The organism is Shimia sp. W99 (genome assembly GCF_053851455.3).
In genome coordinates this window covers 3,077,553-3,192,895 of record NZ_JBSQBU020000001.1, presented here as the reverse complement: position 1 = coordinate 3,192,895, position 115,343 = coordinate 3,077,553, and the positions used below count along the sequence as shown (strand labels likewise).

Here is a 115,343-nt window from a genome sequence, read left to right as displayed (position 1 = left end):
TTGTAACCACCCTCAGGCGATGAAATCCGCGCGATGCGCCCGAAAATGCGGGACCAGCATGTCGCGAAACGCGGCCACCCGCGCCGACGGCCAGACATCGCGATGCCCTACCACCCAGATATCCGCGTAAGGCGCCGGATCCAGCGCGGGCACCTGCACCAGCCCCGGCGTGACCCGCCCCAAGAACATCGGCATTCGCACCACCCCAAGCCCGGCCACCGCCGCCCCGACCATGGCAGCCATGTCGTCACAGGTCATCACGACACGGGATTTCGGAAACCGCGCAAGCGCGGCCTTTGGGACATCCTGGAACCGTTCGTAAACGATCCAGTCAACAACCGTATCCGCCCCTTCGGCCAATCGCGTGGCCCAGACGGGGGCGGCAAAACTCGCGGTCTGCTGCTCTGCCACCCGCACGCCCATGAGCGCATCCCCCGGATCCCGCGAAATACGCACGGCCAAGTCGGCTTCGCGCCGCGTCAGGTCCACCAGCTCATTGGACGCCTTGATGTGAAGGTTCACCTCGGGATGCGTCGCGTTGAACCGGGCCATCACCGGCGCGACGTAAGGCCCGATCAAGAGCTGCGGCGCCGTTACCACCAGTGCCCCGGACAATCGTTTATCCCCGCCCTGCAGGACGCGCATCAACGACAGTTCTTGTGCCTCCATCTCGGCGGCATGCGCGGCCACACGCCGCCCGGCCTCGGTCGCGTGATACCCGTCGGCGAGCCGCTCGAACAGAATCGTATCAAGCGCCTGTTCCGCGCGCGCCACACGCCGCGCTACCGTGGTGTAATTTACCCCCAACGCCGCTCCGGCCCCGGCAAGTGACCCCTCGCGCACCAGGTAAAGCACCGTTTTGAGATCGTCCCAGTCTGCATTCATGTCATGCATTTTTGCACAAGCAGAATGCAAACTCACGCGTTTTCGCACCCCCCTCCGCCCCATAGACTGACGCCACAACCACGCAACTGGAGATGTGAAATGATTTATGCCTATGCCAAACTGACCGTCACCAACCCCGGGGCGCTGGCCGCGTATCGTGAACAGGCTGGTCCGGCTCTGGCCCGCCACGGCGGCAAGGTCGAACAGGGCAGCGCCGATGCGCTGGTGCTTGATGGCGCCCCCGATCTGCCCGACGTCGCCGCTATCCTGTCCTTTCCCGATCGCGCCAGCGCCGAAGGCTGGATCAACGATCCCGACCTTGCGGATGTGCACGCCCTGCGCCGCAGCGCGGGTGCATCGGATATCGTGCTTTTAGGCTGAAACAGTGTCGAATTCAGTGCCGAATCAAAAGCCTGTTGCGCGCCGATTCGGGGTGCAATAGGCTTGGATCATGGCCATCTGCATCCTTTACAAGCCATCACTTAAAACCCGCCCGCGTTTCTACCGGGTCGAGATCGCGATGAACCTTTTCGAAGAGGTTTCGGTGATGCGTGAATGGGGCGTTTCGGGTGGCAAGGGGCGCATGATGGTCAACATCTTCGGCAACCTGCGCGAGGCATCGAACGCCGCCGACAGCTTTCGTAACCGCGCCCTGAAACGTGGCTACGAGCGCACCTAGTTCGTCAACCGCGCCACCGCCCCAGCCAGCACGTCCAGCCCCTTGACCAGATCGGCCTCATTCGTGTCTTCGTCGAAGGCGTGACTGATCCCACCAATCGACGGCACGAACAGCATCGCCACCGGCATGTATTTGGACACGTTCGTGGCATCATGAAGCGCCCCCGAAGGCATCTCGCGCCACGCTCCGGGAGCCTGCGCCTCGGCACTCTCGGCCAGCGCTCCGCGCAGACGGCTGTCCATGGCCACCGGCTCCAAACCCAGCAAATCGCCGTAGCCAAGCTCCATTCCATATTCCTCGGCCACCTGCGCAGCGATTTTGTGGATGATGCCCTCCATCTGCGTCAACCGCGCGCTGGAACTGTCGCGCCACTGCATCGAAAAGGTCACCTGCCCCGGCACGATCGAGCTGGCATTAGGGTGCAGGTTCACGTGCCCGATGGTCCAGACCGTCGACGGCGTCACCACCTCCTCGAACGCTGCATTCAGCCGCGTGTTGAACTCGGACAGCGCCTGAAAGGCATCCTTGCGCAAGTGCATCGGCGTGGTTCCGGCGTGGTTCTGTTCTCCGGTCAGAGTGATCCGCATGTCGCGAATGCCGACAATGTCGGTGACAACTCCCACCGACTCGCCCGCCTGATCAAGCCATGGTCCCTGCTCGATATGCATCTCGATAAAGCCGGTGAACTGTGCGGGATCCACCCAAGTCCCCGCCAGATGCGCCATCTTCGCCCGCGCCTCGGCAAAGGTGACGCCATCCCGGTCGGTGAACCCGTCCGCCACCTCAAGCGACACCGCCCCCGACCAGACCGTGCTGCCCGTGGTCACGCCAAAACGCCCCTCTTCATCCTGAAAGGACACAACCGAAACGGCCGGGCCACTCGCCTCCTGCGCCGCGCGCGCAATTTCGAGCGCCGCAATTACGCCCAGCGCCCCGTCCAGCCAGCCCCCTTCGGGCTGGCTGTCGGAATGCGACCCCAACAGCAATGACGGTCCCTCGGCCAGCCCCCAGACCGATCCTACCGGGTCCACATGCACCCGCAATCCGGCGGCCTCCATCTGCGCCATCAACCATTCCCGCGCCGCGATGTCCGCAGCCGAATAGGCCGGGCGCACCACACCCTTGCCCACACCAGCCGCTCCAAAACTGCGCAGGTGATGCAGGTCGGCAAGAAACCGGTCCGGGTTGATCATTTGAAACACTCCATCTTCATTTTGCCAAAAATACTCATTTCAACCCCCGCGGCAATCACGCGCTTTCCCCTCTTTCCCCGCCCCCCAGCCTGTCCTACACACGGGGCCAGTCAAAAAGGTTCCTGTCATGCCCCACATCACACTCGTCCGCCACGGCCAGGCCAACACGGAAGCCCGCGACGAAGAAAGCTATGATAAGCTCTCACCGCTTGGTCACCAGCAGGCCCGGTGGCTCGGTGGACATATGCAGACCACGGGCGACCGGTTTCAGCGGGTCTATTGCGGCACGATGCGCCGCCACGTGGAAACCGCGACCAGCATGGGCGCGACCGATCATGGCGAGATCATTCAGGATCCGCGCCTCAATGAATTTGCCTATTTCACTCTCTCTCAGCTGATGGAGGAACAGCAGGGTCTGTCCGTGCCGACCGAACGCGAAGGTTTTGTCAGCCACCTGCCCATGGTGCTCGGCGCGTGGGAACGGGGCGAGATTGAAGGCGCGCCCGAAAGCCACGATGCCTTTGCCGCCCGCATTCGCGAGGTCATGGAAGAAATTGCCGCCGGTCAGGGCCGCGCGTTGGTGGTCACGTCTGGCGGATTGATCGGCACCGTTCTGCGGCAGACTCTGGCGCTGGATGTCTCAGGCTGGGCGCAAATGTGCCTTGCGATCATGAACACGTCCGTCCACCGCTGGCAGATGGTGCTGGGCCGACCGCTGCTCACGCAATTCAACAGCGTCGCGCATCTTGAGGACCCCGCACGCCACCACGCACAGACCCATCTTTGAAAGGGCGCGCGCGCCCTTTCAGTGTTTCAAACAAACAATGATGGCAGGAGATCAGGCCGCCTTGTCGGCGTCATCCTTGTGCACGTATTTGCAGTCGCAATAGGGGCATTCGACCCAGCCGTGCTCGTTCGGGATCTGCAACCAGACACGCGGATGCCCAAGCGCGCCTTCGCCGCCGTCACAGGCCACGCGATAGCTGTCTACAATCTTGGTTTCAGGCGGTTGGATGGTCATTTCTGGCAAGTCCTCTGATTGAATCGCCGACATACCCGGTTGTTGTTCCGGTCCGGTTTCTTTAGGCCCGAATATGATTGAATGCGCAGCCGGGAGCAAGTGCAGCCATGACGCAGAACGCCATCGAGATCAGGGACCTGAAAAAGACCTATCGCGGCAGCAAGGGCGAGCCCGAGAAACACGCGCTCAAAGGGATCAATCTCGACATTCCCGCCGGGTCTATCTTTGGCCTGCTCGGCCCCAACGGCGCGGGTAAATCCACGATGATCAACATCATGGCCGGTCTTGTCACCAAAACCTCGGGCACGGTACGCATCTGGGGTTTTGACCAGGACGAAAACCCGCGCCAGTCCCGCGCGGCGATCGGCGTCATGCCACAGGAGTTGAACCTTGATCCGTTCTTCTCGCCCCACGGAGCGCTCGAAGTACAGGCCGGGCTTTATGGCGTCCCCAAACACCAGCGGCGCAGCGATGAAATCCTCGCCATGGTGGGCCTGAGCGACAAGGCCAATGCCTATGCCCGCACCCTTTCAGGGGGCATGCGCCGTCGCCTGCTTCTGGGCAAGGCGCTGGTGCACAGCCCGCGTGTTCTGGTGCTCGACGAACCGACCGCCGGCGTGGACATCGAACTGCGCCAGATGCTCTGGACCAACATCCGCAAGCTCAACAAGGAACAGGGGATAACTATCATCCTCACCACGCATTACCTCGAAGAAGCCGAGGAAATGTGCGACGAGATCGCCATTATCGACCATGGCGAACTGGTCGCGCGCGACAGCACGGCCAACCTCTTGGGCAAGATGGATGCCAAGTGCATGGTGATTGATCCGGTCGCGTCGCCGACGCAATTGCCCACAGCAGACGGGGTCGAGGTCACGCAACGCCCGGATGGCACGCTCGCGCTGGCTTATCACGCCAGCCAGACCACCGCCGAAGACGTGCTGCGCGCCGTGCGCGATGCAGGCATCGCCATTCGCGACGTGAAAACCGAACAGGCCGATCTCGAGGACGTCTTCCTGACCCTGACAAGGGGCCACTGACCCTGCGTCTGTCGAGGCTCAGCTCTGCTGAGCCACGCCCAACATCTGCCAGCCGCCGATAGGCGGCGAAGATGGCGGGAGCCTCAGCCTCAGTCGGCAAACAGGTGGTCGGTTTTGGCGATCCGTGTCGCGGCATCCTCGGAGACAGACAGGAACGCCACCAGCGCGCTTACCTGATCGGTGGTATCGTCGCCTTCGCGCATCCAACGCACATTCTCGAACCCCGCATCACGAATCCGGTCACTTTCATTCAGAATGTCGCGCCGGATGGTGGGCAACAGGCGCTCCAGCGTCTCACGCGGCGTCTGATCGCCAGCCAATCCGATGCGGGTCGCGTGGCCTGTCAGGTAATCGTCGGTGAACTCGCACTGCACCTCGAGCATCCGTGTGACCGAGCGGTCGTCAAAGAAGTCCTGCATAAGGTCCATGTTGGACGGATCCAGACAGATCACCAGCCGATTCGTATCGTAATAGTCGAACAACATCCGCATCAGCGCACGTCGATGCCGCGTCCGTTTTTCCAAAGTTGCCTGAATCCCACCAAGGTCAGGTAGCGGCGTGCTTTCCTCATTGAAGAGATAGGCAATGGCCGGAATACCGGTTTCCTGCTGAATGCTGGTCAGCATCCGCTTGGCGACGTGCCATTTCTTGCAGACAAGAATCATCAGTTCCCGATCCCTGCCCAGCGTGGATTCCGTTTCCCAGAAGCGGCTGGCAAAACGTTTGCCCACGCGCCCGCGGCTGGTCAGGAACTTGAACAGGCTCGGCCCCTCGGCCGAAATCTGGAACTGCGCCCCTTCCTCCGCATATAGCCGCCCCAACCGTTCTTTCAGCTCCAGCGCCTCGGGGCTGATCTTGCGGGCAAAAAGGTAATCCTGGCTCAACAGCAGGTCGTAATGGTCGTTGTAAAACGTGAGCGGCATCCCGTAGTCGGTGAACATCAGAAACGTCAGCGTCCGGGTCCGGATTTCCTTTGCCGGCACGAGATGGCGCACGATGGTCTGGAAAAACGTCTCGTCGGGAATCCATGTTGTGCGGAAGAACCGCATGACATCACGCCGTTGATGCGTGAAATGCAACACCGCCTCGATTGTCTGGCGTCGCAGGCACCACCACTGGCTGCCGATCATGACTTGGATATCCGAAGGAATCTCGCGGGTCAGACCAAAGCGGCGCTGCAGGTTGAACGAGGTATAGAACCGCCATTTCTGCGTCCGTTCGTTGAACCAGTGGCGATAGATCAGCCGCTCGCCCTTCATCCCGGTCTTGATCCAGTCGCTTTCAAAGAAATCGAAGCTTTCGATGAAGTCCACATCATTGTCATCGAGGAAATCATGGATGTATTCGGACGACTTGATCACCATGCAATCGCCCGAAACCATGTAGAAATGCGTGGCGCGGGGAAAGCTGGAGACGGCGGTTTCTACCGCGTAAAGCGTTGCCTGCACCAATGACCATTCGCCCCATCCGCATTTGATCCGCTTGTGGGCAAAGGCCACGTTCGGATTGCTGGCCAGCGCGTTCTGGATCATCTGGAAATGCTCCGCCTTGGCGCTGGCGTCGAAATGTATCGCGATGTAATCGCCCGTGGCTGTCAGGCGTTCGGCCTGTTTGATAATGGCCTCGGGGTCCTTGTGGCACAGCAAGATATACGCAATTTGTGCCATTCCCGAAACCGTAACCCTGCTTGCCCGTTGATTGTTTACCCATTTAATGATGAAGACACGTTGAATAAACAGACTTTATTTGGTTTTTTCGTGGAATTGAGGCACCTGACCTGCAAGTCGGGGCATTTGACGGAGGCAAACACATGGGCTTTCCCGGCACCTGGATGACCGAAAGCGAAAGCGTCGTCTATCGGGTGGTCCCGAAATGTGCCTGTTCGACCATCGGGCAGATCATGTATTTTTCGGACCACGGCGAATTCTTTGACGGTGATATCCACGACGCCACTAGCGGCATGCACAAATGGGCGATCGAAGAAAGCCATCAGCCGATCATGAACAATGTGCGCGAGCACACGTCCTACGCCTTTACCTGTGTACGCAATCCTTACACGCGTATCCTGTCGTCGTTCTTCGACAAGATCTGCGGCATCCAGCGCAACGGCAAGCGGTATCGCGGAAACCTCGTGCCGATGCTGATCCAGAAATACGGGATCGAGGTCGGCGGCGAAGATGGTAAGGAAGAGTTCGACCAGATCAAGAGCTTCCGCCGCTTTCTTCTGTTTGCCCGCGACACGATCCGCTGGCGCCGCCCGATGGACCCCGACATTCACTGGTCCGCCATGTCGGGACATATCTCGACCTTCATCGTGAATGGTGGCCAATACGACAAGATTTTCTGGACCGAAGCTTTCAACGACGGCATGCAACAGGTGCTCGACGCGATCGAAACGCCCCATGCGGTCGATCTTGCCACGATCCCGCGATTCAACGAATCCGAAGGCCACGGCCCCAAGCGCGCGCACCCGGTCGAGGACTATTTCGACGACCTGTCGATGCACCTTGTCTACGAAATCTACAAAAAGGATTTCCAGCTCTTCAAATACGATTTCGAAAACCCGGGCAACAAGATGCCCATCGGAGAAATCGACCTTGATGAAGTGCATGCCAAGCTTGGCGATTGATGGCTCATTGCCTGAGCTGGGCTGATGTTGGAACACCACAAGAGGGCTTGAGCCAAAATCGGTCCAAAATGCGCTTTTGACGCTGCGGCGTATGGATGGAGAGGCCCCAGGAAGGCCCCTCCGGATACTTGATTACTCGACGACCGCGCGGCGGATTGGCTGGCCATGAGCCGCATCCAGAACCAGCTCACCGTCCTTGACGGCAAAGCCGCCGTTGACCAGCACGGTCTGGAAACCCACTGCGGGCTGGTTCGCGTTTTCGAACGTCGCCTTGTCGGCCACCGTTGCCGGGTCGAAAACCACGATATCGGCATCCATGCCCAGCTGAATACGGCCCTTGCGGCGCATCTGGGGCACGAACTCTTCGAGCGTCTGCGCCGGCATCAACGACATCTTGCGGATCGCGTCGGACATCGAGATCAGCCCACGTTCGCGCACATAAGAGCGCAGAACCTTGGCATAAGTGCCGGACGACCGCGGATGGCTAAAGACCTTTTCCGGGAGCGGCCATTCATCACCGGTATAGGTTTTCACCGATCCATCCTCGTCGAAGTAGGACCAGAACACGGCATCCGAAGCAATCATGACGGCCGGATGGGTCACGGTGGCGTCAATCAGGGCCAGATCATCTGGCTTGTCTTCGTCAAGGAAGTGCCAAGTGACGAAGGTGCCGGGCTTGTTTTCCTGGTAGTCGGCCAGCTGATCCTCGGTCATTCGATCCGAGCCAAGCTGGAAGTTGTTGGCGGTCGACGCCATGCGTTCGCGCCAATCGGGCCCGGTGAACATGGCCGCACCGACAAGCGTGTTGGCCGCACCATAGGGATACCCTTCAACCGTGATGTTGATGCCTCGCGCAAGTGCATCGTCAACCAGTCCGAGCGTGGCCCTGATATCCGACAACGACGAGCTGTTGATATGGCAGATATGCATATGCGTGCCGGTAATCGCGGCATTGGCGATCAGTTCCTTGATGGCCTCGAAAGACCCCTGCGGTTCGATGTTGCTCGCATAACGAACATGGGTGTAGGTCGCGACACCGTAGCGGTCCGCTAATTCCGCCAGCGCAAAATACTCTTTCTGACCATAGCCCGGCGCATAGCCCGCGTTCACGCCGATGCCGATCCCGCCCTCCTTGAGCCCCTGCTCCACCAACTCCATGACCCTGGCGAACTGGTCGTCATTCGCGATGTCGGATTTCCAGTCGGTCCTGGCCTGAGCGTCCTGGAAATACTCGGTCGTGGCAAGCGGGTCTGTTTCCGAAAACGCAGCGACCCGGCCATAGGTCCAGCCCGCCGCCGCACCATAGTTCACCGGCAGGTTCTTGGTGGCTTGTCCTTCATACCAGTCTGCAATCGGCAGAATACCCGATTCAAGTTCAAGCGCGGATGTCACACCCTGCATGGCATACATCCTGTAGTCCCCGATGCTCTGGCCATGGGCATGCAGGTCGATGAAGCCCGGCGCAACGACGTGACCAGTGGCATCGACCACGGTGTCGCCCTCAAGCGGAAACTCGCTAATCGCCGAGATACGACCATCTTCTATTGCCACATTGCGGATTGCATCAAGACCCGTCTCGGGGTCAATCACGCGTCCGTTGAGAATTACAATGTCGTTGGCCATCGCCGTCGAGGCGAATGCGAGCGTTAGCGCAAGGCAACTGACTGATGAGAACGTCCTGTTCAACCCCATGAAGAATCTCCATTTCGAAGCTAAGTTTCTGAAAGCTGAGTGTTATTATTGCATACACCCCTCCGGGCCTCTTACCTTTGAAGGACAGAGCGGGTGGAAACTGACCCAGCCCCTTGATCCGGGCCGTTCGGATGTAGACTCCGTTCCTGTTTCTTTCTCGTGATTAGGTTGCGGTCAAGGCCTGCTGAGCGGAGCCCTTGCGTAGCTCAAGCGAAGCAGGCCGGGTGGCACGGTTGAGATTGGCGTAAACGGCTGGAGCCAGCCCGCCAAGTGATGTGTGTGGTCGCTGTGTGTTGTAATCGATCCTCCAGCTTTCGATGATCTTTCGGGCCTCGGCGAGGTTGCCGAAGATGTGTTCATTCAGACATTCATCCCGCAGCCTGCCGTTGAATGACTCGACAAAAGCATTCTGCATAGGTTTCCCCGGCGCGATGTAATGCCAGCCAACGCCGGTATCCTGGCTCCATCTGAGCACTGCATGAGATGTCATTTCCGTCCCATTGTCTGAGACAATCATGTCTGGTTGCCCGCGCCTTCGGATTAGCACATCCAGTTCACGGGTCAGCCGCGCCCCGGACAAAGAACGATCCACGACTGTTGCCAGTGCCTCACGGGTGCAATCGTCCACGATGCATAGCACACGGAACCTCTGCCCATCTTCGAAGGCGTCGGAGACAAAATCCAACGACCAACGCTGATTGGCACGATCCGGCACCAGAATGGGTCGCCGCGTGCCCAAAGCTCGCTTGCGTGACCGCCTGCGGCGCACCGCCAGCCCCTCTTCGCGATAAAGCCGGAACAGCTTTTTGTGGTTCACCTTAAAACCTTCCCTGGCCAGCAGGATGCCCAAACGTCGATAACCGAACCGGCGACGTTCATTCGCCAGCTCCCGAAGCCGCTTGCGCAGGGTGCCGTCGCCCCGATCCTGCTTCTGATACTGAAAAACTGACCTATGCAGGTCCGCCAATTCACATGCCCGACGCTCGGACAAGCCGTGCCGATCCATCACATCGTGCACGGCTCGCCGCTTCACATCGGGCGTCAGTAGTTTTTTGTTGCGAGATCCTTCAGGGCTGCGTTGTCGAGCATCGCATCCGCCAACATGCGCTTCAGCTTGTTGTTCTCATCTTCCAGAGCCCGCAACTTCTTGGCATCAGACACGTTCATACCGCCAAACTTTGCTTTGTATTTATAGAACGTCGCGTCGCTGATACCGTAGCGGCGACAAAGCTCCTGAGCTTTCACGCCCGCCTCGTACTCCTTGATCATCCCGATGATCTGTTCGTCTGAAAATCTGCGTTTCATGGTCCATCCTTTGCTTGGACGGATTACTAACACCTCTGTGGCCTGATTTCAGGGGGCTGGGTCAAAACACGTCACCAAGAGTGCCGTCCCGCACCATTTTTTGTACGTTTTGTTTAGTTTGCAAAGGTTTCAGAGAGGACAAACAGGATGACCTCAGGCGGATTTGCCTTCACCCGCGCGCACCATGTCACCCCGTTTCTGAAGTGGTTCGAGCAGCGCGGGGGAAGGACGGACCAGATCCTCGAGTCGGTGGGCCTCGCCCATCTCGACCTTGCTGATCCGACCACACTGATTTCAGGCGAAGCGCTTTATCAGGCTGTGAACGATATGGCCGACGCGCTTGGCGACCCGTATTTTGCGGCCCGGGCTGGCGAGGCGCTTGTCAAATCGGGGCCCATACTGGTCCGGGAAAGCTACCATGCGTCCCATACTCTGGCCGAGTTTCTGCCCCTCGCTGTCCTCGAACTCAACAGGCAGATCAGCAATATCCAATACTCGGTCGTGATCAATGCCACCTACACCGTGATCCGGGGCGAGCGCACTTTCAAACCGATCGCACCGACAATCCAGGCCGATGCCGGGTTCACGGGCATGTGGGTGACATTTTTGAAACTGGCGGTCGGCGGAGTATTCGATCCTGCGCGCATCTTGGTGACGGCAAGGAGCAGCGAAGGCATACCTCCGGACATGGTGCCAAAGGCAGCGATTTTGAAACGGACATGGAGCGGGGTTCAGATCCGCTTTCCGTCTGAATGGTTGCAACAACCACTCAAGATGGAGTGGGAGTTTGCACCGATCCGACGCGGTAATTTCGATGAAACCACACCGCATCAGGCCATTCTGGAGTTCATGGAAGCGATCTACATTGACGGAATCGATCAAAAAGCATTCGGTATCGAATACATGGCCCGAAATTTGGGGCTGCACCCAAAGGCGCTACAGCGAAGATTGGCCCGGCTTGGAACTTCCTTCAAGGATGTCCGCGACGACGCGCTCAAAAAGAAAGCGCTTGTTCTGTTGGAAACCGATCCACCCCTGCCAAGCCATGAAATCGCCGAGATGCTGGGCTTTTCCGGCACGCCGGCGTTTTCACGCGCCTTCAAACGTTGGATGGGTGTTTCACCGACAGCGTATCGAAAGACCCCGTGACTTGCAAAACGCGCCTCTGGATTGCTCAAACAAAAAGGGGCCGGGATAAACCCGGCCCAAGAGAACGTTCTCGTCTGTTACTGGCGAGATACCAGCTTCCAGCCGCCACCTTCGACAACCGAGATGGTCACTTCGTCCGCACCGCGGTGGTCACCCGGACCATAGGTGATCTGCGCATCGGTTAGTTCGTCAAAGTAATCGAGCGATTCCATACCCTTGATAAAGGCTTCATGGGTCAGGTCCGGACCGGCCGCCTCAAGCGCGCGTACCAGCGTCTCAGCTGCGGAATAGCCCAACATGGCAAAGCCGCTCGCGGGCTGGTCATACTTGGCCTTGTAGTCCGCGATGAACTTGCCCGGCACCGCATCTGCAGCACGCGAGTAAAGGTCCACCCAACCGGCAGCCGCATAAAGGCCATCGGTCACGCCGCCCGGCACCATGGCGACCGGCTCAAGGAAACCTGCCGAGGTGTTCATGAACTTCACATCGGTCCAGCCCAGCTTCTTGGCCGTCCCCACGACGGTGATGCCCTGACGGACGCCCAGCGCCATGGTGACAACGTCACAACCTGCCGATTTCAGCTTGGTCAGCGAGCCGACAAAGTCGAGCTCGTCCGGCTTGTGCGTGGTTTCGCCGGCCATGGTCAGACCAAGCGCGGCGGTCACATCCTTGGTCGATTCGGCGATCTCCTTGCCGAAATCCGACGGGATATACATGGTGCAGACTTCCTGTGCGCCAAACTCACCTGCAAGGTATTTCACGCCGACCTGCACCTGGTCCCAATAGCTTGAGAACCCGGTGAACTTGTTGTCCATCGGTTCGGCCAGCATTTCACGCGCCGCCGACAGTGGACCGACATTCGGAATGCCCTTGGGATCAAGCAGCTTGAAGCCCGCGATGTTCATCGGAGTGCCCAGCGACAAGAGCATGGCGAACGCCTTGTCCTTGTTCAAAAGCTTGTTGTAGCCCTGCATCGCGCGCGGGATCTGGTAGCCATTATCCTCGACGACGAAGCGGATTTTGCGGCCATGCACACCGCCCGCCGCGTTCACCTCGTCGAATTTCATGTTGGCGCCGTTCACAGCCGGAACACCCACTGCGGCAAAGACGCCGCTGAGGTCGTTGACCGAGCCGATCACCACCTCGTCATCGCTCACGCCCTGGGTTTCGGCCAGACCCTGCGATGCCAGCGCCACCGCGCCCGCCGCAAATGCGGTCATCAGTTTTTTCATGTTTTCCTCCCGTTGGTTACGTGGTCTCCAGCCACATGATTTCTAGTCTAGTACATTTCCTCGATCAGTGCGGAATGTTTCTTTTCAACAAAGCCGCGCTTGAGCTTCATGGTCGCGGTAAGCTCCTCATCTTCTGCGGTCAGAAGCACGTTGATCAGGCGGAAATCCTTGATCTGTTCGACACGCGCAAAGTCCTTGTTGACCTCTTCCACTTCCTTGCGGATCAGGTCGACAACCTCCTGCGCGGCACAGAGCGAGGCAAAATCCGAGAACGGCACCTTGCGGTCCTGCGCGAATTTCTCGACGTTTTCCTGATCGATCATTATCAGGCAGGTCAGGTACTTGCGCGCGTCCCCGATCACCACCGCGTCCGAGACATAGTGACTGAACTTCAACCGGCTTTCGATTTCGGCAGGCGTGATGTTTTTGCCCCCAGCCGTGATGATGATGTCTTTCAGTCGCCCGGTGATCGTCAGGAAACCGTCATCGTCCACCTTGCCCACATCCCCGGTGCGCAGCCAGCCATCGTCGGTAAAGGTTTCGGCCGTCTTTTCATTGTTGCGCCAATACCCCTGGAAGTTGTTGAGTCCGTAGGTCTGGATTTCGCCGTCCTCGGCAATCCGCACCTGGAAGCCTGGGACGGCTTTACCTACCGTGCCAAGCTTGTTGTCATCGGGTAGGTTGATCGTCGCAAGCCCGGTGTTCTCGGTCATGCCATAACCTTCCAGAAGCTGCACGCCAATTGCCCAGTACCACTTGATCAACTCGGGTGAGATCGGCGCCGCCCCTGTGCCGCCGCGCCGCATCCGGTCCATACCCAGCATCCGGCGCAGATTGCGCAGCACAAGGAAATCCCAGATCAGGAAGTTGAGCGCCACCATCGCCGGTACAGGTTTTCGTGCCAGAAGGTACTCGGCCCGCTTCAAGCCAGCCTTGACGGCAAGGTTGAAGGCCAGCCGGCCAATGGGCGTGGCTTCCTGCGCCAACACCAGAACCCGCGAATAGACCTTTTCCCAAACCCGCGGCACCGCCGTGAAGTGGCTGGGCGAGACTTCCTGCAGGTTGTCGAACACGGTCTCAGGGCTTTCCGCAAAGTTCACGATCGCCTTGCCCGCCAGCGGGAAATACACCGACACGTCCCGTTCAAGGATGTGACAGAGCGGCAGGAAACAAAGCTGTTCATCCCCCGGCATCGTCGGCAGCGCATGTGCGCCCGACACCATCGCGCCAATCACGTTCTCCTGGCTGAGCATCGCGCCCTTGGGCATACCGGTGGTGCCCGAGGTATAGATCAGAAGCCCGGTGTCGCCCGGTTGCGACTTTTCGATCTCCGCCTCGAAATACCCGTGGTTTTCCGCGTCAAACGCACGGCCCGTGTCATAGAGATCGTCGATGAACACGCATTTCTCGTGACGCAGATCGTGCAGGCCCTCTTTTTCAAAGATGATAACCTTGACGACCTGCGGGGCCTGATCCTCGATCTCCAGAAACTTGTCGAGCTGCTCGTCGTTTTCCACGAACAGGAACCGGCTGTCGCTGTCGCGCAAAAGGTATTCCAGCTGGCTGGCCGAGTCGGTGGTATAGACCCCCGACGCGATCCCGCCGACCGCCTGAATGCCCATGTCGGCGTAAAGCCATTCCTTGCGGTCCTCGGACAGGATCGACACCACCTCGCCGCGTTCAAGCCCGAGGGCGCGCAGGCCAAGGCCGATCCACTTGGCGTGGTTCCAGTAATCTTTCCACGAATAGGCGCGCCAGATGCCAAGGTCTTTCTCGCGGTGCGCGGTCTTGTCCCCCAATTGTTCGCACCGCTTGGCAAACAGCTTGGGCACCGTATCGCAACTGTCCACAAGCGCCGGGCGCTGGCCCGGATTGGCGGTCACGATCACGCCGTTGATCTCGATCTGGTCGGTCGTTTGAATGTTCATGCCAACCCCTCCCTCAGCGCCACGTCTTCTTGCGTTTCCAGCGCCGCTCACCGCGCGCACCTTCTTCCTGGTGACCCAGGTAGAACGCCTTGATGTCCTCGCTCTCCATCAGCCGATCCGCGCTGCCATCCATCACGATGCGCCCGATCTCCATCACATAGCCCATATCGGCCAGTTCCAGAGCGACCTTGGCGTTCTGTTCCACCAGCATCATGGTCACGCCTTCATCTTCGTTAAGACGCTTCAGGATCGCGAAAATCTCTTGCACCAGCAGCGGCGACAGGCCGAGGGACGGCTCGTCCAACAGCATGATCTTGGGCCGCAGCATCAAACCCCGGCCAATCGCCAGCATCTGCTGTTGCCCCCCAGAAAGCGTACCCGCCTCCTGACCGCGCCGCTCTTTCAGAATGGGAAAATAGTCGAAGACCATTTCCCGGTCCTTCTCGATCTCGGCTTTGTCATTGCGGGTATAGGCCCCCAGCGACAGGTTCTCGTCCACGGTCAAAAGCGGAAACACCTCGCGCCCTTCGGGCACATGCACAATGCCCCGGCGCACGATGGAGTGCGGTTCCTTTCCCTGGATCTCCTCTCCCTCGAAAATCACCTGCCCTTTTTCCGGGTCCATGATCCCCGAGATGGTCTTCAAAAGGGTCGACTTGCCCGCGCCATTGGCACCTAGCACGGTCACGACCTGCCCTTTTTCCACCTTCAGGCTTGCGCCCCGGATCGCCATGATCGGGCCGTAAAAGCTTTCAAGGTTCTTCACTTCAAGCACGGTTTCACTCATCACGCGGCCCCCGCACCAAGATAGGCTTCAATCACGGCCGGATCGCTCTGCACCTCTGCAGGCGTTCCCTCGGCCAGCTTCGCGCCATCGGCCAGCGCCAGAACCCTATCGGACACGCCGGACACAAGCCCCATGTCATGTTCCACCATCAGAACGGTGATCCCCATCTGTTTGCGGATATCGTCGATCCACCAACGCATGTCCTGCGTTTCCTCGACCGACAGACCCGAGGCCGGTTCATCGAGCAGCAACAGACGCGGCCCGGTGGCCAGCGCCCGGCCCACCTCGACCACCTTGCGCACACCGTAAGGCAGCCCGGCGATCATCTTGTTGCGATAAGGTTGCAGATCAAGGAAGTCGATGACCTCTTCCACCGCCTCGCGATGGCGCTTTTCCTCGCGCCGCACACGCGGCGTGAACAGCATTTCCTCAAGCATGGTCGTGCGCCGATGCCGATGCCGTCCAACCAGCAGGTTCTGCAGAACAGTCGCGTGATCGAACAGCTCGATGTTCTGAAAAGTCCGCGCGATGCCCAGATCGGCAACCTGATCGGCGTTACGATCCAACAGGTTCTTGCCGTCAAAGGTGATCGACCCGGAATAGGGATCGTAAAACCGTGAGATCAGGTTGAACACGGTGGATTTCCCCGCCCCGTTCGGCCCGACGATGGCATAAACCTCGCCCTCTTCCACGGTAAAGCTCAGATCGTTGACAGCCACCACGCCCCCGAACTTGAGCGTCGCATTCTTGATTTCCAGCAAACTGCTCATCTCAGGCGCTCCGTCTTGAGGTAGGATTTCTGGCGCTTGAACATGTCCTTGCGCGCAAACGGGAACAGCTCGAACCAAATGCGTATCTTCATCCACCGTCCGTAGATGCCCATCGGCTCGAACAGGATAAACAGGATCAGGATCGCCCCGAACACGCCCGTCTCCAGCCCCGGAATGGCCACGCCCCCCCCACCAATGGCGTCCTTCGCGATGGACAGGAATTGCGGCAGGTAGGCAACGACCACAGCGCCGAAGAATGCACCGTGGATCGACCCAAGACCGCCGATGACGATCATCATCAGCAGGGTGATCGAGATTACGATGGAGAAGGTCTCGTTGTTGAACGCCCCTGCGTAGAACCCCATCAGCGCACCCGCAAGCCCGGTGATCCCGCAGGAAATCCCGAACGACGCCGCCTTGGTCCGCGCGATATGCACGCCCATGGCCGTGGCCGAAACTTCACTGTCGCGCACGGCGGCAAAGGCCCGCCCCAGCGGCGAGCGCAGCAGATTGCGATAGATCAGCGTGCAGATAATCGTGATTGCCAGCACCAGCCAATAAAACCGATCCGGTGTCGTCCAGCGTTCGATCTCGATGCCGAAGATGGTGATCATCGGGGCAAACTTGCCCGAAACGCCATCGGTGATCGGCTCCATCAGAACGATCAGGTCATCGGTCAGGATCGACAGGGCAATCGTTGCAATCGCAAGGTAGATCCCGTGCAGGCGCACTGCCGGGATGGCAATAATCGTGCCCACGATCCCGGTCAGGATACCCGCCGCCGGGAAGGCGATGAGAAACGGCAACCCCTGCTCCATGAAGATCACGCAGGAATAACAGCCCACCGCCAAAAACGCCGCATGACCGAGGCTTGCCTGCCCGGTCTGCCCGGTCAAAAGCATCAGCCCCAGCCCGGCAATCGCCCAGATCAGAACGTTGGTCACTTCACCCAGATAAAAATCGTCCATGATCCACGGCAGCAACACCGCCACCACGATCAGCGTGGCATAGACAAAGAACGTCCACCAATCGGGAAACAGGCGAATGTCGTGTTCGTAAGAGGTCTTGAAATGTATGCGCATGGGATCAGACCTTCTTCGTGCGGACCTGGCTGAACAGGCCGTGAGGACGGAACACCAAGACAAACAGCAAGAGCGCATAAGGCGCGATCTGACTGTAGCCAGCAGCGAGGTAGCGCGAGGCAAAGGGTTCGATCACACCCACGATGAGACCACCTGCCAAGGCACCGGGCAACGAGCCAAACCCGCCGATCACCGCCGCCGCAAACGCCTTGATCCCGAGAAGGCCCGCGTTTGGATCAATCGCGCCTTTCGAGGCAAAAAGAATGCCGGCCACAGCGGCCACGGCCCCCGAGAGGCCCCAGATCATGCCCTGCACCCGCTTGACCGGAACCCCCATGAAATACGCCGCCATCTGGTTCTGAGACGCCGCCTGCATGGCAAGGCCGAGCTTGGTGCGCTGGAAGAACTGGTAGAGGAAGATGGTGAGCAGAACCGTGACGACAATGACCGCCACATCCGCCATACCCAGTACCACACCTCCCAGCCTTAGATCCCCAAGCGCGAGCGGGCTTTCGAGTGTCTGCGGCTCATGCCCCCAGATCGCCCCGGCAATGAACCGGATCACAAAGCCCAGCGCGATGGTCAGGATCACCACCGCCGTCTGGCTTTGCCCAAAAAGATGGCGCAGCACGAAGAAGTCGAGCAGATAACCGAGCACCGCCATGATCGCGATCGCCATTGGTGCCGCCACCCAGAAGGGCAGCCCCATGTAATGCGCATTGGTCAGGCCCAACGTGACAAAGGCCCCGAGCATCATGAAATCGCCCTGGGCGAAGTTCACAGCTTCGGTGGCCTTGTAGATCAGAACGAACCCAAGTGCGATCAGGCCGTAAACACAGCCATTCGCAAGCCCGCTGACGAGCAGTTGCAAAACTTCCATTTATCCTCCCCGTGCCGGTTGTTCCGGCTTTCCTTGGATTCAGTCTCGTCGCTGGCCCCGCGCCCCGTCAAGCATACAGACGGGTATGGTGCCGATCCGCCGTAACGTCACGCAGCGGTCTGTTCACAGCCCGCGCTGCCGCAAAAGCCAGTTGGTATGGTACCCCGCATCCCCGAGAAACTCGGTCAGCGCGCGGTCCCGTTTCATGAAAAGGCCAAGATCCAACTCGTCGGTCATGCCGATGCCGCCATGCATCTGCACACCTTCTTCCGTCGCCTGCCGTCCGGTCGTAGACGCCTTGGATTTGGCTGCACGGCTGAGCGCTTCGGCATTCTCCGCGCCAGCGTCCAAAGCTTTCAGAGCAACCGAAACCAACGACGCGGTCTGCTCGATTTCGCAATAGAGATCCGCCGCTCGATGTTGCAACGCCTGAAACCGCCCGATCAACGTACCGAACTGTTTGCGCGTGCGCAGATACTCTTTGGTTGTCTCTGCCGCGACACGCGCCACGCCAAGCTGTTCGGCGGCAGCCACCGCCCGTCCTGCGGCCAAGGCCGCTGAGAGCGCGTCCCCGGCAATCTCGCCATCCGCCAAGAGCGCCGACGCGTCCAGTTGCACCTCCTCAAGCATCACGACCGCAGCATTGCGATGATCCAGCAGAACCTGTGCAGATACGGAAACGCCATCCTGCGCCGGATCCACCCAGAACAACGCCGGCGCTCCAGCCAGAAGCGCCGCCACAATCAAACGATCCGCGCCGAACCCGTCGACGACGAACGCCTTGCGCCCGTTCAGGATAAAACCACCCCCAGCTCGATCCGCCTTGGTCGCAATCCGGTCCGGTCGGTGTTTGGCGCCTTCGTCAAGTGCCAGTGCAATCACCGCCTCACCCGCCGAAATACGTGGGGCCCATTGCGCCGCCACGGGCCCGCCGACCTGACGCAGAATCGTGGCGGAAAGGATCGCCGTCGACAGGAACGGCGCGGCGGTCAGGTTGCGCCCAATCGCTTCGGCGATAAGTCCGGCAGCGCGATACCCAAAATCCACGCCACCCATCTCTTCGGGCAACACGATTCCCATCCAGCCCATTTTCGCCATCTCGCTCAGGATCGCTCGGTCATATCCAAGCATTGCACCCGAGTCGCGCAACGCCCGAAAGGCCCCGATCGGGTGGGACTGCGCCAGAAACCCGTCTGCCGCCTCGGCTACCATCCTGTGATCTTCGCTCAGAATCTCCATCGCGTCCCCTCAGCCCGGCAGTTTCAGAATGGCTTTGGCAAGAATGCCAAGCATGACTTCGGACGTGCCGCCCTCGATACTGTTTGCCTTGGAACGCAGCCAATCCCGCGCCGCCTGGCCCGCGTCGTTCGAGGTGCCTTCCCATACAAGGTCATCTGCGCCACCTGCCGCCACCCGGAGGCTCTGGCGCCGCTTGTTCAACTCGGTTCCGAGATACTTGAGCTCGGCAGATCGCGCGCCCAGTTCCTGCCCTTTGCGCATCATGTCCCCTGCCATGCCCATATGCGCGTCAAAGGCCATCTCATCGACAATGAACCGACCGAGGTCCGCGCGCAGCATCGGATCGTCCAACCGTCCGCTTTCATCAAGCCCCACCGCGGCAACCGCATCCCCGACAAGATCGGACTTGGCGAATATCGCGGCATCCGAGCCGCCAATCATCTCGCGCTCATGGGTCAACAGGTACTTGGCAATCGTCCACCCCTGCCCCCGCTCGCCGACGATCTGCGCCTTGGGCACCTTCACACCGTCAAAGAAGGTCTCGCAAAATGGCGACGCACCCGAGATCAACTTGATGGGTCTTGTGCTGACACCATCGCTTTCCATGTCGAATAGAAGGAAGGAGATACCGGTGTGCTTGCTTTCGTCGGGCTCGGTCCGCACAAGACAGAAAATCCAGTCTGCCTTGTCCGCATAGGACGTCCAGATCTTCTGACCTGTCACCTCGAAATAGTCGCCCTTGTCCACGCCCTTGGTCTGCAATGAAGCAAGGTCCGACCCGGCCCCCGGCTCTGAATAGCCCTGGCACCAGCGGATTTCACCACGCGCAATCTGCGGCAGGTAATGGCGTTTCTGGTCCTCGCTGCCAAAGGCCAAAAGCGCCGGTCCCAGCATCCAGATACCAAAGCTCTGAAGCGGGGGACGCGCATTGATGCGGCGCATTTCCTCGGCCAGCACCTTTTGCTCCGGCCCTGAAAGTCCGCCGCCGCCATATGCCTTCGGCCATGCCGGCACAGTCCATCCGCGCTCTGCCATAACCTGCATCCATTGTTTTTGCGCCGGTGAGCGGAACGTGAAGTTGCGCCCTCCCCAGCAAATGTCGTCTTCGCCCATTGGCTGACGCATCTCGACCGGGCAGTTCGCCTCCAGCCAGTCACGCGTCTCTTCCCGGAAAGCTTCCAGGTTCGACATGATCTGATCCTCCCTGCACCCCGGTTTTCTCTTCCGGAAAACGGGGCATTGCAGGATCAAGCAAGACATACTACTCAGTATGTTGTCAATTGAACGCTCCGCGATTGACGCGGCGTCAGAACCTGCTATCTCCGCGCGCGGTGACGACTGGAGCAGACATGAAAGACCAGATGGCCCCTGTGATGAGCGCTTCGAAGTCCGAAATTCTGGACGCGGCGGCGGTTGTTTTCATGGATCTGGGCGTGGATGTCGCGTCGATCGACGACATCGCACGCCACCTCGGGTCGACCAAGGGCCGGATCTATCACCACTTCGCATCCAAGGGCGTTCTGCTATCTGAAGTCTGCCTGCGCGCCGCCGACTTCACCTATCGGAAAGTCGCCCTGGTGATCGACCCGGACGCCGCCCCCGACGAAAACCTGCGCAACATGATCCTGGCGCATGTGCCCGAAGTGTTGCGCACCCTGCCCTATCACAAGGTGATCCGGCAGACCTATCCAGGCATCAACCAGAAATCGACCACGCAGGTCGAACGCGACCTGCACCAGCGCATCCACGCCGAACGTGATCGTTATGAAGGCCTGTTCCGCGCCGAACTGCGCCGCGGCATGGCCGATGGCATTTTCCGTCAGCAAAACGAAACCATCGCCCTTCACGGCATCCTGCTTTTGGTGAACGCACCGGTGATCTGGTACACGCCCCGCGATGGCGAGCCCGAAGGCTTTGCGCTGGAAATCGCCCGACAGACCGCCGACATGGCGGTGCGCGCCCTTTCCTGAAGCCCCGGCGCCCGCGTCGGGCAGGCAAGGGGGCCAACCCCCTCGCAGGAAAATGCGGGCATTTTCCAGCTTCACCCCCGGGGTACTTCTGGAAAAAGAAAACCCATTAGGACAAGATTAACCAGAATCGCGCTTTCCTGAATTGGCGGTACAGGCTGGGGAGCCGATGACCGCGAAATGGAAAGTCGCCCTGTTCAAGGCGTAAGCATCGCGCAAAGTCGACCGGCGTGGCGAACAGGGCGCACCCATTCACACTTTCTTTTTCCCAAAATACCCCCGCCGGAGGCTCCCGAAACTTCCCCCAGCGCTGCCGGTTTTTTGGTTCAGCCGATGAGGCCTTCTTTCTGGAAAAGTGCCTTCACATCGGCCTCGGGACGGGCGCCGTAGTGGCTGATGACCTCGGCGGCGGCGATACAGCCCATACGGCCCGAAACCTCAAGGCTCTGGCCGGTCGCGACACCATAAAGGAATCCGGCGGCGAACTGGTCGCCCGCGCCCGTGGCATCCACGGGTACGATCTCGTTGACAGGAACCACAGCTTCTTCGTCCCCCTGCACCAGAACCACGTCATGTCCCGAGCGCGTGCAAACGACCAGACCGCTTTCCGCCGCCGCCTGTTCGAGCGCCGACGAAAGGTCGGTTTGATAGAGCGATTCCCATTCGTGCTGGTTGCCGATCACGAAATCCAGATCGCGCACGAGGCGGCGGAAGTCATCGCGGTGGCGGTCGACACAAAACGGATCGCTGAGCGCGATCCCGGCCTTGCCGCCGCCGTCACGGCACAGCTTGGCGGCGCGCTCGAACGCCTCCTTGCCCTTGTCTTTGTCGTAGAGATAACCTTCGAGGAACAAGAGCTGCGCCTGCCCCGCGACATCGTCTGACACATCTTCCGGCCCCAGCTCGGAGGAAATCCCCAAATAGGTGTTCATCGACCGCTCGCCGTCAGGCGATACAAAGATCATCGAGCGCGACGTGGGCAGCTCGCCGCCCGTAACCGGCGCATTCACGAAATTCGTGCCTTCGGCCTGCATCGAAGACGCGTAGAACCGGCCCAGCGCATCATCGTGCACGCGCCCGATAAAACCTGTCGAGAGACCCAACGACCCCAAGCCAGCGACCGTATTCGCCACCGATCCGCCCGGCGCCTGGGTGCGGTTGGTCATGGCGGCATAGAGCATCTCGCCGCGCTCGCGTTCGACCAGCTGCATGATGCCCTTCTCGATCCCCATCAGGTCAAGAAAGCTGTCATCGGATTGCGAAATCACGTCCACGATGGCGTTGCCGATGCCGACAACCTGGTATTTCTGGCTCACAGTTGTTTTTCCTCGAACATGCAGAGATCCCGGATCAGACAGTTGGCGCACATCGGTTTACGCGCCTTGCAGACATAGCGTCCGTGCAGGATCATCCAGTGATGAGCGTGGAGTTGGAAATCCACGGGAATATTGTCTTCGATGGCGCGTTCCACGGCGACCACGTCCTTGCCCGGGCAAACGCCCGATCGGTTGCCGAAGCGAAAGATATGCGTATCCACCGCCTGCGCCGGATAACGCCACCACATGTTCAACACAACGTTGGCGGTCTTGCGCCCCACTCCCGGCAGGCTTTCCAGCGCGGCACGCGAATTGGGCACCTCGCCGCCGTAGTCGTCGACCAGAATGCGCGACAGCTTCATGACGTTCTTGGCCTTGTTGCGATATAGCCCAATCGTCTTGATGTGCTCGATCAACGCTTCTTCCCCGAGATCCAGCATTTTCTGCGGCGTATCCGCGATCTTGAACAGTTCAGCGGTGGCGCGATTCACACCCACATCCGTCGCCTGTGCCGACAGGGCCACGGCCACGACCAGCGTATACGCATTGACGTGATCCAGCTCGCCCTTGGGCGCCGCATCCGCCTCTTGAAAGCGGGAAAAGATCTCTCGGATCGTGTGATAATCGAGTTGCTTGGCCATGGGCGGCGGTATGCACGGGAAGACCCATGCTGGCAACCCTTGGACGGGTTTAACCCACGGATACACCTTTGCCCGAACAAAAAAGAAGGCCGGGCTTCTGTCCCGGCCTGAAGTCTTGCATGAATTGAAAACCCGAGGTCCAGGCTGGATCAGCCCCGCGCCCCATCGCCTTCATAACAGATATAGCCAGCCTGCCCTTGAAACGCATGTTATTTCTGGCCGGAATTTTTTTTGGATTTCAGGACAGCAGCAAATTGCTTCAGAACGCGCCAAAGCAGGCCTCAGCCGGATTTGTTGCGCTGGGAATCCTTGAGAAGTTTCTCGATGTCATTGAGACGCGCAAGAACCTCGTCCCGGTAGTCATCGGTCCGCCGGTCGGCCTCGACATGGTGTGCATCCTGCATCGAGTTCACCACAAGACCGACGACAAGGTTCAGAACGACGAAAGTGGTCAACAGGATGAACGGCACAAAGAACAACCAAGCATAGGTGTAGGTTTCCATCACAGGGCGCACGATTCCCATCGACCAGCTCTCAAGCGTCATGATCTGGAACAAAGAATAAGCAGACCGACCCAGCGTGCCGAACCATTCGGGAAAGCCTGCCCCGAACAGCTTGGTCGCCATCACCGCGCCGATGTAAAAGATCAGCGTCATCAACAGGAACACCGACCCCATCCCCGGCAGCGCATTGATCAGCCCTTCGATCACCCGACGCAGCGATGGCGCCACGGACACCACACGCAAAAGCCGCAGGATGCGCAGCGCGCGCAACACCGAAAGACCCTGTGCCGCCGGAACAAGCGCGATGCCGACAATCACGAAATCAAACAGGTTCCACCCGTTTCGGAAAAACTGTGCCCGCTGCACGAATAGCTTGGCCAATATCTCGACCACAAAAATCGCAAGACACACACCATCCAGCGTCACCAGCAACGGTCCGGCCACCTCCATCGCCGTCTGCGAGGTCTCCAGCCCTAGAATGATCGCATTGAACAGAATCACACCCAGAATGGTATTGCGAAACGCCTGCGTGTCGATGAATGCGCCAATACGGTCTCGGAGCGTCATGAAAGGAATCCTGTTGTCAGCAAATCGTATCTCTGTGCGGTGTCATATGGGCCACCTGCCCACGGTGACAACCCGGACATGTGGGTTTGTCGACAACAGTTTCCCATTCTGTACTCAAGCCATCTTGGTCGAGCCCCTCTTTGGTGGCAATCTGGTTGCAACGCACCACCGCAACGCGATCCGAAAGCATATTGCAGGAGACGACCATGCAGCATCGACCCAGAGTTCTTGGAACAATCCTTGCGTTGGCGACCTCAATTTCCATGCAGGTAGCTCATGCCGAAGAGAACAACCCGCTAAGCTTTGATCTTGGGGATGGGGCCAACCTGACCTTCTATGGCTATGTCAAAGGCACCTATGTCAAGGACTACGATTTCGACCTGGGTGATACGACCGGCGGTCTGAGTGGCATCGGCTTGCCCGGCGGTCCGGCGGTCGGGGAAAACGAGCGCGCGCATCTCAAGGAAACCCGCATCGGCCTGACCTACACAGCCGGTGATCTCCTGATGAAGCTCGAAGGTGACTTTTTTGGCCCGCACGGGCTGCGTACACGGCTGGCCTATGTCGATTACGCGGGCATTCGCGTGGGCCAGGACTGGAGCAACTTCATGTCGCTCGACAACCTTGCCCCCACGGTCGATTTCCAGGGTCCGGCCGGTGTGCCCTTTGCCCGCCTTCTACAGGCGCGCTACACGTTTTCGCCCGGCGCGAACTGGACGGTTTCAGCCTCGGTCGAAGAAGACGTGGGCAATGACAGCGATCCCCATTTCACCCTTGCCGCACGTCGCGATTTCGAACGCGGTATGGTGCGGTTGGCAGGGCTTTATAGGGACACCACGATTGGCGGCACGCCGGTTGACGGCTGGGGACTCAGCCTTGGCGCCAGCTATGACGTCTGGCAGGGTGGCACGCTGGCGGGTATCTATACCACCGGCGAAAGCATTTCCGACATCCTGGCCTTCGGCATGTCCGGCACGGCGCTGGTCTCTGGTGGCAAGGCCGTGGGTGTCAACGCTGTATCACTTTATTTCCAACAGGAAGTGACCGAGAAACTCACCCTTGCGGCCACATTGGGTATGACCGATCTGGACACCGCCGCGGGCACCGACACCAAGAAGCTATCAACCCTGCACCTGTCGGCCTTCTACAACGTCACCCGCGACCTTCAGCTTGGCCTTGAGTATTTCCGGGGAACGCGCAAACAGGGCAATGGTGTGTCCTTTGACGCAGACCGCCTGACGGCCGGTGTGACCTACACGTTCTGATCCTCCGGGATTCCAAACAGTTTGCTCAAGAATCGGGTCGCCTGCGCCCGGCGGCCTGCCTATTCTGTTGTCTCGTGACAGAGCAGGAGACACGCCATGAGCGACATGGAACAGGGCTATCATTTCAACGTCATGCGCCGCGCCATCGAGCTGATCGACGCGGGCGGCGAGTCCATGACGCTTGAAGAACTGGCGCGAGCCATGGACATGAGCCCGGCGCATTTCCAGCGCCTGTTCACCAAATGGGCGGGCGTATCGCCAAAACGGTTTCAGCAATATCTGACCCTCGGCCACGCCAAGGCGTTGCTGCACGATCACTTCACAACCCTGGAAACCTCGAATGCCGTGGGGCTCTCTGGGTCCGGGCGGCTGCACGACCTCTTCCTTCGCTGGGAGGCGATGAGCCCCGGCGAGTTCGCCAAGCGCGGCGACGGGCTGACGATCTATTGGGGGTGGTTTGACAGCCCCTTCGGCCTGTCTCTGGTGATGGGCACCGAAAAAGGCATCTGCGGCATCGGCTTCGCCGCCGAAACCGGTGAAGAGGAAACCATGCAGGACCTGCTGTCACGCTGGCCCAAGGCGCGTTTCATCGAAGATCCGATGTTCCTGCGCCCCTGGGTGCTGGCGGCTTACAATGCCCAGAGCGGTGATCTCGACAAGGTGCCGGTCTACATGATCGGGTCGGCCCTGCAGATCAAGGTCTGGGAGGCGCTGATGCGCATCCCCTCGGGGCAGGTCTCGACCTATTCCGAGATCGCGCGCGTGATCGGCAACCCACAGGCGGTGCGCGCCGTGGGAACGGCCGTGGGCCGCAACCCGGTCAGCTGGCTGATCCCCTGCCATCGCGCGATGCGCAAATCCGGCGGGCTTGGGGGGTATCACTGGGGCTTGCCGGTCAAACGCGCCCTGCTCGCCTATGAATCGGCCCGCGCTGAGGCCCGATTTCGGGGCTGATGTCGGCACCGAACCGCCGACATTTGATCAAGCAGGCTTGGGATGTGCCAAGTGATCGGCTATATTGTGCCGAAAGCCGCGCAAAAAGCGGTGCAAGACCCGAGGCAACGAGATGACAAGACTTCCCCTGACCCTGTGCGCTGTGTCCGTATTGGCCGTATCGGCCTGTACCGATCCCGGCTATGTGACCGGCAGCTATGAAGAGCGCAGCGAGAAACGCAACACCCAGACCGGCGCAATCCTTGGTGGGATCTTTGGCGCGGGCGCTGCGGCCGCGACGAACAACAACCCGGTTGTAGGGGCCGTCGTCGGTGCGGGGGTCGGAGCGCTCATCGGGGCCGACCTCGATCGCCAGGAAAAGGAATTGCGCGCCTCTCTGGACGACGATGTGCGCATCGAAAACACCGGCGATCGCCTGATCCTGACCATGCCGCAGGACATCCTGTTCAACATCGACAGCGACGTGGTCAGCGCGAGTCTGCGCGACGACCTTCTGAAGGTTGCCAACAGCCTCAACAAGTATCCCGACACCACCGTGCAGGTTCTGGGCCACACCGACAACACCGGGTCGGCCACCCATAACCAGGCGCTTTCGGAACGCCGCGCCAATGCGGTTGCAGATGTGCTGATGGAGGGCGGCGTACCCTTTGGCCGGATCCAGGCGATTGGGCGCGGCGAGGATCAACCCCTTGCCTCGAACCTGAACGAAGAAGGCCGCCGCCAGAACCGCCGGGTGGAAATCGTGATCCTGCCCAACGCGACCTGATCTGACGGTCAATTGCGTGGCCACCGGTTGCAGCGGTAGCCACGCGCCTTACATAAAGCGGACCGTTTTCAAAAACAGGTGCGCACATGCCCCATACTCTCCTCGGCCTTTCCGGTGCTTTGCGTACCGGCTCCACCAACCGCAAACTCCTGCGCGAGGCGGCCCGGCTTTACGGGGCGGATAGCTACATCGAGGCCGATCTCGACCTGCCGCTATACGATGGGGATGACGAAGACCGGGACGGTATTCCCGAGAGCGTCAACCTTTTGATCCGCCAACTTTTTGAGGCTGACGCGGTTCTGATCGCGACGCCCGAATATAATGGCGGCATCACTGGCGTTCTGAAAAACGCACTCGACTGGATCAGCCGCCATTCCGAGAAACCGCTGGTCGGCAAACCCGTCGCCGTGATGAGCGCTGCCGCGGGCCGCGCCGGCGGCGTGCGCGGGCAAACCATGCTGCGCACCTGTCTCGTCCCCTTCCGTCCCCGCATCACCCTCGCACCCGAGGTTGGCATTGCCGACAGCCGCAACGCCTTTGACGCGGACGGCCGGCTGATCAGCGACCGCTATCTTGCCAGCGTTCAAACCCTCATGGACACGCTACGCGCCGACATCGAACGCTAGGCGAGGCACTCCCGCCCTCTTCGGGGCCTTGCGGCCCCTGCCAGAGGTTGGGCGTGGCTCAGCAAAGCTGAGCCTTTTTTGAGTATTTTTGGCAAAACGAAGGAGCGGCGGTTTAAGCGTGATCACGCGCCGTGCTGACCTCGAGAAGGTTTTGATCCGGGTCACGAATATAGAGCGACAGGATCGGTCCCGTTGCCCCGGTGCGCGCAATCGGGCCTTCCTCGACCATGATGCCCAAACGCTCGAAATGGGCCTGCCAGACGTCCAGCGCGGTGTCGCTCAGAAAACAGAGATCGGCAGACCCCGGCGTCGGGTGCGCCGCTTTTGGGTCAAATTCCTGTCCGGCGAGATGCAGGTTTATCTTTTGCCGCCCAAATTTGAGCGCCCAGCGCGTGCTACCGTCCGCAGGTGTGAAGCGTTCCGCCGCCATACCCAGAACCTCGCGATAAAAGGCGATGGTCCGGTCTATATCGGCCACCGTGAGAACCAGGTGATCCAGTGAAGTCAGTGCGGGCATGGCACCCCTTGTCCTTGTGTGTGCACGGGCCTAGCGTGGCCCCATGCAGAATGACCTTTCCACGACCTATCGTCAAAGCGATCCCATCGACCCGGCCCGCGCCTTGGCCTGCCTGATCGCGCTTGATCGCCCCGCCTCGATGGACACCGGTACCCCTTTGCCGCCCTTCTTTCATCACCTCTATTTCTGGCAGGCAATGCCGCCCGGAGAGCTGGGCCGCGATGGCCACCCCAAGGTCGGAGGAATCATTCCCGACATGAGCCTGCCCCGGCGCATGTGGGCGGGTGGGCGGCTGGAATTCCTCGCACCCTTGCGTGCCGGTATTGCCGCGACCAAGACAACCACTGTCGCCAAGGCCGAACACAAAGAGGGGCGCTCGGGGCCTTTGGGCTTTGTCACGCTCTGTCACGAGATTGCACAGGACGGCGCGGTGGTGCTGCGCGAGTATCAGGACCTTGTGTACCGCGAGGATCCCGCGCCGGACGTTGCCAAGCCTACGCCGCCACTGGCCCGAACCGACGAGGATTTCGCCTATATGCGCGGCTTCGACAGCACCTTGTTGTTCCGCTACTCGGCGCTGACCTTCAACGGGCACCGCATCCATTACGATCTCGACTATGCCCGAGACGTCGAAGGTTATGACGGGCTTGTGGTGCATGGGCCTCTGCTGGCCCAACTGCTCATGTTGATGGCCGAGGAAAAGCTCGGGCAATTGCGCAGGTTTTCCTTCCGCGCCACCGCGCCCCTGATGCATTTCGAAGAAGCGGCCTTCTGTTGGGGCGGCGACGGCACCTGTTGGGTGCGGGGACCGGACGGGCGGCAATGCATGATTGCCGAGGCTGGCGCCTGAAGCCTTAGAGAGAGGCTTCTGCGCGGAATCCTTCCGGTATCTGGTCCTTTCCCTCCAGAACGAGGTCGGCCATCACCTCGCTCACGCCCGGCGCCATGCCAAAGCCGATCTTGAACCCGCCATTGGCGATGAATTCCCCACCCCGTAACGGGTGCTGGCCCAGCATCGGTGCCCTGCTCTTGGCCCGCGGGCGCACCCCGGCCCAGCGCTCGATCACAGGCGCACCCGCCAAAAGCGGGAACACTTCACATGCCTGCGCGATCAGATCTTCCAGCAGCCCGTCCGTAGCATCGGGAGACACGTATTCCCGCTCGCTGGTCGAACCCACGGCCAGTGTGCCATCCGCATGTGGCACCACCAGCACCCCGTCCGCCGACGAAAGCGGCGCGCCACGCGCATCCAGCCCGAACAGGGCCGCCTGCCCCTTTACCCCGTTGCCCACCTGCCGGCCCAGCGCGTCGTTCAACCCCTGCAACCCGGCAACCCCGGTGGCCCAGACCACCTTGCCACCGAGGTCCACTGCCTCGTCTGTTTCCACCTCGCCACCCCGTGCGCGGATCGCCCCGGCAAGCGCATGGCAGGCGCGGCGCGGATGCACCCGCGCGCTCAGGGTTTCACGGATCACCTTGCCCGAGGTGCTTGCCGGACACCAATCCCCCGCATCTGCGGCGTCGATCACCTCCCACAACGCCTTGCCCTGCCAGTATGTGGCAGCGTTGACTGACCGCTCTTCGGCCAAGAGCAATGCACGCTCGGTGTTGATCGGCTGCAACCGCCCAACCCGGCCATAGCCGGTGGGCAGGCCCGAGATCTCTTCGACCTCGCGCCAGAAAGCTTCCGCCCCGATCAGACTCTGGAACTGGAACTCCTTGATGGCATTCCATCGTTCCGGCGCGTGGGGCGACAGCATACCAACGATCCCGCCGGAACATCCGGCGGCAATCCCGGTCCGGTCAACCACCCGCACCCGCGCCCCGCGCCGTGCACAGGCCCATCCGGTGGCAAGCCCGTAAATCCCGGCCCCAACAACCGTGACATCCACCATTGCCAAATCACCCCCGCTGGTCCAATCCTGCTGTTCTGACCTTCCATAAGGTATCCACGCATGAGCGACCAGCACGCAGATCTGGACTGGCGCGATGGGGCCATTCCTGTCTCGACCCGGTTCGACGACCCCTATTTCAGCCTCGACAACGGGCTGGCGGAAACCCATCACGTGTTTCTGAGCGGCAATGACCTGCCCAATCGCTTTGCGCCCGGCTTTCACATCGCAGAGCTTGGGTTTGGCACCGGGCTTAACCTGCTGACTGCATGGAAGGCATGGGACGCCTCGGGTCAGACCGCCCCCCTGCGGTTCACCAGTTTTGAGGCTTTCCCGATGTCGGCGGATGAGATGGCCCGCGCGCTTGCCGCTTTTCCCGAGCTGGGCGCGTACCGCGACCGTCTGGTCACGGCCTGGCGCGAGGATCAGACCCTGCGTAGCCTCGACAACATCGACGCGCGGGTGATCATCGGCGACGCACGCGACACACTCGCCCAGCAGGATTTCCAAGCCGATGCGTGGTTCCTTGACGGGTTTTCCCCGGCCAAGAATCCCGAACTCTGGGACGCCGAGCTGATGACGCAAGTCGCCCATCACACAAAACCCGGCGGCACGGCCGCGACCTATTCGGCGGCGGGTTTCGTGCGCCGCAACCTGACCGATGCCGGCTTTGACGTGACCCGCATCCCCGGCTTTGGCCGCAAACGCCACATGACCACCGCGCGAAAGCCCGTCCCATGAGCATTCAAGGCAAGGACAACACCCGTCTTGGCATCCTCCTGATGTGCCTGACAACCTTTGTCTTTGCCATGCAGGACGGCATTTCCCGTCTCTTGGCGGCAGAGTACAATACCTATCTCGTGGTGATGATCCGCTACTGGTTCTTTGCCCTTTTCGTGATCGCAATCTCCGCGCGGCGCAGCGGCGGGTTGAAACACGCCATTGCCACGAAGCACCCGGTGCTACAGGTCTTTCGCGGCGCGTTACTTGCGCTGGAAATCTGTGTGACGGTCATAGCCTTTACCCTGCTCGGCCTGACAGAAACCCACGCCATATTCATCTGCTACCCTTTGATGATCGCCGCACTTTCCGGCCCGGTGCTTGGCGAAAAGGTCGGCTGGCGTCGCTGGGCCGCCATCGGCACCGGAACGCTCGGGGTGATGATCATCCTGCAACCGGGAACCGGTGTGTTTTCGCCTGTGGCCGCCATTCCGCTGCTCGGGGCCGTGATGTTCGCCGTTTACGGGTTGGTCACACGCTATGTCTCTCGTCGTGACAGCTCGCAGGTCAGCTTTTTTTACACCGGCACCGTGGGCTGCGTGGTGATGACCGGGATCGGCGTTTTCTACTGGGAGCCGATCGCCGCCAAGGATTGGGCATGGATGGGCACGCTCTGCTGCACCGGGGCTCTGGGGCACTGGTTGTTGATCAAGACTTACGAGGCAGCCGAAGCCAGCGCGGTTCAGCCCTTTGCCTATCTGCAACTGCCCTTTGCAGCGGCGCTTGGCATGATCGCCTTTGGCGAAACCCTGAGGGTCAACGTGGCCGTCGGCGCGGCGATCGTTGTGGCCGCAGGTCTGTTCACCCTCTGGCGAGAGCGCCAGGCGGCATAGGCGCAGGACAACGTCCGAAACGCGGTCTACCCCTCGACCAGTTCATAGTGATGGATCATCCGGGACTCGACCAGTTCCTCTTCAATCGGGTCGATGTGCGGCATGCGGTGGTCTTCACCGACAAAGTCCTGCAAAGCGGACAGGTCACGCCAGATCATGACAACACTGAACATGCGCGGATCGTCATGCGGCGCACCGGGCAATACCTGAACAATACCGTCCGTCCCCTTCAGCAGGGGAATGGCGGTTTCATAAAAGAATTGGGCAAACGCCTCCTCTTGGTTGGGGCGTGTACGAACTTGGAAAATGCGCATGATCATGGGAGCCTCCCAGTTGGAGCGCCCGCATCGACCTGCTCAATGCTCGCATCCTATCAGAAGACGGCACGCATCACTACCGAATGCTCATCGCAGTGGTTTCACCGTCCCGCCGGCAATCTCCTGTCCAAACGGAACAGGATGAGGGTCTTTGCCAAGCCGCGCACGGTAAACCGGAAGGCTCTCTGACACGCGCATCACGTAATTGCGCGTTTCATTGAAGGGGATCATCTCGATCCAGTCGACCATGTCTTCGGCGCTCTTGCCGCGCGGATCGCCATTGCGCTCCATCCACTGCACAGGCCGCCCCGGCCCCGCGTTATACCCGGCGGACACCATGATGATATTGCCGTCAAACTGATCCCCCAGTCCAGCAAGATAGGCACTTCCAAGCCGCGCATTGTAATCGGGATCGGCGGTCAGCCACGCGTGAGAATAGACCTCGCCCGTCGCCGCCGCCACCTGGCGCGCGGTGTTCGGCATCAACTGCATCAGCCCCCGCGCCCCCGCATGGCTCACCACCACCGGATCAAACTCGCTCTCACGCCGCGCAATCGCCAGCGACAACTCTGTCGGCACGGGCAAATCCATGTTCTTGAGCGAATGCAGCGCATAATACGGCCCCGGCAAGGTGATCCCCCGCCGCACCATATTCTTGCCCAGCATCACTGCCACATGCGGCGCGCCGAGTTCCTGCGCCATTGTCCCCATCTGGCCCAGCCCGACGCGGTCCTGATTCTCGCTCAGATGCACCCAGAACCTTTCGGCAAGGCTCAACTCCCCCGCATCGAGAAACATGCGCGCAGCCTCGTGCACACTGGATGTTGTCCAAGCGGCCTGCCGCCAGTCCGGAAACACCTCATCGCCCCGCAGCGACTCGTCCCAGCCCATCCCGGCCTTTTCCGCCGCCAGCAACCCGTAAAAACTCGTTTGATGGGCACCACCAGCGGCATAGGCCTTCTGTGCGGTTTCCGCATCGCCCATCGCCTCATAGGCCCTGCCCATCCAATACCCCGCACGCCCAAGAGAAATTGGCGTCTCCACCGATTGCGCAAAGCGTACGAAATGCGCCGCCGCCAGCTCGGGCTGGTTAAGGAACCGCAACGCGATATAGCCGGCCAGCCACTCGCAATCGGAAAACCCATAGCCGATGTCCGGGGCCATCCCATGCACTGCAGCGATGTCATAAGCCGTCTGATAGTTCCCGGCGCGCATCTCGCTGCGCACGAGAGAGCGGCGGCGCGGCGCCCATTCCGCAGGTTCACCCAGAGTCTTGGCCCGGCTCCGCTCCAGCAGGATTTCAATCGCCGCCTCGTCACGCCCCTTGCGATGCCGCCAGACAAAACGCTCATAGGCCAACCCCGGATCATCTTGCAACGCCTGCGGAACTGCTGCAATCAGCGTATCCACGCCCTTGACCTGATCGCGCAGACCCAGCCGCGCCTTGGCCAACAGAACCCAGCTCTCGGGCACCAATGGATACATGCGTTCCGCGTTGGTTTCCCAGCCCTTCCACAGCATCGCGTCAAGCCGCGCCGTGTGGTGCGGCGCAAGTAGCTTGCCGTATCGTTCGATGAATTGTGCCTGCGTGCCCGCGTCCATCGCCATCGTGCGCCAGGCTACCACGATCCCGGCTTCCGCCGCGCCCTGCTCACCCTCTGCGCGCAACACGTCCGCATGGCTCAGCGCACCAATTGCCGTCTGGGCGGGGCCATGCACATAGAATGACAATTTTTGCCGGGTCGAAGCGTCTTCGAAGGCCTCTTCCGACTGCTTGCGCAAATAATCCAGCCCCGGCCAGTCGCCCCGCCGTTCGAGAAACGCCAGAACCTCGTCGGGAGAACCTTCACCCGCACGCAGCCTGTGCCACTCCACGATATCGCGGGCCACCGGGCCAATCGGACGCACCGCTTCTGCGGCCTCTGTCCAATCCTTGGCACGCACGGCCTGCAAAGCCGCCTTGAGCTGCGCATTGTCCTGCGCCGAAACCGGGATAACCAAAGAAACCAACACAAACAGTGCCAGGAGGAGACGCAACATGGCTTGCAATTTCCAATGCAAAAACGGATAGAGCCTGAACAATAAATCGCGGTCCAGCCTGCCTTCAACTCACAATCTTGGCAAGGCGGCGACTTATCGCTAGTGTCCGCGCGATTTCAATCCGGGCGATTTCCGCCCAGCTGCGCAAAAAAAGGAGCGTGCCATGTTCAAAGGGTCCTTCCCCGCACTCGTCACGCCGTTCACGAACGGCGAGCTGGATCTGGAAACGCTCAAGAAGCTGGTCGAATGGCATATCGGTGAAGGCACAAACGGCTTTGTTCCCGTCGGCACCACCGGCGAAAGCCCGACCCTGACCCATGCCGAACACGAATCCGTGGTCGAAGAGGTCGTGCGCGCCACCGCAGGCCGCGTGCCCGTCATCGCCGGTGCCGGGTCCAACAACACGCTCGAAGCGATCCGCCTTGCCCAGCATGCCGAAAAGGTCGGGGCCGACGCGATCCTCGTCGTCACGCCCTACTACAACAAGCCGACCCAGCGCGGCCTGATCGCGCATTTCACCGCCGTGCATGATTGCTGTGAACTGCCGATCATCATCTACAACATCCCCGGCCGCTCGGTTGTCGACATGACCCCGGAGACCATGGGCGAACTGGCCAAACTGCCCCGCATCGCGGGCGTCAAGGATGCGACCGGCGACCTGGCGCGCGTCAGCCAGCAGCGCAGCACCTGTGGACCCGATTTCATCCAGCTCTCGGGCGAAGACGCGACCGCCTTGGGGTTCAATGCTCACGGCGGCGTCGGTTGCATATCGGTCACGGCCAACGTCGCGCCCAAGCTCTGCGCCGAGTTCCAGGCTGCGACGCTGGCGGGCGATTATGCCAAGGCGCTGGAATACCAGGACAGGCTGATGCCCCTGCACGAGGCCATCTTTGTCGAACCGGGCCTCGTGGGCGCAAAATATGCCATGTCCCGCCTTGGTCTGTGCAGCGACGAAGTGCGCCTGCCCCTGACCGGCCTGACCGATGAAACCAAGGCCCAGATCGACGCCGCGATGCGGCACGCCGGTCTGCTCTGAGCGCAAGGTATCCCCGAAAAAAAAGCCCCGGTCGTGTGACCGGGGCTTTTTTGTCATCGTAACCCTATCCTTGGGGCGTGTACCAGATCGGCGTTGTATAGGCACGTTCCTGTTGTTCCGTCGGCGCCCCTTCCGGCATCTCCGCCCCAAGCCTCACCACGTCGTAGACGTACCAGGGCGGGGTTGGGATCTCGAGCACCCGCACATAGTAGAACGCCCGCTGGCTGGCATCGAAATCCGGGTCTTCCCAGACCGCCACCAGCTCGGGCGCCCCGATCGAGTTGCTCCAAGTCGCGGTAGCAACATCCACCGTGCTCCCCACCGCGGGCACCTTCCCGTTTTCTCCCGGCGCGCGATCACCCGACCAGGCCACGTCATAGACCTTCTCACCGGTCGTGCCATCTGCATTCACCCAGCCTTTGACAATCTGGATGCGATCCAGATTGGCCCCGATCGGATCACGCAACGCCGCCACAAGGAACGTGGGCGCCTTGCCCTCGGGCGCGGCAACCAGATCGCCACCCATGGGAACACCCTTGAGATACCCCACGGCAGACACCTCGCGGGTTTGCAGATCGGATTGGGCAAAGTCATACCCGCCAAAGAACCGCACGCTCATACGCGGCCCCGTGGTGCCATAAACCTCTTTGCGATCCATCGCGTCAAACAGCGACTCCCGCGTGTTTTCATGTGCCCAAACCGCCGTCAGCCCAGACGACAGCATCTGCCACGCAAACAGTTCGCCATTTTCGTTTTTCATGAATGGGTGGGTCATGCGTTCCGCCGACGGCTCGTACCCCGCATGCTTGCCCCAGAAGTTTTCTTCTTCGGCAGTGGCCAGCGAAGTATGGGAATCCGTCGCCGCGATCATCCCGAACTTATAGGGGTTGGTCCCAAGCTTTTCTTCCAGCACCAGACCGTTCTTGAGCGCTTCGCGGGCATACTCATACTGAAGCATGTCTTCTGTCTTGGCTTCACTCAGGTCAAGATTGCCAACGTCCCAGTTGTAATAGTCCGCGTACTCGTCATCCGGCGACAGGAACGGATGCGCCTCGCCATCGCCCTTGATCTGCGTAACCTCGTACATGCGCTCCCACTTGGCGCGCTGCTGGACATAGGTCTCGTCAATCGCACGCCCACTATACTGGGCATCCACCGGGAACATGATCCCGTTGGACAGGTTGCCGTTATGGGCAAAGGCCATGGCCGCACCGTTGGTCTTTTCCTCGTAAGCCTCAAGGTACTTGTAGAGATCGAGCGGATCGGTGCTGCCAATCGGGGCCTGCGTGGTATATGGCACCACCAGCCCTGCCCGCTCTCTGCCATCGCGGAAGATCACGTTGCGGTGCATGTTGCCGCCGTTGACCAGCGAGGTCCATTCAAAGCCGATGAAAGCGGTGAACTCACCCGGCTCGTTATAGCGCTCGGCGGCATCAATCACCTGTCCCCAGATGTTGGAATAGACACGGGCGCCCGGCGAATATTGCGCAAACATCTCGGGGTCCATCTCACCCTGCGAGAAGGTTGTGATCAGGTCCAGCGCCGAATTGACGGCCTCCTGTCCCCCCGCCCGAAAGCCCTTGGACCAGCGCGCGCCCTGTTCGTATTTCGTGATGTTGGGCGAGGCAGACAGTGCATCTATGATCATGCCCATGCCATCGGAATGGTCGGTCACCGCCAACCAGTCCAGCGGCCGCGACAGGCGCACGGGCAACCCGGTCGACGACATCACCTGTTCGCCGCGCGCAAACCGGTACGCTTCATCAAGACCCAGCCGGTTACCGAATCCCCCCGCGTCCATGCTCAATGCGGTATGAAGGTGATTGTCTCCCCAAAGCGGACGCTCCGGGAACTTTCGCTCGGCATATGGAGAGTAGGGTTTGCCCGCCGGGAAGACGCCCTCCAATTGTTCTGCACTTCCTTGATATTCTTGTGCCATTGCGGGCACCGCGCCCACTGTCAGCACGGACAAAGCCGTCGCCAAAACTGCATTTTTCATGATGCACACCCCCTTGAAAGAAACCAAAATAACGATCTTCGCGCTCCGGTAGACTCAGCTTAGCGCAAAACACTCGACAAAATCACAAATTTTGCAAAAAAGGCTCATCCCGCATCAGTTGGCTTGCGCGCCGCGCGCCGCGCCAGTTTGTCCGCGAGGCTGGGTCCCACGCCCGGACGCGACCATGGACAGACCGAAATACAAATCGCACAGCCATGGGTCTGGTTGAAGAATGGCAGGCATTTGTCAAAGTCGACATACCACTTCACCTCGCCACGTACCGTCTGCTTTTGAGGGAAAATCGCTTCGGGGGGACAAGCATCCTCACAGACCCGACAATGCGCACAAAACCCATCAACCCCCGCTTCTACCGGCGGAGTGGGCACAAACGGCGCGTCGGTCAGCACGGCAGAGAGCCGAAACGAAGACCCCACGCGTGGATTGATGATCGAACCATGCTTGCCCAACTCGCCGAATCCACAGGCCAGCGCGGGCGGGATCATCAGCAGCGCCCCAGTCATCGGCCCCGTGACCGGTTCGGCCTCCCACCCCTGCTCAAGCAGCCATCCCGCCACCTTTTTGGCGACGGCTGCCGCGCGTCCATACTGCGCCATGACTTCAAGCCCGGCCGCCGGGTCGGGTGCTTGCGAAATCTCGGCATAGTCATGCTGAACCCCCAGCATAATCACACGCGATCGCGTGATCTCGTGACCTTGCATCACCCATTCGGGCCGCATCTCGGCCACGCCGGTCAATTCACAATCCCCGGCTGTCACAAACGCCGCAAGCGCCTCGGTCCAGTCATCCCGCTCGACCCGCTGTTCGGCCAATGCTGGCAAGGGCGCGTCCAGCACCACCTGCCGCGCGGCCCGCGCGTCTGCAAAAGCAGGTTCCTTGGCCGACTGACGATAGAAATACGCCTGAAGATCGCCATGAGGGATCTCGCTCGGATCCGGCGCCCAATACACCATGCGCGCCGCGCGCGGCTCTGCCTCGCCCAAACCGTTGATCACATTGCCCGACACATCCGGCACAAGCTTCAACTGCTCGGGATCAGGTGCAAAAGGTCGAAGATCAGAAACACGCGGCATGGCTCCAGCCTAACGACCGCGCCCTGTCTGGCAAGAGTCATGATCCAGCCAGATCACACCGACGCCGACACTTTCTTTTTCCGAAAATACCCTGGGGGAGTCACAGCCGCGCTGTGACGGGGGCAAAGCCCCCTAAACCACCGCCATCACCAACGCAAGCACCCCGGCACCGATGACGGCTCCGCCGACCCCGCCCATCAGGGCCACGGGCCACAAGCGCGGCTTGACCTCTTCCACCGGCGTTGCCTGCCGGATCAGCGCTTCTTCCACCAGCCCCGGCAACCGCGGCCCGAACCGCGCCAGCACGCGCGCCGTCTTGAGCAAATCCCGCCCAAAGGCGCGCGGCCCAATGCTGTCCTTGATGTAACCCGCCACCACCGGCTTGGCGACATCCCAGATGTTCACCCCAGGATCCAGCGAGCGCGCCACACCTTCGACCACGACCATCGTGCGCTGCAACAGGATCAGCTCGGTCCGGGTTTCCATCCCGAACCGCTCGGTCACCTCAAAGAGATAGTTCAGCAGCCGCCCCATGGAAATCCGCGTCGCGTCCATGCCAAAGATCGGCTCACCCACGGCCCGCAGCGCCCGCGCGAACTCATCCACATCCCGGTCCGCCGGCACGTATCCGGCCTCGAAATGCACTTCGGCCACACGCATGTAATCGCGCTGGATGAACCCATAGAGGATCTCTGCATAGACCCTCCGCGTGTATTCATCGATATGGCCCATGATCCCGAAATCATAGGCAATGACATCGCCATTCGCGGCCACCTTCAGGTTGCCCTGATGCATATCCGCGTGGAAATACCCGTCGCGCAACGCATGGCTCAGGAACAGCTCCAGCACCCGGCTGCCAAGCGCATGCCGGTCATGCCCCGCCGCATCCAGCGCCGCGTTGTCACCCAGCGGCGCACCCTCGGCCCAGCCCAGCGTCATCACCCGCCGCCCCGAGAACTCCCACTTGACCTCTGGCACCTGGAATCCGGCGTCATCCTTGGTGTTGGCTGCAAACTCGCTGGCCGAAGACGCCTCCAGCCGCAAATCCAGCTCACCCGTCACCACCCCGTCGAAATGCTCGATCACGTCACGCGGACGCAATCGGCGCGACGCGGGGGACAGGAACTCGATCGTGTCGGCGGCGAAATAGAACGCATCAATATCCTTGCGAAACGCCCGTTCGATTCCCGGACGCAACACCTTGACCGCCACCTCTTCGCCGGTTTCGCTCAGCCGGGCGCGATGCACCTGTGCAATCGACGCCGCCGCGACCGGCTCGGAAAACTCCGAAAACACCTCATCCACCGAGCGGTCCAGCTCGACCTGTACCGCCTGTTTCGCCAACTCGATGGAAAACGGCGGCAACTTGTCCTGCAACACGCGCAGCTCGGTCGCCATGCTTTCGCCCACCACGTCGGGGCGCGTCGAAAGCACCTGGCCGAACTTGATATAGGCCGGGCCCAGCGCCGTCAGCGCCCGCGGCACCGGCGGCATCGCCGGGTCACCCTTGTAGCCAAGCCACTGAAACGGCCAGACCAGCCCGCGCGCCGCAATCCGGATCAGCCGGGGCGCTTCAAAGGCATCCAGCACCACTTTCATGGCGCCCGTCCGCTCAAGCGTCGCGCCCGTACGGATCAGGCGCAGGATGTTATGCGGCCCTCTCACAGCTTCCAGCCCGAATGCAGCGCGGCAATGCCCAGCGTCAGGTTGCGATACTTGGCATTGCCGAACCCGGCGGCCTTGACCATGTCCAGAAACGTTTCCTGATCCGGGAACTTGCGGATCGATTCCACAAGATACTGATAGCTGTCCCGGTCATTGGCAATCGCCTGCCCCATGCGCGGGATGATGTTGAAGGAATAGAGGTCATAGACCTTCTGCATCATGTCATTCGGGATCTGGCTGAACTCCAGCACCATCAGACGCCCGCCCGGTTTCAAAACCCGGTAGGCTTCGTTCAGCGCCTCTTGCGGGCGGGTGACGTTCCGAATGCCAAAACTGATCGTGTAAACGTCGAACGTGTTATCCTCGAATGGCAGAGCCATCGCATCGCCCACCACCCAGTTCAGGCTTTCCGCCATCTGGTCGGCCTCGGCGCGCTTGCGTCCCTCGACCAGCATCGGCTCGGTCAGGTCAAGCACCGTGGCATGCCCGTGCCCGGCGCGCTTCAGGAACCGGAACGAGATGTCCCCGGTGCCCCCGGCCACATCCAGCAGACGTTGACCCGGGCGCGGCGCAAGCCAGTCCATCATGGCGTCTTTCCAGACCCGGTGAATGCCCATCGACATCACGTCGTTCATAATGTCGTATTTGCTGGCAACAGAGTTGAAAACCCCCTGCACCTTGCCGGCTTTTTCCGCCTCGGGGACCGTGGTGAACCCGAAATGTGTGGTGGTCTGATCTTTGTCGCTCATGGCCCCGACCGTCTTGATACGTCCCGCACTACATATAGAGGCTTTGGAGGGCATACAATGCGGCGATTTCTTTGACTGAAACACTGGCCAGCGCCCGTTCGCGAGCAGCGAAAATGCCCTGATCCCGGCCACGGATACACTTGCTTCACGCGCGTACCACTACCGCAGAAACCGACTCCCTCTGCGGCTTGCTTTATGCAAAACAGGAACGGCGCAACAATCTCCGAGGCCGCCCATGCCCGAACTGCCCGAAGTTGAAACCGTTCGTCGCGGCCTGCAACCCGCCATGGAAAGCGCGATCATCGCAACCGCACAGGTCAACCGCCCCGACCTGCGCTGGCCCTTCCCCGAAAACATGGCGCAACGACTGACCGGCGCGCGTGTCGACCAGCTGCGCCGTCGTTCCAAATACATCCTCGCCGATCTCTCGACCGGGGAAACTCTGCTGATCCATCTGGGCATGTCGGGCCGCATGACCGTGTCTGGCGATCCTTTGGGCCAGTTCGTGCATGAGCACCCCAAGGCCGAAAAACACGATCATGTTGTGTTCGACATGGACAATGGCGCGCGCATCACCTTCAACGACCCGCGACGCTTTGGCGCGATGGACCTCTTGCGGACACCACAAATCGACACCCACCCGCTTCTGGCCAAGCTTGGACCCGAACCCCTGGGCAACAGTTTTCACGAAACTTACCTCGTAGAGCGACTCAAGGGGCGCAACACCCCGATCAAATCCGCGCTTCTGGATCAGCGCATCGTGGCCGGGCTGGGCAATATCTATGTGTGCGAGGCCCTGTTCCGGGCCGGAATAACACCACGTCGCAAGGCCGGAGCGCTGTCTTCCAGACGTGTACATGCGCTTGTCCCAATCATCCGCGACGTGCTCTCCGAAGCCATTGCCGCCGGGGGATCGTCGCTCAGGGATTTCCGCCAAGCCGATGGCGAGCTTGGCTATTTTCAGCACAGTTTCGATGTCTACGGACGCGAAGGAGAGCGCTGCCGAAAGACGGGGTGCGATGGCACGATCCGGCGAATCACGCAGTCCGGGAGATCTTCCTTCTACTGCGCGCAATGCCAAAGATAACTTGATCCATGGCGCGCAGATGGTAAGGAATCACTCCTGACCGGAACAAAAGAAAGCACGAAGCCATGGCTTTTGAGACGATCATCGTCGAAATCGAAGACCACGTTGCCCTGATCAAGCTGAACCGCCCCGATGCGCTGAACGCCTTGAATCAGACCCTCACCCGCGAACTGATGCAGGCGCTGGAAGAGGCCGATGCCAATGACAAGGTGCGTTGCATCGTCCTGACCGGCTCCGAGAAAGCCTTTGCCGCCGGTGCCGACATCAAGGAAATGGCCTCGATGAGCTTTGCCGAGGTGAACGCGGCCAACCTGTTCGCCGCCCTTGGCGACGGCATCCAACAGATCCGTAAGCCCGTGATCGCCGCCGTGTCCGGCTACGCGCTGGGCGGTGGGTGTGAGCTGGCAATGGCCTGTGATTTCATCATTGCGTCCGATACGGCCAAGTTCGGCCAGCCGGAAATCAACCTCGGTGTCATTGCCGGGATCGGTGGCTCTCAGCGCCTGACCCGCGCCGTGGGCAAGGCCAAGTCGATGGACATGAACCTGACGGGCCGCTTCATGGACGCCGAAGAGGCCGAGCGCGCCGGGCTGGTCAGCCGCGTCGTCCCGGCCAAGAAGCTGATGGAAGAAGCGCTGGGCGCTGCCCAGAAAATCGCCGAGAAATCGCTTCTCACGGCACGCACCGCGAAAGAGGCAGTGAACCGAAGCTTCGAAAGCACCCTGGCCGAGGGCCTGCTGTTCGAACGCCGCGTGTTCCATTCGCTGTTTGCAACCGAGGATCAGAAGGAAGGCATGGCCGCGTTCATCGAAAAGCGCCAGCCGCAATTCCGCGACAAGTAAGCGTCAGATCACCAGCCGCAATTCACGCCGCCCGCGCTCGCCAGGCGGCGTTTTCATGCGTCCGTGTTGACGGGCCCGGAATGTTTTTCGGAAATGGCCGGAGCCACGCCCCGGGCACCGGATCGCCTGAGTCGTTCTGGAAATACCGACGCAATACCGACGTTATACCGACGCGATACCGATGCCCGTTTTTCGCCGCTCCCCGGCCGACTCAGATTCGCCTTGGCAAACCGACCCAAAGAAGCTATACGCCGCCCCCATACATGCGCGTGCAGCCCGCTCAGGCTTGAATCGATTCTCTCCAACCGGGAGAGGCCCGTTCGGGACGTGGCACGCATCAACCAACGCACCGAACCAAGTAAGGGTCCAAGATTCATGGCAAATTCGCCCCAAGCAAAGAAACGCGCACGTCAGAACGAGCGCCGTCTGGCCGTCAACAAAGCACGCCGTTCGCGCATCCGTACTTTCCTGCGCAACGTTGAAGAAGCCATCGCCTCCGGCGACAAGGAAGCCGCAACCGCGGCACTTCGCGCAGCCCAGCCCGAACTGATGCGCGGCGTCACCAAGGGCGTCTACCACAAGAACACCGCTTCGCGGAAAATGTCCCGCCTCGCGGCACGGGTCAAAGCTCTGGCCTGATTTCGGCGCCAAGTTATTGATTGAAAAGACGTCACCATTGGTGGCGTCTTTTTGTTTTTCCCCGGGCCAAAATCAGGCTTGGAGATTCTTTTTGGCAAAACCCCGAGTCAAGTTCGAAGATCAGTTGCCGGGCCACGGATCAACTTGCTAATTTCAGTCTTGCGATTCACATCGCGTTGGGGGGAACAGACGCCAAAACGTAATGGTTTGTGCCATTCCGGGCGACTCTTCGGGAGCACTCTGCCAGAGCGCCGACCGATCGGGTCTCGGGTTTGTATGGTCTGCACCTGTTCCTATGGAATTGCGCACATGCGCATTTGACAAACAACTTGGCCGGAAATGGGACTCCGGGCGAGAGGGGTAACGTTTGTTCAAGGAAGCCGTAACTTCCTTCCGCCAGAATGATGTGTTTCGGGAAGTATGGGATAGACCGGGCGGAGCCCGGGCACGCACGGCTGAAGGAAAACGGGGACAGATGACACAGGAACAATGGGGCGTATTGCGGCAAGACCTTCTCAAGACAATTGGGCAGAACAACTACAAAACCTGGATTGAACCCATCGAGTTTTCCGAGGTTTCGGAGGGCGTTGCGACATTCCACGTGCCAACCAATTTCATCGGGAACTATGTCTCGCAGAACTATGGCGACCTGATTTTGCATCAACTCACCAAGTCGGGTGCATCCGTTCAGCGTATCAACTTCAAGGTTCCCGCCAACCTGTCCACCCGTCCAGCGGCCTCGCCGGCAGCCAAGCCAGCCGCTCCGAAGGCCGAGGATACCCGTGATAATGACATCGCTGGGGCCCCGCTTGATCCGCGCTTCACTTTCGATAGTTTCGTTGTCGGCAAGCCAAACGAGTTGGCCAATGCCGCCGCGCGCCGCGTGGCCGAGGGTGGTCCGGTCACATTCAACCCACTGTTCCTTTATGGGGGCGTCGGCTTGGGCAAAACCCACCTGATGCACGCCATCGCATGGGAGCTTCAGGCCCGTCGCCCGGAATTGAACGTGCTCTATCTTTCGGCAGAGCAATTCATGTACCGTTTCGTTCAGGCTCTGCGCGACCGCAAGATGATGGACTTCAAGGAAATGTTCAGGTCGGTCGACGTTCTCATGGTCGACGATGTTCAGTTCATCGCTGGCAAGGACAGCACACAAGAAGAATTTTTCCATACCTTCAACGCGCTGGTGGATCAGAACAAGCAGATCATCATCTCTGCCGACCGGGCACCGGGCGAAATCAAGGATCTCGAAGACCGCATCAAGAGCCGCCTGCAATGCGGCCTCGTTGTGGACCTGCATCCGACCGACTACGAGTTGCGCCTTGGCATTCTGCAATCCAAGGTCGACAGCTACCGCGCACAATACCCCGAGCTTCAGCTTGCGGATGGTGTTCTCGAGTTCCTCGCGCATCGGATTTCAACCAATGTGCGCGTTCTCGAAGGCGCTCTGACCCGTCTCTTTGCCTTCGCCTCGCTCGTGGGCCGCGAGATCACCATGGAACTGACGCAGGATTGCCTTTCGGACGTTCTGCGCGCGTCCGAGCGCAAGATTTCGGTCGAGGAAATCCAGCGCAAGGTGGCCGAGCATTACAACATTCGCCTTTCGGACATGATCGGCCCGAAACGGGTACGCACCTTTGCCCGCCCGCGGCAGGTGGCGATGTATCTTTGCAAACAGTTAACGTCGCGTTCGCTGCCCGAGATCGGGCGCCGTTTCGGCGGGCGCGACCACACTACGGTCATGCATGGCGTCAAGCGCATCGAAGAGCTGCGCGCACAGGATGGTCAAATGGCCGAAGACCTCGAACTTCTGCGCCGTGCACTCGAAGCCTGAGCGACAAGCAAGTCAAAACCGATTTCCAAGGCGTTTTTAAACGCCTTGGCCCCTCGCCGGTGACGCCGGAATGCCGCGACTCTGGCGGTTTGCAGGAAAAACCACCCCCAAACGCACCCGCATTTCTCTCCACGTCTTGACGCTCCCCTGAAAGCGTCGGAAAAAACAACAAAAAGCTTGAGCCGACGGGGGATTGCGTTACCTTGCCCCTCCCCGGCATGGATGAGGGAAGAGGATATGAAACTCAGTATCGAACGTGGTGTGCTGCTCAAGGCCGTTTCTCAGGCGCAGTCTGTTGTTGAACGCCGCAACACCATCCCGATCCTTGCGAACGTCCTGATCGAGGCCGAAGGCAACACGGTTCAGTTCCGCGCGACCGATCTGGATATCGAGGTTGTCGACAAGGCGCCCGCCATGGTCGAACGCGCCGGCGCCACCACTGTTGCGGCGACCACGCTGCATGAGATCGTGCGCAAGCTTCCCGACGGGGCGCTCGTCACGCTTACTGATGACGGCGCCGCTGGGCGTCTCACCGTGGAAGCGGGCCGGTCCAACTTCTCGCTGGCCACTCTGCCCAAGGAAGACTTCCCGGTCATGGCGAGCTCGGAGTATTCCAGCAACTTTTCGGCCCCCGCACCCGTGCTGCGTCGCCTGTTCGACAAGTCGAAATTCGCCATTTCTACCGAAGAGACCCGTTATTACCTGAACGGTGTCTACATGCATGTGTCCGACGCCGACGGCGGCAAGGTGCTGCGCTGCGTCGCTACAGACGGTCACCGCCTCGCACGCATTGATGCGGACCTGCCCGATGGTGCCTCGGACATGCCCGGCGTGATTGTGCCGCGCAAGACCGTCGGCGAATTGCGCAAGCTTCTGGACGACGATGACATGTCCATCGCCGTGTCCGTCTCGGAAACCAAGGTGCGCTTTGCCACACCCGACATCACGCTGACCTCCAAGGTGATTGACGGCACCTTCCCGGATTACACCCGTGTGATCCCCGCCGGAAATACCCGCAAGATGGAAGTGGACGCCACGGAGTTTGCTCAAGCCGTCGACCGGGTCGCCACCGTGTCGTCCGAACGCTCGCGCGCCGTGAAACTGCAACTCGACGAAGACCGCCTTATCCTGTCGGTCAACGCCCCGGATAGCGGAGCTGCCGAAGAAGAGTTGGCCGTTGCCTATGGCGACGAGCGTCTGGAAATTGGCTTCAACGCGAAATACCTGCTCGAAATTGCCAGCCAGGTGGATCGCGAAAACGCCGTGTTCCTGTTCAATTCGGCCGGTGATCCGACCCTGATGCGCGAAGGTAATGATACCAGCGCAGTCTATGTTGTGATGCCGATGCGCGTGTGACCTGCGTGCCGCTGCCTGCGGCGCGCGCATTTTTGGAACAATGAAAGGGCGGCATGGGGTCTCTGCATCTGTCAAACCTGTCGCTCTCGCATTTCCGCTCGCACAAGAAGGCGTCGATCGCCTGTGACCCGCGGCCCATTGCGATCTTTGGTCCCAATGGGGCGGGCAAAACCAATATCCTTGAGGCAGTCTCACTGTTTTCTCCGGGGCGTGGCCTGCGCCGCGCCAGCGCCGAGGACATGACCCGCCGCCCCGAGGCGTTGGGCTGGAAACTCTCGGGCCTTTTGCACTCCGGCGACCAAACCCACGAGATTGATATCCGCTCGGAAGGTGGCACGGCGCGGCAGGTTCGAATCGACGACAAAGCCGCCCCTCAGACCGCGCTGGCGCGCATTTCGCGGGTGCTCTGGCTGATCCCTGCTATGGATCGGCTGTGGATCGAGGGCGCAGACGGGCGGCGGCGGTTTCTGGACCGCATGACGCTCAGCTTCTTTCCCGATCATGCCGAGGCGGCGCTTGCCTATGAAAAGGCCATGCGCGAACGCAATCGATTGCTCAAGGAACAAGTGAGCGATGCCCATTGGTATGCCGCGCTGGAGCGTCAGATGGCAGCGTCGGGGCATCGCATTCACCAGAACCGCCAACAGGCCTTAGAGCGCCTCGGCAAGGCGCAGGAAGCGGCCCAGACAGCCTTTCCGACCGCTGAACTGAAGTTGACCCAAAGCGAAGGCAGCATGCCAGACACGGAAGAGGAACTGCGGGCCGCCCTGACAGAGAGCCGCTTTCGCGACATCGCAGCCGGACGTGCATTGGTCGGACCGCATCGCAGCGACCTCCACGGGGTTTTTGCGGCCAAGGGCGTTCCGGCGCGGGACTGTTCGACGGGCGAGCAAAAGGCGCTGTTGGTGTCACTGATCCTGGCCAATGCCCGTGCGCTGAAACAGGACTTAGGGGCCGCGCCCTTGTTGTTGCTGGACGAGGTAGCGGCACATTTGGATCAGGACCGGCGCGCGGCGCTCTACGACGAGATTTGCGCACTGGGCGCGCAGGCCTGGATGACAGGCACGGAACCGGGGCTATTCGAGGCGTTGGGCGAACGCGCACAGTATCTCGAAGTGACCGAAACCCAAGGCATTTCCGAGGTTTCGGAAAGTCGCTGATACGCGCCGTAACGTTGGTGGAAAAATCGGTCAATTGCGTGACATCCCCCCCAAAGGCCGATATAAACTCGTGAAACGAAAAAGGGCGGCATGAATGTCTGACAACGCGCAAAACACCGAGCAATACGGCGCGGATTCCATCAAAGTTCTCAAAGGCTTGGAAGCTGTTCGAAAGCGGCCCGGCATGTATATCGGTGATACCGATGATGGCTCGGGCCTGCACCACATGGTGTACGAGGTCGTGGATAACGGCATTGACGAGGCGCTGGCTGGTCATGCCGACGCCGTGAATGTGAAAATCCACGCCGACAACTCGGTTTCGGTCAGCGACAACGGGCGTGGCATCCCGGTCGACATTCACCCCGAGGAAGGCGTATCGGCTGCCGAAGTCATCATGACCCAGCTACACGCCGGCGGTAAGTTCGACAGCAACTCCTACAAGGTGTCGGGTGGTCTGCACGGTGTGGGCGTTTCAGTTGTGAACGCCCTGTCTGTCTGGCTTGAGCTGCGCATCTGGCGCGATGGCAAAGAGCATTTTGCCAAATTCGAACACGGCGAAACCTCTGAGCATCTGCGTGTCGTAGGCGATGCCAATGGCCGCAAGGGCACCGAGGTACGCTTCCTTGCCTCGACCGACACGTTCTCCAACCTCGAGTATTCGTTCGAAACGCTGGAAAAACGCCTGCGCGAATTGGCCTTCCTGAACTCGGGCGTGCGGATTATTCTCGAAGATGAACGTCCCGCCGAGCCGCTGCGCACAGAGCTTTTCTATGACGGTGGCGTGAAGGAATTCGTCAAATATATCGACCGCCACAAAACCCCTATGATGGAAGCCCCGATCTATGTGAAGGGTGAACGCGACGACATCGGCGTTGAGGTCGCGATGTGGTGGAATGACAGCTATCACGAAACCGTTTTACCCTTTACCAACAACATCCCTCAGCGGGATGGCGGCACCCATATGGCGGGCTTCCGGGGAGCGCTGACCCGGACGTTGCAAAAATATGCTCAGGAAAGCGGGATCGCAAAAAAAGAGAAGGTCTCCTTTACCGGTGATGACGCCCGCGAAGGTCTCACCTGCGTGCTCTCGGTCAAGGTGCCTGATCCGAAATTCTCCTCCCAAACCAAGGACAAGCTTGTTTCATCCGAGGTGCGCCCGGCTGTCGAAGGGCTGATGAACGAGAAACTGGCCGAATGGTTCGAGGAAAACCCCACCGAGGCCAAGGTGATCGTGACCAAGATCGTCGAAGCCGCGCATGCCCGCGAAGCCGCGCGCAAGGCCCGTGAACTCACCCGCCGGAAAACGGCAATGGATGTGAACTTTCTCGCCGGGAAACTCAAGGATTGCTCCGAGAAAGACCCATCCAAAACCGAAGTCTTCCTCGTCGAGGGGGATTCGGCGGGTGGATCGGCCCAGACCGGGCGGGACCGGATGACCCAGGCCATTCTGCCCCTGCGCGGCAAGATTCTGAACGTGGAACGCGCCCGGTTCGACCGCATGCTGTCGTCCCAGGAGATCGGCAACCTTGTCATGGCGCTTGGCACCGGGATTGGCCGGGACGAATTCAACATCGACAAACTTCGCTACCACAAGATCGTCATCATGACTGACGCCGACGTGGACGGCGCACATATACGCACGCTGCTCCTGACCTTCTTCTATCGTCAGATGCCGGAACTGATCGAAAAAGGGCACCTCTACATTGCCCAGCCGCCGCTCTATAAAGTGGCACGTGGCAAATCCGAGGTTTACCTCAAGGATCAGGCCGCGCTGGATGACTACTTGATCGAACAAGGCATCGAGGGTGCCTCGCTGCGTCTGGGTTCTGGCGAAGAGATTATCGGACAAGATTTGGCGCGCGTTGTGGGCGAGGCTCGTCAACTCAAACGCGTGCTGGATGCATTCCCAACACATTATCCGCGCCATATCCTTGAACAGGCTGCCATTGCCGGAGCCTTTGTACCTGGTGCGGTAGATGCCGACCTGCAGGGCGTGGCCGACAAGGTTGCAGCCCGACTCGACCTTATCGCGCTGGAGTACGAGCGTGGCTGGCAGGGTCGGATCACGCAAGACCACGGTATCCGTCTCGCGCGCATATTGCGTGGTGTGGAAGAGGTGCGCACGCTGGACGGCCCCATGCTGCGCTCGGGCGAGGCGCGCAAAACCGGCAGCTTCACGCAGAGCCTGCAAGAAATCTATGGCACCTCGGCGACTCTGAACCGCAAGGATCGAGCGCAAATCATCCACGGTCCACTGGACCTGCTGGATGCCATCCTGAAAGAAGGCGAGAAGGGGCTGTCCCTACAGCGCTACAAAGGTCTGGGCGAGATGAACCCGGATCAACTTTGGGAAACCACGCTCGATCCAGACGCCCGCACATTGTTGCAGGTCAAGGTCGAGGACATGGCCGAAGCTGACGACCTTTTCACCAAGTTGATGGGCGACGTCGTCGAACCCCGTCGAGAGTTCATCCAGAAAAACGCGCTCAGCGTTGAGAATTTGGATTTCTGAGAGGGTGTAGGATGCCCCATAGCACTGCGGATTTCGATCGAAGCGTGCGTGAGTCCTTTTGATTCAGATGCCCCGCCAAAAGACGCGGGGCATTATCTTAGGGGATCCTATACATCAGCCACACCGCGTTGGTGGCACCCAAATCCACCTCCATGTTTGACCAAATCCTGATGGCTACCCGAGAATTGCAGGAAGCCGCAAACCGTGCACCCGTGCGCAGTCCTTGGCGAGTTCATAGCCAGCGTCCGCGTGACGCCAGACGCCCGACGCCGGGTCATTCCAAAGCACGCGTTCCAACCGTTTGGCGGCGTCATCCGAGCCGTCCGCACAAATCACCACGCCCGCATGCTGAGAAAACCCCATGCCAACGCCACCACCGTGATGCAGGCTGACCCATGTTGCCCCCGACGCAGTATTGACCAGCGCATTCAGAAGCGGCCAGTCGGAAACTGCGTCCGATCCATCCATCATTGCTTCGGTTTCCCGATTGGGCGAAGCGACAGAGCCGCTATCCAGATGGTCACGACCAATGACCACCGGGGCCTTCAGCTCGCCGTTCTTCACCATTTCGTTGAATGCGAGACCCAGGCGATGGCGATCTCCCAGACCGACCCAACAGATACGCGCGGGCAACCCCTGAAAACTGATCCGCTCGCGTGCCATGTCCAGCCAATTATGGAGGTGTTTGTTGTCCGGCAGCAGTTCCTTGACCTTCAGGTCGGTCTTGTAGATGTCCTCGGGATCACCTGACAGCGCTGCCCAGCGGAACGGACCAATCCCACGACAGAACAGCGGGCGGATATAGGCCGGGACGAAGCCCGGGAAGGCGAAGGCGTTCTCCAACCCCTCCTCCAGCGCCATCTGGCGAATGTTATTGCCATAGTCCACCGTGGGCACGCCGTCTTCGTGGAAGGCGACCATTGCTTCGACCTGGACCCGCATTGACGCACGGGCGGCTTTCTCAACTTCCTTGGGCGCAGTTTCGGCCTTGGCGCGCCATTCGCCCACACTCCAGCCCTGCGGCAAGTAACCGTTCACCGGATCATGCGCCGAGGTCTGATCGGTTACGATGTCAGGGCGGATTCCGCGCTTGTGAATTTCCGGGAATATGTCGGCTGCATTACCGATCAGCGCCACCGACTTGGCTTCGCCCGCCTTGGTCCAGCGGGCGATCATCTCTAGCGCTTCGTCCAGAGAGTGCGTTTTCTCATCGACATAGCGGGTGCGCAGGCGGAAGTCGGCGCTTTTTTCGTCGCATTCCACCGCAAGGCAGCAGGCGCCGGCCATAACTGCAGCAAGAGGTTGCGCGCCTCCCATGCCACCAAGACCACCGGTCAGAATCCAACGCCCGGAGAGATCGCCTCCATAGTGCTGACGGCCCGCTTCCATGAATGTTTCATAGGTACCCTGGACGATGCCCTGTGACCCGATATAAATCCATGACCCCGCCGTCATCTGACCGTACATCATCAGGCCCTTTTTATCGAGCGCGTTGAAGTGATCCCAGTTGGCCCAGTGCGGCACAAGGTTGGAATTCGCGATCAGAACCCGAGGCGCGTCCTTGTGCGTTTTCACGATGGCAACAGGCTTGCCCGACTGAACCACGAGAGTTTCGTCCGCCTCCAGCTCCTTGAGGCTTTCGACAATAAGGTCGAAATCCCTCCAGGTGCGGGCTGCCCGGCCAATCCCGCCATAGACCACCAGCTCATGCGGGTTTTCCGCGACGTCCGGGTGCAGGTTGTTCATCAGCATCCGCAGGGGGGCCTCGGTCAGCCAGCTTTTGGCGTTCAATTCGGGTCCCGTGGGCGGATAAACGTCTCGGCTGTTTTTTCGGGGATCGCTCATGTCGGGTCTCCTTGACGGGTCAAACCGCCTGAACAGGCGATTTCGGACAACTTGTGCAGTATGGCTTTCAGATGGGGCCGCAGTTGTGCGGCCCGGTCGGGGCGATAGGTCCAGGGGGCGACCTCATCCATATATGCGCGTTGCGCAATCTCCATCTGGATTGCATGAATCCCGGCGCGTGGCTTGCCGTAGTGGCGCGTCGTCCACCCCCCTTTGAAACGACCATTGAGAACCGCATCCATGCCCGACGCTTGCGCCACATCGGCAACCACGACCTCGATTTCGGGCGCGCAGGTCACGCCAAGATTGGTGCCTGTATTGAAGACGGGTAATTCGCCCTCAAACAGAAACGGGATGTTGGAGCGGATCGAGTGGCAGTCAAATAGTATCGCCACGCCATGTTTGGCCCGCACACGATCGAGTGCCGCCCGCAATGCATCATGATATGGCGTGTGATAGGACGTCCGGCGGGCGGCGATCTCATCCTCCGTTGGCTCCTTCCCGGCACTCCAGATCGGCCGACCATCGAAATCTGTCAGGGGCACCAGCGTCGTTGTATTCTGCCCCGGATAAAGCGACGCGCCTTCCGGGTCGCGATTGGCATCGATCACATACCGGTGCACGTTTGAACGCACCACGGTGGCATCCGGCAAGAGCCCCTCAAAAAGCCGCGATATGTGCCAGTCGGTATCGGCCAGCGTCTTGCCGGTGTCATTCAGGCGATCCGCAATATCGGGTGGCACAAAGGTGCCGCCATGTGGCTGCCCCAAAACAATCGGACCATCTCCGTTGCTAACGTCGTACACGTTCACCGGCCAAGCTCCGGAAGGTCAATGTCCAGAGCGTTTAGAATTGCCCCAGATGCGACCAAGTTCTTGGCCATTGTAAGATCAGGGGCCATGTAGCGATCCTCCTGAAGCGCCGGGATTTCGTCGCGCAGGCGCTTCATCGCCTTTCGCAAAATCGGGCTTGTCGTCAGCGGCGTGCGGAATTCGATCCCCTGAGCGGCGCACAAGATCTCGACACCAAGAATTTGGTTGAGGTTTTCGCACATCTGCCCCAACCGTCGCGCCCCGTGGGCCGCCATCGACACATGGTCCTCCTGATTGGCAGAGGTCGGGGTCGAGTCCGTTACACAGGGGTTGGCCAAGTGTTTGTTTTCACTCATCAGGGCCGCAGTCGTGACTTCCGCAATCATCAGCCCCGAGTTCAAGCCGGGTTTCGGTGTCAGGAATGGCGGCAGGTCATGACTCAGGGTCGGGTCGACCATCAGAGCAATGCGGCGCTGTGCGATCGCGCCAATTTCAGAAACCGCCAAGGCGATCATGTCCGCCGCAAAACCCACCGGTTCGGCATGAAAGTTCCCACCTGAAACAATCATTCCGGCTTCGGTCAGAACCAGCGGATTGTCGGTAGCGGCATTTGCCTCGATTTCCAGCGTAACTGATGCCTGACGCAACAGGTCCATCGCCGCACCAGTCACCTGCGGCTGACACCGGATACAATAGGGATCCTGTACGCGGGTATCGCCTTCGCGGTGGCTTTCGCGGATTTCACTTCCCGACAGAACAGCGCGCATCGCAGCGGCAGCCGCAATCTGGCCGGGCTGGCCGCGAAGTGCGTGTATTTCCGGCTGCAGCGGTGCGGTCGACCCCATGATTGCGTCAGTTGACATGGCCGAAATCACTAGAGCATTCTGCGAAGCGCGCCACGCTTCAAACAATCCGGCCAACGCAAAAGCAGTGGAAAACTGCGTGCCGTTGATATAAGCAAGACCTTCTTTTGGGCCGAGCGGGATCGGGCGCAACCCAGCCCTTTCCAACGCGATTGCCCCGGGCATTACTTCGTCTTTGTATTCAGCCTCGCCTTCTCCAATCACAACCGCTGTCATGTGGGCCAGGGGTGCCAGATCACCGGACGCCCCGACGGACCCCTGTGCCGGGATCACTGGGGTGACGCCACGCGCCAGCATGTTTTGCAACAGTTCGACATGCGCCCAGCGCACACCCGAGGCACCACGCCCAAAACTCAACAGTTTCAAGGTCATCACCAACCGGGCCAGGCGGCGCGCGATTGGTTCCCCGACCCCGCAGCAATGGGACAGGATCAGATTGCGCTGCAGTGTTTCTGTATCTTCGGGGGCGATTTTCAGGCTTGCCAGTTTGCCAAAGCCGGTATTGACGCCATAAACAGCAACCTCTCCCGCCGCAGCGGCAGCAATCCGGCTGGCTGCCTCTTCCACGGCGGGTTTGCATGATAGGTCCAAGGCGACCGAAGTCTCATTCCAATAGACATCCGCCAGCTGCGCCAATGTGGCCGCACCGGGAGTAAGATTCAGCACGCTCATGCGTGTCCTCCGAAAAAGCGTTTGAAAAGAGGGTTGAACCCGATGCGATAAGCCAGCTCTGAAGGATGGGCGACATCCCACACAGCGAGATCCGCACGTCTGCCTACTTCGATTGTGCCACAGTCGCTCAACCCAAGGGCGCGAGCGGCATTGCGCGTCACGCCGGCCAATGCCTCTTCCGGGGTCATCCGAAAGAGCGTGCACCCCATGTTCATTGTCAGAAGTAGCGAGGTCAGAGGCGACGAGCCCGGATTGGCGTCTGTTGCCAACGCCATGGAAACACCCATTTCGCGCAGAGCCGCAACGGGCGGCTTTTGGGTTTCCCGCAATGTATAGTAGGCGCCGGGCAAGATAACGGCCGTTGTGTTGGCCTTGGCCATGGCCGCCACTCCGTCTTCGTCCAGATACTCGATGTGATCCGCCGACAGCGCCCCATAGCTGGCGGCAAGTTTCGCTCCACCAAGGTTCGACAACTGCTCGGCATGCAACTTGACCGGCAGACCAAGTTCCTTGGCGACATCGAACACGCGTGCAATCTGGTCGGGCTGAAACGCAATCCCCTCGCAGAACCCGTCCACCGCATCGACCAGCCCTTCCGCATGGGCCGCGCGCAATGCTGGAATACACACTTCGTCGATATAGGCACCGTCTCGCCCGGCATATTCGGGCGGAACCGCATGGGCACCGAGGAACGTTGTCACCACACGCAAGGGGCGCATGTCAGCGATCTTGCGCGCGGTGCGCAGCATTTTCAGCTCCGTATCCTGATCGAGCCCATAGCCAGATTTGACCTCGATGCAGGTTGCTCCCTCTGCAATCAGGCAGTCCGCCAATCGCAAGGCAGACTTCAAAAGCTCCTCTTCCGACGCCTCTCGGGTGGCTGTCACAGTAGAGACAATACCGCCTCCAGCGCGCGCGATCTCTTCATAAGAGGCGCCTTTCAGACGCATTTCGAACTCACGCGCTCGGTTGCCACCGTGCACGATATGGGTGTGGCAATCGATCAGCGCTGGCGTCACCAAACGCCCCGCAAGAGATTGTGGTGGAAGACCAGCAAATCCGGATGGCCGCTCCTCCGCCCGCCCAACCCAGGCGATCCGACCATCCTCGATGACGATCGAAGCATCATCCAACAAACCGTAATCAACCGCATCAGGAGCCATGGTTGCAACGGTCAGGTTCGTCAACAGGAGAGGCGCGAACATTGTTTACCCTTGATTATGTAGCTACATAAAAATAATATGACGCTACATATTAAGTCAATGGACTCCCGCTGTGAAGAAAATCATCGCAAAACAGGCCCTTACCGAAACCGGCTGGCAAAACGATGTTGAGATCGGGATCGAGAATGGAAGAATCGCTTACATCGAGACGACCCCAACGGGAGCAAATTCGACCGTAAGTTTGCTGCTGCCCGCCCCCCTGAACCTACACAGCCATACCTTCCAGCGTGCCATGTCGGGGCTGACCGAAGCTAGGGGGCCGAACGCGAGTGACAGCTTTTGGAGCTGGCGGCGCCTGATGTACAAGTTCCTCGACCAACTGACACCGAAGCAGGTGCAGTCAATCGCCGCGCAAGTGTTTCTGGAAATGCTGGAGGCCGGTTATGCCAGCGTGGCCGAGTTTCATTATCTGCACCACGATCGTGGCGGGAAAAGCTATTCAAATCTTGCCGAAATGTCTGAACGCATCGTGCAGGCGGCCATGGATGTCGGCATCGGTCTCACCCTTCTACCGGTGTTATACCAGCACGGCGGGTGTGACGCCCGACCACTGCACGGCGGCCAGAAGCGTTTTGGAAATGATCCGGATCAGTTTCAACGCTTGCACGAAAGGGCAGCGCGCGCCCTAACTGATGGGCCTGCGGATTTCACAATTGGTGCGGCACCCCATTCCTTGCGCGCAGTTGATGCCGAAGGTCTTGCCCGGTCAATCGCCTTGTCCACAGGCGGGCCGATCCACATGCACCTGGCCGAACAGGTTGCAGAGGTCGAAGAAGTGGTTGCCCATATGGGCGCACGGCCGACGGAGTGGCTCTTGAACAATCAGGATGTTGATGATCGCTGGTGCCTGATCCACTCCACCCAGATGATCGAAACAGAGACCCGGAGCTTGGCAAGATCCGGCGCGGTTGCCGGGCTTTGCCCAATCACGGAATCCAACCTTGGAGACGGTATCTTCAACGGCACGCAGTTTCTGGCCGAAGGTGGGCGCATTGGCTTTGGCTCCGATTCAAACGTGCACATTGCCTTGTTCGACGAGCTTAAGACGCTTGAGTATTCGCAGCGTCTGCGGGATCGCAACCGCGCCTCCCTGGCAACTCCGGCTCGTTCCACCGGTCGCGTGCTATTCGATGCAGCGAATGCAGGAGGCGCTCAAGCGGGCGGGCGGCAAAGCGGCAAACTTGCACCCGGAATGCTTGCGGACATCATCGCGCTTGATCTCGATAACGAATGGGGGGTCAACCGGCGCGACGACATGGCGTTGGACACGCTGATTTTCGGCGGTCACGGTCAGGACTGCATCACCGATATCTGGAGTGCCGGGCGCCACGTCGTGAAAGACGGTCGTCACGTTGCCCGCGACCGTATAACAATGGATTTCATCAAGGTCATGGGAGAGCTGGAGCAGGAAATATGAATGCAGAACGCCAGTCCTGGAAAGAAGTGAGGGACCGGATTCGTGACCAAATTCTTGATCGCACATACGCTCCCGGAGACAAGCTGCCGCGTGACGCGGACATTGCCGAACAATTCGGCTGCGCGCGCACCACGGTGCAACGCGCCATGCAGGACCTTTCCGACACCGGACTGATCGAACGCAAACGCAAAGGCGGCACCCATGTCCGCACAGACCCGGTTTCGAGGGCGACGCTCGACATCCCGATTACCCGACTGGAAGTTGAAAAAAGCGGCGCCACTTACGGATACCAGTTGATAGATTGGCGGGAACTGCCCATGCCTCGGGACATCGCGGCCAAGCTTGAGCAGGTTGAGCCAATCCCGATGTTGCGAGTACAGGCGCTGCATCTGGCAGACCACAATCCACACATTCTTGAAGACCGCTGGGTGAGCCTGGAAACCGCGCCGGAAATTCTTGATGTTGATTTGACGCGTTACAGTGCAAATGAATGGCTGGTGCGCAACAAGCCCTACACACGTTTTGACCTGCGGATCTATGCAATATCTGCGGATGAAGAGACCGCCAAAATGCTGGCAACCGAGCCCGGCAGCGCCTTGTTGGTGATTGATCGGACCACATGGATCGGCACAGCGCCGATTACATCAGTCCGTTCCTTCACCGTTCCCGGATATCAATTGCTTGCCAGCAACTGAGGAGTAGCAAGGTCGCCGCCCTCTGTTTCATAAGGCGCCCCTTGTTTCCAACAAGAGGCGCTTCGGGTCCTTCACATTCGAAAATGCGTCAGGTCACTTTTTCAGCAAAACGCCCAACGGAACGGCCTCGCTGATCGTCCAGCTGTCCACGGCAGCAGGGGTCCCGTCCGTGATCTCGATGATTTGCATTTCCGCCGAGTTTTGATGGTGCAGTTCTCCCGTAAACGTACGCGGACCGAACGCGGTGGGCTCGCCATTCATCTGCTCCAAGGCAGCAGTCACAGCCGCCCCGTCAACGGTACCTGCACGTTCCACGGCCTTGGCCCACAGGTCGATCAGGATGTAACCCGGATAGGCGTACTGGCTGGCCGGGCGCGCGCCTGCAGCTGCCTCATAAGCTACATTGAAGGCTTCCACTGCCGCGCGGGGGTCGTCTCCATAGATCGAACCCTGCACCGGTACCACAAAACCGGACAGGTTCGGCGTCGCATCAAGCCAATAAGACCCGTCTACCGCCGAGCCGTTTAGGATCAGAGAGTTGATACCCGCTGCCCGAATCTGACGCACTGCGGCAGCGGCACCCGGGATGTAGGAACACAGCATGATGACATCCGGTTCCTGCGGAAGCGCCTTGATACGGCTGATCTGGCTGGCGATCGAAGCATCATTGTTCTTAAACGTGTCACGCCCGACAATCTCTCCGCCCGCTTTGGGGAACATCCAGTCAAAGCCGGTGCAGATACCCTTGTTGTATTCGATAGTAGTATCAAGCAGCACGTAACCGGTCTTGGCGTCGCGCTTGGCCTTGGACCATTCGGCCATGGTCGCGCCCTGAACGGCAGCAAGCACCGAACCGGAGAAGCTGTTGGGGCCAACACCCTGGATACCGGCCTTTACGTCCTCGGCACAGAGGAAGAACGAATTCTTACCTTCTGCCTCGGCAGCCAACGCCGCCGGCGCCCCAAAGTCGTAGTCGCAGCTGACGACCATCATGTCGGCACCACCATCAAGCACCTGAAGGCCAGCCTTGGCAGATTGGGCGCGGTCTGTTTTCGTGTCCGCCTCGATCCACTTCACTTGTTGTCCCAGAAGACCGCCATTGGCGTTGATCTCGTCAATGCGGATTTTGGCGGCGGTCGCGGCAGGCGTGTCATAGGCTTCCATCCAGCCAGACTTGGCAATGGCAAAACCGACGGTGATATCCTCAGCGAGCGCGGGCGCCGCGATCGCCAGGGTTAATGCAGAAGCAATAAGCGTGTTTTTCATTGGAAGGTCTCCTCAGTTGGATTGGTTAGTTGTTGGAGGTTTTGTAATCAGGTGAGCGCGGCGAAAAGCACGGCATACGCAGTTCCTTGCCCGCCATGAGGCCGCTCGGGCGCAGGATCAGGACAAGGATCATCACGATGCCGATCAGGATCTCCTGTGCGCCGCTTGGCAGGGCCAGCTGGGTCTCACCAATCGAAATGCCTTGTTCAAAGCGCACCAACGCTTCGATCATCACCGACAGGCTGAGGACACCGACAACTGCGCCCGACAGGCTCCCGATGCCGCCAACAACCAACATGGCGAGCGAGATGAACGTGATGCCGAGATAGAAGCTGTCGGGATTGAGCACACCGATGGAATGCCCCAGAAGCGCGCCGGAGATGCCGGTAAAAAAGCCGCTGACCACAAGCGACAACAGACGATGACGATACATGTTGATGCCGGAAGCGCTTGCGGCGGCTTCGTCTTCGCGGGTGGCGCGCAGCGCTAGGCCGCTGGCAGAATTCGCATAAAGGTTCGCAGCGATGATCGCGGCAGCGGCCCAACCCAAGGCGACCCATTGATCGACGTAGCGAGGCAACCCGACCAGCGACGAAGTTGCCCCGGTCACGCCTTCCCAATTGGAATAGACGGTATTGACGATGGCCAGGAAGGCAAAGGTCGCGATCGAAGCCGCAATGCCGGAAAGACGCAGGATTGTGGCCCCTGAAATGAGTGCGACGAAGGCCGCTAGAAGACCCGACGCGATGGCAGCAGGCAACACTGACCATTCCGCCTGAGCGAGCCAGGACGGCAAATCCGGCAGAAACAGTGACTTCATCTGCGGCTTGAGCGTCAGCCATGCCGAGCAATAGGCGCCAATGGCCATGTATCCCGCGTGACCGAAGCTCACGACGCCCGAATTTCCCACGAAGATCCAGAGACCAACCACCAGAACCACACGGATCAGGGTTTCGGCGGCCATGCGGCCAAGCGCCTTGTCTCCAGTCAGAGTGACGGCGGCGACGAACACCAGAAGGATACCGATCAGTACCAAGGGGGTTGAATAGGCTAAAATCCGGTTTTGAGCGTGTTTACCCATCATGTTTCAAATCCTCGGTTTGGCAGAGCTGGCCGCGAACAGGCCTTGCGGACGAAGCAGAAGGCAGGCGATGACAAGCGTGTAGAGAAAGGCATCACGGAAGGGCCGAACCTCGAGCGGCAGGAAAGCCTGCAACAGCACCGATGCCCCGCCGATCAGGAAACCGGCAGCGACTGCACCGGGCAAAGAGCCAAGCCCTCCAATGACGGTGGCGATGAAGGCCACCAACATGATTTGCCCACCCATGCGCACGTCAGCCACACCAGTCTGGGTCGCCATGATCAACGCCACAGCGGCGGCAAGGGCCCCGGACAATGCAAACGCTCCGGTAATGACCACGTTCGCACGCACGCCCAACAACCGGGCCATGGTGAAATTCTCAGCAGCCGCCCGCATTTCCAATCCCAGCCGGGTCTTCTTCAGCAAGAGCGCCAGCGCACAGACCACCAGGAGCGTTGTCAGAACCACGATCAGCTGCAGCAAAGGCACCTGTGCCCCGAGAACACCCACTGGGGTATTCAGATCAGGCCACAGGCTGATCGCCTTTGGCCGCCCGCCGTAGACTGCGAGCAGGGCATTCTGGATCACGAAACCCAGTGCGAAAGAGGAAATCATCATCGCCACAGGCGTTGCTTTGCGCATATGGCGGAACACCACGTATTCGCTGGCAACTGCGGCCCCGGCCCCCAAACCCAGGAGGACAGGGATTAAGAGGAAGGCCGGGGCCTTGCCCAGGAACATCACCGCGACCGCTTCGGTCGAGGGGACAATCAGGGCAAAGACGCAAAAGGCGATGTATTCGCCATGGGCAAAATTGACGAGGTTCATCACCCCGAAGATCAGCGCGATCCCGAGGGCGGCCATCGCATAGATGCCTCCCAGAGACGCGGCATCGAAAAAGAGTTGAGCCAGAGAGGTCATTGGGCGGCCTCCTTTTTGGGTTGAGCCTTGGATTGTCCGAAGTAGGCCTCGCTCAGCAGGTCCTTTTCGGCGAAGGCCGCAGCGTCGCCATCACCCACGACAGACCCGCCGCGCAACAGGATCATCCGGCCGCCGACACGAGCGGCACGCGTGGAACTTTGTTCCACGATCAAGAGCGTCAGGCCGCGCTCTTCCTGAAGCTGCACGAGCGTGTCATAGACTTGATCCACGATCTTTGGGGCAAGGCCCAAGGATGGTTCATCGACCATCATCAGTTTCGGGTTGGTCATGAGCGCGCGACCAATTGCCAGCATCTGCTGTTGCCCCCCGGACAAGGCCCCCGCGCTGGCATGGCGGCGTTCACCAAGTATAGGGAAAGCTTCAAAGATTTCTTCGATATCGCCTTCAACGGCGCTCCGGTCGCGGCGCAGGCCGGTCCCGACCCGCAGGTTCTCGGACACGGTAAGGCTTCCGAAAATCTCGCGCCCTTCGGGCACCATCGACAAACCCAACCGGGCAATGGCCTCGGGCGCTCTGCCGGTCAGCAGGTGACCATCCATTTCTATCCGGCCATGTGTGGTGGCAACCGCCCCGCTGATGGCCCCGAGCAAAGAGGATTTTCCGGCCCCGTTCGGACCCGAGATGAATACCCGCTCCCCTTCTTCCAGATGCAGGGTCACATCGGTCAGCGCCGGAACCTTTCCATAGCGCACTGATACGTCAAAAACTCCAAGCTTGGACATCACGCGGCCTCCTGATCTGAGCCGAGATAGGCATCGCGCACGGCCTGACTCGAAAGGATGACGTCTACGTCGCCTTCTTCGATGATCTGCCCGGCATCAAGAACGTAGACATGGTGGGAAACCGACAGGACTAGCCCGACATTGTGTTCGATTAGCAGAACCCCGGTGCCCAGCTCTTCAGCCACCCGTTTGATAAGGGAAGCTAGGTCGGCTGCCTCGGCTTCCGACATGCCCGCCGCCGGTTCATCCAACAGAAGGAAATCCGGCGCAAACATCAGCGCGCGCGCGATACCCACGCGCCGTTCATCTGTATAGGGAAGCCCGGCCGCAGGCTGCTCGGCCAGATGGGGCACGCCCATCCAGTCAAGCAGCCGCAGTGCTTCGGCCTCGGAGGCCGACCGGGAGTGCCCCAGACCCACGCCTGTAACAGCGAGGTTGTCCAGCACATCCAGACCCGGGAACAACCGTCCGGCCTGGAAGGTCCGAGCCACACCGGCTCGGCGCATTTTGTGCGGCGGCAAGGTTCCGACATTGCTGTCCCCAAGCGTGACCGTCCCGGTCGTCGGAGCCTGAAACCCGGTCAACGTGTTGACCATCGTGGTCTTGCCTGCACCGTTGGGACCAATCAGCCCATGCACGGCACCCGGAGTGATCTTCATCGTGACGTCCGTCAGGGCCTTGAACCCCCCGAAGGCCACCGTCACCCCGGATGCCGCCAAGGAGGAACCCTTATCTTTCCGCCGCACCATCGTTCAGGCCTCGGCCAGTTCTTTGCGAGACTCGGCCAGACCCTGCTCTGTCGCCGCATCTGCGGTCAGAACATAAACGCCGCTGTCATGCAGATTGACGGTCCAGCCAGGCTCGACCACGATGGTGGTCGTGACCTCTTCGATCACAGCGGGTCCGTGCAACGTGTCACCAGCCCCCATGAGCGAGCCGTCATAAACCGGCGTGTCCTGGGCGATGCCGTCGGCGTTGAACACCATGGGGCGCGTGCCTTTCAGGGTTTCATGCGCCCCTTTACCTGCGCCAATCTTCATGCGTTCCGGCTTGTCCACGTGACCCGCAATCGTGCTTTCCACGTTGACGATTTCGACCGCATTGTGCGGCTCGTCATAGGTGTAAAGCTCTTTGTGACGCGCGTGGAACGCGGCCTTGATGTCCTCGATCGTTGCCTCGGTCACTTCGAACGGATCAATCTCGACCGTACATTCGTGCACCTGGCCCACATAACGCATATCAAGCGAGCGGCGGATTGAAATCCGCTCTTCCGAGAAACCATCACCTGCAAGGTCGACCTTGCCGCGCGCTTCAAGCGAGTTGAAAAGATTGTCCAGCTTCTTGGCAGCTTCGGCCCCTTCCAAACGGATCGGTGCAGGTGCCATGTAGTTGTATTTGACGTCCGAAATGATCTGACCATAAGCGCACAGACCCGAGGCCAGCTTGGAGATCAGCACTTTGGAAATGCCCATTTCACGCGCCAGCGCCGTGATGTGCGCACCGGTCGCGCCACCGGCACCCATCAGCACGAAGTCGCGCGGGTCATAGCCCCTTTCGACCGACACCCGGCGGATGGCGTTGACCATGTTGTTGTTGACGATTGTGAACATGCCATACGCGGCTTTTTCGACCGAGATACCTAACGGGTCGGCGAGTTTCGTCTTGATCGCGCCACGCGCTTTTTCCACGTCCAGCGGCAGGCGACCACCAACAAGTCCGTCGGCATTCAGATAGCCCAGCACAAGGTTGGCGTCGGTCGTGGTCGGGTTCTCACCGCCCTGTCCGTAGCACGCCGGTCCGGGTTCGGATCCTGCCGACTGCGGTCCCATCTGCATCAGGCCCATGGAGTCGATCCAGCCAATCGAACCACCGCCCGCACCAAGCGTCTCTACCTGGATCATCGGGATACCGATGCGATACCGCAGGAAGTCGATGTTCTTGTTGACGTTGGCCTGACCATCCTTGGTCAGCGTGATGTCGAAAGATGTCCCGCCCATGTCACAGGTGATGATGTTCTTGTCACCCCACGGTTCCGCCACATCCAATGCTGCCTGAGGTGCCGAGGCCGGACCCGAGTTAATCGCATATACCGACTGGTCACTGACCACCTTGCCAAGCGCCAGACCGCCGTTCGACTGGAAGTAGCGCACAGGATGTTGGCTGCCCAATTCACGGAAATAGGCATCAATCGCTTCGACATAGCGCTGCAGGATCGGCGCCAGATAGGCATTCACGATGGCGGTCGAGGTGCGAGTGTATTCGCGCACCTGCGGATAAAGCTGGCTGCCCACGGTCAAACGCACATCGGGCATCATTTCGCGCACGATCTCGGCGGCGCGGTTTTCATGCTCGGGGTGCAGCACCGACCAGACAAAGCTGATCGCAACCGATTCAACACCTTCCGCAACGAAGTAACGGCAGGCGTCGCGCACATCTTCCTCGTTGATCGGTGTCTTAACCGACCCGTCCGAGATCACCCGCTCGCTGACACCCTTACGCAGGTGACGCGGCACCAGCATGGTCGCCGGCGGATAGTCCGGGTCATAGCGATAACCGTCTTCCTTGTGACCCAAACGGATCTCGATGGAGTCCTCGTGCCCCTTGGTGGCAATCAGGCCGGTCTTGGCCCCGGTATGGGTGATCAGCGCGTTCAGGCCGACTGTGGTGCCGTTGATACATAGGTCCGAGTTGGACACGATTTCCTGCGCCGTCAGCCCGGTTTCTTCGGTGATCAGCGCCAAACCGTTCTTGATGGCCTTGGTCGGCTCGGTTGGGGTCGACAGAACCTTGAAGATCCGTGTCCCGCCCTTTTTGTCGGCAAGAATGAAGTCGGTGAATGTGCCGCCGGCGTCGATGCCCAGACGATATTGGGTTCGCATAGTAATATTCCTTTCAGTCAGGGGCTTCAGGCCGCAGCGCGGGCTCTAGCTGTGGCGTCTTCGTCGATGGAAAGCGTGTCGGCGTCAGCAATCACCACGCCGTAGTCCAGCCGGGCGCCCTCGATCGACACGAGGCCGTTGCGGACGTCCTCGACCACCTTCAGGGGGTCACGTTCAAACGGGTTGCCGAAACCGCCGCCACCGGGGTTCAGGTTTGCGGCGATCTCGCCGGGTTTGATGGTTTCGATCACGTTGTCGGTGATGATCTGGGTTTCGCCGTTGCGGGTGATTTCAAGGCGACCGACCTTTTTATGCACCATCTCGGATTTTGCCCCGGCGGCTCCCATGGCCGGAATGCGGCGCCCTTCCCCGAAGGTCACCAGCGTCATATCGGTATCGAGTGGTTCAACCGCCCAGCGTGTACCGGACCCACCACGGAACTTGCCCGCGCCGCCGCTGTCTTCCATCAGCCCGTATTCGTGGATGATGATCGGATAGCTGTGTTCCAGCATCTCGATATCGCCCGAGGTCAGAGCACCGAAGCAGCATTCCGGCCCACAGGCGTGCCATCCATCCTGACTGGCGGTCGCACCCGCACCCGAGATGATCGAGGCCAACACCATGGTGACGTATTCCTCGTCATGGCGGCTGTCCCACCCGGCAATGTTGCAGCCATTGGCGTGGCCCCAGCTTGCCGAAACCTTGTCGGGTGCGGCCTGCTCAAAGGCCAGCCGCACCGCGTCGGTCAGCGTCTCCATCGGCGTGGTAGTACAGTTCATATGCGGGGCGGGCGATTGGGCGTTACACAGCGTTCCCTTCTTGCCCATGTCGACCGTCACGTTGCGGTAAAGACCTTCGTTATAGGGCGGCGGCAACTGCGCGAACATCATCAGGCCGAGATAGACTCCGGAATAGGAGTTTCCCTCGTAGGAGTTGATGAAATACGGCACCTGCGGCGGGCTTTCGATTTCAATATGACAGCTGTCACCCTTGATCGTGACAGTCGCCGTGATGTCGAAATCGCCGAAACCGTGGCCCGCATCTTCCAGAACGGCCGTACCGGAATAGGTTCCGTCTGGCACTTGCGCGATCAGACCGTTCATGTGCGCGCTCGCCATGTCGAGCAGTTCGGCAATGCACTCCTGAACAGTATCTTTGCCGTACTTGTCCATCAGCGCGATCAGGTTGCGCGCCCCCACTTGGCACGCCCCAATGAGTGCGTTGAAGTCTCCTTCCTGGTCGCGGCGCGCACGCATGTTGGTGAGAAGCATGTTCATGATGTCGTTGCGCGGAACACCCTTGTCCCACAGCTTGATCGGCGGAATCCGCAGACCTTCGGCAAAGATCTCTTTGGCCTCGGGGTTATAGCCCGCAGGCACCGGACCGCCGATATCCGTCAGGTGACCCTTGCAGACCGTCCAGAACACCAGCTCGCCTTCATAAAACACCGGGTAGTACATGCAGGTGTCGATGATGTGGCTGCCGCCATAAGCCGGATCGTTATGAAGGATGAGATCGCCTTCGTGGATATCGCCCTCAAAGAAACCCGCTACCGATTTCATGGCTGGGATCAGCGATCCAAGGTGAATGGGAATATCCTGACCCTGCAGGATCATTTCGGGCGTGTGGTTGAACAGTGCCGTCGAATAATCATGTGCCAGATTGAAGACAGAGCTGCGCGCGGTCTTTTCCAGGGCCAGCGTCATCTCGCGCTGTGTCGTTTCCAATACGCCCCGCACCACTGAAAGTGTGATAGGGTCAACTTGTCTCTTAGCCATTCGTTCTGGTCCTCTGCATGGGTGCAGAAAGGCCGCCTGACGGGTGTGTTTGTTTTCCCCCGATCTGGCGTGCTCCTCCTGCACGTCGATCACATGCAACCAGCTTGTCTCAGCGCGTCGCGGCGGTCTTGACGATCAGCGCAAGAGCGTTTGCAGATTTGCGCAGAACAATTTGTCGCACAGCGCAGAACCGTTTGCCGCTGAGTGCAGAGTGGCCAATTTCCTTTGTTTTATTGGTGCTTTGGATTATGCTTTCCGATGGGAGGAACGCATATGACCGCCGAGCTCACATTCTCGACGGCCACGACTGAGCCGCAGCACCGCTCCAGCAAATGGAACGCGGTGGTCAATGACTCGTACTTTCCACTCGAGCTTCAGTTTCGTGATCCGATCCATTTCAACGGCCAACTCAGCCGCATGTCCATGGGCCATGTCGCCATGTCCCGGCTGACCTCGGACCCTTTGAGCTACGAGCGTCGGCGCGCACATATTCGTGACACGCACGAGGGCGAATACCTGATCACCCTGCCTCGGGCGACCTCGGTCGAGTTCCGCCAACTGGGGCGGGAGGTGCGTTGTGATCCAGGGGGCTTCATCCTCGAACGCGGCGATGAACCCTACCGGTTCCTTTATGAAAAGCCCAATGACCTGTTTGTTCTCAAGGTTGGCCGCAAGGCGCTTGAGGAACGTGTGCGGCAACCCGACCGATTCTGTGCCCAGGTGTTCAACGCAACCACGGGTACGGCTGGCTTGTTTGCCTCGATGGTGGACCAAGCCCATTCAAGGCTTTCGGATCTTGGACCAGCGGCAAGCGAAACCGTGGGACGCCAGCTTTTGGAACTGCTCGGGTTGGCGCTTGATGAAACCGCCGACGCCAGCACCAGCAACCTTTCAGCGGTTCGCTCGGCCCACATCGCGCGGGTTGAGAAATTCATTCGGGAGAACCTGAAAAACCCCGACCTGTCGCCAGACCTAATCTCGGAAAGATGCGGTATTTCGAAACGCTACCTGCATGACCTGTTCAAGGACGTGAACGGCACGGTCAGCCAGCAAATCCGCGATCAGCGCCTGATTGCGGCGCGGGATCGTCTGGCCTCGGCACCGAGCCTGCCGATCGCGGAAGTGTCCTATCGTTTTGGTTTCTCGGATCAGGCGCAATTCTCGCGCCTGTTCAAGAACAAGTTCGGAATCACCCCATCCGCCTTCAAATCCGAAATCAGCGGATAAAACGTCGGCCTTCGCCCCAGAAAAGGCGAAGGCCCGAAATCATCATCGTATCAAAGCCCCTTGGAGCGATAGCTGTCGGCTATCCTTTCGATCGACACGCAATAGGCTGCCGTTCTCAGGTCCCCGATATCCGGCCGCGCATGCCACAACGCGCGGATGGATTGATAGGCGCTCCGCATCGTGTCATCGAGACCGGAACGCACGAGTTCAAGCTCATCAGCACCGCGCAGGTACCGCGACTTGAAATCCGCCGACAATTCCCAGGTCGTTCCAATCGCTTTGGACAATCGTTCCAGCTCGTCCACGACCAGCTGATGTCGGGCTTCTTCCTGACGCCGCTGCATGCGTCCGAACTTGATATGGCTCAGGTTCTTGACCCATTCAAAATAGCTGACGGTCACACCCCCGGCATTGGCATAGAGGTCCGGAATAATCACCGTGCCTTTCGCCCGCAGAACTTCATTGGCTTGGAATGTGATCGGCCCATTGGCAGCCTCAATGATCAGGGGCGCCTTGATGCGCGCTGCGTTGTGCTGATTGATCACACCTTCAAGGGCTGCCGGGATGAGAATATCGCAGTCCTCTTCAAGCAGGACCGGAGCATTCTCAACGTAGACGGCATCGGGAAACCCGGTCACCCCGCCATTTTGCAGGATCCACTGACGCACGGCCTCGACATCAAGCCCGCTCGCGCTGAACAGACCGCCATCATGCTCGAGAATGGCAATGATCTTGGCGCCATCTTCTTCGGACAGGAACTTGGCCGCGTGATAACCCACATTGCCCAGCCCTTGCACAATCACCCGTTTTCCGTCGAGTGATCCTTGCAAACCGGCCCGTGCCACGTCTTCAGGATGTCGGAAGAACTCACGCAGGCCATATTGCACGCCGCGCCCCGTGGCTTCGACCCGGCCTTCGATTCCGCCCGCCGACACCGGTTTGCCTGTCACACAGGCTTGGGCGTTGATGTCGGTCGTGTTCATGCGCGCATACTGGTCGGCAATCCACGCCATTTCACGTTCACCCGTCCCCATGTCGGGGGCGGGCACATTCTGTGACGGATGGATCAGGTCCCGCTTTGCGAGTTCATAGGCAAACCTGCGCGTGATGCGCTCAAGCTCTTCCTCGCTATATTGGCGCGGATCAATGCAAAGGCCGCCTTTTGAGCCACCAAAAGGCGCCTCGACCAACGCACATTTGTAGGTCATCAGCGACGCCAGCGCTTCGACTTCGTCCCGGTTCACATCCAGCGAATAGCGGATCCCCCCCTTCACCGGCTCCATGTGTTCGGAGTGAACCGACCGGTATCCGGTAAAGGTTTCAATCCCACCACGCAGCCGGACGCCAAAGCGCACGGTATAAGTGGCGTTGCAGACGCGAATCTTCTGTTCAAGACCCGGCGAAAGGTTCAGGAACTGGACCGCCCTGTCGAACATGTGATCTACAGAGGCACTGAAGCCGTGTTCAACGAGCGGATCGGGAATCTGTACGTGTTCCATGACACCCTCACAGTTTGTCGGTGAGTTCTGGTACTGCGGCGAAGAGGTCTGCGACGAGGCCGAAGTCTGCGACCTGGAAGATCGGGGCTTCTTCGTCCTTGTTGATCGCGACGATGATCTTGGAATCCTTCATGCCCGCGAGGTGCTGGATGGCGCCCGAGATGCCCACGGCGATGTAGAGCTCGGGGGCGACGACCTTGCCGGTCTGACCCACCTGCCAGTCGTTCGGAGCATAGCCCGAGTCGACGGCAGCGCGCGACGCGCCAACAGCGGCGCCCAGCTTGTCGGCCAGTTTCTCGATCAGGGCAAAGTCCTCTTCCGAACCCACGCCACGGCCACCCGACACGACAACGCCGGCCGAGGTCAGCTCGGGGCGGTCGCTTTCGGCAACCTTGTCTTCGACCCATTCCGACAGACCCGGATTTGCGGCCGCACCAACGGTTTCGACCGAAGCGGATCCGCCTTCACCGGCCGCGTCAAAGGTCGAGGTCCGGAAGGTGATGACCTTCTTGGCGTCGTTCGACTTGACCGTCTGCATCGCGTTGCCAGCATAGATCGGGCGCACGAAGGTGTTGGCGTCGACCACGTCGGTGGCTTCCGAGATCACCATCACGTCCAACAACGCGGCCACGCGGGGCATCACGTTCTTGGCGTCGGTGGTGGCGGGGGCCACGATGTGCTCGTAATCGCCGGCCAGCGACACGATCAGCGCCGCGGTCGATTCCGCGAGGCGGTGACCCAGCGAGGCGTCTTCGGCGACCAGAACCTTGGCCACGCCGTCGATCTTGGCAGCGGCTTCGCCCGCCGCTGCGGCAGAGGCGCCCGCGGCCAGAACGGTCACGTCACCCAGCGCCTTGGACGCGGTGACAGCCTTGGCGGTGGCGTCCAGCGCCAGTTCGCCATTGTTGACTTCTGCGAGAAGAAGAACAGCCATTACACAGCCCCCGCTTCTTTGAGTTTTGCAACCAGTTCGTCGACCGAACCCACCACGATCCCGGCGGCACGCTCGGCCGGTTCCTCGGTTTTCACGATTTCAAGACGCGGAGAGACGTCGACGCCGTAATCGGCGGCGGTTTTCTCATCCAGCGGCTTTTTCTTGGCCTTCATGATGTTCGGCAGCGACGCATAGCGCGGCTCGTTCAGGCGCAAATCAACGGTGATGATGGTCGGGGTCGATACCTTGATGGTCTGCAGACCGCCGTCGACTTCACGGGTCACGACTGCCTTGTCGCCGTCGATGTCCACTTCCGAGGCAAAGGTCGCTTGCGACCAGCCCAAGAGCGCCGACAGCATCTGGCCGGTGGCGTTCATGTCATTGTCGATCGCCTGCTTGCCGCAGAGCACCAGACCGGGGGCCTCTTCCTCGACGATCTTGGCAAGGATCTTGGCAACCGCCAGCGGCTCAACATCGGTGTGCACGTCATCCGCAGCCACAACGAGGATCGCACGGTCCGCGCCCATCGCCAGCGCGGTGCGCAGCGTTTCCTGGGCCTGCTTGACGCCGATCGACACGGCCACAACTTCTTCGGCCTTGCCGGCCTCTTTCAGGCGGATCGCCTCTTCAACGGCAATCTCGTCGAACGGGTTCATCGACATCTTCACGTTGGCGAGATCAACTCCGCTCCCGTCCGCCTTAACACGAACCTTCACGTTGTAGTCAATCACGCGCTTCACAGGCACAAGTACCTTCATCGGCGGTAGACTCCTCTTGAAACTATCGGGTGGGCACAGGGGTCTCGCCCCGGTAATCATAGAAACCGCGGCCGACCTTTCGGCCCAGCCATCCGGCTTCGACATATTTGGTCAGCAGGGGGCAGGGCCGATACTTGGTATCTGCCATCCCGTCATGCAGCACGTTCATGATTGCAAGACAGGTATCCAGCCCAATGAAATCCCCCAGTTCGAGCGGCCCCATCGGGTGATTGGCACCCAGCTTCATGGCAGCGTCGATGCTGGCCACATTGCCGACACCTTCGTAAAGCGCGTAGACGGCCTCATTGATCATCGGGATCAGAACACGGTTCACGATGAACGCGGGATAATCCTCGGCACTGGCGGAAATCTTGCCGATGCGCTCGATCAACCCCAGCATCGCCCTGTAGGTTTCCTCGGATGTATTGATACCCCGGATCAACTCCACAAGCTTCATGACCGGAACCGGGTTCATGAAATGCAGGCCGATAAACCGTTCTGGACGGTCCGTCCCGGCGCCTAAGCGTGTGATCGAGATGGATGATGTGTTGCTGGCCAATATGGTGTGGGGCTGCAGGGAAGGTTGCAGATCGGAAAAGATGCGCGCCTTGATGTCTTCGCGTTCCGTAGCCGCCTCGATCACCAGATCGCTTGCGCCAAGGTCCCCCAGATCGGTTGTCGTCTCGATCCGTGACATTATGGCAGCTTTCTCGGCATCTGTTGCCTTGCCACGGGCCACTTGCCGATCAAGGTTTTTTGAAATGCGCGCCACAGCGCCTTCCAGCGCATCTCCAGATAAGTCGTTCAGGCGCACGTCGAACCCGGATGCGGCAAACACCTGTGCGATCCCGTTGCCCATCTGCCCGGCGCCGATGACCCCGATTGTCTGAAACGTCATTTGGTTTCCCCTGCTTTAACGGCCAGAGCCAGCAAAAGTGCATTGATACGGCGAGCGGCTGAATCCGAACGCGAATTCAACAGCACCGGCACACTTGCCCCAAGCACCAGTGATCCGGTCTCGGCTTGACCGTGGAACTTCCAGGATTTTGCGACAGCGTTCGCCGCCTCGATTGTCGGAAACAGCAAGAGGTCAGCCATCCCAGCGACCTCCGACTGATCCAGTTTCTTGCTGATCGCCGCCGAACGGCTAACCGCGACGTCATAGCCGAACGGCCCGTCCACAACGAAACCCGGCAATTTCCCATCGCGGCTTTCTTCGCTCAGCGCGACCGCATCGCGCGTCGCTGACAGCGCGTCGGATACCTTTTCGGTCGCTGCCACGGCGGCGACCTTGACCGGGTCCACACCAAGCCCACGAAAAAGAGGGGCCGTGTTCAGAATGATCTGTCTCTTCTGGTCAAGATCGGGGGCCGGAACGATGCCGTTATCCGTCGCGGCCAGGAACTTAGGATAGGACGCCATTTCCGCCACGGTCACGTTGGACAGAATTCCCCCATCGCGAAGACCGTTTGTGCGGCTCACGATAGCCTTCAGATAGGCGGTGCTGTCCACATGACCTTTCATCAGGATACCCGCTTCGCCAGCGCGCACAGCAGCAACGGCCCTTTCGGCACATTCAGCGGGCGTTTCGGCTTCACGCAAATCAACCTGTTTCACCACGTCCTTCGGCAAATGCCGCGCGATCCAACCCGCATCTCCGGTCACGACGGCGCGCCCAACAAGGCCAAGACACAACGCATCCGCGGCGGCATTGATAACTTCCGGATCGTTCCCGCCCGCCACACACAGGCCGATATCGCGTCCTGCATTGGCAAACCGAGCCAACAATTGCGCGAACCCGGCCTCCGACATCACACCGCCTCTGCCAAGGGCTGAACCGGCCACGTCATTGCCGTCTCTTCTCCGGCGAGCACGCGCACAGCCCCTTCAGCCAATGCCAGGCATTCATTGCTGCCGGGATAGACAACGATATCCGCGATACTGCCAACCTTTTCCGTCAAGGCGGTAACAATGCGAGGGCTGTTCACCAGCCCACCGGTGAGGACGATCCCGTCCAGAGCGAAGTCAGCCACCGCAGCCATGCCACCAATGGCCTTGGCAATCTGCAGGATCATGGCGTCATAGACCAACCGGGCCCGTTCATCGCCGTCATTGACCATGGCTTCGACCTTGCGGATATCCTTGGTGCCAAGATGGGCGAACACACCGCCATTGCCATAGAGTTTCTTCAGCAACTGGTCCTTGGTGTAGGCACCCGAATAGCACAGCTCGATCAGCGGCAGAGGCGGCAACCCACCCGCGCGCTCGGGGGTGAACGGAGAAATCTCCATCCGGTTCGAGCTGTCGACAAGGCGTCCGTCCACCAAGGCTGCGATCGAAAAACCGGCACCCAGATGCGCGACTACGGCCCGTAATTCGTTCAGCGTTTTTCCCTTGGATGCAGCCATCTTCCGCCCGCACGCCCGGATATTCAGCGCATGAACAAAGCTGAACCGAGGCAGCTCGGGGCAGCCGGTTATGCGCGCTACGGGGGGCAATTCATCCACGCTGACCGGGTCCACGACAAAGGCCCGCACGCCATATTGAAACGCAATCCCCGCAGCAAGCGGCGCGCCGAGATTGCTGGCGTGATGGTATGTGGGGGTGAAGAGCGCGAATTGAACCAGTTCCGCGTTCACCTCGATCACGCCCGGCGGCACAGGGGTAAGCATGCCTCCTCGCCCGGCACAAGCAACGAGCCTGTCAGTCTCGCCCATCTCTTCTGCTAGAAACGCCGAAACGCATTCCGTGCGATAAGGCAGCTGCGCCGCGATACTGGGGAACCCCGCCATGACCGTTTCGTCATGCTCAAGGGTCCGCTCGCACACAGCGAACGGCCCCTCGGCCCGTGTCTCATAAAGCGCACAGCGCGTGGTCGTGGTGCCGGGATTGATCGCCAGGACAAGATCGCGTGACATGTCGCTTCAGCCTGCGAAACTATAGGCCGTTTTGACGGACGTATAGAACTCAGCCGCATAACGGCCTTGCTCGCGTGATCCATGCGAAGACCCTCTTCGACCGCCAAAAGGCACGTGATAATCAACACCCGCCGTTGGCAGATTCACCATGACCATACCGGCCTGGCTTTTGTGCTTGAACGCGCGGGCGTATTTCAGGCTGCTCGTGCAGATTCCCGAACTCAGACCGAACTCGGTGTCATTGGCCACGGACAGGGCCTCATCAAAATCCGCTACCTTGATGATCGATGCACAGGGGCCAAAGATTTCCTCACGGCTCGACCGCATCTCGTTTGTCGCATTCACGAACATCGCCGGGGCCTGGAAATATCCTTCCGTCTCCCGGTTCAGACGCTCACCGCCAATGACTTCGGTGCCTTCTGCCCCCGCGATGGCGACATAGTCGAGGTTTGAGAGCAACTGTTTCTCGGAAACAACCGGGCCGATCTGAACCGATGTATCCAGCGGGTTGCCAACCTTGAGGGCTTTCATCTCGGACGACAAACGATCAACAAACGCGTCATGAATTCCGGCCTGAACAACGATCCGGCTCGACGCCGTGCAACGTTGCCCCGTGGAGAAAAACGCGCCGTTCAAAACCGCGGGCACGGCGATATCCAGATCCGCATCGTCCAGAACCACCATCGGGTTTTTACCGCCCATCTCGAGCTGGACCTTCTTCATGTGCTGCGCCGCCGTAACCGCCAACCCACGCCCAACCGGAACCGAACCGGTAAAGGAAATAGCATCCACTTGCGGATGGGTTGAGATCGCATTGCCCACAACCGACCCCTGCCCCATGACAAGGTTGAACACCCCGGCGGGACACCCTGCATCATGGATGATCTCTGACAGAACATGTGCGCTGGCCGGGGTCAGATCGGCAGGTTTGAACAGCACCGTATTGCCATAGGCGAGCGCCGGAGCAATCTTCCAGGCGGGAATGGCGATCGGAAAGTTCCAGGGCGTGATCAGGCCAACAACACCAACCGGTTCGCGCACGACATCCACATCCACATCCGGGCGGACCGAAGCGATTGCATCACCGACGACACGAATGGCTTCCCCTGCGAAAAAGCGAAAAATCTGGGCGGCCCGAACCGTTTCCCCAATGGCCTCCGCAAGGGTCTTGCCTTCTTCGAGCGCTAGAAGCGTGCCGATCTCGTCCTTGCGCGCAAGCAATTGCTGCGCAACCGCCTCGAGCAGGTCCGAACGCACCTGTGGCGAGGCATTGGCCCAGCCGGGCAAGGCAGCGCGGGCTGCCGTCGCAGCGACATCAACCTGGTCGGAGGAAGCGCGGGCGTAATGCCCGATCACTTCGGAAATATTCGCCGGATTGCGGTTTTCAGACGCGTCGACACCGTCCAGCCACTGGCCGGCAATAAGGTTCTTTTTCATGACATGCTCACGGAGTTAGGGCAAATGGGCGGTCAAAACCGGGCCGGTAAGGACTGCCCCGCCGCCAAGAAAAGCGCGGGGCAGGCGATTTTGAAATCAGGCAAACGCCTGCAGTCCGGTCTGCGCGCGGCCGAGGATGAGGGCGTGGACGTCGTGGGTGCCTTCGTAGGTGTTCACGGTTTCCAGGTTGACCATGTGACGGATCACGTGGAAATCGAGGCTGATGCCGTTGCCGCCATGCATGTCGCGCGCGTGGCGGGCGATTTCCAGCGCCTTGCCGCAGTTGTTGCGCTTGATGATCGACACCATTTCCGGCGCAGCGTTGGCCTCGTCCATCAGCCGGCCCACCCGCAGCGCCGCCTGCAGGCCCAGCGAGATCTCGGTCTGCATGTTGGCCAGCTTGAGCTGGAACAGCTGCGTCTGCGCCAGCGGCTTGTTGAACTGCTTGCGATCCAGCCCGTATTGACGCGCCGCGTGCCAGCAGAACTCGGCCGCGCCCATCGCACCCCAGGCAATGCCATAGCGCGCCCGGTTCAGACAGCCGAACGGCCCCTTCAGCCCCTCGACATTGGGCAAGAGCGCATCGTCGCCCACCGCGACATTGTCCATCACGATCTCGCCCGTGATCGAGGCCCGCAACGAGGCCTTGTTCTCGATCTTGGGCGCGCTCAGACCCTTGGCGCCCTTCTCGAGCACGAAGCCGCGGATCTTGCCGCCATGCGCGTCGGACTTGGCCCAGACCACGAACACATCCGCGATCGGCGCGTTGGAAATCCACATCTTCGAGCCGTTCAGCACATAGCCGCCGTCGACCTTCTTGGCGGTGGTCTTCATGCTGCCCGGATCAGAGCCGGCGTCCGGCTCGGTCAGGCCGAAACAGCCGATATACTCGCCCGAGGCCAGTTTCGGCAGGTATTTCTGACGCTGCTCCTCGCTGCCATAGGCATAGATCGGGTACATCACCAGCGAGCTTTGCACCGACATCATCGAGCGGTAGCCTGAGTCAATCCGCTCAACTTCGCGCGCGACCAGGCCATAGCTCACATAGCCCGCGCCAATGCCGCCGTATTCCTCGGGGATCGTGGTGCCCAGCAGGCCCATTTCGCCCATTTCGCGGAAGATCTCGGGGTCGGTCTGCTCGTTCTCGAACGCCGCCGTCACACGCGGCATCAGCTTTTCATCGCAATAGGCCTTGGCCGCATCACGGATCATCCGCTCGTCTTCAAGCAGCTGACTTTCCAACAGGAAGGGATCTTCCCAGTTGAAGGCATTCAGGTCGGGTTTCGATTGGGGGGCGAGGTCCTTTGCCATCTCTCCGGTCTCCTTATTCCGCGGCTTGCGCGGTTGCATTGATTGCGGCCTCGATCGAGGCTTCGAGAATATCCAGCGCCTCTTCGACATGCTCCATCGGCGTTGTCAGTGGCGGCAACAGGCGGACCGCATTGGCACGCGTTCCACAAGGCAGGATGATCAGCCCGCGCGCTTCGGCTTCGGCCACGATAGCCTGCGTCAGCGCTGGGTCGGGCGCGTTGGTCTGACGATCCGTGACCAGTTCAAAGGCGATCATCGCACCAAGACCGCGCACGTCGCCAATGGCCTCCATGCCCTGACGCGCAGCGATGTCGGTCAACCGGCTCTTGATCATGTCGCCAATCTCGGTTGCACGTGCACAGAGGTTTTCCTCTTCGATCACGTCGAAAACGGCGTTTGCAGCGGCAACCGCCAGCGGGTTCCCGGCATAAGTGCCGCCGATCCCACCAACCGGCGCTGCGTCGACGATTTCGGCCCGACCGGTCACGGCGGAGAGCGGGAAGCCACCGGCCAGACCCTTGGCCATTGTCACCAGGTCGGCGGCCACGCCTGCATGTTCAAAGGCAAACATTTTGCCGGTCCGTGCAATCCCGGCCTGAACTTCATCCGCGATCAGAACGATCCCGTAATCGTCGCAGATCTTGCGCAATGCACGCAGGAATTCAGGTTGCGCAATGTTGAAACCACCTTCGCCCTGCACCGGCTCGATGATCATGGCTGCCACGCGTTCGGGGTCGATCGAACTCTTGAACATGTTGTCCAGAACGGCAAGCGATTGCTCCACGGTGACCCCGTGGAACTCGTTCGGGAAAGGTGCATGCAGCACTTCCGGAGGCATGGCACCAAAGGCTTTCTTGTAAGGCGTGACCTTACCGCAAAGCGCCATACCCATCAGTGTACGACCGTGGAACGCACCGGAAAACGCGATGACACCAGAGCGGCCCGTGTAGGCCCGCGCCATCTTCACTGCGTTCTCAACAGCTTCAGCACCGGTTGTGACCAGCATGGTCTTCTTGTCAAAGTCACCCGGGGTGGCAGTATTCAGCCGTTCGGCCAGGGCAACATAGCCTTCGTACGGCGCTACGTGAAAACAGGTGTGCGTGAAGGCCTTCGACTGTGCCGCGACGGCTTCCATAAGCTTGGGGTGACGGTGGCCCGTATTGTTCACCGCAATCCCGGCCGCGAAATCAATGAAACGCTTGCCATCAACATCCCAAAGCTCGGCGTTTTCGGCGCGTTCAGCATAAATTCCTCGTGTCGCGACGCCGACGGCGACGGCGACGGCCCGACGGGCCTTGAGATTCTCAGTGGCGGTCACAACGATTCTCCTTTGGAACGCTCAAAATTTCATTCACTATTGCTCATTATTTAAAGCATTGCTAGGAAAAATTTGTGCACCAGAAGGAAATTCTGATATGATCAAGAAAACCAAGAAGGAGCCAGCGTTGTGACCGAAGAATTTGATGTTGGCGGGCGACTGAAAACGCTGAGGACCCAATTTGGCTTGTCTCAGAGGCAGTTAGCCGAAACAGCCGGCGTCCCACATGGCCAGATATCTATGATCGAAACCAACAGAAGCAGCCCTTCCGTTGCCTCTTTGCGCAAAATATTGGGCGGACTGGGGATCACTATGTCAGAATTTTTTGAGCCTGAGACGATCAATAACCATCAACCCTTCTTTACACCATCCGAAATGCGCGACCTGACTTCGCTACTGTATCAGAACAACGATCTTGCGCAGAAGATGATCACGATCAAGCAAGTCGGAGACGCCAAGGCACACGGGCTTCAACTTTTGCACGAACGCTACGAAGCCGGGGCTGACACCGGCGAGTCGATGATCGAACACGAGGCCAATGAGGGTGGGATCGTGATTTCAGGTGAGGTCGAAGTTACCGTGGGCGAAGAGGTGCGGGTTCTCAAGGCTGGCGACGCCTATCTCTTCGACAGCCGCGAACCGCATCGGTTTCGTAACATCTCGGATCGACCTGCCGAAGTGATCTCTGCTTGCACGCCACCCTATCTGTGATCCGGGGTACCTGATCGCATAAACAGAGTTTTTGAAGCGGCTCGACTCTTTTCAAGAGTCGTCATTATTGGGATCCATGTCGGAAGTGGTGAATTCTCCGGATGTGCGCGTCAGGTAGTGTAGGTCAGGCATCAAATGAGGCCCCGGTAATTTCGGCCGACCCTCGCGACGTTGCCTTGTTCAAAGGAAACCCGCCATGGCCAGCCTACTTGACCCGCTTCACCTCAAGCACCTGACGCTGCGGAATCGCATTGTCAGCACCGCACATGCCCCCAACTATGTAGAAAACGGCCACCCCCGCGACCGCTACAGACTATACCACGAGGAAAAGGCCAACGGCGGTGTTGCCCTGACGATGATAGGTGGATCAACCAATATCGCGCCTGACAGCCCTTCGGTGTTCGGCCAACTCTACGCGGGCGACGACAGCATTATTCCGTGGTTCCAGAAACTGACCGAAGGGGTGCACAGGCATGGGGCCGCCGTCATGTGCCAGATCACACATATGGGGCGTCGCACCGCCTGGGATGATGGGCATTGGCTTCCGGTTCTGGCACCATCCGGCATTCGCGAGCGCGCTCACCGCGCCTTTCCCAAGGTAATGGAACAAGAAGACATCAATCGCGTGATCGATGATTTTGCAGCCGCTGCACGCCGCTGCCAGCGGGGCGGTTTTGACGGCATCGAACTCCTGTCTCATTCACATCTTCTGGGCCAGTTCCTGTCACCGCTCACCAACATGCGTGAAGATGACTATGGCGGCTCGCTGGATAACCGGATGCGTATCACCTTGCAGGTACTCGACGCGGTCCGCGCCGAGGTCGGCCCCGATTTTGTCCTGTCCATGCGCATCACGGGCGACGAACTGACCGAAGGCGGCCTCAGTGCCGACGACTGCGTCACCGCCGCCCAGATGCTTGAGCATAGCGGACATGTCGACCTCCTGAACATTCTCGCCGGCGCGCCCTACGATGACCTCGGACTTGCCGAATGGGTACGCCCAATGGGCCTGCCTGCCGCTCCGCATGTCACGGTGGCCGGTCGCATCCGCCAAGCCGTCAACCTGCCAATCCTGCACGCTGGAGGCATTGCCGATCTCGCCACGGCGCGCCATGCGCTCTCAGGTGGTCATGTCGATCTGGTCGGTATGACACGCGCGCAGATGGCCGATCCTCACCTTGTTGCAAAAATCGCGCGAGGCGCGGAAGAGCGCATCCGCCCCTGTGTTGGCCTTGGTTACTGTGTCGACAGGGTCAATCAGGGCAAACCAGCCGTGTGCGGACACAATGCCGCCACGGGTCGCGAAGAAACCCTTCCCCACACCATCAAACCCGGCGACATGCGCAAGAAGGTGGTTGTTGTCGGCGGTGGGCCTGGCGGACTGGAAGCCGCGCGCGTCAGCGCGCAGCGTGGTCACGATGTTGTCTTGTTCGAAGCCTCCACCCGACTGGGCGGGCAACTCGTCTTTGCCGCCAAGGGCAAGACCCGCCGACAGGTTCAAAGCGTTGCAGATTGGCTGATTTCCGAAATCACGGAACTGGGTGTCGACACCCGCCTGAACACCTATGCCGAAGCTGACCACGTGTACGCTGAATCCCCGGACCTTGTCGTAATTGCAACAGGCGGATGGCCCGAGCCCTTGCCCATACCCGGCGGTGATCTGGCGCTTTCCAGTTGGGATGTCCTGTCAGGCGAGGCGCGCGTTTCCGGTGAAGTGCTGCTTTATGACGAGGTCGGAGACCATCCGGCAGCTGTCACGGCGGACGCTCTGGCAAGTGTTGGGAACAAAGTCGAACTCGTGTCTCCCGACCGAACTCTTCTACACGATCTCGGCCCAACCACCTCTGCTGTTGCACTGCGCGATCTGGCTGCCAACGGCGTCACCTTCACCTGCTTGCACGAGCTTCACGCCCTGGCCCGCGAGGGAAACCGGGTACGTGCCACACTGCGCCACGTCCTGACGGGCGAAACCACCAAACGATTTGCTGACCATGTGGTGGTCGAGAATGGCGCGACACCGATGGACGCCCTCTATCACGACCTCAAACCAGGGTCGAAAAACCTGGGGCAGGTCGACCAAAGCGCCCTGATCCATGGCCAATATCCCTTCAAAATCAATTTCCCGTCCGGCATGTTTCATCTGGCACGCATTGGTGACGCGATCACGGGGCGCAACATGCATGCAGCAATCCTCGACGCCCTCCGGATCTGCAGCAAATTTTGATCCGGCGGCTCAAGGTCAGTCGCACATCAAGCTCGAACAAAGATGCCGCGTCAGAAAATTACCCAAGAATGAAATGGCTTGCCCAGAAGCGCGGGTGATGAAATTTTTCCACGCTTTGGTCGCTCAGCATCTTCTCAAGCGCCACCCGCAAGGAGAACGCGTAGTCCGCCGACTGCGCCATGCGGTGTTCAAGCGCAACGCGCTTTGTCAGCTCGACACCCGCGCCGCTATCGATCTCCCAATGGGTCAGCATCATGGCCCCAGCACCGGCATACAAAAAGGCTGATGCCAGATCGGACAATCCCCTGTCCGCACCCGGTGTACCGGTGTTGCAGGCCGACAGAATGACAAGGTCCGCGCCAATGCGGTAACCATAAATTTCGTTCGCAGTCAGGATTCCATCTTCCCCCTGCGACCGGGGCAGCGACATCACAAGACCCGACGATTCCAGCGCACCGGTTTCCCGTGACAGCAATCCATGTGTTGCCAATGCCAGAACCGACACCTCGGCAAGGCGGTTTTTCCGGTTTAGCGCCTGCATTTGTTGCTCGCTTGCCCGCTCCCTCGTAAATACGTCATCCTTCGGATTTCCGCCAAAAACAATTGCCATGAATGCAAGTTCTGCCGCTGTCTCCGGCAGCTCTGCCAAAGCCCCCCCTGCCCCGAGCAAAGCACTGCGCCCTGCCACATCACCCTCTGTGAGATGGGGATCACCCAGGCCGATAAAACCCGTCGTTCCCGAGGAGTCTTCGAACGCCTGAGACCCGCGCGCCACGGACGGCGAGGCTCGCAGGATCGTGCTCACACCAAGCCACCCATCCTCATGACGAAGCGCCGCAAACGGCAAGGTTGCGAACGGGCCGGTCGTCACCAAACGCAGTTCCCGTGGGGGCGGCCGGTTCGGATAGGCCCATCCAATCAGCTCGTGATAAAGCTGACTTGCCAATGCGCGATCAAATTTATCCCTTTCGCCGGTACTCTCAACAATGCCGTGGCGAAAGCCTGTCACCGACGCCTGCACCCGCTCCACGCTCATGGCGAGTCGACGCGCACGGGCCTCCCGCCCGTCCAGCGCCATCAACACAACCGAGTCGCTTAGTTGGGTCACAACAAGCATTGCCGCCTCTTCGGATCGCAATGACAGCATGACTTCGCGCAGGGGACGGGTCACACCAATCTGGTGGCTCCTCAACGCGGCATCTGTCTCTGGCATCTGCGCCTCCAACGCCTGCAGCCGCAAACTCAAGTCGGAAATCGCCACCCCTTGCCCAGCGGGGTCGCGCATAGCCGCCCGCAAGGCCCGCCGCACATCCTGGTATTCGCGCGCCACCGCCGGATTGGCCGAATTCAACCGCTGCTCAAGCACCGACGCCGACGCCGTGGACCGCGCCAGTTGCAAATACTGTTGAATCGCAAAAATCGCCGGATAGTTCGGCCCTTGGGGCAAATCGTCGAACTGAAGCTCAAGGTAAGCAATAAAAAGGTCTTCCAATCGCCTTGCCCATTGTTCGACCGTGCCGGGCAACGGATTTTCGCTGGACCCCAGCCTTTCAATGGCGCGCTCAGCGAGGGGACCGATGGCGGCAAAGGCCCGCTCTGGCTTGCCCCAGTCACGATAGAGGCTGGAATACCGCAAGCGCAGCCATGTATGTTCAGGGCGCAGCAAATCGGTATCCAGCTGTGCCGCGTCCTCGGTTCCGAACGCAAACGGATCGACCCTCTGGTCATTGGCAAAGTAAATCTCGGCGGCCCCGAAATATCCCATGTGCTGAAAGGCAATCCCCGCATCGCGAATGCCACGGACGTCCTGTTTTGACGGCCCAATGCGCCCAAACGACCCTGCAAAACGTGTGTGAAAAACCTCGGCAATCCGCATCCGCTCCATTCGCGCAAGCGGCTTTTCCATGAGCTGCATGTCCACCCTAGACCCAAAATCCAGGTTTTTGGTCGTCGCTTCCTCAATCAACTGCGCGCGTTTCTGAGGCGTCTGCGTGATGAACCATAGCGCGTTACTGTCATATTCGCTTGGGTGGTCGATTGCTTCGACCCGGATCCAGCCCTGCCGTCCAGCATCAAAAAGCCCGTACACGCACTGTTCAATGATCGGATATCGGTTCCAGCTCGCGATGCCGTCCCATTTGGCCGCAAGCACATATGCGGCCACGTCTTTTCGATCCGAAAACCCCGCGATCGCGCAAAGCAGTCGCGCCTCAGCCCCCGAAAGCCGTTGGGGGAAAAAACACCCCAAAAGTCCATTCATCGCATTCGCATCAACAACGGCCCGCCGCACCTCGGGATCATCCGCCAAAGCCGCATAATCCACGTCGATGAAGGCCTCATAGCTCATCTTGGCCGCCTCAAGGCTCTTGCAGGCGTCCGTGTAATAGATGTCCATCTGCTCAAGCAAACGCTGCGCCGGTGTCAGGTCTTCGAGACGCGACAGGTTGAGCTGTCGTTGAAGGCGCTGAATTTCCGGGCCAACCCGATCATAGGAACTGGATGTCTGGGCAATGGATACACTGCGCAAAATCGCAGGCTCCGCGACCTCGTAATTCCCGATCTCCAAGGCCGCCTCTCCCTCCTGAAGACTGGCCCAAAGCGCCTGCTCCAACGCTCCGTCACGCAGCATTTCCGGCAACACGATTGGTACGGCTTCCAACAGCATGGATTTGTCCGCATTGCGCGACCATGCATAAAGACCGATCCGGGCGCCTCCCCAAAGAATGTCCTGCGCATTGAAACGCGCCGTCTCCGGGCTCTCGGAAAAGCCGCCATTGTCGACTTTCCTGTCATGCAGGAACGCCCCAAGCCATTTGAGACCGGCAAAATCGCGCGCCAGGATCGAAAGCTGCGAACTATGCGTAAGAAAACCGTCATAGCTCGAAACAAACGCGTAGGATCCCGCGCCGACACTCGCGTCCATGGCCTCCAAAATACCCCGGTTATGCTGGATGATCCGGGCGACCTCTGCCATCATGCCCAACCGCACCATGTCGACCGCAGCCTGATACGGGAAAACCTGATCGAACTCGAAATCCCCCATCTCCTTGGAAAGACCATCGTCCAGAAACATCTTGGTCGCCTGTTGGAAAAGGCTTTGCGCAGCCTCCGCATTGCCGCGTCGGCCGAGGTCGGCTGCCCATTTCAGCCCGGTTTGAAACACCTGCCTCCGCGATTCTTGCCGCGCGATGGCCACGCGCCTCTCGAACAAATGGTCCCGTGTATCACCACGGGTACAGGTCAGAATGCCATCAACAAGCCGCCCATGACGTTCAACACTCAGAGTGGCCACAATAGGGAGCGTCAGGCTCTCTTCTACAAGAGCGCGCAATGCTTCGCTTTCTGGTGCTTCACATAGATTTCGCTGAGGGATGTAATGTGTGACAACCGATAGGGCTCGGTCGCCATAGGCTGCTTCATGCGGCTGGGTCCTGGCATAGTGCAGCAAGGTTTCCAACGCGCTCTGCGTATCTGGGATTTCGGTTTCCGTTTCTTCGACGGATGAAAGATGCATCAAGCCGATGGCGAGCGGGTTTTGCGACTGCTGGGCCATGGCGGTCGCGTCGCGCAGCAATCCACGGCGGCGTTCTGCACTCGAATCCATCAACGCAACAAAACGTTCCGACCCGACCGAAGCATGCGATGAATTGTAGGTCCTGAACCTGACCGTCGCTGCATAGTGCAACCCGTTGGCGAACAGCACCCTTTTGTTTTTCAGGCTTGTCTCGTCCGGGGCCAGGTCCAGTTCGGTGATAAAGGGCGCCTGAATTCCCGCATTCGCGGCAATCCGTGCAAGGTAAGACGCCTCCCATGGGGAAAGGCGACCTGTCGCGTCGAGTCCTTGGGAGAATTGAAACGCCGTGATCGCATCGCTCGTGCGCGCGTCGGCAATGCCGTCCACGTTGCCCGGATCAAACCGCAAGATTGAGAGGTTCTGTTCCACCTGACGCATATCCTGCGCCCACCCGGCAAGGGGTAGAAAAACCAATAGCAAAAGCCATCTGATCAAGGCTGCCCCATCTCTTTGAACCGCGCAACCAGCGCATCAACCGGGCGGCCATAATCCGCATAGTTCGCCTCGCGCCGCAGTTGGGCGTACCCTTCGAAATACTGCCAGAAGGTCGTCACTTCAGTATGGAAATAAGCATTTAGAACGTCACCATTGCAAAGCTCGGCCGCGATACAAATCTCCATCTGTGCGAAGAAGAGCGTCAGGCGATCCACATGAGTTTCCATCGCCTGTGCATCCGCGCCCCCATCCGTGCGCAGATCCACCATCCAGTTATAACCGAGGTTGCGATATGCACGTGCCAGTACCTCGGGTGGAAGCGAGGCAGGCGGCAGGGTGCTGGTTGACCTGCCCCCCAAATTCTCCCTCGTTCTGATGTAGAGTTTGCTCAACCTTTCGAAGGAGCAAACAGATGCGAAAGAGCCGTTTCACGGAAGCGCAAATCATTGGGATGATCAAAGAGCAGGAAGCAGGCATGCCGACAGCGGAGGTGTGCCGCAAGCACGGTCTCAGCCAGGGCACGTTCTACAAGTACAAATCGAAGTATGGCGGCATGGAGGTGTCGGATGTCGCTAAGCTGAGGGCGATGGAAGACGAGAACGCCAGGCTCAAGCGCCTTCTGGCAGATACGATGCTGGACAATGCCGTTCTGAAAGACTTGCTGGGAAAGAACTGACGACGCCAACCGAACGGCGGGATGCAGCGCTCAAGGCGATGCGGGATCATGACATCTCGCAGCGCCGAGCGTGCAGGCTCGTTGGTGTCGATCCCAAAACTGTCAGGCGTGAACGCCCGCCCGACAATCCTGAGATCAGGGAGGAGATGAAAGCCGTCGCAGTCCAGCGGCGCCGGTTCGGCTATCGGCGGATCGGCGTTATGCTGGAGCGCAAGGGGATGATCATGAACCACAAGAAGCTGTACCGCCTCTACACGGAGGAGAAGCTGGGCGTCAGGCGACGAAGGGGTCGCAAACGGGCGCGGGGATCGCGGACGCCAATGCCCGAGGCTCTGAGGCCCGGCGAACGCTGGTCTCTGGACTTCCTGTCCGACACGTTCGGGGCATCGCGACGGTTCCGCATTCTGGCGGTGAACGATGATTGCTGCCGCGAGAACCTGTGTCTGATGGCCGATACCAGCATCTCGGGTGCCCGTGTGGCGCGGGAACTGGATGCGCTTGTCCGGGTCTATGGTAGGCCCGCCAGCATAGTCAGTGACAACGGCACCGAGTTCACCAGTCGGGCGATCCTGAAATGGGCGAACAACAACGGCGTCGATTGGCATTACATCGATCCGGGCAAGCCCCAGCAGAACGCCTTCATCGAGTCCTTCAACGGCAGCCTCCGGGACGAGTTGCTGAACGAGGAGATGTTCGACAGCTTGGAAGATGCACGGCGAATTCTGGCCCTCTGGCGCTACGACTACAACAACGTCAGGCCGCACTCATCGCTCGGCAATCAAACACCCGCGGAAGCGCGCCGGGCGCTTGAGCCAAATGAGGGCTCCGCGCCCGGCGCGCTTGCCCAAACCGAAACCGAAGAATATGAAAACCAGACCCGCAGACTCTCGTTTTGAATGAGGGACCATCGGGGGGCAGGTCATGGTCTGCAACTGGTTTTCGACATAGGACTGAAGCTGTGTATAGCGGTCGATCAGCCTGTCATCCTGCCAGTCACGCACCACCGCAAGCGAACGTTCCCGCCGCACATCCTCGTTCGACGAGATATATTCAATAACCCCGACAATCGCCGCCCCTGCCACACCAATACTGGCGAGGATGCGCATGATTTGTTCGAAACCACCAAGGAATCCGCCGGTCTCTTCCGGTTCAGGTGGTCGCCGTGGTGGTCTTTTGCCTTCGAACTCTGGTGCTTCCTGCGACTCCTCCGCGCTGGAGTCCTCCACCAGAACCTCATACGCCATTTCATCGCTGACGCGCTCCTTGGGCTTAGTCCTGCGCGCAGTCACGATTGATCTCGAATGTCTTGATCCGCTCGGGCGTCCAGGTCTCCGCTTCAAGGGTCTTGGCAAGGCAGCGGATGGCGGGGGCGTCAAGAACAAAGCTGAGGCTCGGCTCTGCCGTACCGCGCGGGGTCGGCAACGAAGGCAATGACCCTCCGCCCCGCTTTTCCGTTTTTGCCTGCTCACAGGATCCAAGGTTGATCAATTGGGCAGGCAGCCCCGCCTGTTGCATCTGGTCAATCTCTGTCTCGAACTTCGACAGGTAACAAGCAGCCAGATCCGGTGTCAGCGTCACTTTCCGTTCGCAATAATCGCAGGCAAGAACCGCTTGCGGGAAAAAAAACAGAAAAACAGAAAAAAAACGCATGATCAGCCTGAACAAACGACGCCAACACCTCGACTATTCCAAGCTCAACCCCGAAACTCAAGGTATTTCAGACCCTTTTACCTCCAATGATGGCGTGGCTGGCAGCCACCGAAGCCCGTTCAGACAGGTTTCAAGCCAAGCATGACGCGTGCGTCTTCTGCGCTCGCCACTTCTCGCCCCGCCTGTTCCGCGCAGCTGCGCAAGGCGTCAATCAACTCGCCATTCGACCGAGTCTTGCGCCCGTCCGGTAGGTAGAACGTATCCTCCACCCCTGTCCGCAACATCCCGCCCAACTCGGCCGCTTTTTGATGGGTGGTCCAGATCTCTTCCCGACCAATCAACGTGGTCTGCCAAAACGACCCCGGCATAAGATAGCGCTGCAGCAGAACCAGCAATTCCGGGTCCACGGGCATGCCCGACGCCACCCCCATCACAAGGTTATATTGGGCGGACTTTGCCATGCCGTTGCGCACAAACATTTCCACGGACCGCACGATCCCCGTGTCGAAACACTCGAACTCTGGGCGGGCGCCGATCTCGTCCATCACGTCAAGATGGTCCTGTATCTTGTCCGGCGTATTCTCAAACAACATCGGTGGCCAGGCCCAATCGCCATTCGCCCGCAACTTGAGATAGTTCAGCGATCCGGCATTGCAGGCACCAATCTCGGGCCGAACCGCCCGCAACACCGCCAGGGCACCGCTGTAATCTGGTCCAACCGTGCCGGTTGTCGCGTTGATGATGATCCCCGGACAGGCCTCCCGAATGGCCGAAACGATGTCGACCGCCACGTGTGGTTCCCAACTTGGAAGATGTCCCTTTCCTTCGCCCTGCTGGCGAAAATGGACGTGGATGACGGCCGCGCCTGCGTCCATGGCCTCTCGCGCGGATTGTGCGCATTCCTCAGGCGTGACGGGGACCGGATGTTGCTTCGGGTCGGTCAGAACACCATTCAATGCACAGGTCAGAATAGCCTTGTCCATGTTGCCTCCTCAGCGTTGCACATGCCGCGCACCCGGCGCAGGGGGCGTTTCCGGTGGGCCCGCGAAACACTGGGCGTGGGCCATCCAGGTCTCGGCAATCGGCCCTTCGACCCGCAGGCTGGTATCCGCAACCGAGCGCGTCTGTGTCACTACTGCGGCAAAATCCACCGCGCTCCCGGATATGCGTCCGGCCCTTGCCTCGCCAAAGGTCCAGACGTCCCCCGACGGCGCCGTCAATTCCAATACGGGCATCGCCTCCGGCACATCCAACCCGTGCACCTGATGCGACCAGCCAAAGGTGTTCACGCCAAGAACCACGATATTGCGAATACGGTCAGCGTCCTGCCGGGCGATTCCCAGAAGATCAAAAACCTCCATCCCATGCGCCCAAGTTTCCATTTGCCGCGCCGTCATTGACGACCGCGCCGACATCGACGGCCCGACCCATGGCAACCGCGCCTTGGGGTCCATCTCCACCCAGCGCGGCGCCATATCTCGGACCAGCCCAATCCATGCCTCGCGTAGCGCCGTTCCGCGCTCGGTGATCACTGAATCCTCGACCGAGCGCAGGCTGCCATGCTCCTTGAGCGAAACCATCGCCCCGCCCACCATCTCCTGAAACGCCGCTTCGTTCCGCGCCGAAAGGTCCGCGCCCCTGTTCCAGAAATGCAGATGCACCAGAACGTCTTCGATGGTCCATCCCTTGAACTGCGTCACCTGCCGCAACGCTTCATCATCAAGCGCGGCAATCACGTCATAGAGCGCCTCGCTTTCCTCCAGAAAATCCTCGGCCTGAGACAAAGTCATTCTGCGTCCTCCACAATCGCAACAAGCGCTCCGGTCACAACCTGCGCACCTTCAGCAACACAGATTTCGCCGACAACGCCCGCTTGGTCTGCAACCAATTGATGCTGCATTTTCATCGCTTCCAGTACAGCCAGAGTTTGCCCTTCGGCCACGACATCACCCGCCGCAACCTGAACCGACACTACCAGCCCCGGCATGGGCGCTGTGATCCGCCCCTTTCCGGCCACCCCTGGACCAGATTGCCATGGCCGATTCCGACAGACATGCATGTGCCGCCCCTCAACCTGAAGGAACAATCCCCCCTGCGGCGCGGCGACGCTTGCCCATTTCAGATGCAGTCCGTCTACGCGATGCACTTCATTTTCCGATACATACGCAACCGTATGTTTCCAGTCCGCGGTCTGAACGGTGACATCAGCTGTTCCAAAACCATGAACCTCGACCGCGTGGCACACAGTATCAATCTCAAGATCCACCGGCACCGCGCGAGGCCCGTCCGAACTGAACCCGGAAAGACCGTCATCCAAAGCCACCGTACAGGCCTGCGCCACGCGCATCTCTTCTGACAGTAACTGTACAGCCGCCAGAGCAATCACCCGACTTTCCGGTGCGGCCTGCGTCCATCCTTGGGGATAACACTCCTCTAGAAACGCAGTTGTCGCCTGTCCACCGGCAAAACCCTCCTGTGACAGCACGTCGATCAGGAATTCCGTGTTGGTCGTCAGACCCAGCACGCCCATTTCACCCAACCCCGCGATCAAACGTGCCCGCGCCACTTCACGTGTCTCCCCATACGCGATCACTTTTCCAAGCATTGGATCATAGTGTGGTGACACATCAACACCGGTTGCGATTCCGGCATCAGTCCGCACCCCCTGCGGAGGCTTCCACAAGGCAACTTGCCCGGTCACAGGTAAAAATCCGTTCGCCGGGTCCTCGGCATAAAGCCGTACCTCGATTGCATGCCCCTTCAGCTCCAGATCATCTTGCTTGAGCGCAAGCGCTTCGCCTTGTGCGACAGCAAACTGCATCGCCACCAGGTCTAGTCCTGTCACCATCTCTGTCACCGGATGTTCGACCTGCAAACGGGTGTTCATCTCAAGAAAGAAGAAGTCTCCGGTCTCATCCAGCAGGAACTCGACCGTCCCGGCTCCGCGATACCCAACGGCCTTCGCTGCTGTGACTGCTGCCGCCCCCATACGTTGCCGTATGCTTTCATCAACCGCTGGTGACGGCGCTTCTTCAACGACTTTCTGGTGTCGTCGCTGCACCGAGCAATCCCTCTCGCCAAGATGAATGGCATTGCCATGCACATCCGCAAAGACCTGTATCTCAACATGGCGCGGGCGTTGAATGGCCCTTTCGATGATCAGGCGGTCATTTGCGAAACTTGCTAATGCCTCGGCCCGCGCCCGCATCAGCGCCTCCGGCAAATCTGCGGCCCGAGTGACAAGACGCATCCCTTTGCCGCCACCACCGGCGCTGGCCTTGACCATGACCGGGAAACCGATCCGTTCGGCTTCTGACGCCAGCACCGCGTCGGACTGGTCCGCTCCTTCATACCCCGGCACACAGGGCACTCCGGCAGCAAGCATGCGGATCTTGGCTCCGGCCTTATCCCCCATGGCCTCAATCGCATGTGCATCGGGCCCGACAAACACCAACCCGGCCGCTTCAACCTCTGCCGCAAAATCCGCGTTTTCAGACAGGAAACCGTATCCCGGATGGATCGCCCCCGCCCCGCTCTGACGTGCGGCGTCCAGAATGGCCGCGCCGTTCAGGTAACTTTCCTGCGCGGGCGCCGGACCGATGCAAATTGCCTCATCCGCAGCCGTCACATGCGGCGCCCCGGCATCCGCCTCCGAGTAAACAGCCACCGTGCGCAACCCCATCTCGCGCGCAGAGCGTATCACGCGGACGGCAATCTCACCCCGGTTGGCAATCAAAACAGATGAAAACTTCGCCATGCTCACACCCTCGCCACGCCAAAGGCGTTCGAGTTTACTTCCCGTCGCCGGGCTTCCAGACAGGTCTGAATACAAAACGCGATCACCTTGCGGCTATCACGCGGGTCGATCACCCCATGATCAAGCACCTGCCCCGACGTGTAAAACGGAGAGCTTTGTCGATCAAACAAGCCCTCAATCGTGGCCTCCTGTTTCGCCAACCGCGCCTCATCCAATTCCGCGCCCTTTCGCTTGGCACCAACGCGCGCCACAAGGCTCATCGTGCGCGCCGCCTGCGCACCTCCCATGACACCAGAGCGCGACGTCGGCCACGCAAACAGGAAGTCCGGCTCATAGGCGATCCCGCACATGCCATAGTTCCCGGCACCAAAACTTGCCCCGGTGTAAAGCGTGATCTTGGGCACACGCGCGTTCGACACCGCCTGAATCATCTTCGATCCGTGCTTGATCATGCCAGCGCGTTCATACTCGACCCCGACCATGTAGCCGGTCGTGTTGTTGAGAAAGACCAAAGGCGTTCCCGCCTGATCACAAGCTTGAATGAAATGCGTGGCCTTGTTCGCCCCGGCCGGGTCAATCGGCCCGTTATTGGCCAGGATACCCACCGTGATCCCATGCACTTGCGCCTGAAGACAAAGCGTCGCGGCCCCAAAATCAGGTTTGAACTCATCGAATTCGGAGCCATCCACAAGGCGGGCAACCAACTCGCGCATATCATAGGGCGTGCTCCAATCGGCTGGCACCACCCCGGCAATCTCATCGGGATGGTGTTGCGGAGGCGCATAGGGCTTTGGGGACGAGGACGGCATTTCGCGGTTCCAATCCAGCCGCGCCATGACCCGTCGTGCCATCTCGATGGCGTGAACATCATCCTCGGCCAGGTATTCGACCAACCCCGACACCGCGGCGTGCATCTCTGCTCCGCCAAGATCGGCGTCCTTGGAAACCTCCCCGGTCGCCGCATGGACAAGCGCCGCCCCGGCCAGCGCCGCCATGCCATTGCCCTTCACGCCGATCACGTAATCCGAAAGCCCCGGCATATAGGCACCACCCGCCGTCGATGGCCCGTGCAATACCGCCACCGTCGGCAACCCAGCCGCCGACAACCGCGCGAGATTGCGGAACACCCCACCGCCCAGTGCCCAATCCTCGACCCGATAGTTCATCAGGTTCGCCCCCGCGCTTTCCACGAGATGCAGGAACGGCAGTTTCTGGCGCAATGCGATGTCCTGTGCCGACAACATGGCCTGAAGCGCCTTCGGGCTGAGCGCCCCGGCATTGATGCCGCTGTCGTCGACCAGGATCATGCAGCGCACGCCCGACACGAATCCGATCCCCATCACGAAAGTCGATCCGGGAAGAGACTTCTCCGGATCATCATTATCCGCCAGGTATCCGGCGAGACTGTGTAGCCTCAGGAACGGCATCCCAGGATCAAGTAGGCGCGACAGACGTTCACGCGGCGTGATCTGTCCGCGCTGCGCAAAGCGCTCGCGCCGTTCCTCGGATTTTCGCGCCGTGCGCGCCTCAAGTGCACGCAACTCCTCAACGGCGGCAAGCATCGCCGCACGGTTTTTGCCATAGCTGTCGGTGCCGGGCTTGATATGCGGTCCCTGCCACATGGGTTGGCTCCTCCCTGATGCCTTCCCTAACTTTGCTTCAGAATGCGGCGGCACTTGCACGGTATCAACTCCCGCCAACCGTGACGTGGCGGCATAACATATCGAACCACACGCTCAGCTCTATTGAGAACCGCTGGTCACAAGGCTATGATCGGACCATGCAAGACACTGATCTGCAAAAAGATATTCAGTTGGTGGCCGCGTGTGGCCCGATCCGCGTCTGGTCGCTCGTGGTCACGATCCTTGGCGACCTGTGTCAGCGCCCCGAGGACTTCCTTCCCGGCCGCACGCTCAACATGCTTGTTGAACGGCTCGGCATCAACAACCAGGCATTGCGCGTTGCCTTGCACCGCCTGCGCCGCGATGGGTGGATCCGCACAGAACGGGACGGAAGGGCCTCGAACTACTTCCTTTCGGATCAGGGCCGCGCGATGACCCAATCCGTGCGCGACCAGATATACACACCGATCCCAACCCGAAACATACCTATCCGTATGGTAATGGCGGCACCCTCGGTTCCTGCGGCGGATTTCGCTGACTTGTTGCCCGACGATGCGATGTCCCTGTCGGCGCGCGTCGCACTCGTTGCAGATACCGACTCCCAGTTTGACGATTGCCTCGTCACAGCCTTTTCCCCTCAGACGCTTCCCAATTGGGCCATTGACACCATTGCGCCCCCTGATCTCTGCTCGGAGTACACACAGCTCCACTCTGCGGTTACCCAGATGTTGAACCGATCGATCCCGGCATCGCTGGCGGATCGCACCGCCATGCGGCTGGTCATCTTGCATCACTGGCGGCGGTTGATCCTGCGCCAGAACGTCCTTGCCGACATCCTGATGCCCGCAGACTGGGCAGGGTCCAACGCCCGCGAAGCGGTCATGTCAGCGCTTGAAAGATACGCTCGGCCTGACCTGCAAACCCTGCGCGCCATGCAGGACGGAAACGACTAGCTGTCAGGTATCCCGAAACAGTTCGAACAACTGCGGGACCGCTTTGAACTCTTTGCCCTTCTTTCCGCGTCGCCACTGCCCCGGGATGGCCAGCCAACTGACCCAATGCAAGCGCGCCAACCACTCCTGAGCCAGTTCCCAGGTGCCGTCAGGCGCGTTTTCGCGATAGACTTGCATCGCTTCGAACAAATCCGGTTTGGCGCGGGGCGAATACGCGATCACGTTAAACGCAAACACGACAAGATCGCGCGCATGGCCTCGTGGTGTGTTGTTCTCTTCCCGGTACCGCTCGAAGTCCAGCATCAGAATGCCATCCTTCGCCAGGCACATGTCCTTGGGGCTGGGGCGTCCATGCGTAAAGCCAAGCGAGTGAAACCGCCCAAGCGTCCGGGCGGCATCGCACAAAAGCGCCTTGCGCCTCCCGTCGTCATCTTCATCCCGAAATCGACGCCTCAGATCGGTCCCGCAATCAGGCAGCACAAGGAAATTTGGCCCCTCTGCCTGAAGTCTTGGCACCGGAGCATTGACCGCGTTCATCTCGTGAAAGGCACGCCTTTCCCGTTCGAACGCTGCCCTTGGTTCACCCTTCTGCAGACGATACCGCCAGCTTAGAACTTCAGGACGCTTGATCCAGTAAACCCTGCCTTCCAATTCCACACGCTCGATCCGAGGTGCGCCCGTCGCACCGCGCGCCTCGGCCAATTGGCACAGCGCATCATGAACTGAACTGACGGGGTTGTTTTCCATGGCCGGAATGTAGGCACCGACTTGCACTTCGTAAAGCGCTTACGCTGTTGCGATTTACCGGCCCTGATCGGCCCACAATGCACGTGCGGCAGACGCAATACTGTCTGCGCTCGGCATCGTCGCGGCATAGGCCGGACCGGTAGCGATGAAACTGTCCTCTGCCGCAATCCGCGCATGCGGCAAATCACTCTGCTCATGCAACATCGCCATCAACGCCTCCGACTGGCTCCCGGTTTGGCGACACTCATCGACCACAAGCACCTTCTCCGCCCCATCCAGCGCATTGAGGATACCTTCCACCGGCAAAGGCGCAAGCCATCGCATGTCGATGACCCGCGTCGCAATGCCTTCCTCGGCCAACCGCGCGGCGGCCTGCGTACTCAGGTAGCGACCGTTGCCATAGGTCAGGATCGCAAGCGGACCTTTCCCGTGAATCCCCACCTCGCCCAGCGCGATCCGGTCCTCCGGCGCAGGGTAGGATGTCATCCACATCCCGTCCTTTTCCTCTAGCAGGTCCCGCATGGGATAAAGCGCAATCGGCTCGACAAACACGACCACCCGTTGCTCTTCACGCGCAAGCCTTACGGCCTCACGCATCATTCGCGCCGCGTCATCTCCGCGCGACGGGCAGGCAATCACGATCCCGGGAATATCGCGCAATACGGCCAAAGAGTTGTCGTTATGGAAATGCCCACCAAACCCCTTCTGATACCCAAGCCCCGCAATCCGCAGCACCATCGGGTTGGCAAACTGCCCGTTCGAGAAGAACGGCAAGGTCGCCGCTTCTCCGCGCAACTGATCTTCGGCGTTGTGCAGATAGGCCAGGAACTGGATTTCCGGGATTGGCACAAACCCATTATGCGCGAGCCCAATCGCCAGCCCCAGAATGCTCTGCTCATCCAGAAGCGTGTCGATCACCCGATGCGCCCCGAACCTGTTCTGAAGTTTCTGCGTCACCCCATAGACACCGCCTTTGGCACCGATGTCTTCACCCATCGCGACCAGCTCGCCATACTCCAGCATCAGGTCCGTCAGCGCCCAGTTGATTAGGCGGGACATCGGCTGGGGCGTCTTCATCTGCTCAAGATCACTCCCAAACACCTCTGCGCGCTGCGCTGGGGACGGGCCATTTCGTTTTGCATTCGATCGCGACGGCGGGATCAGTCTGGCCATAACGTCCTGTGCGGTCTGCAATCTGGGCAGCCCGGCAATCTCTTCGGCCACGCGCGCACACTCCACTTCGGTCTCGTCATAGATCGCCTGCACCGCAGACGCATCCAGAACACCTTTTTCGATCAGCAATCGCGCGGAATGCAGCAAGGGATCCTGCGCTTCCCAGCCTTCGAAAACAGACTTGGGCAGATACGCTTGCTGAACATCCGATCCCGCATGCCCATAAAGCCGCACGACCCCCAGATGCAGGAAGGCAGGCTTGCGCGTCCTGCGCACATAATCCTGCGCCTCCTGTGCCACGCGATAGGTCTCGTACATGTCCAAACCATCGGCATGAAAATACTTCAATCCGGGCTTCTGCGAGAAATTCGCCGCGATCCATCCCTTGGGCGTTCGCGTCGATATTCCGATCCCATTATCCTCGCAAACAAACAAAAGCGGCATGGGTGCCGATCGATAGGCGCTCCAGCACGCAGCGTTGATCGCCCCCTGCGCCGTCGAATGGTTGGCACTGGCATCGCCAAAGGAACATAGGACAATCCCGTCATCTTCCAGAACCGCATGTTCTGGCCGACAACGCTTACCCAACCCAATGGCATAGGCCGCGCCAACGGCCTTGGGCAAATGGCTGGCAATCGTCGATGTTTGTGGCGGGATCATCAGCGCCTTAGACCCGAGGACCTTGTGCCGCCCGCCCGACATCGGGTCATCCCGCGACGTGGCAAAGCTCATCAGCATATCCCGTACGGCGTCCACCCCCGGCACCTGGGCCGAGCGGCGTGTCTGAAACGCCCCGTCGCGATAATGCAGAAACGCCATATCTGTTGGGCGCAACGCGCCTGCCACGGCAGCCATGCCCTCATGCCCGCTAGAGCCGATCGTGTAATACCCCTGCCCTGCGGACTGCATCTTGCGGGACCGCCGATCAAGGTTGCGGCTCAGGCATTGGGCGCGGAAAACTGCCAGGGCTTCGTCATCCGAAAGCGGCCCGTCCGGCGCGGACCCTTCAGGAAAATCCCCCGCAGCAACCCGCCGTTTGAAATTCTCATGTACCACATCCGCACGATCCACGCCGCACCTCCTGTATCCGGTCCGCAAAACAGTTCTTTCGCGAACCACCCGGCATCGCAAGCCCTTAAGCGTTCCCGAGAAACATTGAAACGCGTCCCCAGAACCCGTAAGTGCAAGACAACCGAGATTTTGAGGCTTCCATGGCAAACTTCCTTTATCAAAACGACCTCCCGGACGGGCTGGATCTTGGCCCGGTTGTGGCCATTGATTGCGAAACGATGGGGTTGAACCCGCACCGGGATCGTCTTTGCGTGATCCAGATGTCCGGTGGGGATGGCAATGCGCATCTCGTTCAGGTGGCCAAAGGCCAGACCGAAGCCCCCAACCTCTGCCGTATGCTCGAAGATCCGAACGTGCTGAAACTGTTCCATTTCGGCCGTTTCGACATCGCCGCGATGTACAACGCTTTCGGCGCCCTGACCGCGCCAGTCTATTGCACCAAGATCGCGTCGAAACTGGTCCGCACCTATACCGACCGCCACGGTCTCAAGAACCTGCTTCAGGAACTGCTGAATGTCGACATCTCCAAGATGCAGCAGCAAAGCGACTGGGGCGCGGAAACCCTTAGCGAGGCACAACTCAACTATGCCGCCTCGGACGTGCTTTATCTGCATCGCCTGCGCGACGAATTGAACGCCCGCCTCGAACGCGAAGGGCGAACCGACATGGCGCAGGCCTGTTTCGATTTCCTTCCCATGCGCGCCCGGCTCGACCTTGCCGGGTGGCCCGATCAGGACATTTTTTCCCACTGATGACCGACGCTGACAAACAGACCTTTCTGGACACCGCACGCCGCGTGATCGCGACCGAGGCTTCGGCCCTCGCTCAGCTTGGGCAGGGACTGGGCGACGAGTTTGCCGACGCCGTCGAACTTTTGCTTTCCGCCAAGGGTCGCGTGATCATTTCGGGCATGGGGAAATCCGGGCATATCGCACGCAAGATTGCCGCCACCTTTGCGTCGACAGGCACCCCGGCGCATTTCGTGCATCCTGCCGAGGCCAGCCACGGCGATCTTGGCATGATGGCGCAGGGCGACGTTGTGATCGTGCTTTCCAACTCTGGCGAAACCCCGGAACTGGCCGATCTGGTGGCCTATACCCGCCGTTTCGAAATTCCGCTGATCGGCGTGGCCAGCCGGGCGGATTCCACGCTCATCAAACAATCCGACATTGGGTTAATCCTGCCCAAGGCCGATGAAGCCTGTGGCACTGGCGTCGTGCCGACAAGCTCCACGACCATGACGCTGGCACTCGGAGACGCGCTTGCCGTCGCGCTGATGGAACACCGCAAATTCACACCCGAGCATTTTCGCGAATTCCATCCGGGCGGAAAGCTTGGTGCGCAGCTGGCCCGCGTCCGTGACCTCATGCATGATGGAAACGCACTGCCCCTGACATCTTTTGACACCCCGATGTCGGATGTACTCATCGAGATCAGCCAGAAGGGCTTTGGTGTTGCGGGCGTGTGCGACCTGAAGGGCGCGCTGGTTGGCATCATCACCGACGGGGACTTGCGCCGCCACATGGCGGGCCTGCTCGACCATACGGCGGCGGATGTTATGACAAAAGCCCCGCAAACCATCGCGCCCGGCGCGCTTGCCGAAGAAGCGGTGGCAATCATGAACCGGCGCAAGATCACCTGCCTGTTCGTTGTCGATCCCGACGGCCCCGGTGCCCCCATCGGCCTCCTGCATATCCACGACTGCCTGCGCGCGGGCCTGGGTTGATCCCGTGCGGGGCCTGATCACATATTCCAAACTGGTCACTTGGCTCAAGGTGGCGCTGCCGCTTGCCGCGCTGGCCCTGCTCAGCACCCTTTTCCTCGTGCCGCGCAACTTTGACCTCGACAGCGCGATCCCCTTCGCCAAAGTCGAACTTGAAAAACGGTTGCGTAGCCAGCAAATAACGGCCCCATATTTTTCGGGTCAAACCGATCAAGGCCACGCCGTAGCCATCACGGCAGAAACCGCACGCCCGGATCCTGATGCCCCCAACAGCACGATTGCCGAGAACCTGACGGCCCGTATCGAAACCGTGGACGGCGCGCTTTATACGGCCTATGCGAATACCGGCGTGGCCGATGGCGAATTTCAGGAAGTCACTCTGGAAGGCAACGTCAAGCTTGAAACCTCCTCGAACTACTCGATCGTGACCGACACGATGATCATCAGCCTCACGGAAATCCGCGCCGAAAGCGGCGGGGAAATCTTGGCCGAAGCTCCCTTCGGGACACTGACTGCGGGCCGCATGGCCTTGCGCCCGGCCGACGAGTCCGAGGATATTTATTTGTTTTTCACAAAGGGCGTGAAACTGGTATACACACCCAAAGACACTACGAGGTGACACGTGCATTTGTTGCGCCCGCTGCTGATTGCTGTTCTGGCCACACTACCGGCCACGACCTTTGCCCAGGGTCTCAAGGTCGCCTTTGGCGAAATGCAGCAGGAAACCAACCTTCCGGTCGAAGTCACCGCTGACAGCCTTTCCGTGAACCAGAACGACGGCAGTGCCGTGTTCAAGGGCAACGTCGACGTGTCCCAGGGTGACATGCGCATGACCGCCGACGTGGTGAATGTCCACTATACCTCTGATTCTTCAGGCATTTCTCGCCTTGTGGCCACTGGCGATGTCCTCATCGTTCAGGGGGAGGACGTAGCCGAAGCCGACAGCGCCGAGTACAGCATTGAGTCCGGTACCGTCGTGATGACCGGGAATGTTACCGTGGTACAGGGGCCCAACACGATTTCTGCCGACAGCATGACGCTCAACCTCACGGACAACACCGCCGAAATGCACGGGCGCGTCAAAACCATTCTGAGGACCGAGTAAGCATGGCCAAGCCGGAACTTTCCGTCACTCAGGGCGCATCCGGGCTGCAGGTCGAAAACCTGCGCAAGGCCTACCGTAAACGCGTGGTCATCCGGGATTTCTCGATGGAGCTCAACCGGGGCGAAGTGGTCGCGCTGCTCGGACCCAACGGCGCCGGCAAAACCACGGCGTTTTATGCAATCGCCGGATTGGTCACGCCCGAAGGCGGGCGTGTCATGATCGACGGTCAGGATGCGACCATGCTGCCGATGTATCGCCGCGCCAAGCTGGGGATCGGTTATCTGCCACAGGAAATGTCGATTTTCCGCGGCCTGTCGGTCGAAGATAACATCCTCGCGATCCTTGATATCACCCAAAAGGATCGCCACAAGCGCCGCGAACGACTCGAAGAACTGCTGTCCGAGTTTTCCATCGAACACCTGCGCCGCGCCCCGGCACTGGCTCTATCGGGAGGCGAACGCCGCCGCGTAGAGATTGCGCGATGCCTTGCAGCAGACCCGAAATACCTGCTTTTGGACGAGCCATTTGCCGGGGTTGACCCGATTTCGGTCGGGGATATCCGCCACCTCGTTGCCGACCTCAAGAAACGCGGGATTGGCGTGCTGATCACGGATCATAACGTGCGCGAAACGCTCGAAATTGTCGACCGTGCCTATATCCTGCACGACGGCAAAGTGCTCATGTCCGGCACTCCGGATGACGTGGTCGAAAACGAAAATGTACGGCGCGTCTATCTTGGCGACAACTTCCGGATTTCCTGAACCGGGGTCATAAGAAAATCCGTCGAAAAACGGATTCATGTCATTGACACTTCCCCCCGGAAATACCCAAATACAAGGTATGACATGTTTGCAATCCACCGCTCTGCATCCGGCGGCCTTGTTGGAAAGGCCCGGTCAGACACAAGGATCAAACAAGTCGATTCCCAGCATTCGGACCTGACAAAAACCGCGGCACACGCATGCCCATGGTCCGACATGTCATCGAAAAGGAGACAGGATGCGCTACCAGATAACCGGAAAACACATCGATATCGGTGAAGCCCTTCAGACTCATGTGAAGGATGAACTCAGCACCGTGGTAGGCAAATATGCCGAACGCCCGACCGATGCCAACATTGTCTTCTCCAAAAGCGCGCATGAATATGTTTGCGAGGCGACCGTTCACCTGTCGACCGGCCTGACCGCACAGGCGAAAGCCCACGCGACCGAGATCTATGCAGCCTTCGACGAATGCAATGAAAAGATGGAAAAGCAGCTGCGCCGTTACAAGCGCCGCCTGAAGGACCATCACCGTGAACGCTCGGAACCGGTTGAACTCTTCGGCGCGTCCTCGTATATCCTCGCGCCAGAAGCGGAAGCCGAGGAATCCGAACCTGAAACGCTCCAGCCCGTTATCGTCGCCGAGATGGAAACCAAGATCCAGTCTCTGAGTGTTGGCGAAGCGGTGATGCAGATGGAGCTTGCAGGGGCGCCGGTCCTGGTTTTCAAGAACGAGGGAAAAAGCGGATTGAACGTGGTGTATCGCCGGGATGACGGCAACATCGGTTGGATTGACCCGCAAAACTGAGGTGAGGTGCAGCGCACCCATCCGGAGACACAGGCAGTATGGACCTTTCAACGATCCTCAAGCCGGAGGCGGTAAAAGTTGTTACTTCCGCCTCCAGCAAGAAGCGTCTGCTTCAGGAATTCGGCGATCTCGCCGCGTCTGCTTATGATCTGGATGCGTCTCGCGTTGTCGAGGCGTTGCAAGAGCGCGAAAACCTCGGACCAACGGGTGTGGGCCACGGTGTGGCCCTGCCCCACGCACGCCTTCCCGCGCTGCAAAGCGTGATCGGCGCCTTTATTCTTTTGGAAAAACCCGTTGATTTCAACGCAGTCGACCGCCAGCCGGTCGACATCGCCTTTGCCCTGTTCGCTCCGGTGGAAGCCGGGGTCGAACACCTCAAAGCGTTGGCCCAAGTCTCGCGTCGACTGCGCGAGGCGTCGATCTGCGCCAAGCTGCGCGCCAACCAGGAAGCGGCGACCCTGTTCACCATCCTGACCGAGACCGACAAGGTTCAGGCCGCCTGATCCGGCGACCCAGGCCCGCTATTTCCAGCGGTCAAATCCGAAAATCCAATAATCCCGCTGGTAGATGTCGCTGACCATCGCCTCGATCTCGTCGTCATAAACGTCATCAAGTGCCCACGGTTGATCCGAACGGGCTGGCTCTGGATCGGGGGCATCCATCCGCGCGACCTGCATCGCAAGCGCCGGCAGATATGACTGCATTTCGTCCTCGCGAATGATCATGTCAGGCAGCGCCAACTCCCCGAATCCCCGCAGGGCACCCGACTGAGTCGCCCAATGCGCATCCAGGCGCAAACCGGTCTGACCGGCCAGATTCGCCTTCACAAACTCCAGAAAAGCCAGAAATCCGGCCCTATGTGCCGCAACGTCATAATCATCGCCGGGACCATCCTTGGGCAACGGCACCTTGTATACCTTGCGCAACGTATTGCGGATTCGACGATAGCTCCCCTCACCGGTTGAAAGAATCCGCGCGCAATAGGCATGATGCGCGCGCAAAACAGGATGCCGAATAACGCTAAAGGTTCTATGCCCGGCATGACCGCGCTTCCACTGGCGCAGGGTCTTCTGGTTGAACTTGGTCAAGAGCGCGTCTTCGTCCACCCCGTCCAGCGCTGCCAGCCAGCGCATAACCTCACGCTCTGGGCCTGAACGGATCGGCAGATACATGAGCGGCGCCTTGGCGGCCGCAACATAGGTCGGCACTACCGGGCCTCGCCGGGGTTCGAAATTCGGCGTGCGGTTCAGGTTGAACCGGTCCAACTCGGCCAATGCCCCCGAGATTTCGCCAAAATTCGACACCTTATCCGACAGCGGGCTGGGATTCTGCCGCTTGAGGGACGTATCCAGCGCCTCCAGCCGATCCTCGACTCCAAGGAACTGCGCCAACCCATTCATCACCTGCACATCCTGCAGATCTTCGTAGGCAACATAGAACGCGGTTTGCCCGGTCAATTGCAGCGCCTTCATCAAGGTAACCTGAAACGCCTGCAAATCCTCGACGTGGCGGCGGAACTCCTCACCATCAAATCGCACTTTGCTATCCTTGCGCCGCCGCACATCGGTCAGTTTCCACTGCCCGGTGGCCTGTGCAATCTTCCAGGACACATAGCTTTCCAGCGGGTTTCGCGTCAGCACGATTTTCGCGCAACGCGGGTCCTTCAGACAATCATCCAGCACCCGCGGATCATGGTCGTGAAAGAACCGAAACCCAGAAAGCTTCCCCGGCTCATCCTTGACCGCTTGCAACAACCGTTTGGGATCGGCCGTCCTTTGTTCAAGCTTGACGCCCAAAATCTCGTCCCGGTTGGGATAACCGATGAAATGCGGATTGAATGCCTCCCCGTGACAGCTCAGGCCCGGGAAGGCGTTGATGTTGGTTTCCAGAAAATTCGATCCGGTGCGCATCTCTGCAAACACAACGAAATAGTCAAACTTGCTCGACATGATCCCTTACTGCACCAGATACGGTTTGCGCGGCGGCTTCTTCTTTTCGTTATCGGGCTGTTCAACTGGAAAATCGCCCATCAGATAGGGGTGCATCCCCTGGTTCTTGAGGTTCTGCAGGAATTGGCCAAACCCCGTCATGTCCGTCATGCGCGGTGCCTCGGCCAAGCGGCGTGGATTACCTGTGCCAATCTCGTCAATGATCGCCTGCAAATGCTCCATGGGGGCCTCGATGAATTCGGCCAACGTCCAGATACGCACCCGCGCCTTGGCATAAGGGGAACGCAGCGCCCAAAGCTGATCGTTTTCCAGTTTCTGCAGCCGGGCCGCTTCCTGGCGGATTTCCGCGAAATTCCGGTTCGACTTGAACAACGGCAACGCCCATGCACCGCTGATCATCGAGATCTGCGCATTCGGGTCCTTGGCAATGAACCAAACCGGCGCGCCTTCATCGCGCGGACCCACCTGAAAACACTGTCGTTCTCCGCGCGTGTTCCAGATCAGGCTGGCCAGAAAGGCAATCGGATTGTAATCGCGGATTTTCGGGGAATCGCTCAGCGCCCCGTTGATAACTTTCTGCTCCCCGGCGAACTCGGCCCGCTCGGGCGCGAACAGGTGGCCATGCACCTGCGTTCCCGTCGTCTTCACCAGCCATGGCTCAAAATCTTCGAACAGTTCCGCAAACCCGTGAAACACAGAGTACCGCCCGAAGGTCATGCCGTTTTCCCAACCCTCATTCGGAAAACGGCTCTGCATATACAATCCCGTCCGCCCCTTGGTCCGCCGCTCGACGGCCTTGGCAAAGATGCGGTCGATCTTGGCCGGATTCGGTTCCGTCATCTTGATCGCGCCATCCGGGTCACGCAGGAAACCATCGTAAAGCCGGTTCGCCTTGGGCCAGATTTTCCGCGCCACAAAGCAATCCGACCGCCGCAACAACTGCAGGTGATCGTCATAGAAAATATGCGGCTTTCCCTGGAAGTCGAACTTGGAAAGCGTCAGCGACCGGCTTTCGATGTTGGTGGAATAAAGACGCGCCAGCGTCTGGAAGTAGCTCTCGTCCGGGATCCACACACGCTTGAAGTAATTGTCAAATGTCTCGCGTTCCGGGTCTTCCAGAATGGCCGACAGGGTCTGACGGGTCAGGCACCACCATTGCGACCCCATATGTGGCACGATCCCATGCGGTATCTTGCGCTTGATCCGCAGGAACCGCTGAACATCCACCCACTTGTCGAACAGAAAACGCTGTTTGCGCCATGAGAACGGGAAATGCAGGGTGAATCGTTCATGATCCAGCCCGCCCACGGTCCAGGGCACGTCTGCCGTCGTAGCGCTCTCGATAAAATCCGTACGTGGACGCGCCTTGAGATAATCCTTCAGTTCCTGCACCGGTCGCAGCGGCAGACATGATCCCGACGACAGGTAGACATGGCGCACATTCGGAAAAGCATCGAGCATCAGCTCTGCAGCCGACTGCGAAGCCGCAACCAATCCCCAATTGCCCCATTCACACCGATGGCGCTTGCAAAACTTCACATTCTCTACATCAGCCAAGGCTTTGACGAAGCGCTTGTAGGGCCCCGGTTTCACGCTGGCATCGACATGGATCACGACCGGGCAGCCGTATTTGTCCCAATGCCGCGCCACCTGCTCGGCCCGGTCAAACGCCGTATGAACCAGCATGAGGATACCCACGCTCATGCCCAGTTCCCCTTGGACATCAGTCCGAGAATCTCAAGCTGGCGCCAGTTGATGTATTTCTCGCTCCATTTGCACCAAAGTTCCGGGTTGTCCCGCAACCGCTTGGCATAGGCGAGGTATTCAACGCTCGCCGCATAATGCTGTTTGCGCTCAAGCTCCTCTTCGGCCTTGGCCGTAAACGTATCGATGAACTTGGTATGAAGAAGAAGCCCAGAAGCCTTTTCGCCGCCCCATTCGTCGTAAACCTGGTTAAGACCACGCGGCAAAAGCATGTGGGTCGAACTGACATAGGTATAGCGTCGGTTCCACTTGACCAGCGGCACCTTGTTAAGCGCTGGCGCCAGTTCCGGATTGTCCGGAAAGAACACGCGCGACCGAGGTCCGCCCTGAATCCAGAGATTCCCGTAATCCGGATTCTTGGACATGGTGTAGTTGCCCGCATCGAACCAACAGGCAATCTCAAGGGGATCCTGCCCGGCACGATAGGGCTGTTCCGTGATCGGCCCACGCGGGTACATATCAAGCAACATGGCGCTGAACGACTTGATCGAACTCGCGTCCAGCCAGTCGGTCAATGCCGTGATCGGTCGGGTGTCGCAGAACGGATAGATAAAGAACTCATCCGGGTCGACCACGAGGCACCAGTGATTGTGCGCATAACGCAGCTGCAACCAGTTCAGCCAATCCACCCCGAAGCGCGACTTCTTGTAGGAATGGCGCGTGTGCCAGACCGACACGTCAGGTTGCTCCGAAAGATATTCCAGCGATCCGTCGGTGCTGTCATTGTCCACGAAAAAGAAATGACCAGCGCCTTTTTCACGATAGTATTCAAGGAAATAGGGCAGTCGGATCTGCTCGTTACGCTGCGTGGAAAACACCAAAAGATCGTTGGGTTTGATCTGGTTCGTGCGGTCGACGATGCTGCGCAATTCCCGACGTTTGCGAATGGCCCGGACCAGCCGCGCCCGACGTCTCACCCGGAGCCGATATGATTGCCAGACGCCCAATCCGTTTCCTTCAACCTTTTCAAGTCAGCGGGGAAGCCGGACAAAGGGGCTATCACGTTACCCTTAAGACGGTGTTGAAATGCGATTCCCACGTTGGGGGGATGTACCGCTTTCCGGTCTGCCCGTCCGGTCCCTCTGACGCCGGTCGCTCCCAAGCCAGAGACATTATTGCCTTTTCCCATGAATAACTGTCCGTAACCGCTGCGTAAATGGGATAATCATGCAGGATTTCCCTCAACACGGGCAAATCGTTGCAGATCACCGGCACGCCCAGAGACGCAGCTTCCACGGGGGGAAGTCCAAACCCCTCCGACAGGCTAGGAAACACCATCCCCGCCGCACCACGCAGCAATGCAAATACCTGCGTGTCATTGAGGTCGTTAAATTCATGCACAACGCTCCCACTTAGCGGAGACGCCTCCAGCCTTTCAAAGAAAGCCTCCATCATCCAGCCACGACGTCCGCAAATCACGAGATGCGGGATTCTCTCCTCGGGATATTTCTTGGCAAACCGCTCCCAGATATCCAGCAACTGGCCGACATTCTTGCGCGGCTCGATCGTCCCAAGGCAAATCATGTAGGGCCGGTCAAACGCAGGCACTTCCGGATTGTCTTCGTTTTGGAAAAAATCCACTTCCACACCCAGATGCGCAACCTGAATAGGCGGCACGCTTCCCAGTTGCGAGATATGCCGCCGCAGTGCCTGCACGGACGCGTCCGAATTTGTCAGGATCAGGTCCGCCTCGGATTGCGCCGCCGACAGATAATCGCGAAACCGCAGGACCGATTGCGGAGTCTGGTATTCCGGGTAATCCAGCGGGATCGCGTCATGCAGGAACAAGGTGACTTTTGCATCCCGCACAGACTTGATCGCTTGCAGTTTCGATTGCGAAAAATTCGCCTGATCGACATTGAGATAGACACTACCGGCCGGCAGGTGCCGCCTCAACATACGCGCCAACCCCGAGGCCGGGCACCGGGCAATGCACAGCCGTCGCAAGTCTGCCTCGGTCTGGCGACGATAATCCCCGCTACGTCGTAGTATCCGGGCAACGAGATCCGCCTCCCCCCACGGCACGCGCCCCTCCAGCCGCATAAGAACCCCCCGCACCCCGTCCGGGTCAAGCAAAACATATCCCAGCCGGGTCCGCGCCAGCCCGAAACACGGCGCAGGCGCCTTGCTCAACGCCTTGAGATAGGCAAGGCACACGCGATCCACCCCCGAGGGGCGCCCACCGAACACGCTCAGCGCCCGGGTCAGCTCCAAAAGCCGCGCTGGTGGATTACTTGTCGTAATGGCCGTTTTGGTGCCATCTCCAGGCATCTGCGATCATGATGTCCAATGTGGAACGTTTCGGGATCCAACCTAGCTCTTTCCCCGCACGTGTCGAGCCGGAAACCAGCTTGGTACAGTCGCCGGGGCGGCGCGGTCCCTCTTCATACGGCACGTCCCGGTTGGTCACGGCGCGGGAATGATCGATCACTTCGCGCACCGAGAACCCGGATCCGGTACCAAGGTTGAAGACACGGCTGCCCTTGTCATCCTCCAGCCACTTCAGGCCCAGAACATGCGCATCCACAAGGTCACAAACATGCACGTAATCACGAATGCAGGTGCCATCCGGGGTGTCGTAATCCGTGCCAAATATGGTCAGTGCGTCCCGCTTGCCATCAATCGCGTCAAGCATCAGGGGAATAAGATGGGTCTCAGGGCGGTGAAACTCGCCCACTTCCGCCTCCGGATCGGCCCCCGCTACGTTGAAATAGCGAAAAATCACATGACGCAGCCCAAAAGCACTCTCGAAATCCTTGAGCATGTCTTCAATGGCGCGCTTGGACGATCCATAGGCATTGATCGGGTGCTGCTCGACACTTTCATCCAGCAACACATTGTCATGCTCGCCATAAGTTGCACAGGTCGAGGAGAACACGAAGTTTCGGCACCCCGCAGCAACTGTCGCCTCGATCAAACTCAGCGAACCGCCCACATTGTTGAGCCAGTATTTGCCTGGCTCCTTCATGCTCTCGCCAACCTGGCTGAGCGCGGCAAAGTGCATCACCGCAACCGGCTGGTACTTGGCAAACACCGCGTCCAACCGCGCCCGGTCCAGAAGATCACCTTTTTCGAAGGGGCCGAATTTCACGGCATCTTCCCAGCCCGTGCACAGGTTATCAAAGGTCACAGGAACATAGCCCGCCTGCCGCAACGCCTTGCAGGCGTGCGAACCGATGTACCCAGCGCCGCCAGTTACAAGCACATGGGACATGGGCAACTCCTTTTCGGGCTACTGAGCTGCCTTGCGCATTGCGATCATCTCTTCAAGATAGGCCGCCAACTCGTCCCTCAGATCATCTCGCGCCAGACCAAAGGCCACAGTCGCCTGAAGAAAACCGGCTTTCGATCCACAATCATGGCGCTGCCCGGCGAAACGATACCCAAACACGCCGCGCCCCTGGCTAATCTCGGCGGCGATCGCATCTGTGAGCTGGATCTCACCTCCGGCGCCACTTTTCTGTTTGCTCAGGTTTCTCAGGACCGTCGGGGAAAGAATGTAGCGACCGATCACGGCGAGGTTCGAAGGAGCCTTCTCCGCCGCGGGCTTCTCGACCATCCCGCCGACGGTCACCAGGGGGCCGTTTTCGTCTTTGATATCCAGCACGCCATAGGATGACGCCTGCTCTGGTGTGACTTCCATCGCTGCCACCATGCTCCCACCGGTTTCTGCATGAGCATCCACCATCTGCTTGAGACAGCCAGGCTCACCTGCGATTACGTCGTCCGGCAGAATGACGGCAAAGGGTTCGTTGGCGATCAATCGGTGCGCACACCAGACGGCGTGGCCCAGTCCAAGTGCCTTGTGCTGGCGGATATAGGCGATCGCCCCGCTGTCCATGTTGGTCTTTTTCAGAAGCTCCAGAAGCTCATTCTTGCCCTTTTTGCGAAGCTCCTGTTCAAGCTGCGGCGCGTGGTCGAAATAATCCTCCAGCGCCCCCTTGCCACGCGACGTGACAAAGATGAATTCCTTGATCCCCGCTTCTCGTGCTTCATCGATAGCGTATTGAATCAGCGGACGGTCAACCAGCGTCATGATCTCTTTGGGAACCGATTTCGTGGCGGGCAGGAACCTCGTTCCAAGCCCTGCGACAGGAAAGATTGCCTTTGTAACTTTGTTCCTCATCGGCTGCTCATCCTCGTAATGCTGTACATATTATTTGTTAACCCAAACTGGCGACGAACCTACTCAAATTGCACATTTGATACAACGCAGGCACATTTAAAATGTTTGCTCCGTCGTTGTGCACTTTTCGATCCTTCCGGCGTGACATGCCGTCATCTCATCAAAACCGATCAGTCATCAAGATAACTGGATCAGTTTATGATATTGTTGATCGCAAACAGCGAACCCAACAGCGCAATCACCGCCTGCGCCGGTTTGAGCGCCGACTCGGTCGCCATAACAACATCCCCGGGTTGCATCATGAACTTCTTCGCCCCGAACAGACCGTCCGCCGTTGTCATGTTGAAAGAAAAGACAACATACTGCGTCTCCGGACCAAACCCATTTGGCTTGATTGCCGACTTTGGGTATTCCCTGAGCAACAGAACCCCTTGGGGATTGGCCCGCAGGTCCTGAAGTCCGCCGAGCGAAGACATGGCTTCGACGACAGAAATGTTCTCACGATCAAAGTAGACCAACTTTTCAGTTTCAGAGGCGCCCAAAGCCACGAAGAAACGGTCATTCTCCGAAACAATCACCTGGTCGCCACCGCGCACGATCACGTTTTTCTTCGGGTCTTTTAGGAGTTCGTCCGCAGGAATTTCATAGCTCTTCCCGTCACGCATGATACGCACGATCGGATTCTGAATAACGGGGTCGATACCGCCTCCCTGGGCAAGCGCCCAAAGGATCGAGTCATTGCGCCCGGTCAGCTCGACTTGTCCCGGCTGTTTCACACCGGACACCATGTCAATCGAATTGCGGGTGCCGGATTGCACCTCGAGTTGAACCTGAGCGGATGGCGCAATTGCGCTCATCTGGTTTTGAACCTGTTCGCGCGCCTGCTCCGGAGTGAGGCCACCCACAAAAACCTCGTCCACGTAAGGAACGAAAATGGCGCCGGAAGAAGATACCTCGACGGGACGAACCTGAACACTACGTTGTCCAGGTCCCAGCAGCAGGGAATTGTCCTGGTTGTCCCAGATTGTCAGGATCACCCGGTCTCCGGGTTTGATAATCTTGGATGCGGGGCCATTTACGCGCGAGAACCAATGATAGTGGCCATGCCAGCCCGCGCTGGGCCATTTGGCCACATCGACCACGGACGCGCGCGTCACTTCCACCATGGTTACGTCGTCGGGAATCGCGTTTTCGCCGACAACTTCCCCTTTGGTCGCGGCACCGCGCGGCAACGAGCAGGAAACCAGCAGCAGACACGCCACCAATGCCAGAATTCCACACGTAATACGCCGCATTATACCTGCCTTCACATATTCTTGGCCCCTTCTAGCGCCAAAATCAGACATCAAACAACCTATTGTTCCGACTAGTCGGCGAGAATTTTCTAACCGTGCAAATAGAGTCACGCGCTCGACGATGCAAAAACAATGCCTGGAAACAACGCCGCCACGGAGTGCTCCGGCGGCAATCCGCCAGCGGGTTTTGAACCTTCACGATTGCTCAATGTTCTTCTGGGCTTAGTTTTCAATGAGTGATATGGTGCCCGGAGGCACTCGAATGTGCCTGTTCACGTTATTGATGCGACGACACGCAGGCAAACCAATTTTAAGCTGGCAGACTACCGGCCGGGAACCCGAAAGATGTTTTATCAACTTGTCACTTCGATGAGCCGCGCTCAGAAGGGCTACATATTGATGGGAATGGACCTTTTCTGGGTCGTTGCTTCCTTCTTCATATCGCAAAGCCTGCTCTATAATGGCCATTTTTCCATTGATCAGTTTTGGTCCTCTGCTTGGTACCTGTTGCTGTTCATTCCGCTGACTGCAGCTGTAATCCACTTTTTTGGACTGCACCTGATCAAGCTCAACACTTACGGAATGAACGACATCATCAATACGATGTCTCTTGCTGGTCTGCTGTGCTCGGTTGGAATTGGCACCAACATGATCTTCAAGACGGATGCACCTGTCAGCGCGGCATCTTTGATAACATTTGGTCTGCTGTTTTCCGTCCTGTCGATTTGCGGACGCATTCTATTGCGCAAGATCGTCCTGCGGATTTACTCAAGCCGCCAGACTCGCAAACGGGTGCTGATTTATGGAGCGGGCCAAACCGGCCAGCAACTCGCGACGGCACTCCAAACAGACCACGAATTTGAAGCTGCTTGTTTCGTGGATGACAACGCCACGCTTCACAAACTCACCGTGGCTGGCCTGAGGGTGCATTCGCCCAAGAACATCCCGATGCTCGTGAAACGCATTGGCGTTGACCGGATCATTCTCGCCATGCCTTCTGCGGACCAGACGGTCCGCGTACAGTTGGCCAAGAAACTGAGCAGCCTCGACTGTGAAGTCCTTGCGCTTCCTTCCTTCGCCGACATGGTTTTGCGCGGAGAAGAAGCGACCCGCGCGGCGCCTGTACAGCTTAACAGCCTGCTCGGCCGTGACGCGCTGGAAACGGACCTGCCAGCGGCAAGCAGTGCCTACGAAGATCGTCGCATTCTTGTTACCGGGGCCGGAGGTTCCATCGGCTCCGAGCTATGCCGGCAGCTTCTGAACTGCAAGCCAACGACGCTCGTGTTGTTCGAACACAGCGAGTACGCACTCTACAAGATCGCACAGCAACTCAAGGAAATTGCCTCAACCACGCGCATAGTCCCGGTGCTTGGCTCGGTGACTCAGCCGGAGCTTGTGCGCGAGACCCTTCACAACCATGAGGTCGACGTCGTATTTCACGCCGCCGCCTACAAACACGTCAATATCGTCGAGTCCAACAGCTTTGAAGGGGCCCGCAACAACGTCCTGGGAACCCGAATAGTTGCGGAGGAATCGATCCGCGCAGGTGTGAACCGCTTTATCCTTGTCTCTACCGACAAGGCCGTTCGCCCCACGTCCATGATGGGATCAACCAAACGCTTGGCGGAACTGGTGGTCCAAGATCTCTCGACCCGCAGCAACGAAACGAAACTGTCGATGGTGCGTTTTGGCAATGTTTTGGGGTCGTCAGGCTCGGTCATTCCCCTGTTTGACGAGCAGATTCGCGAAGGCGGACCTGTAACGGTAACCCACCCCGAGGTGACACGGTACTTCATGACCTTGTCCGAAGCGGTGCGTCTGGTTCTTCTTGCGGGAAGCTTCTCGCGAGGTGGTGACGTGTTTGTTCTGGATATGGGAAAACCCGTCTCTATCCTGAGCGTTGCGCGAAAAATGATCGAAACCGCTGGCTTTTCCGTCCGCGACGAAAACGATCCCAACGGCGATATTCAGATTGCTTTCATCGGTCTCAAGCCAGGCGAAAAAATGCATGAAGAGCTTTTGATTGGGACAGACATGCTCACGACGCCTCACCCGAAGATCCTGCGCGCGCAAGAACATTACTGGTCCGAACTTGAGATGGCGAATGCGTTGCAGGATTTGCGCCGCGCTATCGAAACACGCGACGGAGATCTTTTGCGCGCCACCATGCGCAAATGGGTGGAATCGCCAGATTCCGATTCTGCGGTGCTCACGGTCGTCGGCGAAAGCTGAATTCAAACGTTGTAATAGTCGCGATACCAGTCGACAAACGCGCGCACACCCTGATCAACAGGTGTCTGGGGGCGCACGCCCGTAAGCGCCTGCAGCAATTCCGCCGATGCCCATGTGGCCGGAACGTCGCCGGGCTGCATCGGCAAGTAATTCTTTTGGGCCGTGCTGCCGATGGCCGCTTCAATCGCATCGACAAACTTCATCAACTGAACCGGCTGGCCATTGCCGATATTCACCACCCGCCATGGTGCGACCGAGCTCAGGCTATCGCAATCGACACCGTTACCACGCCCTTCGGTCGACGGCGGCACCGCATCGACCAGCGCGACAATACCTGACACAAGGTCGTCAATGAACGTGAAATCCCGGCTCATGTCGCCGTGATTGTAGATGTCGATCGGCTGTCCTTCTAGAATGGCCTTGGTAAACTTGAACAGCGCCATGTCGGGCCGTCCCCACGGTCCGTAAACCGTAAAGAACCGGAACATCGTGGTCGGCAACCCGTACAGGTGGGCATACGAGTGCGCCATCGCCTCGTTGGCTTTTTTAGTCGCCGCGTAAAACGACATCTGCGTGTCCGCCTTGTCCGTTTCCGCATACGGCATCTCTGTATTCGCGCCGTAAACCGAACTGGTAGACGCCAAAAGCATGTGCTGTGGCGGAAAGGCGCGCGCCGCTTCCAAAAGTTTGAACGTGCCGATCAGGTTCGCTTCGACATAGGAACCCGGTTCATCAATCGAATACCGCACCCCGGCTTGCGCGGCGAGGTGGATCACGACGTCTGGCCGGTGTTCCTCGAACAGCCCCCTCAACAGGTCAGGAGCTTCCAGCCGCGCGATAACCGCCTGAAACCCGGCATTCTGCATCAGCATCGCATGTCGCCGTTCTTTCAGGGTGACGTCATAGTAATCGGTCATCGCATCCAGTCCAATGACCCGCCAGCCTGCGTCCAACAAGCGTTTCGCAGTATGAAAGCCGATGAACCCGGCGGAGCCTGTGACCAAAGCGGTGCGCTGTACCATCTACTCGTCCCTATTCTGTGGCGCTGCCGCCATTGGTTTCCAGCAACCGTTGCGGTGCAACACGCTGTATTTCACGTGACAGCCGTTTTGAAAACCGCGTCAACCGAAACAGGCGCTGTGTGCGTTCCGAACGCCCAAAAAGACCACCCGATTGTTCCCAATATCCCGCTGGATCATAACGGACACGATGATAAAGCGCCGTCGGGCTGAACAGGAAAAGCGAGGGCACCTTGCCCTGCGCCACCAAGCGTTCCGCCTGCCGTCGCAACCCGCGCCGCCGCCATGCCCGCCCCGCCAAAACCACGGCACCCGCCCGTTTGCGCCGAAACGCGCGAAATCCATCCGGCGCACGCGGGATTGGTGCCAAGGCCCCTGACTCGCGCGTCTGCCCTTCAAGATACCCCTTGTCCAGTCCTTGCATCAGCCGCCCGACATCACCGGGCATTGCATCTCCGCGTACCATATGGCGCAAAAGCCTTTTGCGCTGCCCGGCCCGAAACGCCTTCCAGACCGCCGCATGCTCGTCTACCGGGCAATGCTTGGCCAGGAAAACGGCCATGCTCGCCCCGATTTCACTCAGATCTCGAGGCACACGCGCCCCGCTGCGTTGTGCGTTGGCCAGAAAGCCGTGATGCACTTCGGCCAGCGGCACGATCGCAGTGGCAAAGGCTCCCTTGGCCAAACGCCAGTTCACATCCGTTTCATCAAGAAAATAGCGGAATGCCGGATCAAATCCGCCCATCTCGGCCAGAATACTCCGCCGAACCGCCATGTTCGTGCCTTCGGTCTTGACCGCCCGCCCGGGTACAGGATGCAGCACCACGGGCCGGGTTGAATCCACCGCAAAAGGTAGGGTTCGCCCGGCATGATCCACGCTTTGCGCCCGCCACTGCATGGAAATACCGTTGCGTCCCCGCACGAATCCTCCCGCTGCCGCAACCTCTTCCTCGGCAAAGGGCGCAACAAGATGGAACAGCCACCCGGTTTCGGGCACGGCATCGTCATCGACAAAGGCCACGACTTCGCCCGCAGCCTGCGCAATCCCGAGATTTCGCGCTTTCGAGATGTTGGCTTCGTCGAAGGGAACGGCCTTGATCTGCTCCGCAAAGGGTAAGGTGGCCATGGCCCTTAACCCCTTCGGGTCGGCCACGACAATCACTTCGAAAGCCCCGTAGTCCAGTTGAGCCACCCCGGTTAGACAGCGTGTGAGCGCGTCGGGTCTTCCCCGACTGACAACCACGACGCTGACCGGGATGGGGTTCATGGCGTGCCCATCTCCGCCATCATTGCTTCGATCTTTGGAACATCTTCGGGATTGTTCAGTTCCCAGAATTGCCGCCCCCGCGCGTCGACCTCGACACACAGGACCTGCCGCCCATGCTCCATAAACCGCAACTGCTCCAGCCCTTCCAACCGCTCCAGCGGCCCGGCATCCCACCGCGGATACGCGCCCAGCGCCGCCGGACGATAGGCATAGACCCCGACGTGGTGGAACACCGGCGTTTCATCCTCATCGGCAAAGGTTTGCGACGTGAACGGCACAACCTCCTTGGAGAAATAGAGCGCGTGGTGATCCTTGGTGAACACCGCCGTCGTACCACCGACCCGGCCCGCTTTGCGATCCTCAAGGAACCCGTTCAATGCCCGCCCATCACAGCGCAGCACCGGCGTGGCAACTTCGGCCATCGGATCATTCCGCAGGCCCTTGACCAGATCCTCAACGAACCAGGCTGGCGTCAGGGGCGCATCGCCTTGCAGATTGACCACAATGTCAAACCCGCCCCCGAGGTTGTCAAAGGCCTCTGCACAGCGTTCAGTACCGTTCTGACACTCGGATGAAGTCATCACGACCTCTGCACCAAAGGCTTCCGCCGCATCGCGTATCCGATCATCATCCGTCGCG

At 59.5% G+C, this 115,343-nt stretch carries 101 protein-coding genes and 1 pseudogene (1 of these 102 only partly in view); 38 read left to right on the top strand and 64 right to left on the bottom strand.

The window, feature by feature from the left end:
* Positions 1-12: 12 nt before the first annotated feature.
* Positions 13-885 carry a LysR family transcriptional regulator gene (locus ACS3QZ_RS15520; RefSeq protein WP_456038657.1) on the bottom strand — a complete coding sequence of 291 codons (873 nt, stop codon included), beginning with the start codon at positions 883-885 and terminating at the stop codon, positions 13-15.
* 99 nt (positions 886-984) lie between these two features.
* Here ACS3QZ_RS15520 and ACS3QZ_RS15515 point away from each other — a divergent pair, with 99 nt between their 5' ends.
* Both ACS3QZ_RS15515 and ACS3QZ_RS15510 read left to right on the top strand, forming a co-directional pair.
* On the top strand, positions 985-1,266 hold the full coding sequence (locus tag ACS3QZ_RS15515; RefSeq protein ID WP_456038656.1) for a DUF1330 domain-containing protein: 282 nt from the start codon (positions 985-987) through the stop codon (positions 1,264-1,266).
* A 70-nt stretch (positions 1,267-1,336) separates the two neighbouring features.
* Positions 1,337-1,564, top strand: a complete 228-nt coding sequence (locus ACS3QZ_RS15510; RefSeq protein WP_093095953.1) for a WGR domain-containing protein — start codon at positions 1,337-1,339, stop codon at positions 1,562-1,564.
* On the opposite strand, the gene ACS3QZ_RS15505 is transcribed toward ACS3QZ_RS15510, so the two are convergent.
* Positions 1,561-2,757: a hydantoinase/carbamoylase family amidase gene (locus ACS3QZ_RS15505; RefSeq protein ID WP_456038655.1), complete on the bottom strand. Its 1,197-nt coding sequence runs from the start codon at positions 2,755-2,757 to the stop codon at positions 1,561-1,563. The two genes, ACS3QZ_RS15510 and ACS3QZ_RS15505, sit on opposite strands and share 4 nt — an antisense overlap.
* Before the next feature lie 127 nt (positions 2,758-2,884).
* Here ACS3QZ_RS15505 and ACS3QZ_RS15500 point away from each other — a divergent pair, with 127 nt between their 5' ends.
* Positions 2,885-3,544, top strand: coding sequence for a histidine phosphatase family protein (locus ACS3QZ_RS15500; protein WP_456038654.1), 660 nt, complete (start codon positions 2,885-2,887; stop codon positions 3,542-3,544).
* A 51-nt stretch (positions 3,545-3,595) separates the two neighbouring features.
* Here ACS3QZ_RS15500 and ACS3QZ_RS15495 read toward each other — a convergent pair whose 3' ends face one another.
* The gene (locus tag ACS3QZ_RS15495; protein WP_456038653.1) at positions 3,596-3,778 is read right to left on the bottom strand and encodes a zinc-finger domain-containing protein; all 183 of its coding nucleotides are present in this window, start codon (positions 3,776-3,778) and stop codon (positions 3,596-3,598) included.
* A 107-nt stretch (positions 3,779-3,885) separates the two neighbouring features.
* Between ACS3QZ_RS15495 and ACS3QZ_RS15490 the strand changes: the two genes are divergently transcribed.
* On the top strand, positions 3,886-4,818 hold the full coding sequence (locus tag ACS3QZ_RS15490) for an ABC transporter ATP-binding protein (protein ID WP_456038652.1): 933 nt from the start codon (positions 3,886-3,888) through the stop codon (positions 4,816-4,818).
* A gap of 89 nt (positions 4,819-4,907) precedes the next feature.
* Here ACS3QZ_RS15490 and ACS3QZ_RS15485 read toward each other — a convergent pair whose 3' ends face one another.
* Positions 4,908-6,485, bottom strand: coding sequence for a DUF5928 domain-containing protein (locus ACS3QZ_RS15485; RefSeq protein WP_456038651.1), 1,578 nt, complete (start codon positions 6,483-6,485; stop codon positions 4,908-4,910).
* A 143-nt stretch (positions 6,486-6,628) separates the two neighbouring features.
* Here ACS3QZ_RS15485 and ACS3QZ_RS15480 point away from each other — a divergent pair, with 143 nt between their 5' ends.
* On the top strand, positions 6,629-7,447 hold the full coding sequence (locus ACS3QZ_RS15480; protein ID WP_456038650.1) for a sulfotransferase family protein: 819 nt from the start codon (positions 6,629-6,631) through the stop codon (positions 7,445-7,447).
* A gap of 132 nt (positions 7,448-7,579) precedes the next feature.
* On the opposite strand, the gene ACS3QZ_RS15475 is transcribed toward ACS3QZ_RS15480, so the two are convergent.
* Both ACS3QZ_RS15475 and ACS3QZ_RS15470 read right to left on the bottom strand, forming a co-directional pair.
* Entirely contained in the window at positions 7,580-9,139 is a 1,560-nt protein-coding gene (locus ACS3QZ_RS15475) for an amidohydrolase family protein (protein WP_456038649.1), read from the bottom strand.
* A 163-nt stretch (positions 9,140-9,302) separates the two neighbouring features.
* Positions 9,303-10,444, bottom strand: a protein-coding gene (locus ACS3QZ_RS15470; RefSeq protein ID WP_456038314.1) for an IS3 family transposase whose coding sequence is annotated in 2 segments (ribosomal slippage) — positions 9,303-10,198 and positions 10,198-10,444 — 1,143 coding nt in all. Because the reading frame shifts where the segments join, the coding sequence is not laid out codon by codon here.
* Positions 10,445-10,771: 327 nt separating this feature from the next.
* Between ACS3QZ_RS15470 and ACS3QZ_RS15465 the strand changes: the two genes are divergently transcribed.
* Positions 10,772-11,593 carry a helix-turn-helix domain-containing protein gene (locus tag ACS3QZ_RS15465; RefSeq protein WP_456038648.1) on the top strand — a complete coding sequence of 274 codons (822 nt, stop codon included), beginning with the start codon at positions 10,772-10,774 and terminating at the stop codon, positions 11,591-11,593.
* Between the two features lie 77 nt (positions 11,594-11,670).
* Here ACS3QZ_RS15465 and ACS3QZ_RS15460 read toward each other — a convergent pair whose 3' ends face one another.
* The 8 genes from ACS3QZ_RS15460 to ACS3QZ_RS15425 all read right to left on the bottom strand — a co-directional run bounded on the left by ACS3QZ_RS15460 (position 11,671) and on the right by ACS3QZ_RS15425 (position 20,702).
* Positions 11,671-12,825: an ABC transporter substrate-binding protein gene (locus ACS3QZ_RS15460; protein ID WP_456038647.1), complete on the bottom strand. Its 1,155-nt coding sequence runs from the start codon at positions 12,823-12,825 to the stop codon at positions 11,671-11,673.
* 47 nt (positions 12,826-12,872) lie between these two features.
* A complete protein-coding gene (locus tag ACS3QZ_RS15455) occupies positions 12,873-14,753 on the bottom strand; it encodes an AMP-dependent synthetase/ligase (protein WP_456038646.1) in 1,881 nt (626 codons plus the stop codon).
* 13 nt (positions 14,754-14,766) lie between these two features.
* Complete coding sequence (locus tag ACS3QZ_RS15450; RefSeq protein ID WP_093096017.1) at positions 14,767-15,540, bottom strand: ABC transporter ATP-binding protein; 774 nt, start codon at positions 15,538-15,540, stop codon at positions 14,767-14,769.
* Positions 15,540-16,310 carry an ABC transporter ATP-binding protein gene (locus ACS3QZ_RS15445; RefSeq protein WP_093096021.1) on the bottom strand — a complete coding sequence of 257 codons (771 nt, stop codon included), beginning with the start codon at positions 16,308-16,310 and terminating at the stop codon, positions 15,540-15,542. Before ACS3QZ_RS15445 ends, ACS3QZ_RS15450 begins: the two co-directional genes overlap by 1 nt.
* Positions 16,307-17,392, bottom strand: a complete 1,086-nt coding sequence (locus ACS3QZ_RS15440) for a branched-chain amino acid ABC transporter permease (protein ID WP_093096025.1) — start codon at positions 17,390-17,392, stop codon at positions 16,307-16,309. Before ACS3QZ_RS15440 ends, ACS3QZ_RS15445 begins: the two co-directional genes overlap by 4 nt.
* 4 nt (positions 17,393-17,396) lie before the next feature.
* Positions 17,397-18,272: a branched-chain amino acid ABC transporter permease gene (locus ACS3QZ_RS15435; RefSeq protein WP_456038645.1), complete on the bottom strand. Its 876-nt coding sequence runs from the start codon at positions 18,270-18,272 to the stop codon at positions 17,397-17,399.
* A 123-nt stretch (positions 18,273-18,395) separates the two neighbouring features.
* Positions 18,396-19,511 (bottom strand): acyl-CoA dehydrogenase family protein, encoded by a 1,116-nt coding sequence (locus ACS3QZ_RS15430; protein WP_456038644.1) that lies wholly within the window; start codon positions 19,509-19,511, stop codon positions 18,396-18,398.
* 9 nt (positions 19,512-19,520) lie between these two features.
* Positions 19,521-20,702, bottom strand: coding sequence for an acyl-CoA dehydrogenase family protein (locus tag ACS3QZ_RS15425; protein WP_456038643.1), 1,182 nt, complete (start codon positions 20,700-20,702; stop codon positions 19,521-19,523).
* A 158-nt stretch (positions 20,703-20,860) separates the two neighbouring features.
* Between ACS3QZ_RS15425 and ACS3QZ_RS15420 the strand changes: the two genes are divergently transcribed.
* Positions 20,861-21,481, top strand: a complete 621-nt coding sequence (locus ACS3QZ_RS15420) for a TetR-type transcription factor C-terminal domain-containing protein (RefSeq protein WP_456038642.1) — start codon at positions 20,861-20,863, stop codon at positions 21,479-21,481.
* A 323-nt stretch (positions 21,482-21,804) separates the two neighbouring features.
* On the opposite strand, the gene ACS3QZ_RS15415 is transcribed toward ACS3QZ_RS15420, so the two are convergent.
* The 3 genes from ACS3QZ_RS15415 to ACS3QZ_RS15405 form a co-directional block, all read right to left on the bottom strand.
* Entirely contained in the window at positions 21,805-22,794 is a 990-nt protein-coding gene (locus ACS3QZ_RS15415) for an adenosine kinase (protein WP_456038641.1), read from the bottom strand.
* A complete protein-coding gene (gene nth, locus ACS3QZ_RS15410) occupies positions 22,791-23,435 on the bottom strand; it encodes an endonuclease III (protein ID WP_456038640.1) in 645 nt (214 codons plus the stop codon). The genes ACS3QZ_RS15415 and nth overlap by 4 nt, the downstream gene beginning before the upstream one ends.
* A gap of 281 nt (positions 23,436-23,716) precedes the next feature.
* Positions 23,717-24,505, bottom strand: coding sequence for an ion transporter (locus ACS3QZ_RS15405; RefSeq protein WP_456038639.1), 789 nt, complete (start codon positions 24,503-24,505; stop codon positions 23,717-23,719).
* 206 nt (positions 24,506-24,711) lie between these two features.
* Between ACS3QZ_RS15405 and ACS3QZ_RS15400 the strand changes: the two genes are divergently transcribed.
* The 4 genes from ACS3QZ_RS15400 (at position 24,712) to ACS3QZ_RS15385 (ending at position 28,116) form a co-directional block, all read left to right on the top strand.
* Positions 24,712-25,770, top strand: coding sequence for a DcaP family trimeric outer membrane transporter (locus ACS3QZ_RS15400; RefSeq protein WP_456038638.1), 1,059 nt, complete (start codon positions 24,712-24,714; stop codon positions 25,768-25,770).
* A 96-nt stretch (positions 25,771-25,866) separates the two neighbouring features.
* Positions 25,867-26,724, top strand: coding sequence for a bifunctional helix-turn-helix domain-containing protein/methylated-DNA--[protein]-cysteine S-methyltransferase (locus ACS3QZ_RS15395; protein WP_456038637.1), 858 nt, complete (start codon positions 25,867-25,869; stop codon positions 26,722-26,724).
* 112 nt (positions 26,725-26,836) lie between these two features.
* Entirely contained in the window at positions 26,837-27,490 is a 654-nt protein-coding gene (locus ACS3QZ_RS15390; RefSeq protein ID WP_456038636.1) for a YiaD family glycine zipper/OmpA-like lipoprotein, read from the top strand.
* Positions 27,491-27,576: 86 nt separating this feature from the next.
* Positions 27,577-28,116 (top strand): NADPH-dependent FMN reductase, encoded by a 540-nt coding sequence (locus tag ACS3QZ_RS15385; RefSeq protein WP_456038635.1) that lies wholly within the window; start codon positions 27,577-27,579, stop codon positions 28,114-28,116.
* Between the two features lie 112 nt (positions 28,117-28,228).
* Here the strand turns inward: ACS3QZ_RS15385 and ACS3QZ_RS15380 are convergent, their stop codons facing one another.
* Complete coding sequence (locus tag ACS3QZ_RS15380; protein ID WP_456038634.1) at positions 28,229-28,633, bottom strand: VOC family protein; 405 nt, start codon at positions 28,631-28,633, stop codon at positions 28,229-28,231.
* Positions 28,634-28,676: 43 nt separating this feature from the next.
* Here ACS3QZ_RS15380 and ACS3QZ_RS15375 point away from each other — a divergent pair, with 43 nt between their 5' ends.
* Entirely contained in the window at positions 28,677-29,483 is an 807-nt protein-coding gene (locus tag ACS3QZ_RS15375; RefSeq protein ID WP_456038633.1) for an HTD2 family dehydratase, read from the top strand.
* A 4-nt stretch (positions 29,484-29,487) separates the two neighbouring features.
* Here the strand turns inward: ACS3QZ_RS15375 and ACS3QZ_RS15370 are convergent, their stop codons facing one another.
* On the bottom strand, positions 29,488-30,528 hold the full coding sequence (locus tag ACS3QZ_RS15370) for an NAD(P)/FAD-dependent oxidoreductase (RefSeq protein ID WP_456038632.1): 1,041 nt from the start codon (positions 30,526-30,528) through the stop codon (positions 29,488-29,490).
* A 60-nt stretch (positions 30,529-30,588) separates the two neighbouring features.
* Here ACS3QZ_RS15370 and mnmC2 point away from each other — a divergent pair, with 60 nt between their 5' ends.
* Both mnmC2 and ACS3QZ_RS15360 read left to right on the top strand, forming a co-directional pair.
* Positions 30,589-31,266: a tRNA (5-methylaminomethyl-2-thiouridine)(34)-methyltransferase MnmC2 gene (gene mnmC2, locus ACS3QZ_RS15365; RefSeq protein WP_456038631.1), complete on the top strand. Its 678-nt coding sequence runs from the start codon at positions 30,589-30,591 to the stop codon at positions 31,264-31,266.
* Positions 31,263-32,138, top strand: a complete 876-nt coding sequence (locus ACS3QZ_RS15360; RefSeq protein WP_456038630.1) for a DMT family transporter — start codon at positions 31,263-31,265, stop codon at positions 32,136-32,138. Before mnmC2 ends, ACS3QZ_RS15360 begins: the two co-directional genes overlap by 4 nt.
* A 26-nt stretch (positions 32,139-32,164) precedes the next feature.
* Here ACS3QZ_RS15360 and ACS3QZ_RS15355 read toward each other — a convergent pair whose 3' ends face one another.
* Both ACS3QZ_RS15355 and ACS3QZ_RS15350 read right to left on the bottom strand, forming a co-directional pair.
* Entirely contained in the window at positions 32,165-32,458 is a 294-nt protein-coding gene (locus ACS3QZ_RS15355; protein WP_456038629.1) for an antibiotic biosynthesis monooxygenase family protein, read from the bottom strand.
* 84 nt (positions 32,459-32,542) lie between these two features.
* The gene (locus tag ACS3QZ_RS15350; protein WP_456038628.1) at positions 32,543-34,495 is read right to left on the bottom strand and encodes a lytic transglycosylase domain-containing protein; all 1,953 of its coding nucleotides are present in this window, start codon (positions 34,493-34,495) and stop codon (positions 32,543-32,545) included.
* 163 nt (positions 34,496-34,658) lie between these two features.
* Between ACS3QZ_RS15350 and dapA the strand changes: the two genes are divergently transcribed.
* Positions 34,659-35,531, top strand: a complete 873-nt coding sequence (gene dapA, locus ACS3QZ_RS15345) for a 4-hydroxy-tetrahydrodipicolinate synthase (RefSeq protein WP_456038627.1) — start codon at positions 34,659-34,661, stop codon at positions 35,529-35,531.
* 64 nt (positions 35,532-35,595) lie between these two features.
* Here dapA and ACS3QZ_RS15340 read toward each other — a convergent pair whose 3' ends face one another.
* The 4 genes from ACS3QZ_RS15340 to ubiE all read right to left on the bottom strand — a co-directional run bounded on the left by ACS3QZ_RS15340 (position 35,596) and on the right by ubiE (position 41,035).
* Positions 35,596-37,530: a DUF3604 domain-containing protein gene (locus ACS3QZ_RS15340; RefSeq protein WP_456038626.1), complete on the bottom strand. Its 1,935-nt coding sequence runs from the start codon at positions 37,528-37,530 to the stop codon at positions 35,596-35,598.
* 104 nt (positions 37,531-37,634) lie between these two features.
* Positions 37,635-38,621 (bottom strand): 4Fe-4S dicluster domain-containing protein, encoded by a 987-nt coding sequence (locus ACS3QZ_RS15335; protein ID WP_456038625.1) that lies wholly within the window; start codon positions 38,619-38,621, stop codon positions 37,635-37,637.
* A 132-nt stretch (positions 38,622-38,753) separates the two neighbouring features.
* A complete protein-coding gene (gene ubiB, locus ACS3QZ_RS15330) occupies positions 38,754-40,286 on the bottom strand; it encodes a 2-polyprenylphenol 6-hydroxylase (RefSeq protein ID WP_456038624.1) in 1,533 nt (510 codons plus the stop codon).
* Positions 40,283-41,035, bottom strand: coding sequence for a bifunctional demethylmenaquinone methyltransferase/2-methoxy-6-polyprenyl-1,4-benzoquinol methylase UbiE (gene ubiE, locus ACS3QZ_RS15325; RefSeq protein ID WP_456038623.1), 753 nt, complete (start codon positions 41,033-41,035; stop codon positions 40,283-40,285). Before ubiE ends, ubiB begins: the two co-directional genes overlap by 4 nt.
* A 235-nt stretch (positions 41,036-41,270) precedes the next feature.
* Here ubiE and mutM point away from each other — a divergent pair, with 235 nt between their 5' ends.
* The 7 genes from mutM to gyrB all read left to right on the top strand — a co-directional run bounded on the left by mutM (position 41,271) and on the right by gyrB (position 50,465).
* Positions 41,271-42,122 carry a bifunctional DNA-formamidopyrimidine glycosylase/DNA-(apurinic or apyrimidinic site) lyase gene (gene mutM, locus ACS3QZ_RS15320; protein WP_456038622.1) on the top strand — a complete coding sequence of 284 codons (852 nt, stop codon included), beginning with the start codon at positions 41,271-41,273 and terminating at the stop codon, positions 42,120-42,122.
* Positions 42,123-42,187: 65 nt separating this feature from the next.
* On the top strand, positions 42,188-42,964 hold the full coding sequence (acuK, locus tag ACS3QZ_RS15315; RefSeq protein ID WP_456038621.1) for an acryloyl-CoA hydratase: 777 nt from the start codon (positions 42,188-42,190) through the stop codon (positions 42,962-42,964).
* A 375-nt stretch (positions 42,965-43,339) separates the two neighbouring features.
* The gene (gene rpsT / locus ACS3QZ_RS15310; RefSeq protein ID WP_093096102.1) at positions 43,340-43,603 is read left to right on the top strand and encodes a 30S ribosomal protein S20; all 264 of its coding nucleotides are present in this window, start codon (positions 43,340-43,342) and stop codon (positions 43,601-43,603) included.
* 475 nt (positions 43,604-44,078) lie between these two features.
* A complete protein-coding gene (dnaA, locus tag ACS3QZ_RS15305; RefSeq protein WP_093096104.1) occupies positions 44,079-45,437 on the top strand; it encodes a chromosomal replication initiator protein DnaA in 1,359 nt (452 codons plus the stop codon).
* Between the two features lie 237 nt (positions 45,438-45,674).
* Positions 45,675-46,793 carry a DNA polymerase III subunit beta gene (gene dnaN, locus ACS3QZ_RS15300; RefSeq protein ID WP_093096107.1) on the top strand — a complete coding sequence of 373 codons (1,119 nt, stop codon included), beginning with the start codon at positions 45,675-45,677 and terminating at the stop codon, positions 46,791-46,793.
* A 53-nt stretch (positions 46,794-46,846) separates the two neighbouring features.
* Positions 46,847-47,953: a DNA replication/repair protein RecF gene (gene recF, locus ACS3QZ_RS15295; protein WP_456038620.1), complete on the top strand. Its 1,107-nt coding sequence runs from the start codon at positions 46,847-46,849 to the stop codon at positions 47,951-47,953.
* A gap of 94 nt (positions 47,954-48,047) precedes the next feature.
* Complete coding sequence (gene gyrB / locus ACS3QZ_RS15290) at positions 48,048-50,465, top strand: DNA topoisomerase (ATP-hydrolyzing) subunit B (protein ID WP_456038619.1); 2,418 nt, start codon at positions 48,048-48,050, stop codon at positions 50,463-50,465.
* Positions 50,466-50,639: 174 nt separating this feature from the next.
* On the opposite strand, the gene hutU is transcribed toward gyrB, so the two are convergent.
* From hutU to hutI, 4 genes are read right to left on the bottom strand one after another with little or no spacing between them, the layout of a single operon-like run.
* Positions 50,640-52,310, bottom strand: coding sequence for a urocanate hydratase (hutU, locus tag ACS3QZ_RS15285; protein ID WP_456038618.1), 1,671 nt, complete (start codon positions 52,308-52,310; stop codon positions 50,640-50,642).
* Complete coding sequence (gene hutG, locus ACS3QZ_RS15280; protein ID WP_456038617.1) at positions 52,307-53,122, bottom strand: N-formylglutamate deformylase; 816 nt, start codon at positions 53,120-53,122, stop codon at positions 52,307-52,309. Before hutG ends, hutU begins: the two co-directional genes overlap by 4 nt.
* Entirely contained in the window at positions 53,119-54,657 is a 1,539-nt protein-coding gene (gene hutH / locus ACS3QZ_RS15275) for a histidine ammonia-lyase (protein ID WP_456038616.1), read from the bottom strand. The genes hutG and hutH overlap by 4 nt, the downstream gene beginning before the upstream one ends.
* Positions 54,654-55,862 carry an imidazolonepropionase gene (gene hutI, locus ACS3QZ_RS15270; RefSeq protein ID WP_456038615.1) on the bottom strand — a complete coding sequence of 403 codons (1,209 nt, stop codon included), beginning with the start codon at positions 55,860-55,862 and terminating at the stop codon, positions 54,654-54,656. Before hutI ends, hutH begins: the two co-directional genes overlap by 4 nt.
* Positions 55,863-55,932: 70 nt before the next feature.
* Between hutI and ACS3QZ_RS15265 the strand changes: the two genes are divergently transcribed.
* Positions 55,933-57,297 (top strand): formimidoylglutamate deiminase, encoded by a 1,365-nt coding sequence (locus ACS3QZ_RS15265; protein WP_456038614.1) that lies wholly within the window; start codon positions 55,933-55,935, stop codon positions 57,295-57,297.
* Positions 57,294-57,992: a histidine utilization transcriptional repressor HutC gene (gene hutC / locus ACS3QZ_RS15260; RefSeq protein WP_456038613.1), complete on the top strand. Its 699-nt coding sequence runs from the start codon at positions 57,294-57,296 to the stop codon at positions 57,990-57,992. The genes ACS3QZ_RS15265 and hutC overlap by 4 nt, the downstream gene beginning before the upstream one ends.
* 93 nt (positions 57,993-58,085) lie before the next feature.
* On the opposite strand, the gene ACS3QZ_RS15255 is transcribed toward hutC, so the two are convergent.
* From ACS3QZ_RS15255 to capB, 7 genes are read right to left on the bottom strand one after another with little or no spacing between them, the layout of a single operon-like run.
* Positions 58,086-59,258 carry an ABC transporter substrate-binding protein gene (locus ACS3QZ_RS15255; RefSeq protein ID WP_456038612.1) on the bottom strand — a complete coding sequence of 391 codons (1,173 nt, stop codon included), beginning with the start codon at positions 59,256-59,258 and terminating at the stop codon, positions 58,086-58,088.
* 25 nt (positions 59,259-59,283) lie between these two features.
* Positions 59,284-60,342 carry a branched-chain amino acid ABC transporter permease gene (locus tag ACS3QZ_RS15250; RefSeq protein ID WP_456038611.1) on the bottom strand — a complete coding sequence of 353 codons (1,059 nt, stop codon included), beginning with the start codon at positions 60,340-60,342 and terminating at the stop codon, positions 59,284-59,286.
* Between the two features lie 3 nt (positions 60,343-60,345).
* On the bottom strand, positions 60,346-61,260 hold the full coding sequence (locus ACS3QZ_RS15245) for a branched-chain amino acid ABC transporter permease (RefSeq protein ID WP_093096148.1): 915 nt from the start codon (positions 61,258-61,260) through the stop codon (positions 60,346-60,348).
* A complete protein-coding gene (locus ACS3QZ_RS15240) occupies positions 61,257-62,003 on the bottom strand; it encodes an ABC transporter ATP-binding protein (RefSeq protein WP_456038610.1) in 747 nt (248 codons plus the stop codon). The genes ACS3QZ_RS15245 and ACS3QZ_RS15240 overlap by 4 nt, the downstream gene beginning before the upstream one ends.
* Entirely contained in the window at positions 62,003-62,722 is a 720-nt protein-coding gene (locus ACS3QZ_RS15235; protein ID WP_456038609.1) for an ABC transporter ATP-binding protein, read from the bottom strand. Before ACS3QZ_RS15235 ends, ACS3QZ_RS15240 begins: the two co-directional genes overlap by 1 nt.
* 33 nt (positions 62,723-62,755) lie before the next feature.
* Positions 62,756-64,882 carry a caprolactamase subunit alpha gene (gene capA, locus ACS3QZ_RS15230; RefSeq protein ID WP_456038608.1) on the bottom strand — a complete coding sequence of 709 codons (2,127 nt, stop codon included), beginning with the start codon at positions 64,880-64,882 and terminating at the stop codon, positions 62,756-62,758.
* Between the two features lie 26 nt (positions 64,883-64,908).
* The gene (gene capB / locus ACS3QZ_RS15225; protein ID WP_456038607.1) at positions 64,909-66,660 is read right to left on the bottom strand and encodes a caprolactamase subunit beta; all 1,752 of its coding nucleotides are present in this window, start codon (positions 66,658-66,660) and stop codon (positions 64,909-64,911) included.
* Positions 66,661-66,933: 273 nt separating this feature from the next.
* On the opposite strand from capB, the gene ACS3QZ_RS15220 reads away from it, so the two are divergent.
* Complete coding sequence (locus tag ACS3QZ_RS15220; protein ID WP_456038606.1) at positions 66,934-67,887, top strand: AraC-like ligand-binding domain-containing protein; 954 nt, start codon at positions 66,934-66,936, stop codon at positions 67,885-67,887.
* Positions 67,888-67,937: 50 nt separating this feature from the next.
* Here ACS3QZ_RS15220 and ACS3QZ_RS15215 read toward each other — a convergent pair whose 3' ends face one another.
* The 9 genes from ACS3QZ_RS15215 to gabT all read right to left on the bottom strand — a co-directional run bounded on the left by ACS3QZ_RS15215 (position 67,938) and on the right by gabT (position 78,068).
* Positions 67,938-69,386, bottom strand: coding sequence for a Glu/Leu/Phe/Val family dehydrogenase (locus tag ACS3QZ_RS15215; RefSeq protein ID WP_456038605.1), 1,449 nt, complete (start codon positions 69,384-69,386; stop codon positions 67,938-67,940).
* 7 nt (positions 69,387-69,393) lie between these two features.
* Positions 69,394-70,320 (bottom strand): electron transfer flavoprotein subunit alpha/FixB family protein, encoded by a 927-nt coding sequence (locus ACS3QZ_RS15210; RefSeq protein ID WP_093096169.1) that lies wholly within the window; start codon positions 70,318-70,320, stop codon positions 69,394-69,396.
* Positions 70,320-71,078 carry an electron transfer flavoprotein subunit beta/FixA family protein gene (locus tag ACS3QZ_RS15205; RefSeq protein ID WP_456038604.1) on the bottom strand — a complete coding sequence of 253 codons (759 nt, stop codon included), beginning with the start codon at positions 71,076-71,078 and terminating at the stop codon, positions 70,320-70,322. The genes ACS3QZ_RS15210 and ACS3QZ_RS15205 overlap by 1 nt, the downstream gene beginning before the upstream one ends.
* A gap of 22 nt (positions 71,079-71,100) precedes the next feature.
* Entirely contained in the window at positions 71,101-71,976 is an 876-nt protein-coding gene (locus ACS3QZ_RS15200; protein WP_456038603.1) for a 3-hydroxybutyryl-CoA dehydrogenase, read from the bottom strand.
* Positions 71,973-72,923: a phosphate acyltransferase gene (locus tag ACS3QZ_RS15195; RefSeq protein ID WP_456038602.1), complete on the bottom strand. Its 951-nt coding sequence runs from the start codon at positions 72,921-72,923 to the stop codon at positions 71,973-71,975. The genes ACS3QZ_RS15200 and ACS3QZ_RS15195 overlap by 4 nt, the downstream gene beginning before the upstream one ends.
* Entirely contained in the window at positions 72,890-73,996 is a 1,107-nt protein-coding gene (gene buk / locus ACS3QZ_RS15190; protein WP_456038601.1) for a butyrate kinase, read from the bottom strand. The genes ACS3QZ_RS15195 and buk overlap by 34 nt, the downstream gene beginning before the upstream one ends.
* Positions 73,997-74,002: 6 nt before the next feature.
* Complete coding sequence (locus tag ACS3QZ_RS15185) at positions 74,003-75,433, bottom strand: aldehyde dehydrogenase family protein (RefSeq protein WP_456038600.1); 1,431 nt, start codon at positions 75,431-75,433, stop codon at positions 74,003-74,005.
* 96 nt (positions 75,434-75,529) lie between these two features.
* Complete coding sequence (locus tag ACS3QZ_RS15180) at positions 75,530-76,744, bottom strand: acyl-CoA dehydrogenase (protein ID WP_456038599.1); 1,215 nt, start codon at positions 76,742-76,744, stop codon at positions 75,530-75,532.
* 13 nt (positions 76,745-76,757) lie between these two features.
* On the bottom strand, positions 76,758-78,068 hold the full coding sequence (gene gabT / locus ACS3QZ_RS15175; protein WP_456039353.1) for a 4-aminobutyrate--2-oxoglutarate transaminase: 1,311 nt from the start codon (positions 78,066-78,068) through the stop codon (positions 76,758-76,760).
* Between the two features lie 123 nt (positions 78,069-78,191).
* Here gabT and ACS3QZ_RS15170 point away from each other — a divergent pair.
* The 3 genes and pseudogenes from ACS3QZ_RS15170 to ACS3QZ_RS15160 form a co-directional block, all read left to right on the top strand.
* Positions 78,192-78,374, top strand: a pseudogene (locus ACS3QZ_RS15170) (helix-turn-helix domain-containing protein); the annotation flags it as partial.
* Entirely contained in the window at positions 78,375-78,773 is a 399-nt protein-coding gene (locus ACS3QZ_RS15165; protein ID WP_456039352.1) for a cupin domain-containing protein, read from the top strand.
* Between the two features lie 196 nt (positions 78,774-78,969).
* Positions 78,970-80,997, top strand: a complete 2,028-nt coding sequence (locus ACS3QZ_RS15160; RefSeq protein WP_456038598.1) for an oxidoreductase — start codon at positions 78,970-78,972, stop codon at positions 80,995-80,997.
* A 58-nt stretch (positions 80,998-81,055) separates the two neighbouring features.
* On the opposite strand, the gene ACS3QZ_RS15155 is transcribed toward ACS3QZ_RS15160, so the two are convergent.
* Positions 81,056-84,949: a CHAT domain-containing protein gene (locus ACS3QZ_RS15155; protein ID WP_456038597.1), complete on the bottom strand. Its 3,894-nt coding sequence runs from the start codon at positions 84,947-84,949 to the stop codon at positions 81,056-81,058.
* A 53-nt stretch (positions 84,950-85,002) separates the two neighbouring features.
* On the bottom strand, positions 85,003-85,365 hold the full coding sequence (locus ACS3QZ_RS15150; RefSeq protein WP_456038596.1) for a hypothetical protein: 363 nt from the start codon (positions 85,363-85,365) through the stop codon (positions 85,003-85,005).
* Between the two features lie 53 nt (positions 85,366-85,418).
* On the opposite strand from ACS3QZ_RS15150, the gene ACS3QZ_RS15145 reads away from it, so the two are divergent.
* Positions 85,419-86,578 (top strand): IS3 family transposase gene (locus ACS3QZ_RS15145; RefSeq protein WP_456035993.1). Its coding sequence is split into 2 segments (ribosomal slippage): positions 85,419-85,668 and positions 85,668-86,578, totalling 1,161 coding nucleotides; the frame shifts between segments, so codons are not numbered across the junction.
* Positions 86,579-86,951: 373 nt separating this feature from the next.
* Here the strand turns inward: ACS3QZ_RS15145 and ACS3QZ_RS15140 are convergent.
* The 5 genes from ACS3QZ_RS15140 to ACS3QZ_RS15120 form a co-directional block, all read right to left on the bottom strand.
* On the bottom strand, positions 86,952-87,260 hold the full coding sequence (locus ACS3QZ_RS15140) for a hypothetical protein (RefSeq protein ID WP_456038595.1): 309 nt from the start codon (positions 87,258-87,260) through the stop codon (positions 86,952-86,954).
* A 191-nt stretch (positions 87,261-87,451) separates the two neighbouring features.
* Positions 87,452-88,315 (bottom strand): beta-keto acid cleavage family enzyme, encoded by an 864-nt coding sequence (locus ACS3QZ_RS15135; protein ID WP_456038594.1) that lies wholly within the window; start codon positions 88,313-88,315, stop codon positions 87,452-87,454.
* A gap of 9 nt (positions 88,316-88,324) precedes the next feature.
* The gene (locus ACS3QZ_RS15130) at positions 88,325-89,122 is read right to left on the bottom strand and encodes a TIGR03084 family metal-binding protein (RefSeq protein ID WP_456038593.1); all 798 of its coding nucleotides are present in this window, start codon (positions 89,120-89,122) and stop codon (positions 88,325-88,327) included.
* Entirely contained in the window at positions 89,119-91,089 is a 1,971-nt protein-coding gene (locus tag ACS3QZ_RS15125) for an acetyl/propionyl/methylcrotonyl-CoA carboxylase subunit alpha (protein WP_456038592.1), read from the bottom strand. Before ACS3QZ_RS15125 ends, ACS3QZ_RS15130 begins: the two co-directional genes overlap by 4 nt.
* Positions 91,090-91,091: 2 nt before the next feature.
* Entirely contained in the window at positions 91,092-92,711 is a 1,620-nt protein-coding gene (locus ACS3QZ_RS15120; protein WP_456038591.1) for an acyl-CoA carboxylase subunit beta, read from the bottom strand.
* A gap of 158 nt (positions 92,712-92,869) precedes the next feature.
* Here ACS3QZ_RS15120 and ACS3QZ_RS15115 point away from each other — a divergent pair, with 158 nt between their 5' ends.
* Complete coding sequence (locus tag ACS3QZ_RS15115) at positions 92,870-93,664, top strand: PaaX family transcriptional regulator C-terminal domain-containing protein (RefSeq protein ID WP_456038590.1); 795 nt, start codon at positions 92,870-92,872, stop codon at positions 93,662-93,664.
* A gap of 3 nt (positions 93,665-93,667) precedes the next feature.
* Here ACS3QZ_RS15115 and ACS3QZ_RS15110 read toward each other — a convergent pair whose 3' ends face one another.
* Both ACS3QZ_RS15110 and ACS3QZ_RS15105 read right to left on the bottom strand, forming a co-directional pair.
* Positions 93,668-94,411, bottom strand: a complete 744-nt coding sequence (locus ACS3QZ_RS15110; RefSeq protein WP_456038589.1) for a phosphotransferase — start codon at positions 94,409-94,411, stop codon at positions 93,668-93,670.
* 54 nt (positions 94,412-94,465) lie between these two features.
* Positions 94,466-96,655, bottom strand: a complete 2,190-nt coding sequence (locus tag ACS3QZ_RS15105; protein ID WP_456038588.1) for a thiamine pyrophosphate-dependent enzyme — start codon at positions 96,653-96,655, stop codon at positions 94,466-94,468.
* Between the two features lie 140 nt (positions 96,656-96,795).
* Between ACS3QZ_RS15105 and ACS3QZ_RS15100 the strand changes: the two genes are divergently transcribed.
* From ACS3QZ_RS15100 to ACS3QZ_RS15070, 7 genes are all read left to right on the top strand, one after another.
* The gene (locus ACS3QZ_RS15100) at positions 96,796-97,407 is read left to right on the top strand and encodes a ribonuclease D (protein ID WP_456038587.1); all 612 of its coding nucleotides are present in this window, start codon (positions 96,796-96,798) and stop codon (positions 97,405-97,407) included.
* On the top strand, positions 97,407-98,381 hold the full coding sequence (locus tag ACS3QZ_RS15095) for a KpsF/GutQ family sugar-phosphate isomerase (RefSeq protein WP_456038586.1): 975 nt from the start codon (positions 97,407-97,409) through the stop codon (positions 98,379-98,381). The genes ACS3QZ_RS15100 and ACS3QZ_RS15095 overlap by 1 nt, the downstream gene beginning before the upstream one ends.
* A 4-nt stretch (positions 98,382-98,385) precedes the next feature.
* A complete protein-coding gene (locus ACS3QZ_RS15090; protein ID WP_456038585.1) occupies positions 98,386-98,997 on the top strand; it encodes an LPS export ABC transporter periplasmic protein LptC in 612 nt (203 codons plus the stop codon).
* Positions 98,998-99,000: 3 nt separating this feature from the next.
* Positions 99,001-99,483: a lipopolysaccharide transport periplasmic protein LptA gene (gene lptA, locus ACS3QZ_RS15085; protein WP_456038584.1), complete on the top strand. Its 483-nt coding sequence runs from the start codon at positions 99,001-99,003 to the stop codon at positions 99,481-99,483.
* A gap of 2 nt (positions 99,484-99,485) precedes the next feature.
* Positions 99,486-100,244 (top strand): LPS export ABC transporter ATP-binding protein, encoded by a 759-nt coding sequence (lptB, locus tag ACS3QZ_RS15080; RefSeq protein WP_456038583.1) that lies wholly within the window; start codon positions 99,486-99,488, stop codon positions 100,242-100,244.
* Positions 100,245-100,482: 238 nt separating this feature from the next.
* Positions 100,483-101,052: a ribosome hibernation-promoting factor, HPF/YfiA family gene (gene hpf / locus ACS3QZ_RS15075; protein ID WP_093096909.1), complete on the top strand. Its 570-nt coding sequence runs from the start codon at positions 100,483-100,485 to the stop codon at positions 101,050-101,052.
* A gap of 38 nt (positions 101,053-101,090) precedes the next feature.
* Complete coding sequence (locus ACS3QZ_RS15070; RefSeq protein WP_093096906.1) at positions 101,091-101,555, top strand: PTS sugar transporter subunit IIA; 465 nt, start codon at positions 101,091-101,093, stop codon at positions 101,553-101,555.
* Positions 101,556-101,573: 18 nt separating this feature from the next.
* Here ACS3QZ_RS15070 and ACS3QZ_RS15065 read toward each other — a convergent pair whose 3' ends face one another.
* The 7 genes from ACS3QZ_RS15065 to ACS3QZ_RS15035 form a co-directional block, all read right to left on the bottom strand.
* The gene (locus ACS3QZ_RS15065) at positions 101,574-103,001 is read right to left on the bottom strand and encodes a nodulation protein NodH (RefSeq protein WP_456038582.1); all 1,428 of its coding nucleotides are present in this window, start codon (positions 102,999-103,001) and stop codon (positions 101,574-101,576) included.
* Between the two features lie 6 nt (positions 103,002-103,007).
* Positions 103,008-104,705 carry a DUF5927 domain-containing protein gene (locus ACS3QZ_RS15060; protein ID WP_456038581.1) on the bottom strand — a complete coding sequence of 566 codons (1,698 nt, stop codon included), beginning with the start codon at positions 104,703-104,705 and terminating at the stop codon, positions 103,008-103,010.
* Complete coding sequence (locus ACS3QZ_RS15055) at positions 104,702-105,712, bottom strand: glycosyltransferase family 2 protein (RefSeq protein ID WP_093096898.1); 1,011 nt, start codon at positions 105,710-105,712, stop codon at positions 104,702-104,704. Before ACS3QZ_RS15055 ends, ACS3QZ_RS15060 begins: the two co-directional genes overlap by 4 nt.
* 52 nt (positions 105,713-105,764) lie before the next feature.
* Positions 105,765-107,036, bottom strand: a complete 1,272-nt coding sequence (locus ACS3QZ_RS15050) for a glycosyltransferase family 4 protein (protein ID WP_456038580.1) — start codon at positions 107,034-107,036, stop codon at positions 105,765-105,767.
* Complete coding sequence (gene galE, locus ACS3QZ_RS15045) at positions 106,996-107,979, bottom strand: UDP-glucose 4-epimerase GalE (RefSeq protein ID WP_456038579.1); 984 nt, start codon at positions 107,977-107,979, stop codon at positions 106,996-106,998. The genes ACS3QZ_RS15050 and galE overlap by 41 nt, the downstream gene beginning before the upstream one ends.
* Positions 107,980-107,997: 18 nt before the next feature.
* Positions 107,998-108,891 carry a UTP--glucose-1-phosphate uridylyltransferase gene (locus tag ACS3QZ_RS15040; RefSeq protein WP_456038578.1) on the bottom strand — a complete coding sequence of 298 codons (894 nt, stop codon included), beginning with the start codon at positions 108,889-108,891 and terminating at the stop codon, positions 107,998-108,000.
* 191 nt (positions 108,892-109,082) lie between these two features.
* Entirely contained in the window at positions 109,083-110,237 is a 1,155-nt protein-coding gene (locus ACS3QZ_RS15035) for a polysaccharide biosynthesis/export family protein (protein ID WP_456038577.1), read from the bottom strand.
* Between the two features lie 294 nt (positions 110,238-110,531).
* Here ACS3QZ_RS15035 and ACS3QZ_RS15030 point away from each other — a divergent pair, with 294 nt between their 5' ends.
* Positions 110,532-112,418 (top strand): polysaccharide biosynthesis protein, encoded by a 1,887-nt coding sequence (locus ACS3QZ_RS15030; protein ID WP_456038576.1) that lies wholly within the window; start codon positions 110,532-110,534, stop codon positions 112,416-112,418.
* A gap of 2 nt (positions 112,419-112,420) precedes the next feature.
* Here the strand turns inward: ACS3QZ_RS15030 and ACS3QZ_RS15025 are convergent, their stop codons facing one another.
* The 3 genes in view from ACS3QZ_RS15025 to ACS3QZ_RS15015 are tightly spaced (at most 10 nt apart) and all read right to left on the bottom strand, a layout consistent with a single transcriptional unit that may run on beyond the window.
* Positions 112,421-113,440 (bottom strand): NAD-dependent epimerase, encoded by a 1,020-nt coding sequence (locus ACS3QZ_RS15025; RefSeq protein WP_456038575.1) that lies wholly within the window; start codon positions 113,438-113,440, stop codon positions 112,421-112,423.
* A 10-nt stretch (positions 113,441-113,450) separates the two neighbouring features.
* On the bottom strand, positions 113,451-114,704 hold the full coding sequence (locus ACS3QZ_RS15020; RefSeq protein WP_456038574.1) for a glycosyltransferase family 2 protein: 1,254 nt from the start codon (positions 114,702-114,704) through the stop codon (positions 113,451-113,453).
* Positions 114,701-115,343, bottom strand: partial view of a 3-deoxy-manno-octulosonate cytidylyltransferase gene (locus tag ACS3QZ_RS15015; RefSeq protein ID WP_456038573.1) — the 3' portion only. Its footprint extends 158 nt past the window's final position; the window shows 643 of its 801 coding nt (coding positions 159-801); its start codon lies off the right edge, out of view; its stop codon occupies positions 114,701-114,703. Before ACS3QZ_RS15015 ends, ACS3QZ_RS15020 begins: the two co-directional genes overlap by 4 nt.

Excerpts from the sequence above, each read along its gene's own strand:
- ACS3QZ_RS15520 (WP_456038657.1), bottom strand. The coding sequence starts at position 885 with ATGAATGCAGACTGGGACGATCTCAAAACGGTGCTTTACCTGGTGCGC.
- ACS3QZ_RS15515 (WP_456038656.1), top strand. The coding sequence starts at position 985 with ATGATTTATGCCTATGCCAAACTGACCGTCACCAACCCCGGGGCGCTG.
- ACS3QZ_RS15510 (WP_093095953.1), top strand. The coding sequence starts at position 1,337 with ATGGCCATCTGCATCCTTTACAAGCCATCACTTAAAACCCGCCCGCGT.
- ACS3QZ_RS15505 (WP_456038655.1), bottom strand. The coding sequence starts at position 2,757 with ATGATCAACCCGGACCGGTTTCTTGCCGACCTGCATCACCTGCGCAGT.
- ACS3QZ_RS15500 (WP_456038654.1), top strand. The coding sequence starts at position 2,885 with ATGCCCCACATCACACTCGTCCGCCACGGCCAGGCCAACACGGAAGCC.
- ACS3QZ_RS15495 (WP_456038653.1), bottom strand. The coding sequence starts at position 3,778 with ATGACCATCCAACCGCCTGAAACCAAGATTGTAGACAGCTATCGCGTG.
- ACS3QZ_RS15490 (WP_456038652.1), top strand. The coding sequence starts at position 3,886 with ATGACGCAGAACGCCATCGAGATCAGGGACCTGAAAAAGACCTATCGC.
- ACS3QZ_RS15485 (WP_456038651.1), bottom strand. The coding sequence starts at position 6,485 with ATGGCACAAATTGCGTATATCTTGCTGTGCCACAAGGACCCCGAGGCC.
- ACS3QZ_RS15480 (WP_456038650.1), top strand. The coding sequence starts at position 6,629 with ATGGGCTTTCCCGGCACCTGGATGACCGAAAGCGAAAGCGTCGTCTAT.
- ACS3QZ_RS15475 (WP_456038649.1), bottom strand. The coding sequence starts at position 9,139 with ATGGGGTTGAACAGGACGTTCTCATCAGTCAGTTGCCTTGCGCTAACG.
- ACS3QZ_RS15465 (WP_456038648.1), top strand. The coding sequence starts at position 10,772 with ATGGCCGACGCGCTTGGCGACCCGTATTTTGCGGCCCGGGCTGGCGAG.
- ACS3QZ_RS15460 (WP_456038647.1), bottom strand. The coding sequence starts at position 12,825 with ATGAAAAAACTGATGACCGCATTTGCGGCGGGCGCGGTGGCGCTGGCA.
- ACS3QZ_RS15455 (WP_456038646.1), bottom strand. The coding sequence starts at position 14,753 with ATGAACATTCAAACGACCGACCAGATCGAGATCAACGGCGTGATCGTG.
- ACS3QZ_RS15450 (WP_093096017.1), bottom strand. The coding sequence starts at position 15,540 with ATGAGTGAAACCGTGCTTGAAGTGAAGAACCTTGAAAGCTTTTACGGC.
- ACS3QZ_RS15445 (WP_093096021.1), bottom strand. The coding sequence starts at position 16,310 with ATGAGCAGTTTGCTGGAAATCAAGAATGCGACGCTCAAGTTCGGGGGC.
- ACS3QZ_RS15440 (WP_093096025.1), bottom strand. The coding sequence starts at position 17,392 with ATGCGCATACATTTCAAGACCTCTTACGAACACGACATTCGCCTGTTT.
- ACS3QZ_RS15435 (WP_456038645.1), bottom strand. The coding sequence starts at position 18,272 with ATGGAAGTTTTGCAACTGCTCGTCAGCGGGCTTGCGAATGGCTGTGTT.
- ACS3QZ_RS15430 (WP_456038644.1), bottom strand. The coding sequence starts at position 19,511 with ATGGAGATTCTGAGCGAAGATCACAGGATGGTAGCCGAGGCGGCAGAC.
- ACS3QZ_RS15425 (WP_456038643.1), bottom strand. The coding sequence starts at position 20,702 with ATGTCGAACCTGGAAGCTTTCCGGGAAGAGACGCGTGACTGGCTGGAG.
- ACS3QZ_RS15420 (WP_456038642.1), top strand. The coding sequence starts at position 20,861 with ATGAAAGACCAGATGGCCCCTGTGATGAGCGCTTCGAAGTCCGAAATT.
- nth (WP_456038640.1), bottom strand. The coding sequence starts at position 23,435 with ATGGCCAAGCAACTCGATTATCACACGATCCGAGAGATCTTTTCCCGC.
- ACS3QZ_RS15405 (WP_456038639.1), bottom strand. The coding sequence starts at position 24,505 with ATGACGCTCCGAGACCGTATTGGCGCATTCATCGACACGCAGGCGTTT.
- ACS3QZ_RS15400 (WP_456038638.1), top strand. The coding sequence starts at position 24,712 with ATGCAGCATCGACCCAGAGTTCTTGGAACAATCCTTGCGTTGGCGACC.
- ACS3QZ_RS15395 (WP_456038637.1), top strand. The coding sequence starts at position 25,867 with ATGAGCGACATGGAACAGGGCTATCATTTCAACGTCATGCGCCGCGCC.
- ACS3QZ_RS15390 (WP_456038636.1), top strand. The coding sequence starts at position 26,837 with ATGACAAGACTTCCCCTGACCCTGTGCGCTGTGTCCGTATTGGCCGTA.
- ACS3QZ_RS15385 (WP_456038635.1), top strand. The coding sequence starts at position 27,577 with ATGCCCCATACTCTCCTCGGCCTTTCCGGTGCTTTGCGTACCGGCTCC.
- ACS3QZ_RS15380 (WP_456038634.1), bottom strand. The coding sequence starts at position 28,633 with ATGCCCGCACTGACTTCACTGGATCACCTGGTTCTCACGGTGGCCGAT.
- ACS3QZ_RS15375 (WP_456038633.1), top strand. The coding sequence starts at position 28,677 with ATGCAGAATGACCTTTCCACGACCTATCGTCAAAGCGATCCCATCGAC.
- ACS3QZ_RS15370 (WP_456038632.1), bottom strand. The coding sequence starts at position 30,528 with ATGGTGGATGTCACGGTTGTTGGGGCCGGGATTTACGGGCTTGCCACC.
- mnmC2 (WP_456038631.1), top strand. The coding sequence starts at position 30,589 with ATGAGCGACCAGCACGCAGATCTGGACTGGCGCGATGGGGCCATTCCT.
- ACS3QZ_RS15360 (WP_456038630.1), top strand. The coding sequence starts at position 31,263 with ATGAGCATTCAAGGCAAGGACAACACCCGTCTTGGCATCCTCCTGATG.
- ACS3QZ_RS15355 (WP_456038629.1), bottom strand. The coding sequence starts at position 32,458 with ATGATCATGCGCATTTTCCAAGTTCGTACACGCCCCAACCAAGAGGAG.
- ACS3QZ_RS15350 (WP_456038628.1), bottom strand. The coding sequence starts at position 34,495 with ATGTTGCGTCTCCTCCTGGCACTGTTTGTGTTGGTTTCTTTGGTTATC.
- dapA (WP_456038627.1), top strand. The coding sequence starts at position 34,659 with ATGTTCAAAGGGTCCTTCCCCGCACTCGTCACGCCGTTCACGAACGGC.
- ACS3QZ_RS15340 (WP_456038626.1), bottom strand. The coding sequence starts at position 37,530 with ATGAAAAATGCAGTTTTGGCGACGGCTTTGTCCGTGCTGACAGTGGGC.
- ACS3QZ_RS15335 (WP_456038625.1), bottom strand. The coding sequence starts at position 38,621 with ATGCCGCGTGTTTCTGATCTTCGACCTTTTGCACCTGATCCCGAGCAG.
- ubiE (WP_456038623.1), bottom strand. The coding sequence starts at position 41,035 with ATGAGCGACAAAGATCAGACCACCACACATTTCGGGTTCACCACGGTC.
- mutM (WP_456038622.1), top strand. The coding sequence starts at position 41,271 with ATGCCCGAACTGCCCGAAGTTGAAACCGTTCGTCGCGGCCTGCAACCC.
- acuK (WP_456038621.1), top strand. The coding sequence starts at position 42,188 with ATGGCTTTTGAGACGATCATCGTCGAAATCGAAGACCACGTTGCCCTG.
- rpsT (WP_093096102.1), top strand. The coding sequence starts at position 43,340 with ATGGCAAATTCGCCCCAAGCAAAGAAACGCGCACGTCAGAACGAGCGC.
- dnaA (WP_093096104.1), top strand. The coding sequence starts at position 44,079 with ATGACACAGGAACAATGGGGCGTATTGCGGCAAGACCTTCTCAAGACA.
- dnaN (WP_093096107.1), top strand. The coding sequence starts at position 45,675 with ATGAAACTCAGTATCGAACGTGGTGTGCTGCTCAAGGCCGTTTCTCAG.
- recF (WP_456038620.1), top strand. The coding sequence starts at position 46,847 with ATGGGGTCTCTGCATCTGTCAAACCTGTCGCTCTCGCATTTCCGCTCG.
- gyrB (WP_456038619.1), top strand. The coding sequence starts at position 48,048 with ATGTCTGACAACGCGCAAAACACCGAGCAATACGGCGCGGATTCCATC.
- hutU (WP_456038618.1), bottom strand. The coding sequence starts at position 52,310 with ATGAGCGATCCCCGAAAAAACAGCCGAGACGTTTATCCGCCCACGGGA.
- hutH (WP_456038616.1), bottom strand. The coding sequence starts at position 54,657 with ATGAGCGTGCTGAATCTTACTCCCGGTGCGGCCACATTGGCGCAGCTG.
- hutI (WP_456038615.1), bottom strand. The coding sequence starts at position 55,862 with ATGTTCGCGCCTCTCCTGTTGACGAACCTGACCGTTGCAACCATGGCT.
- hutC (WP_456038613.1), top strand. The coding sequence starts at position 57,294 with ATGAATGCAGAACGCCAGTCCTGGAAAGAAGTGAGGGACCGGATTCGT.
- ACS3QZ_RS15255 (WP_456038612.1), bottom strand. The coding sequence starts at position 59,258 with ATGAAAAACACGCTTATTGCTTCTGCATTAACCCTGGCGATCGCGGCG.
- ACS3QZ_RS15250 (WP_456038611.1), bottom strand. The coding sequence starts at position 60,342 with ATGATGGGTAAACACGCTCAAAACCGGATTTTAGCCTATTCAACCCCC.
- ACS3QZ_RS15245 (WP_093096148.1), bottom strand. The coding sequence starts at position 61,260 with ATGACCTCTCTGGCTCAACTCTTTTTCGATGCCGCGTCTCTGGGAGGC.
- ACS3QZ_RS15240 (WP_456038610.1), bottom strand. The coding sequence starts at position 62,003 with ATGTCCAAGCTTGGAGTTTTTGACGTATCAGTGCGCTATGGAAAGGTT.
- capA (WP_456038608.1), bottom strand. The coding sequence starts at position 64,882 with ATGCGAACCCAATATCGTCTGGGCATCGACGCCGGCGGCACATTCACC.
- capB (WP_456038607.1), bottom strand. The coding sequence starts at position 66,660 with ATGGCTAAGAGACAAGTTGACCCTATCACACTTTCAGTGGTGCGGGGC.
- ACS3QZ_RS15220 (WP_456038606.1), top strand. The coding sequence starts at position 66,934 with ATGACCGCCGAGCTCACATTCTCGACGGCCACGACTGAGCCGCAGCAC.
- ACS3QZ_RS15215 (WP_456038605.1), bottom strand. The coding sequence starts at position 69,386 with ATGGAACACGTACAGATTCCCGATCCGCTCGTTGAACACGGCTTCAGT.
- ACS3QZ_RS15210 (WP_093096169.1), bottom strand. The coding sequence starts at position 70,320 with ATGGCTGTTCTTCTTCTCGCAGAAGTCAACAATGGCGAACTGGCGCTG.
- ACS3QZ_RS15205 (WP_456038604.1), bottom strand. The coding sequence starts at position 71,078 with ATGAAGGTACTTGTGCCTGTGAAGCGCGTGATTGACTACAACGTGAAG.
- ACS3QZ_RS15200 (WP_456038603.1), bottom strand. The coding sequence starts at position 71,976 with ATGACGTTTCAGACAATCGGGGTCATCGGCGCCGGGCAGATGGGCAAC.
- buk (WP_456038601.1), bottom strand. The coding sequence starts at position 73,996 with ATGTCACGCGATCTTGTCCTGGCGATCAATCCCGGCACCACGACCACG.
- ACS3QZ_RS15185 (WP_456038600.1), bottom strand. The coding sequence starts at position 75,433 with ATGAAAAAGAACCTTATTGCCGGCCAGTGGCTGGACGGTGTCGACGCG.
- ACS3QZ_RS15180 (WP_456038599.1), bottom strand. The coding sequence starts at position 76,744 with ATGGCAAAGGACCTCGCCCCCCAATCGAAACCCGACCTGAATGCCTTC.
- ACS3QZ_RS15165 (WP_456039352.1), top strand. The coding sequence starts at position 78,375 with ATGTCAGAATTTTTTGAGCCTGAGACGATCAATAACCATCAACCCTTC.
- ACS3QZ_RS15160 (WP_456038598.1), top strand. The coding sequence starts at position 78,970 with ATGGCCAGCCTACTTGACCCGCTTCACCTCAAGCACCTGACGCTGCGG.
- ACS3QZ_RS15155 (WP_456038597.1), bottom strand. The coding sequence starts at position 84,949 with ATGCGTCAGGTGGAACAGAACCTCTCAATCTTGCGGTTTGATCCGGGC.
- ACS3QZ_RS15135 (WP_456038594.1), bottom strand. The coding sequence starts at position 88,315 with ATGGACAAGGCTATTCTGACCTGTGCATTGAATGGTGTTCTGACCGAC.
- ACS3QZ_RS15130 (WP_456038593.1), bottom strand. The coding sequence starts at position 89,122 with ATGACTTTGTCTCAGGCCGAGGATTTTCTGGAGGAAAGCGAGGCGCTC.
- ACS3QZ_RS15125 (WP_456038592.1), bottom strand. The coding sequence starts at position 91,089 with ATGGCGAAGTTTTCATCTGTTTTGATTGCCAACCGGGGTGAGATTGCC.
- ACS3QZ_RS15120 (WP_456038591.1), bottom strand. The coding sequence starts at position 92,711 with ATGTGGCAGGGACCGCATATCAAGCCCGGCACCGACAGCTATGGCAAA.
- ACS3QZ_RS15115 (WP_456038590.1), top strand. The coding sequence starts at position 92,870 with ATGCAAGACACTGATCTGCAAAAAGATATTCAGTTGGTGGCCGCGTGT.
- ACS3QZ_RS15110 (WP_456038589.1), bottom strand. The coding sequence starts at position 94,411 with ATGGAAAACAACCCCGTCAGTTCAGTTCATGATGCGCTGTGCCAATTG.
- ACS3QZ_RS15100 (WP_456038587.1), top strand. The coding sequence starts at position 96,796 with ATGGCAAACTTCCTTTATCAAAACGACCTCCCGGACGGGCTGGATCTT.
- ACS3QZ_RS15095 (WP_456038586.1), top strand. The coding sequence starts at position 97,407 with ATGACCGACGCTGACAAACAGACCTTTCTGGACACCGCACGCCGCGTG.
- lptB (WP_456038583.1), top strand. The coding sequence starts at position 99,486 with ATGGCCAAGCCGGAACTTTCCGTCACTCAGGGCGCATCCGGGCTGCAG.
- hpf (WP_093096909.1), top strand. The coding sequence starts at position 100,483 with ATGCGCTACCAGATAACCGGAAAACACATCGATATCGGTGAAGCCCTT.
- ACS3QZ_RS15070 (WP_093096906.1), top strand. The coding sequence starts at position 101,091 with ATGGACCTTTCAACGATCCTCAAGCCGGAGGCGGTAAAAGTTGTTACT.
- ACS3QZ_RS15065 (WP_456038582.1), bottom strand. The coding sequence starts at position 103,001 with ATGTCGAGCAAGTTTGACTATTTCGTTGTGTTTGCAGAGATGCGCACC.
- ACS3QZ_RS15060 (WP_456038581.1), bottom strand. The coding sequence starts at position 104,705 with ATGAGCGTGGGTATCCTCATGCTGGTTCATACGGCGTTTGACCGGGCC.
- ACS3QZ_RS15050 (WP_456038580.1), bottom strand. The coding sequence starts at position 107,036 with ATGCCTGGAGATGGCACCAAAACGGCCATTACGACAAGTAATCCACCA.
- galE (WP_456038579.1), bottom strand. The coding sequence starts at position 107,979 with ATGTCCCATGTGCTTGTAACTGGCGGCGCTGGGTACATCGGTTCGCAC.
- ACS3QZ_RS15040 (WP_456038578.1), bottom strand. The coding sequence starts at position 108,891 with ATGAGGAACAAAGTTACAAAGGCAATCTTTCCTGTCGCAGGGCTTGGA.
- ACS3QZ_RS15035 (WP_456038577.1), bottom strand. The coding sequence starts at position 110,237 with ATGTCTGATTTTGGCGCTAGAAGGGGCCAAGAATATGTGAAGGCAGGT.
- ACS3QZ_RS15030 (WP_456038576.1), top strand. The coding sequence starts at position 110,532 with ATGTTTTATCAACTTGTCACTTCGATGAGCCGCGCTCAGAAGGGCTAC.
- ACS3QZ_RS15025 (WP_456038575.1), bottom strand. The coding sequence starts at position 113,440 with ATGGTACAGCGCACCGCTTTGGTCACAGGCTCCGCCGGGTTCATCGGC.
- ACS3QZ_RS15020 (WP_456038574.1), bottom strand. The coding sequence starts at position 114,704 with ATGAACCCCATCCCGGTCAGCGTCGTGGTTGTCAGTCGGGGAAGACCC.